The 113,301-nt window shown below is 71.2% G+C and carries 102 protein-coding genes (2 of these 102 only partly in view); 41 read left to right on the top strand and 61 right to left on the bottom strand.

What is annotated here, in order from left to right; translation table 11 throughout:
• The 4 genes from ASF76_RS16225 to ASF76_RS16210 all read left to right on the top strand — a co-directional run.
• Positions 1 to 2,230, top strand: the 3' portion of a protein-coding gene (locus ASF76_RS16225) for an immunoglobulin-like domain-containing protein (protein WP_156459288.1). 734 nt of this gene lie to the left of the window's left edge; the window shows 2,230 of its 2,964 coding nt (coding positions 735-2,964); its start codon lies beyond the left edge, outside the window; it ends in the stop codon at positions 2,228 to 2,230.
• A gap of 109 nt (positions 2,231 to 2,339) precedes the next feature.
• Positions 2,340 to 3,392, top strand: a complete 1,053-nt coding sequence (locus ASF76_RS16220; protein ID WP_055959924.1) for a permease — start codon at positions 2,340 to 2,342, stop codon at positions 3,390 to 3,392.
• On the top strand, positions 3,385 to 4,149 hold the full coding sequence (locus ASF76_RS16215; protein WP_055959921.1) for a TIGR03943 family putative permease subunit: 765 nt from the start codon (positions 3,385 to 3,387) through the stop codon (positions 4,147 to 4,149). The genes ASF76_RS16220 and ASF76_RS16215 overlap by 8 nt, the downstream gene beginning before the upstream one ends.
• Positions 4,130 to 5,509 (top strand): hypothetical protein, encoded by a 1,380-nt coding sequence (locus ASF76_RS16210; protein WP_055959918.1) that lies wholly within the window; start codon positions 4,130 to 4,132, stop codon positions 5,507 to 5,509. The genes ASF76_RS16215 and ASF76_RS16210 overlap by 20 nt, the downstream gene beginning before the upstream one ends.
• Before the next feature lie 350 nt (positions 5,510 to 5,859).
• On the opposite strand, the gene ASF76_RS16205 is transcribed toward ASF76_RS16210, so the two are convergent.
• Together ASF76_RS16205 and ASF76_RS16200 are read right to left on the bottom strand one after the other, a co-directional pair.
• Complete coding sequence (locus ASF76_RS16205) at positions 5,860 to 10,008, bottom strand: beta-L-arabinofuranosidase domain-containing protein (RefSeq protein ID WP_055959914.1); 4,149 nt, start codon at positions 10,006 to 10,008, stop codon at positions 5,860 to 5,862.
• 283 nt (positions 10,009 to 10,291) lie between these two features.
• Positions 10,292 to 11,704: a hypothetical protein gene (locus ASF76_RS16200; RefSeq protein ID WP_156459287.1), complete on the bottom strand. Its 1,413-nt coding sequence runs from the start codon at positions 11,702 to 11,704 to the stop codon at positions 10,292 to 10,294.
• A gap of 365 nt (positions 11,705 to 12,069) precedes the next feature.
• On the opposite strand from ASF76_RS16200, the gene ASF76_RS16195 reads away from it, so the two are divergent.
• From ASF76_RS16195 to ASF76_RS16180, 4 genes are all read left to right on the top strand, one after another.
• On the top strand, positions 12,070 to 13,377 hold the full coding sequence (locus tag ASF76_RS16195) for an ABC transporter substrate-binding protein (protein WP_162240831.1): 1,308 nt from the start codon (positions 12,070 to 12,072) through the stop codon (positions 13,375 to 13,377).
• Positions 13,378 to 13,468: 91 nt separating this feature from the next.
• Positions 13,469 to 14,341: a carbohydrate ABC transporter permease gene (locus tag ASF76_RS16190; RefSeq protein WP_055959906.1), complete on the top strand. Its 873-nt coding sequence runs from the start codon at positions 13,469 to 13,471 to the stop codon at positions 14,339 to 14,341.
• Entirely contained in the window at positions 14,338 to 15,237 is a 900-nt protein-coding gene (locus ASF76_RS16185; RefSeq protein WP_055959902.1) for a carbohydrate ABC transporter permease, read from the top strand. The genes ASF76_RS16190 and ASF76_RS16185 overlap by 4 nt, the downstream gene beginning before the upstream one ends.
• Positions 15,238 to 15,239: 2 nt before the next feature.
• Positions 15,240 to 15,977, top strand: coding sequence for an alpha/beta fold hydrolase (locus ASF76_RS16180; protein ID WP_156459286.1), 738 nt, complete (start codon positions 15,240 to 15,242; stop codon positions 15,975 to 15,977).
• A 132-nt stretch (positions 15,978 to 16,109) separates the two neighbouring features.
• On the opposite strand, the gene ASF76_RS16175 is transcribed toward ASF76_RS16180, so the two are convergent.
• The 3 genes from ASF76_RS16175 to hisD (ASF76_RS16165) are packed head-to-tail and all read right to left on the bottom strand — an operon-like array spanning position 16,110 to position 18,945.
• Positions 16,110 to 16,877 (bottom strand): HpcH/HpaI aldolase family protein, encoded by a 768-nt coding sequence (locus ASF76_RS16175; RefSeq protein ID WP_055959896.1) that lies wholly within the window; start codon positions 16,875 to 16,877, stop codon positions 16,110 to 16,112.
• A complete protein-coding gene (locus ASF76_RS16170; RefSeq protein ID WP_055959893.1) occupies positions 16,874 to 17,632 on the bottom strand; it encodes an SDR family NAD(P)-dependent oxidoreductase in 759 nt (252 codons plus the stop codon). Before ASF76_RS16170 ends, ASF76_RS16175 begins: the two co-directional genes overlap by 4 nt.
• Positions 17,629 to 18,945, bottom strand: coding sequence for a histidinol dehydrogenase (gene hisD / locus ASF76_RS16165; RefSeq protein WP_055960302.1), 1,317 nt, complete (start codon positions 18,943 to 18,945; stop codon positions 17,629 to 17,631). The genes ASF76_RS16170 and hisD (ASF76_RS16165) overlap by 4 nt, the downstream gene beginning before the upstream one ends.
• Before the next feature lie 109 nt (positions 18,946 to 19,054).
• Between hisD (ASF76_RS16165) and ASF76_RS16160 the strand changes: the two genes are divergently transcribed.
• The 4 genes from ASF76_RS16160 to ASF76_RS16145 all read left to right on the top strand — a co-directional run bounded on the left by ASF76_RS16160 (position 19,055) and on the right by ASF76_RS16145 (position 23,151).
• The gene (locus ASF76_RS16160) at positions 19,055 to 20,053 is read left to right on the top strand and encodes a LacI family DNA-binding transcriptional regulator (RefSeq protein WP_055959890.1); all 999 of its coding nucleotides are present in this window, start codon (positions 19,055 to 19,057) and stop codon (positions 20,051 to 20,053) included.
• A 118-nt stretch (positions 20,054 to 20,171) separates the two neighbouring features.
• The gene (locus ASF76_RS16155; protein ID WP_055959887.1) at positions 20,172 to 21,152 is read left to right on the top strand and encodes an ester cyclase; all 981 of its coding nucleotides are present in this window, start codon (positions 20,172 to 20,174) and stop codon (positions 21,150 to 21,152) included.
• A gap of 20 nt (positions 21,153 to 21,172) precedes the next feature.
• Positions 21,173 to 22,339 (top strand): cupin domain-containing protein, encoded by a 1,167-nt coding sequence (locus ASF76_RS16150; RefSeq protein WP_055959884.1) that lies wholly within the window; start codon positions 21,173 to 21,175, stop codon positions 22,337 to 22,339.
• Complete coding sequence (locus ASF76_RS16145; RefSeq protein WP_235561333.1) at positions 22,231 to 23,151, top strand: nitrilase-related carbon-nitrogen hydrolase; 921 nt, start codon at positions 22,231 to 22,233, stop codon at positions 23,149 to 23,151. The genes ASF76_RS16150 and ASF76_RS16145 overlap by 109 nt, the downstream gene beginning before the upstream one ends.
• Before the next feature lie 18 nt (positions 23,152 to 23,169).
• Here the strand turns inward: ASF76_RS16145 and ASF76_RS16140 are convergent, their stop codons facing one another.
• On the bottom strand, positions 23,170 to 24,096 hold the full coding sequence (locus tag ASF76_RS16140; protein WP_055959881.1) for a LysR family transcriptional regulator: 927 nt from the start codon (positions 24,094 to 24,096) through the stop codon (positions 23,170 to 23,172).
• A gap of 78 nt (positions 24,097 to 24,174) precedes the next feature.
• On the opposite strand from ASF76_RS16140, the gene hisD (ASF76_RS16135) reads away from it, so the two are divergent.
• On the top strand, positions 24,175 to 25,497 hold the full coding sequence (hisD, locus tag ASF76_RS16135; RefSeq protein ID WP_055959879.1) for a histidinol dehydrogenase: 1,323 nt from the start codon (positions 24,175 to 24,177) through the stop codon (positions 25,495 to 25,497).
• A gap of 79 nt (positions 25,498 to 25,576) precedes the next feature.
• Here the strand turns inward: hisD (ASF76_RS16135) and ASF76_RS16130 are convergent, their stop codons facing one another.
• Positions 25,577 to 26,791 carry an amidohydrolase gene (locus ASF76_RS16130; RefSeq protein ID WP_055959876.1) on the bottom strand — a complete coding sequence of 405 codons (1,215 nt, stop codon included), beginning with the start codon at positions 26,789 to 26,791 and terminating at the stop codon, positions 25,577 to 25,579.
• Positions 26,792 to 27,126: 335 nt separating this feature from the next.
• Between ASF76_RS16130 and ASF76_RS16125 the strand changes: the two genes are divergently transcribed.
• From ASF76_RS16125 to ASF76_RS16115, 3 genes are all read left to right on the top strand, one after another.
• Positions 27,127 to 28,320, top strand: a complete 1,194-nt coding sequence (locus tag ASF76_RS16125) for an NAD(P)/FAD-dependent oxidoreductase (RefSeq protein ID WP_055959873.1) — start codon at positions 27,127 to 27,129, stop codon at positions 28,318 to 28,320.
• A gap of 107 nt (positions 28,321 to 28,427) precedes the next feature.
• A complete protein-coding gene (locus tag ASF76_RS16120; protein WP_055959868.1) occupies positions 28,428 to 29,522 on the top strand; it encodes a DUF4190 domain-containing protein in 1,095 nt (364 codons plus the stop codon).
• Positions 29,523 to 29,697: 175 nt separating this feature from the next.
• Positions 29,698 to 30,990: a DUF4190 domain-containing protein gene (locus ASF76_RS16115; RefSeq protein WP_055959864.1), complete on the top strand. Its 1,293-nt coding sequence runs from the start codon at positions 29,698 to 29,700 to the stop codon at positions 30,988 to 30,990.
• Positions 30,991 to 31,074: 84 nt separating this feature from the next.
• Here ASF76_RS16115 and ASF76_RS16110 read toward each other — a convergent pair whose 3' ends face one another.
• Both ASF76_RS16110 and ASF76_RS16105 read right to left on the bottom strand, forming a co-directional pair.
• On the bottom strand, positions 31,075 to 32,076 hold the full coding sequence (locus ASF76_RS16110; protein ID WP_055959861.1) for a LacI family DNA-binding transcriptional regulator: 1,002 nt from the start codon (positions 32,074 to 32,076) through the stop codon (positions 31,075 to 31,077).
• Positions 32,077 to 32,114: 38 nt separating this feature from the next.
• Positions 32,115 to 33,794, bottom strand: coding sequence for a glycoside hydrolase family 13 protein (locus ASF76_RS16105; RefSeq protein ID WP_055959857.1), 1,680 nt, complete (start codon positions 33,792 to 33,794; stop codon positions 32,115 to 32,117).
• 459 nt (positions 33,795 to 34,253) lie between these two features.
• Here ASF76_RS16105 and ASF76_RS16100 point away from each other — a divergent pair, with 459 nt between their 5' ends.
• Positions 34,254 to 34,778 (top strand): adenine phosphoribosyltransferase, encoded by a 525-nt coding sequence (locus ASF76_RS16100; RefSeq protein ID WP_055959854.1) that lies wholly within the window; start codon positions 34,254 to 34,256, stop codon positions 34,776 to 34,778.
• A gap of 91 nt (positions 34,779 to 34,869) precedes the next feature.
• Here ASF76_RS16100 and ASF76_RS16095 read toward each other — a convergent pair whose 3' ends face one another.
• Positions 34,870 to 36,084, bottom strand: coding sequence for an FAD-dependent monooxygenase (locus ASF76_RS16095; RefSeq protein ID WP_055959850.1), 1,215 nt, complete (start codon positions 36,082 to 36,084; stop codon positions 34,870 to 34,872).
• 64 nt (positions 36,085 to 36,148) lie between these two features.
• Between ASF76_RS16095 and ASF76_RS16090 the strand changes: the two genes are divergently transcribed.
• Positions 36,149 to 36,673 carry a MarR family winged helix-turn-helix transcriptional regulator gene (locus tag ASF76_RS16090; RefSeq protein ID WP_055959847.1) on the top strand — a complete coding sequence of 175 codons (525 nt, stop codon included), beginning with the start codon at positions 36,149 to 36,151 and terminating at the stop codon, positions 36,671 to 36,673.
• Positions 36,674 to 36,725: 52 nt separating this feature from the next.
• On the opposite strand, the gene ASF76_RS16085 is transcribed toward ASF76_RS16090, so the two are convergent.
• From ASF76_RS16085 to ASF76_RS16065, 5 genes are all read right to left on the bottom strand, one after another.
• Positions 36,726 to 38,630 (bottom strand): FAD/NAD(P)-binding protein, encoded by a 1,905-nt coding sequence (locus ASF76_RS16085; RefSeq protein WP_055959844.1) that lies wholly within the window; start codon positions 38,628 to 38,630, stop codon positions 36,726 to 36,728.
• A complete protein-coding gene (locus ASF76_RS16080) occupies positions 38,627 to 40,021 on the bottom strand; it encodes an NtaA/DmoA family FMN-dependent monooxygenase (protein WP_055959841.1) in 1,395 nt (464 codons plus the stop codon). Before ASF76_RS16080 ends, ASF76_RS16085 begins: the two co-directional genes overlap by 4 nt.
• Positions 40,018 to 41,223 (bottom strand): LLM class flavin-dependent oxidoreductase, encoded by a 1,206-nt coding sequence (locus tag ASF76_RS16075; RefSeq protein ID WP_055959838.1) that lies wholly within the window; start codon positions 41,221 to 41,223, stop codon positions 40,018 to 40,020. The genes ASF76_RS16080 and ASF76_RS16075 overlap by 4 nt, the downstream gene beginning before the upstream one ends.
• 558 nt (positions 41,224 to 41,781) lie before the next feature.
• Complete coding sequence (locus tag ASF76_RS16070; protein ID WP_055959835.1) at positions 41,782 to 42,792, bottom strand: LLM class flavin-dependent oxidoreductase; 1,011 nt, start codon at positions 42,790 to 42,792, stop codon at positions 41,782 to 41,784.
• Positions 42,789 to 43,505: a GNAT family N-acetyltransferase gene (locus ASF76_RS16065; RefSeq protein WP_055959832.1), complete on the bottom strand. Its 717-nt coding sequence runs from the start codon at positions 43,503 to 43,505 to the stop codon at positions 42,789 to 42,791. The genes ASF76_RS16070 and ASF76_RS16065 overlap by 4 nt, the downstream gene beginning before the upstream one ends.
• A 243-nt stretch (positions 43,506 to 43,748) precedes the next feature.
• Between ASF76_RS16065 and ASF76_RS16060 the strand changes: the two genes are divergently transcribed.
• On the top strand, positions 43,749 to 44,261 hold the full coding sequence (locus ASF76_RS16060) for a GNAT family N-acetyltransferase (protein WP_055959829.1): 513 nt from the start codon (positions 43,749 to 43,751) through the stop codon (positions 44,259 to 44,261).
• Positions 44,258 to 45,355, top strand: coding sequence for an FAD-dependent oxidoreductase (locus ASF76_RS16055; RefSeq protein ID WP_235561332.1), 1,098 nt, complete (start codon positions 44,258 to 44,260; stop codon positions 45,353 to 45,355). The genes ASF76_RS16060 and ASF76_RS16055 overlap by 4 nt, the downstream gene beginning before the upstream one ends.
• 211 nt (positions 45,356 to 45,566) lie before the next feature.
• Here ASF76_RS16055 and ASF76_RS16050 read toward each other — a convergent pair whose 3' ends face one another.
• From ASF76_RS16050 to ASF76_RS16005, 10 genes are all read right to left on the bottom strand, one after another.
• Positions 45,567 to 46,085, bottom strand: a complete 519-nt coding sequence (locus tag ASF76_RS16050; RefSeq protein WP_055959823.1) for a GNAT family N-acetyltransferase — start codon at positions 46,083 to 46,085, stop codon at positions 45,567 to 45,569.
• A 62-nt stretch (positions 46,086 to 46,147) separates the two neighbouring features.
• On the bottom strand, positions 46,148 to 47,122 hold the full coding sequence (locus ASF76_RS16045; protein ID WP_055959820.1) for an ABC transporter substrate-binding protein: 975 nt from the start codon (positions 47,120 to 47,122) through the stop codon (positions 46,148 to 46,150).
• Between the two features lie 146 nt (positions 47,123 to 47,268).
• Positions 47,269 to 48,051: an amino acid ABC transporter ATP-binding protein gene (locus tag ASF76_RS16040; protein ID WP_055959817.1), complete on the bottom strand. Its 783-nt coding sequence runs from the start codon at positions 48,049 to 48,051 to the stop codon at positions 47,269 to 47,271.
• A complete protein-coding gene (locus ASF76_RS16035) occupies positions 48,048 to 49,082 on the bottom strand; it encodes an amino acid ABC transporter permease (protein ID WP_055959814.1) in 1,035 nt (344 codons plus the stop codon). Before ASF76_RS16035 ends, ASF76_RS16040 begins: the two co-directional genes overlap by 4 nt.
• A gap of 245 nt (positions 49,083 to 49,327) precedes the next feature.
• Entirely contained in the window at positions 49,328 to 50,749 is a 1,422-nt protein-coding gene (locus ASF76_RS16030) for a M20/M25/M40 family metallo-hydrolase (RefSeq protein ID WP_082485151.1), read from the bottom strand.
• Positions 50,750 to 50,753: 4 nt separating this feature from the next.
• Entirely contained in the window at positions 50,754 to 51,104 is a 351-nt protein-coding gene (locus tag ASF76_RS16025; protein WP_055959812.1) for a carboxymuconolactone decarboxylase family protein, read from the bottom strand.
• A gap of 359 nt (positions 51,105 to 51,463) precedes the next feature.
• Positions 51,464 to 52,648 (bottom strand): FAD-dependent urate hydroxylase HpxO, encoded by a 1,185-nt coding sequence (hpxO, locus tag ASF76_RS16020; RefSeq protein WP_055959809.1) that lies wholly within the window; start codon positions 52,646 to 52,648, stop codon positions 51,464 to 51,466.
• An 8-nt stretch (positions 52,649 to 52,656) separates the two neighbouring features.
• A complete protein-coding gene (gene uraH / locus ASF76_RS16015) occupies positions 52,657 to 52,977 on the bottom strand; it encodes a hydroxyisourate hydrolase (protein WP_055959806.1) in 321 nt (106 codons plus the stop codon).
• Between the two features lie 34 nt (positions 52,978 to 53,011).
• Positions 53,012 to 53,539 (bottom strand): 2-oxo-4-hydroxy-4-carboxy-5-ureidoimidazoline decarboxylase, encoded by a 528-nt coding sequence (gene uraD / locus ASF76_RS16010; protein WP_055959801.1) that lies wholly within the window; start codon positions 53,537 to 53,539, stop codon positions 53,012 to 53,014.
• Positions 53,540 to 53,944: 405 nt separating this feature from the next.
• Complete coding sequence (locus tag ASF76_RS16005; RefSeq protein WP_235561331.1) at positions 53,945 to 54,622, bottom strand: helix-turn-helix domain-containing protein; 678 nt, start codon at positions 54,620 to 54,622, stop codon at positions 53,945 to 53,947.
• 159 nt (positions 54,623 to 54,781) lie between these two features.
• On the opposite strand from ASF76_RS16005, the gene ASF76_RS16000 reads away from it, so the two are divergent.
• From ASF76_RS16000 to ASF76_RS15970, 8 genes are all read left to right on the top strand, one after another.
• The gene (locus ASF76_RS16000) at positions 54,782 to 56,515 is read left to right on the top strand and encodes an NCS1 family nucleobase:cation symporter-1 (RefSeq protein ID WP_055959797.1); all 1,734 of its coding nucleotides are present in this window, start codon (positions 54,782 to 54,784) and stop codon (positions 56,513 to 56,515) included.
• A 5-nt stretch (positions 56,516 to 56,520) separates the two neighbouring features.
• Positions 56,521 to 57,387, top strand: a complete 867-nt coding sequence (locus ASF76_RS15995; protein ID WP_235561345.1) for an aspartate/glutamate racemase family protein — start codon at positions 56,521 to 56,523, stop codon at positions 57,385 to 57,387.
• A 51-nt stretch (positions 57,388 to 57,438) separates the two neighbouring features.
• The gene (gene allB / locus ASF76_RS15990) at positions 57,439 to 58,773 is read left to right on the top strand and encodes an allantoinase AllB (protein ID WP_055960289.1); all 1,335 of its coding nucleotides are present in this window, start codon (positions 57,439 to 57,441) and stop codon (positions 58,771 to 58,773) included.
• 86 nt (positions 58,774 to 58,859) lie between these two features.
• On the top strand, positions 58,860 to 60,044 hold the full coding sequence (locus ASF76_RS15985) for an acetamidase/formamidase family protein (RefSeq protein WP_082485221.1): 1,185 nt from the start codon (positions 58,860 to 58,862) through the stop codon (positions 60,042 to 60,044).
• Complete coding sequence (locus ASF76_RS17165) at positions 60,041 to 60,217, top strand: hypothetical protein (protein WP_156459285.1); 177 nt, start codon at positions 60,041 to 60,043, stop codon at positions 60,215 to 60,217. The genes ASF76_RS15985 and ASF76_RS17165 overlap by 4 nt, the downstream gene beginning before the upstream one ends.
• Positions 60,214 to 61,842, top strand: coding sequence for an AtzH-like domain-containing protein (locus tag ASF76_RS15980; RefSeq protein WP_055959794.1), 1,629 nt, complete (start codon positions 60,214 to 60,216; stop codon positions 61,840 to 61,842). The genes ASF76_RS17165 and ASF76_RS15980 overlap by 4 nt, the downstream gene beginning before the upstream one ends.
• Positions 61,843 to 61,886: 44 nt before the next feature.
• Positions 61,887 to 63,074 carry a pyridoxal-phosphate-dependent aminotransferase family protein gene (locus tag ASF76_RS15975; RefSeq protein WP_200936155.1) on the top strand — a complete coding sequence of 396 codons (1,188 nt, stop codon included), beginning with the start codon at positions 61,887 to 61,889 and terminating at the stop codon, positions 63,072 to 63,074.
• A 199-nt stretch (positions 63,075 to 63,273) separates the two neighbouring features.
• Positions 63,274 to 64,557: an allantoate amidohydrolase gene (locus ASF76_RS15970; protein WP_055959786.1), complete on the top strand. Its 1,284-nt coding sequence runs from the start codon at positions 63,274 to 63,276 to the stop codon at positions 64,555 to 64,557.
• A gap of 39 nt (positions 64,558 to 64,596) precedes the next feature.
• Here ASF76_RS15970 and ASF76_RS15965 read toward each other — a convergent pair whose 3' ends face one another.
• Together ASF76_RS15965 and ASF76_RS15960 are read right to left on the bottom strand one after the other, a co-directional pair.
• Positions 64,597 to 65,505, bottom strand: a complete 909-nt coding sequence (locus ASF76_RS15965) for a hypothetical protein (RefSeq protein ID WP_055959783.1) — start codon at positions 65,503 to 65,505, stop codon at positions 64,597 to 64,599.
• A complete protein-coding gene (locus ASF76_RS15960) occupies positions 65,502 to 65,825 on the bottom strand; it encodes a hypothetical protein (RefSeq protein ID WP_055959778.1) in 324 nt (107 codons plus the stop codon). Before ASF76_RS15960 ends, ASF76_RS15965 begins: the two co-directional genes overlap by 4 nt.
• A 172-nt stretch (positions 65,826 to 65,997) precedes the next feature.
• On the opposite strand from ASF76_RS15960, the gene ASF76_RS15955 reads away from it, so the two are divergent.
• Positions 65,998 to 66,855, top strand: coding sequence for a PhzF family phenazine biosynthesis protein (locus ASF76_RS15955; protein WP_235561330.1), 858 nt, complete (start codon positions 65,998 to 66,000; stop codon positions 66,853 to 66,855).
• A gap of 157 nt (positions 66,856 to 67,012) precedes the next feature.
• Here ASF76_RS15955 and ASF76_RS15950 read toward each other — a convergent pair whose 3' ends face one another.
• The 3 genes from ASF76_RS15950 to ASF76_RS15940 form a co-directional block, all read right to left on the bottom strand.
• The gene (locus ASF76_RS15950) at positions 67,013 to 70,165 is read right to left on the bottom strand and encodes a molybdopterin-dependent oxidoreductase (RefSeq protein ID WP_055959775.1); all 3,153 of its coding nucleotides are present in this window, start codon (positions 70,163 to 70,165) and stop codon (positions 67,013 to 67,015) included.
• Between the two features lie 61 nt (positions 70,166 to 70,226).
• Positions 70,227 to 71,060 (bottom strand): FAD binding domain-containing protein, encoded by an 834-nt coding sequence (locus ASF76_RS15945; protein ID WP_055959772.1) that lies wholly within the window; start codon positions 71,058 to 71,060, stop codon positions 70,227 to 70,229.
• 3 nt (positions 71,061 to 71,063) lie between these two features.
• Entirely contained in the window at positions 71,064 to 71,678 is a 615-nt protein-coding gene (locus ASF76_RS15940) for a pyridoxine/pyridoxamine 5'-phosphate oxidase (protein ID WP_055959769.1), read from the bottom strand.
• A gap of 107 nt (positions 71,679 to 71,785) precedes the next feature.
• Between ASF76_RS15940 and ASF76_RS15935 the strand changes: the two genes are divergently transcribed.
• Positions 71,786 to 72,808 carry a methylenetetrahydrofolate reductase C-terminal domain-containing protein gene (locus ASF76_RS15935; RefSeq protein WP_055959766.1) on the top strand — a complete coding sequence of 341 codons (1,023 nt, stop codon included), beginning with the start codon at positions 71,786 to 71,788 and terminating at the stop codon, positions 72,806 to 72,808.
• Positions 72,809 to 72,829: 21 nt separating this feature from the next.
• On the opposite strand, the gene ASF76_RS17245 is transcribed toward ASF76_RS15935, so the two are convergent.
• The 5 genes from ASF76_RS17245 to ASF76_RS15905 form a co-directional block, all read right to left on the bottom strand.
• Positions 72,830 to 73,522, bottom strand: coding sequence for an Asp23/Gls24 family envelope stress response protein (locus ASF76_RS17245; RefSeq protein ID WP_055959762.1), 693 nt, complete (start codon positions 73,520 to 73,522; stop codon positions 72,830 to 72,832).
• A gap of 11 nt (positions 73,523 to 73,533) precedes the next feature.
• A complete protein-coding gene (locus tag ASF76_RS17240) occupies positions 73,534 to 74,121 on the bottom strand; it encodes a hypothetical protein (protein ID WP_055959759.1) in 588 nt (195 codons plus the stop codon).
• Positions 74,118 to 74,699 (bottom strand): DUF6286 domain-containing protein, encoded by a 582-nt coding sequence (locus ASF76_RS15920; RefSeq protein ID WP_055959755.1) that lies wholly within the window; start codon positions 74,697 to 74,699, stop codon positions 74,118 to 74,120. The genes ASF76_RS17240 and ASF76_RS15920 overlap by 4 nt, the downstream gene beginning before the upstream one ends.
• 745 nt (positions 74,700 to 75,444) lie before the next feature.
• On the bottom strand, positions 75,445 to 75,633 hold the full coding sequence (locus ASF76_RS15910; protein ID WP_055959752.1) for a DUF2273 domain-containing protein: 189 nt from the start codon (positions 75,631 to 75,633) through the stop codon (positions 75,445 to 75,447).
• On the bottom strand, positions 75,630 to 76,106 hold the full coding sequence (locus tag ASF76_RS15905) for an Asp23/Gls24 family envelope stress response protein (protein ID WP_055959748.1): 477 nt from the start codon (positions 76,104 to 76,106) through the stop codon (positions 75,630 to 75,632). Before ASF76_RS15905 ends, ASF76_RS15910 begins: the two co-directional genes overlap by 4 nt.
• Before the next feature lie 321 nt (positions 76,107 to 76,427).
• Here ASF76_RS15905 and aqpZ point away from each other — a divergent pair, with 321 nt between their 5' ends.
• Both aqpZ and ASF76_RS15895 read left to right on the top strand, forming a co-directional pair.
• Complete coding sequence (gene aqpZ, locus ASF76_RS15900) at positions 76,428 to 77,243, top strand: aquaporin Z (protein ID WP_200936140.1); 816 nt, start codon at positions 76,428 to 76,430, stop codon at positions 77,241 to 77,243.
• Positions 77,244 to 77,439: 196 nt separating this feature from the next.
• On the top strand, positions 77,440 to 78,150 hold the full coding sequence (locus tag ASF76_RS15895) for a TetR/AcrR family transcriptional regulator C-terminal domain-containing protein (RefSeq protein ID WP_055959745.1): 711 nt from the start codon (positions 77,440 to 77,442) through the stop codon (positions 78,148 to 78,150).
• An 80-nt stretch (positions 78,151 to 78,230) separates the two neighbouring features.
• Here the strand turns inward: ASF76_RS15895 and ASF76_RS15890 are convergent, their stop codons facing one another.
• Together ASF76_RS15890 and ASF76_RS15885 are read right to left on the bottom strand one after the other, a co-directional pair.
• Positions 78,231 to 78,938 (bottom strand): SDR family NAD(P)-dependent oxidoreductase, encoded by a 708-nt coding sequence (locus ASF76_RS15890; RefSeq protein ID WP_055959743.1) that lies wholly within the window; start codon positions 78,936 to 78,938, stop codon positions 78,231 to 78,233.
• 160 nt (positions 78,939 to 79,098) lie between these two features.
• A complete protein-coding gene (locus ASF76_RS15885; protein WP_162240830.1) occupies positions 79,099 to 79,584 on the bottom strand; it encodes a pyridoxamine 5'-phosphate oxidase family protein in 486 nt (161 codons plus the stop codon).
• Between the two features lie 166 nt (positions 79,585 to 79,750).
• Between ASF76_RS15885 and ASF76_RS15880 the strand changes: the two genes are divergently transcribed.
• Together ASF76_RS15880 and ASF76_RS15875 are read left to right on the top strand one after the other, a co-directional pair.
• The gene (locus ASF76_RS15880) at positions 79,751 to 80,701 is read left to right on the top strand and encodes an alpha/beta hydrolase (protein ID WP_055959738.1); all 951 of its coding nucleotides are present in this window, start codon (positions 79,751 to 79,753) and stop codon (positions 80,699 to 80,701) included.
• A 149-nt stretch (positions 80,702 to 80,850) separates the two neighbouring features.
• Positions 80,851 to 82,227 carry an amidohydrolase family protein gene (locus ASF76_RS15875; protein WP_055959736.1) on the top strand — a complete coding sequence of 459 codons (1,377 nt, stop codon included), beginning with the start codon at positions 80,851 to 80,853 and terminating at the stop codon, positions 82,225 to 82,227.
• A gap of 179 nt (positions 82,228 to 82,406) precedes the next feature.
• Here ASF76_RS15875 and ASF76_RS15870 read toward each other — a convergent pair whose 3' ends face one another.
• On the bottom strand, positions 82,407 to 82,706 hold the full coding sequence (locus ASF76_RS15870) for a putative quinol monooxygenase (RefSeq protein ID WP_055959734.1): 300 nt from the start codon (positions 82,704 to 82,706) through the stop codon (positions 82,407 to 82,409).
• 293 nt (positions 82,707 to 82,999) lie between these two features.
• Here ASF76_RS15870 and ASF76_RS15865 point away from each other — a divergent pair, with 293 nt between their 5' ends.
• Positions 83,000 to 83,794, top strand: a complete 795-nt coding sequence (locus ASF76_RS15865; RefSeq protein WP_082485143.1) for an alpha/beta fold hydrolase — start codon at positions 83,000 to 83,002, stop codon at positions 83,792 to 83,794.
• Between the two features lie 109 nt (positions 83,795 to 83,903).
• On the opposite strand, the gene ASF76_RS15860 is transcribed toward ASF76_RS15865, so the two are convergent.
• The 8 genes from ASF76_RS15860 to ASF76_RS15825 form a co-directional block, all read right to left on the bottom strand.
• Positions 83,904 to 85,127 (bottom strand): MFS transporter, encoded by a 1,224-nt coding sequence (locus tag ASF76_RS15860; protein WP_055959732.1) that lies wholly within the window; start codon positions 85,125 to 85,127, stop codon positions 83,904 to 83,906.
• Positions 85,128 to 85,251: 124 nt separating this feature from the next.
• Positions 85,252 to 86,031 carry a creatininase family protein gene (locus ASF76_RS15855; protein ID WP_055959730.1) on the bottom strand — a complete coding sequence of 260 codons (780 nt, stop codon included), beginning with the start codon at positions 86,029 to 86,031 and terminating at the stop codon, positions 85,252 to 85,254.
• On the bottom strand, positions 86,028 to 87,359 hold the full coding sequence (locus ASF76_RS15850) for an FAD-binding oxidoreductase (RefSeq protein ID WP_055959728.1): 1,332 nt from the start codon (positions 87,357 to 87,359) through the stop codon (positions 86,028 to 86,030). The genes ASF76_RS15855 and ASF76_RS15850 overlap by 4 nt, the downstream gene beginning before the upstream one ends.
• Before the next feature lie 221 nt (positions 87,360 to 87,580).
• Positions 87,581 to 88,756 (bottom strand): hypothetical protein, encoded by a 1,176-nt coding sequence (locus ASF76_RS15845; protein ID WP_055959726.1) that lies wholly within the window; start codon positions 88,754 to 88,756, stop codon positions 87,581 to 87,583.
• A gap of 107 nt (positions 88,757 to 88,863) precedes the next feature.
• A complete protein-coding gene (locus ASF76_RS15840; RefSeq protein WP_055959723.1) occupies positions 88,864 to 89,754 on the bottom strand; it encodes an ABC transporter permease in 891 nt (296 codons plus the stop codon).
• Positions 89,751 to 90,527: an ABC transporter ATP-binding protein gene (locus tag ASF76_RS15835; RefSeq protein WP_055959721.1), complete on the bottom strand. Its 777-nt coding sequence runs from the start codon at positions 90,525 to 90,527 to the stop codon at positions 89,751 to 89,753. The genes ASF76_RS15840 and ASF76_RS15835 overlap by 4 nt, the downstream gene beginning before the upstream one ends.
• 29 nt (positions 90,528 to 90,556) lie before the next feature.
• Positions 90,557 to 91,825, bottom strand: a complete 1,269-nt coding sequence (locus ASF76_RS15830; RefSeq protein WP_055959719.1) for an amidohydrolase family protein — start codon at positions 91,823 to 91,825, stop codon at positions 90,557 to 90,559.
• 245 nt (positions 91,826 to 92,070) lie between these two features.
• Complete coding sequence (locus tag ASF76_RS15825) at positions 92,071 to 93,258, bottom strand: glycosyltransferase (protein ID WP_156459284.1); 1,188 nt, start codon at positions 93,256 to 93,258, stop codon at positions 92,071 to 92,073.
• 251 nt (positions 93,259 to 93,509) lie between these two features.
• On the opposite strand from ASF76_RS15825, the gene ASF76_RS15820 reads away from it, so the two are divergent.
• Complete coding sequence (locus ASF76_RS15820; RefSeq protein WP_162240829.1) at positions 93,510 to 94,736, top strand: glycosyltransferase; 1,227 nt, start codon at positions 93,510 to 93,512, stop codon at positions 94,734 to 94,736.
• 3 nt (positions 94,737 to 94,739) lie between these two features.
• Entirely contained in the window at positions 94,740 to 95,759 is a 1,020-nt protein-coding gene (locus ASF76_RS15815) for a glycosyltransferase (protein WP_055959713.1), read from the top strand.
• 81 nt (positions 95,760 to 95,840) lie between these two features.
• On the opposite strand, the gene ASF76_RS15810 is transcribed toward ASF76_RS15815, so the two are convergent.
• The 4 genes from ASF76_RS15810 to ASF76_RS15795 are packed head-to-tail and all read right to left on the bottom strand — an operon-like array spanning position 95,841 to position 99,713.
• Positions 95,841 to 96,788 carry a PDR/VanB family oxidoreductase gene (locus tag ASF76_RS15810; protein ID WP_055959711.1) on the bottom strand — a complete coding sequence of 316 codons (948 nt, stop codon included), beginning with the start codon at positions 96,786 to 96,788 and terminating at the stop codon, positions 95,841 to 95,843.
• Positions 96,785 to 97,417 (bottom strand): helix-turn-helix domain-containing protein, encoded by a 633-nt coding sequence (locus ASF76_RS15805; RefSeq protein WP_055959709.1) that lies wholly within the window; start codon positions 97,415 to 97,417, stop codon positions 96,785 to 96,787. The genes ASF76_RS15810 and ASF76_RS15805 overlap by 4 nt, the downstream gene beginning before the upstream one ends.
• Positions 97,414 to 98,727 (bottom strand): amidohydrolase family protein, encoded by a 1,314-nt coding sequence (locus tag ASF76_RS15800; protein ID WP_055960269.1) that lies wholly within the window; start codon positions 98,725 to 98,727, stop codon positions 97,414 to 97,416. The genes ASF76_RS15805 and ASF76_RS15800 overlap by 4 nt, the downstream gene beginning before the upstream one ends.
• Positions 98,724 to 99,713, bottom strand: a complete 990-nt coding sequence (locus tag ASF76_RS15795) for an XdhC family protein (RefSeq protein WP_055959707.1) — start codon at positions 99,711 to 99,713, stop codon at positions 98,724 to 98,726. Before ASF76_RS15795 ends, ASF76_RS15800 begins: the two co-directional genes overlap by 4 nt.
• 51 nt (positions 99,714 to 99,764) lie before the next feature.
• Between ASF76_RS15795 and ASF76_RS15790 the strand changes: the two genes are divergently transcribed.
• Positions 99,765 to 100,334, top strand: a complete 570-nt coding sequence (locus ASF76_RS15790) for a nucleotidyltransferase family protein (protein WP_055960265.1) — start codon at positions 99,765 to 99,767, stop codon at positions 100,332 to 100,334.
• Positions 100,335 to 100,435: 101 nt separating this feature from the next.
• Here ASF76_RS15790 and ASF76_RS15785 read toward each other — a convergent pair whose 3' ends face one another.
• The 6 genes from ASF76_RS15785 to purS all read right to left on the bottom strand — a co-directional run bounded on the left by ASF76_RS15785 (position 100,436) and on the right by purS (position 105,365).
• Positions 100,436 to 101,365, bottom strand: a complete 930-nt coding sequence (locus ASF76_RS15785; RefSeq protein ID WP_055960262.1) for a 2-hydroxyacid dehydrogenase — start codon at positions 101,363 to 101,365, stop codon at positions 100,436 to 100,438.
• A gap of 152 nt (positions 101,366 to 101,517) precedes the next feature.
• Positions 101,518 to 102,966, bottom strand: a complete 1,449-nt coding sequence (locus tag ASF76_RS15780; protein ID WP_055959702.1) for an FAD-dependent oxidoreductase — start codon at positions 102,964 to 102,966, stop codon at positions 101,518 to 101,520.
• A 2-nt stretch (positions 102,967 to 102,968) separates the two neighbouring features.
• The gene (locus ASF76_RS15775) at positions 102,969 to 103,463 is read right to left on the bottom strand and encodes an ureidoglycolate lyase (protein ID WP_055959700.1); all 495 of its coding nucleotides are present in this window, start codon (positions 103,461 to 103,463) and stop codon (positions 102,969 to 102,971) included.
• Between the two features lie 225 nt (positions 103,464 to 103,688).
• Positions 103,689 to 104,402 carry a GntR family transcriptional regulator gene (locus ASF76_RS15770; protein WP_055959698.1) on the bottom strand — a complete coding sequence of 238 codons (714 nt, stop codon included), beginning with the start codon at positions 104,400 to 104,402 and terminating at the stop codon, positions 103,689 to 103,691.
• A 10-nt stretch (positions 104,403 to 104,412) separates the two neighbouring features.
• Positions 104,413 to 105,120, bottom strand: a complete 708-nt coding sequence (purQ, locus tag ASF76_RS15765; protein ID WP_055959695.1) for a phosphoribosylformylglycinamidine synthase subunit PurQ — start codon at positions 105,118 to 105,120, stop codon at positions 104,413 to 104,415.
• Positions 105,117 to 105,365 (bottom strand): phosphoribosylformylglycinamidine synthase subunit PurS, encoded by a 249-nt coding sequence (gene purS, locus ASF76_RS15760; RefSeq protein WP_055959693.1) that lies wholly within the window; start codon positions 105,363 to 105,365, stop codon positions 105,117 to 105,119. The genes purQ and purS overlap by 4 nt, the downstream gene beginning before the upstream one ends.
• Before the next feature lie 171 nt (positions 105,366 to 105,536).
• On the opposite strand from purS, the gene ASF76_RS15755 reads away from it, so the two are divergent.
• The 3 genes from ASF76_RS15755 (at position 105,537) to ASF76_RS15745 (ending at position 108,709) form a co-directional block, all read left to right on the top strand.
• Positions 105,537 to 106,991, top strand: coding sequence for a glycoside hydrolase family 1 protein (locus tag ASF76_RS15755; protein WP_055959691.1), 1,455 nt, complete (start codon positions 105,537 to 105,539; stop codon positions 106,989 to 106,991).
• Between the two features lie 32 nt (positions 106,992 to 107,023).
• Positions 107,024 to 108,037, top strand: coding sequence for a LacI family DNA-binding transcriptional regulator (locus ASF76_RS15750; protein ID WP_055959689.1), 1,014 nt, complete (start codon positions 107,024 to 107,026; stop codon positions 108,035 to 108,037).
• A gap of 81 nt (positions 108,038 to 108,118) precedes the next feature.
• On the top strand, positions 108,119 to 108,709 hold the full coding sequence (locus ASF76_RS15745) for a hypothetical protein (RefSeq protein WP_055959686.1): 591 nt from the start codon (positions 108,119 to 108,121) through the stop codon (positions 108,707 to 108,709).
• A gap of 6 nt (positions 108,710 to 108,715) precedes the next feature.
• On the opposite strand, the gene nhaA is transcribed toward ASF76_RS15745, so the two are convergent.
• The 5 genes from nhaA to ASF76_RS15720 all read right to left on the bottom strand — a co-directional run.
• Positions 108,716 to 110,047 (bottom strand): Na+/H+ antiporter NhaA, encoded by a 1,332-nt coding sequence (gene nhaA, locus ASF76_RS15740; RefSeq protein WP_055959684.1) that lies wholly within the window; start codon positions 110,045 to 110,047, stop codon positions 108,716 to 108,718.
• Between the two features lie 111 nt (positions 110,048 to 110,158).
• Entirely contained in the window at positions 110,159 to 110,395 is a 237-nt protein-coding gene (locus ASF76_RS15735; RefSeq protein ID WP_055959682.1) for a hypothetical protein, read from the bottom strand.
• Positions 110,396 to 110,643: 248 nt separating this feature from the next.
• Positions 110,644 to 111,612 carry a glycoside hydrolase family 68 protein gene (locus tag ASF76_RS15730; protein WP_055959680.1) on the bottom strand — a complete coding sequence of 323 codons (969 nt, stop codon included), beginning with the start codon at positions 111,610 to 111,612 and terminating at the stop codon, positions 110,644 to 110,646.
• A 1-nt stretch (position 111,613) separates the two neighbouring features.
• A complete protein-coding gene (locus ASF76_RS15725; protein WP_055959678.1) occupies positions 111,614 to 112,552 on the bottom strand; it encodes a carbohydrate kinase family protein in 939 nt (312 codons plus the stop codon).
• Positions 112,549 to 113,301: the 3' portion of a carbohydrate ABC transporter permease gene (locus tag ASF76_RS15720; RefSeq protein ID WP_055959676.1), read on the bottom strand. 210 nt of this gene lie beyond the right edge of the window; the window shows 753 of its 963 coding nt (coding positions 211-963); its start codon lies beyond the right edge, outside the window — the gene reads right to left on this strand; the stop codon is at positions 112,549 to 112,551. Before ASF76_RS15720 ends, ASF76_RS15725 begins: the two co-directional genes overlap by 4 nt.

The following is a 113,301-nucleotide window of genomic DNA, read 5'->3' as shown; positions in this document are numbered from 1 at the left end:
GCCCGATGCCCTGTTCAAGGGGACCGTCGGCGCGTTCCACGTCTACGACCGCGCGTTGTCCAGCGGTGAGGTCGTCTCGCTGTCCGAGAGCGACGCCACCACCCACCAGGCGGCGCTCCGTGCCGTCGCCGACACCAAGGCGGCCGCCGTCGATCTGGGCGACACCTCGGCGGTGACCGGCGACCTCGACCTCGGGTTGTTCGGCATCCGGGAGATCTCCTGGTCGTCGTCGAACCCCGCGGTCGTCTCCGCCGACGGCGTCGTGACGCGCCCGGCAGTGGGGGAGCCCGCGGCCACGGTGACGTTGAGTGCGTTTGCCGAGGCCCGTGGAGTCGGGGCGACGGCGCCGCGGACGTTCACGGTGGTGGTGCCGGCGTTGACCGCCGCCGACGTCACGGCAGACCGCGACGCGCTCGGGGTGCCCGCCGTCGTCCGCGGCAACGTGACGCTGCCCACCCGGGGCGAGCGGGGAGCGCCGGTGGCGTGGACGTCGTCGGCCCCCGCCGTGATCTCCGAGCGCGCGGTCGGCGCCGCCGACCCCGGCGTCGTGACGCGGCCGGCGTGGGGCGCGGAGCCCGCGCCCGTGACCCTGACCGCGACGGTCGGAACGGGGGCCGCCGCCGTCACGCGCAGCTTCGCCGTCACCGTCGAGCCGGCCCCGCGCGCCGCCGTCGACAGTCGCTACATGTTCGCCTACTTCACCGCCGACACCCTGGAGGGGGAGAAGATCTCGCTCGCCGCATCGCAGAGCAACAGCGCGATGACGTGGGACGTCCTGAACAACGGCACGCCGATCCTCTCGTCGACGCAGGGCACGCGCGGGCTCCGCGACCCGTTCGTCATCCGTTCCGCAGAGGGCGACCGGTTCTTCCTCATCGCCACCGATCTGTCGATCGGCGGGGGCACGTCATGGGAGTCGTCGCTGGACGACGGCAGCCAGCACCTGGAGATCTGGGAGTCGACCGACCTGAAGAACTGGTCGGCGCAGCGGCACGTGCCCGTGTCGGGGCCGTTCGCCTCGATGACGTGGGCGCCCGAGGCCTTCTACGACGAGGACGCCGGCGAGTACGTCGTGTACTGGTCGTCGCGGGTGTTCCTGGATGCCACGCGCCCCTACGACAAGGTCGGTACCCCCGACTACACCTATTCGAAGGTCATGTACGCCACCACACGGGACTTCGTCACGTTCTCGGATGCCAAGATCTGGCAGGACGCCGGCGACCGGATCGACTCCACGATGATCGAGGACGACGGCACCTTCTACCGGTTCACCAAGGAGATCACCGGCTGCAACGACGTCGTGCAGGAGTCCGCCTCGTCGCTCTACGCTCTCTCGGTCCCCGGCGACTACGCGTGGACGACCGATGCGACGTGCGTCTCCAAGACCGCCCGCGCAACCGGCCGCACCACCGAGGGGCCGACGATCTTCCGCGCGAACGCGGGCGACACCGCGCTTCCGGCGGGCGTGGACGAGGGCTTCTACCTCTTCGTGGACGATTTCACGGGGCAGGGGTATCTGCCGCTGTTCACCGAGTCGCTGGCGGCGCCGGCGTGGCGCACCGTGGCCGGCGCACTGCCGAAGTCGCGTCACGGCAGTGTCATGCCGGTCACGCTCAACCAGTGGGAGTCGGCGAAGGGCGTGGCCGCCACGCGGACGGCGACCACGACCTCCCTCGTCGGCGTCACGGGCGGTGCCGTGCTCGAGCCGGGTGCGAAGGTGGAGGCCGCCGTGGCCGCGACCGACGGCGGCGCCGTCGCCGGGACGGTGCGGTTCGCCTTCGGCGATCGGACGGTCGACGCGCGCGTGATCTCGCACGACGGAGCATTCGTCGCCGAGGCCGTCATCCCCGAGGTGTCGGGAGATGTGCGTCTGACCGCCGCGTATCAGGGCTTCGACGTCCTCTCGGCTTCCGCGTCCGCACCGGTGGAGGTGCGCGTCGCCGATGCGGCGGCACCGCGCGTGGAGAGCTCCGTCTCGTCGCGGTGCGTCGCCGGTAAAGTCACCGTGATGCTCAAGGTGACGAACACGGGATCCGCTCCGGTGTCGGTGGTGGCGTCCAGCGCGTACGGGACGAAGACCTTCCCGGCGCTCGCCGCGGGCGGCACCGCGACGGCGGCGTTCTCGACGCGCGCGGCGGCGATCCCGGCGGGGTCGATGTCGCTCCGCGCCGACGGCGCCGGACAGTCGCGCGAGACGACGGTGCCGATCGAGGCGCACCGGTGCTCCTGACGCACCACGGTCGCGGGCGGATGCGTCCCCGGAGATCCCGGGGACAGGCGGTCACGGCCGACCCCGGCGCGAACGCCGCACGCCTCCCCCGATAGGACGATCGAGCCCCATGCCCACCCCGCGCAGCTCTCCCGCCGCACCCGCGCGCGTCCGACCGGAGCCCGCGCCGCCGGCGCTCGGCCCCGGGGCGCGCCGGGTGCTCCTCGTCGCGGCGTCGCTGATCGCGGCCGCGATCGTCGTCCGGTGGCTGACGATCGACGGCGACGGCTCGCTCCCGAGCGCCCTCTCCGACGGTGTCACCCTCGCGGCGAGCGTGGTGATCGAGTCCCTCCCGTTCGTCTTCCTCGGCATCTCCATCTCGATCGCTGTGCAGCTATGGGTCCCCTCCCGGGTGCTGGATGCCGTCATCCCGCGCACCGGCGTCCTCCGACGCGCCGTCCTGTCGCTGCTGGGGGTCGTCCTTCCGGTGTGCGAGTGCGGCAACGTCCCCTTGGCCCGAGGGCTGATGATGCGCGGGTTCTCGGTCGCCGACTCAGTGACGTTCCTGCTGGCGGCACCCATCCTCAACCCGGTGACCCTCATCACGACCTACCAGGCCTTCGGCTGGAACGACGGCATCCTGGTATCTCGGCTGGTGGGCGGTTTCGTGCTCGCCAACCTCGTGGGCTGGCTCGTCAGCCTGCACCCCGACCCCCAGCGCCTCCTGACGCCGCAGTGGGCCGCGGTCTGCGCCTCTGCCGCGACGTCGACGCGGGAGCCGGCGACTCTGCGGCGCGCGGCGGTGATGTTCCGCGACGAGGTCTCGGCCATGCTGCCGGCGCTCTTCCTCGGCGCGGCCGTCGCCGGCGTCATCCAGGTGGCGGTGTCGCGCGACACGCTGACGGGCATCGGCGGGCATCCCGTGCTCGGCATCCTGGCCCTGATGGTGCTGGCCTTCGTGATCGCGATCTGCTCGAACGTCGACGCGTTCTTCGCGCTGTCGCTGGCGTCGTCGTTCTCGCCGGGCGCACTGGTGGCGTTCCTCGTCCTCGGCCCGATGATCGACGTGAAGATGCTCGTGATGCTCTCCACGACGTTCCGTCTGCGCACGCTCGCCGGGATCACGCTCGTCGTGGCGCTCGGTGCCCTCACCCTCGGTCTGGTGGTGAACCTGCTTGTCTGAACTCGTCTCGCGATGGGCCGGTCTCGCCCTGTGCGGCATCGGTCTCGTCGCCACCCTCGCGCTCGCCGCCGCGGGTGACCTCACGCTGTACATCCACCCCCGTTACGTCGTCTTCACCGTGCTGCTGAGCATCGTGGGGGCGGGGCTCTTCGCGGCGGCGGTCTGGGTCACCGCCACGAGACGCGAGACGGCGCACGACCATGACCATGACCATGACCATGACCATGACCACGATCACGACCAGCTCGTCCGGCGCCGCTCGTACCGCATGCTGTCGACGGTCGTGACGGGCACGCTCGTCGTCGTCTCCGCGGCGGCCCTGCTGGTCGCGCCGCCGACGACGCTGAGCGCCGAGCGCGCCCTGTCGAGCGCGAGTGCCGTCGACGGCGGCGGAGACGTGCCCCGTCCGTCGCTCGTCGGCAGCGACCCGACCCGCTTCTCAGTCCGCGACTGGGCGAGCATCCTCGGCAGCGGCGCCACCGCCGACGATCTCGTCGGGCAGCAGGCCGACGTGACGGGGTTCCTGCTGATCGACGGCGACGGTGCCGTCCGCGTCGGACGCTACGCCGTCACCTGCTGCACGGTCGACGCGCAGCTGTTCGCCGTGCCCGTCATCGCCGCCGATCTGCCGAGTGATCTGCGCTCGGGCGACTGGGTGCACCTGACCGGTACTTTCGCCGACGATGGCGGGGCGACCCACCTGAGCCCCGCGACCGTCGACGCCGTGGAGGAGCCCGATGACCCGTACCTCTCCTGAGACGGATGCCGCCCGCCCGCGCTCGTCGCGCCGCTGGGCCGTGGCCGGCATCGCCGTCGTCGCCTGCCTCGCCGCGGTCAGCACGACCCTCGCCGCGGCTGCCCTCGAGCGCGGGCCGCGGATCCGCGGTGTCGACGGCGACCCAGCGCTCGCCGTACAGCAGTCGGGCGTGACGCTGGTGTTCCGCGCCGACCAGCCCCTCGACCCCCGCTCGGGAGAGGGGGTGCGGGTCGAGCCCGCGACGCCCTTCCAGATCGAGGTGACCGGGTCCACGATGCGTCTGCGCTTCACCGGCACCGTCGACCACGCCCGGGACTACCGGGTGAGCATTCCGGCGCTGCGCGGGCGGGCGACGGGTGCGACCGCGGAGGCCGCGTTCGACTTCGCCACCCCACCGCTGACCGTCACCACCCTCGAACGCGGCGGGAGCTTCGACCGCACGGGCGGCGCCGACGATCGGATCGTGCGCCACGATCTGTCATCCGGGTCCGACGAGGTCATCTTCTCGGCGCCGCGCATCCAGGAGTACGCCGATGACGGAGACGGGGTGGTCGCCGCGGTGCTCGACGAAGACGGCCGTGCCACCCTCACCCGCGCCGGCCAGGGGGCGGACCCGGTGGCGTTGCCCCTTCCCGGTGACGGGACCGTCGGGTTGTTGCGGGCATCGGCCGACGCCGGGCGCACGGGCTTCGTGTTCACCGGCACGGGGGCGGACGCGCAGCCGTACACCAGCACGCTGTTCCTCGTCGACCCCGCCGATCCCGACGCGGGCGCTCGCGCCGTGCTCGACCTCGACGGACTCGCGCTGCAGGCCGACTCGTGGTTCTTCGTGCCGGGCAGCTCCTACCTCGTCGCGCAGGCGCCCACGGGGTCGCTCATCCTCGTGGATGCCACCGGCGCGGCGCCCCCGCGCCTGCTCGGGGAGGTCGGAGGGCTGCGCGCGGTGCTGCCCGCCTCGACGTCGCTCGTGGTCGACGGTGCAGGGGGTCCCGCTGTGCTCGATCTGACGAACGGCACCCTCAGCGACATCGCCGGCGCCGCCGCCGACGAGCTGTCGACGGGCACGGTGTTCCTCTCCGACTCCTCGTCGGTGCAGTGGACGGCAGAGGACGTCGTGCGCCGGACCGCCTCGGAACCGCCCGTCGGGGTCTTCCGGGCCGGCGCCGGCGGCCGGATCGAAGAAGTCTGCGTCTCGCCCAGCGGGCGGTTCGCGGCGGTCGGGGTGGTCCGCACCGAGGATGAGATCGACGACTACCCCACCCGCGCGGAGTGGCTGGGCCGCACCTCGACCGTGATCGACGTGTCCTCGGGCGCCCCGCTCGCCGAGGTGCCCGGGACGCGCCCGGATTGGTGCGCCTGAGCCGCGTCCCCAGCCGCGGTCGGTATGTCGGGTGCGCGCTCGCGCGAGGCGGCGGCCGCAGGTGCGCGCTCGCGCGGAGGCGATGGCGCGACGCGGCGGCCGCAGGTGCGCGGTCGCGCGGATCCTGGATGCGCAAGACGACGGCATCCGGTGACCCGGAGGAGGTCCCGCGCGCGCCGGGGCCGGTGCACGGCATCCGGATGCCGAGATTTCGCACCGCCGGGGTGCGTGTCCGATCTCGTCGGCCTCGACGCCGAAACGCCCCGGGTCACCCGTGAAGGATGCCCCGGGGCGTTCCCGGTGGTTGCCCCGGGCGGCTGAGCATCGCGCATCAGCCGCCCGGTGACGATTCAGCCGCAGCTGCGGGCGTCGTACCCCGCCTTCTGCGTGGCGGTCGCCGTCGTGCCGTCGACCTGGCCGGCCGCGGTGATCGACACCTCGCCCGCGGCGATCTGCGCCTGACGGGTCGTGAACGCCTGGCTGACGCTCTTGCCCGGTGCGAGGCTCGCGATGCTCTTCTTGCCGAACGCGGTGGTCAGCTCGATCGACACCGGCACGGCGCTGGTGTTCTTCATCGTGGCGGTGAGGGTCACCTTGCCCGCGATGCACCGCGTCGCGGCCGAGAGCTCGGTCGTGATCACGGGGGCGGCGGCGGCCCGCACGATCTGCACGCGGTACGTCTTCGCCGTCGTGTGATCCTGCGCCAGCGAGCGCAGCGTCACCGTCGTCGGCGCGCCGTCGGCGGCCAGGGTGACCGTGCGCTTCTGCGTGTCGTCGATGAGGATGTCACCGAGGTAGACCAGGCCACTGGGGGTGGCCGGGTCGGCGTCGAACGTCGCCGTCGTCGCGTCGCGCGGAACCGTGACGGTGTAGTCGTAGGTTCCGTCGGTCAGCTTCGGGCTGATGGTGCCGCCGTCGAAGGTGAGCGCGTTCAAGTCGGCGTCGGTCGCGAACGTCGTCGTCGTGGTCGTGTAGACCCCGAACACGCCACCGACGTTGCTGGTGGTGCCGGTGCCCTGGAAGCGCACGGTGATGATGGGGATCTTGTTCCCCTTCTCATCGAGCACGTAGGCGCCGGACTGGTCGCGCTTGTAGCGGTCCTTCGCGGCGATGTCGGCCAGTGCCGAGGCGGGGATCTCGTCGTACTGGATGTAGAACGAGTTCGCCCCGTTGGCGTTGGTGAGGCGCTCGGTCTTCAGTTTGACGTCGTTGATGTAGACGTCGAACGTCCGGCCGTTGTCGCCACCGAAGTACCGCACACCGAGGTAGTTCTTCGGAGCGGACGGGTCGACGGCCATGTCGTACTGGAAGAACGCCTCGGGCGACCGCTCGCCGTCGCGGTACTGCTGTCCGAGGTGGGTGCCGACCGACGATCGGTTGAACTTGTAGTTCTTCCCGGCCTCGCTGTTGTTGTTGTCGAACGAGGTGAGGGAGTCCGTCGTCATCTCGTCGATGCGGAGCTTCTCCTTGTCGCTCTTGATGAGCGCCTGCGCGGCGGCGGAATCCGGCTGGATGAGGTTCATGTACAGCGCGTATCGGGCGTTGTACATGCTGTAGTACGGCTCGAAGGTCAGTGCCGAGGAGGCGGCATCGACGTTCTGCAGCTTGAACTTCATGACGGTGCGACCGTTGTTGTCCGCTGCGTTGGCCTGACGGACGAGGTTCTTCTCGATGTCCTTCTTGAAGGCTTCGACGTCGCCGACGCGCACGCTGTTGGTGACCGACTTGTCGGCGACGCTCATGCGGACGAGGATGCCGGCGGGCGAGGTCGCCTCGACGTTGCTGCGGTTGAGTTCAGCCGAGAGCACGACGGGGCCGTAGCGGAATGCCACCCAGTTCGGGTCCTCGGTGCCCGCTTCGACGGTCACCTTGGCGGGGAGCTTGTACGAGATCGTGTCGCCGGCGGACACCGGAACGACCACGTACCCCTTGTCGGTGGCGGCGGCGACGTCGCGCGTCTGGCCGTTCACCGTGAGGCTGGGGTTCGGCGACCACGACGGGACCCGCAGGCGCAGGGTGGTCCCCGCGGCCAGCGCACCGCCGTCGGCCGCTGCGACCGCGAAGGTGACGGTGTCGGTGTTCGGCACGTCGGCGGTCTGGGTCAGCTTCAGGTTGTGCTGCACCGAGGTGAACTCGGTCGAGCGGAACATGTTGACGTAGATCGACGAACCCTTGCGGAAGTAGATCGAGTCACCGAGCTTGGTGAAGCTCTCGGTGGCCGTGCCGTGGTCGCACCAGAACTCGTCTTCCTTCTTGCCGAAGACCTTGGCGTACCCGGCCGTCTGCGGCTGGAAGTACGTCATCATGCCCGTCTCGGGGTTCTGCGAGGCGAGGATCGTGTTGATGTAGGTGTTCTCGTAGTAGTCGGCGTACTTCACGTCGGGGCTCACACGGAACAGCCCGTGCGTGAGCTTGAGCATGTTGTACTCGTTGCATCCTTCGACCGTGGACTGTTCGCCGTAGCCGCTGGTGATGCCGTTGGTGGCGAACTCGTGCAGCGTGCCGGGCTCCTGGAAGTGCTCCGAGTAGCTGTTACCGCCGCCGATGTAGGAGTGGTCGTTCACGACCATCTGCCAGAAGTTCTGGGCGGCCTGACGGTACATGTCGAGGTCCGACTTCTCCGTCGCGGTCAGACGCGCGTACAGGGTGGGGTTGTCGGTGAAGACCGTGTAGCGCTTGAGGGCGCCGATGAGCTTGGGCACGGTGGTGTTGGCATGCTTGCCGGCCAGGACGTCCTGGTTGGCGGCGAGCTGACGGAACAGCGAGACCTCGTCGAAGAGCTCGGCGGCCTTCTTGTGCTGGTCGTTCTCGGTGATGCTGTACAGCTCGTACAGGGCCTCGTTCATGCCGCCGTACTCGGTGCTCAGCAGCGCGCTCGGGTTGGCCTGACGGGAGCCCCAGACGCTGAGCCAGGAGCCGAAGCCGCTGGCGACGGACAGTGCCTTGTCGGCGACGTCCTTGGGTGCGTACTGGTTCGCGTCGAGCAGGCCGGCCAGTACCTTGTGCAGGTTGTAGAACGGCACGATCAGACCGTCGCTGCCGTGCGGCAGGTACGACGCGGGGAACGGTGCGACGTAACCGGCGTTGGAGGGGTCCTTCTGGGCGTACGCGGCCTGAGCGGCGGCGAGCCCGTCGACCGCGGTGGTGAGCTTGGCGAGCAGCTGTGCCTTGCGGCCGGCGTCGGTCTCGGTCGAGTAGGCCTGCGACAGCGCCGACATGAAGTGACCGAAGAAGTGACCCTGGAAGCGCGCACCGGTGGTGCGCTCCCATCCGCCGTAGGGCTGAACCGTGGTGGGGATGCCGGCCAGCTGGTCGAACGAGTAGAGGAACCGCTTCGGGTCGAGCGTGAGCAGCCAGTCCACCATCTTGGTGTTGCTGTTCTGCAGGTAGGGGTCGTTGATCAGCACCTCGTTGAGGTCTGTGTCGTCGACGTAGATCGACGTGGACGCGCCCTGGGGTGCCACCTCGACGGTGAAGGTCTTGGTGCGCGGGGCGCTGCCGGCGTAGGTCGCGGTCGCTGTCAGTGTGACGGTGGCCGCCGCGTCCTTGGGGCGCGTGACGGTGGCCTGACCGCCGTTGATCGAGATGACACCGGGAGCGGAGGACGCCCACGTGAACGCGGTGCCGTTCGAGGCGGTCGTGGTCAGACCGAAGTTCGCGGAGGCGCTACCGGGAACGCTCAGCTGCTCGAGCGCGCGTCCGGCGATGTCGGCCGGGTCGAAGGCCGGGTTGTTCGCCTTCGTCAGTGCGACGACATCCGACGCCGACGCGACGGTGTTGTAGAGGGCGTAGTCGTCGAGCGCACCACGGACGTAGGCGCCATTGTACTGGGGGCCGTTGAAGCCGATCGACTTGGTCGTGGTGGTGTCGGAGGTCAACGCGCCGGTGGCGGCGCCGCCCGTCGCGTACGCGACCGAAGAGACCTGCTGCTCGCCGTTGCGGTAGAAGGTGACAGCCTTGGTGGCCTGGTCGTAGGTGACCGCGACGTGCGTCCACTGCCCGGCGGGGAAGAACGTGTCGCGCGGTCCGTTCACCGTGACCTTGTAGGGCTGACCGCCACCGGGGCCGATCGACAGAGCGAGGGGGGTGTTGGCGTTCTCGGCGGTGAGGTACCAGCCGGCCGAGTTGTAGACGCTCTTGTTCCAGGTGAACACCTGCTCACCGGTGCCCATTGACCCGTCGGGCTTGAACCAGAAGGAGAGGGTCAGGTTCTCGGGCTGCAGGGCGGCGCTGGTGCCGAGGCTGACCGCGTCGGTGCCGCGCAGGCTCAGTGCACGGTCGTGGATGCCGTCGACGTAGGAGGCTTGCCCGCGCAGCATCGAGGTGGGGATCTTGTTGGGACCGGCGTCCGCGAGGGAGTCGTCGAAGCGGAGGTCGAGGACCTTGGAGGAGTCCAACGTGGTTGCTGCCGTGGCGGCTGTGGGAGCGATCACCGCCAATCCGCTGGCGATCATCATCGCGGTCGCGCTGAGCGCCACCGTCTTTCGGATTCGGGACATCGATGTTCCTCTCTGCGGCTCTGCAGAAGTTCGGTGGTGCGATCTCAGGGCTGCCGGACTCGCGCGAAGGGGCGTTCGTCGGGAGTTCTCCCGCGAGTACCGACGTTCATCATGTTAGTGCTAACAAACGCAAATGACCAGAGGATTCCGAGGCTCGTCATCGCCCCGTCCGAGACCCTGCCGTGTTCACGTCAACGCGATCGCGGGTCTCGCCGCCGCGGCGATGCGCGTAACGGCCAACCGCTCGTCACCGCACATGCGGCGAGGCCGCGTCGTTTTACGGCTATCGGGAGGCGTACGGAGCGGTGACGCTGCGTGTCGACGTCGTGTCGCCCGCGCGGGTCGACAGCGTCACCGTCGCCTCACCCGCCGGAGGGATCGACTGACGCGTGTTCATGGTGGCCGTCACCTTCTTGCCCGGGGCGACCGAGGTGAATGTCTTCTTTCCGTAGAGCGTCGCGATCTCCACGTCGACGGCGACGGTGGATCGGTTCGTGACGGCGACGATCACGTGCGTCGACCCGCCGATCTTCCGCATCGAGGCGACGGCGTCGGCCTCGAGGGCCGGCGTCGTGACCGGCGCGCACGTGCGCTCGACCGTCACGTCGGCGCGGTCGGTTCCGGATGCCACGGGGGACCACGAGACCCGCGTGCCGTCGGCGAGGGTGACGGCCTCGTCCGCCCGGACCAGCTGAGCCCAGTCGCTGGCGTCGCCGGGGCGCTCGAGCACGGTGGCCCCGAACGGGACCTCCGGGTCGGTGCGCAGGATCTGCAGTCCGGACGACCCCGGCGTGAACGCCCATCCGCTGACATGCAGAGGGGCGTACTTCGCGCTGGCGTCACCGTCGCGGTAATCGACCCAGTAGCGTACGCCGGGCTCGACCGAGCTCTCCCACGAGATGGCACCACGATCGCGTGCTCCGGCCGCGACCGAGGCGACGGTGGCGGTCGCGGTCGCGTCGCACCGCGGGACGAAGCGGGTGGGCAGCATGCCGAGGCGGTCGAGCGAAGGGCTCGAGAACGGCGTGAGGGTCCAGCTGCCGCCCATGTTGTCGAGTCGGTTGCCGTACTCCTGGCGGTCGCAGTCTGCGGGGGTGCGGCCGTCCACCGCACGGAAGTCCCAGGTGTCCGCGCACGCCGTCGAGAAGGCGTGGGCCTGCGACATGTTGTGGCCCCACTCGTGCGCCAGTGTCGACGCGTCGGGACCGGGCTGGAACGTGCGGCCGCCGGCATCCACCGACCAGCCCTGCTCACCGTTGGCCCAGCCCGGGCAGGGGTCGCCGTACGGCACCATCACGGTCAGGTGACGGCCGTTGCCGCGCTCCCAGCCGAGTTGCTGCGCGGCGAAGTCCTGCCAGACGCTCTCCCACGAGCACGGTGCGTCGTTCGGCGCCGCCATCCAGTCGGTGACCTGCTCGATCTCGACCGTCAGCGCGCCGTCGGTCTCGCGCGAGAGGAACTCGGCAGCGGCGTTCGCCGAGGCCACCGCGTCGTCGCGGGAGAAGTTCGGTTGCGTCCCCGGGGGAGCGACCAGCGCGATCGTCACGCGTGCCGTGTGCGGCTGGACGTCGCGCGTGACGACGTCGAACCCGGCGGGCGCGTCCGCGATCTCCGCCACCGCGGGCGGTGCGACGAGAAGACCGGCCAGAACGAGGAGCGAGCCCGCGATCGCGGATCCGTGCAGCAGTCTTCGCATCTTCGCCTCCATTGGCGGGCCGGGCCTGTGCGATGTTATCGCTCACAAATCCCGCGCTGCAAGCATCGTGTGCGATCGCCGTTCCGACGCGGTCCGCGGGACGCGCTGTCGATGTGCCTCCGGGCAGAAAACGCGCCGCCGGCGCCGCCTTCCGGGTCGTGCGGGGAGCCCGACGGGCCGCTCCACGCGGGTGGCCGCCGGCGGGAGGGGTGCAGGATGCCGTCGCTGTCCGCTCTCCCGCGCGGCATCTCGCCCGCGGCGGTCCGGGCGGAATTGATTATACGTATTCACGAAACAAGATCGTTACCAGAACACTTGCGCACTTAGGCTTCCCTAAACGCTGTGCATACGTATACGGTTTGGCCATGTCATCCACAAGGAAGCGCGCTATCACCTTTGTCGCCATGGCGGCCCTGGGTGCACTCGCCCTCTCGGGATGCGGCGCGGGTAGCCGCACGGGAAACGAGAATGCCACCGAGGTCGCCTGCGACTACACAGCACCCGAATCCGCGACCACGGTCAACGTGCTCGCCTACAACTCCTCCGCCATCGATCCGTTCACCGACACGATGGTCTCCAGTTGCACGAAGGACGACGTCACGGTCAAGCACGACCCGATCGACTTCGGCGGCCAGGTGACCAAGACGACCGCGACCCTCTCGGGCGAGACGGGCAGCTACGACATCGTCGAGACGTACGGCTTCGTCATCCCGAGCCTCGCCGTCGACGACAAGCTCGTCCCCCTCGACGACCTGTTCGCCGAGTACGCCGACAAGTACGACCTGAACGCCATCAGCGAGTCGATGCGCCAGGGTATGTCGTACGACGGCAAGCTCTACGCGCTGCCGATGCAGGCGCAGATGTTCGTCATGGCGTACCGCACCGACGTGTTCGATGAGCTGGGGCTCGAGGTGCCGCAGACGTTCGACGACATGATCGCCGCCGCCGAGGCGATCAAGGCGTCGGGCAAGATGCAGTACCCGATCGCCCTCCCGTGGCTGGCCACCGCCGACGTCGCGACGAGCTTCCAAGCGGTCATGAACTCGCTGGGCGCCGACTTCGTCACCGCCGACGGAGAAGTGACGCTCGACACCCCGGAGGCGAAGGAGGCGTTGCAGGCCATGCAGAGCCTGCAGCCGTACATGGACCCGCAGGTGACCACCTTCGACCAGCCCAAGGTGCAGCAGCAGATGTACAACGACACCGCGGCCATGTCGATCATGTTCTCCGGCCGCATGAGCGACCTGACGAACGCGGAGAACAGCAAGCTGTCCGAGAACTTCGGCTTCGCGGCACCGCCGAAGGTCTCGTCGTCGGCGCCGTACCTGTACGACCGGTTGTCCATCGACGGGTGGTCGATCCCGTTCAATACCAAGCTGGATCACAAGATGCTGTTCGAGATGATGGCCTCGGCTGTCAGCGAAGACGCGTCGACGGCGTCGGTCCCGGCGGCCTACCCCGCCCGCGAGGGAATGGTCACCGCCGAGAACTCGCCCTACGGTCAGGCGGCCAACGACTCCATCGCGGGTGCGATGCCGCCGGTGGTCTCGCCCGTCCTCGCGCCGATCAGCAATGAGATCACGCCGATCGTCGCGCAGTTCCTCGCCGGTGGGCTGTCGGTCGACGAGGCGGCCACGCAGATGCAGGCAGCGGGGGAGAAGATCGCGGGCTGACCCCCGCGATCACCTCCCACCAATGGTGACGTAGTGAGTCCCGACCCGGTCGACGACGACCGGGTCGGGATGCACCGAGAGGAGACGTTTCGTGAAAGCACGTGAATTCTGGGTGTTGTTCGCCCCCAGCCTGGCCATCATGAGCGCCCTTCTGGTGTTCCCCCTCCTGCGCACCGTGCAGTGGAGCCTCGAGAACGTGCGGTACGGCGTTCCGGGCACCTTCGTCGGGCTGGCGAACTTCACCGACGCCCTGAGCGACCCCCGCTTCCATCGGGCGGTGGTGTTCACCGTGGTCGTGACGCTCGTCACCACGGCCATCCTGCTCGTCTTCGGTTACCTGATCGCCATCGCGGTCAACACTCTGCGGCTGTCTCGGCCGCTGGTGCTCGGCATCATGCTGGTGTCGTACGTGCTCCCCAACCTCGTCGGAGCGGTCGCATTCTCGTGGCTGTTCGACGACAACTTCGGCGGCGTGGTCAACAGACTGATCGGGCTCCTCGGCGGGACCCAGGTGCTCTGGTTCACCGATCAGGTGCCGAACGCCCTGCTGGTCATCCTCAACACCGTCTGGCAGATGCTGCCCTTCGCGATGCTCATCATCCTCGCCGGCCTTCAGGGCGTCCCCGTCGAGCTGCGCGAAGCCGCCCGCATCGACGGCGCCAACGCCTTCCAGACGCATCTGAGCGTCATCATCCCCACCATCCGCGGGGTGCTGGGCTTCGTCTGCCTCATCACGATCATGGACGTGCTGCGCATCTTCGACGCCCTCATCCCCCTGTCGCCACAGGCGGAGACGATCGGCAACGAGTCGATCATGTTGTACGTCTATGCCGTCGCCTTCGCCAACGGCGCGCAGGAGCTCGGCCTCGGCAGTGCCATCAACGTCCTGACCATCCTGCTCATCCTGGTCATGCTCATCCCCTTCATCCGGGGCATCTTCAAGGAAGCGAAGGCCGCCCGATGACCCTCAGCAGCGAGGCGCTGTCCACCCGCGCCATCACCACCGGCGACATCGAGGGCAAGAGTCGCCGACCTCGACCGCGGCGGCGCATCGTGAGCGTGACGGGCTTGCTCCTCGGCATCCTGTGCTTCCTCATGCTGAGCCCGTTCGTCTGGATGATGCTGTCGGTGACGAAGCCGACGGACGTCGCCTTCGCCAACCCGCCGGTCCTTTCGGGCTACGAGCCGACGCTGAAGGCTTTCGTCGACCTGTGGGAGACGACGTACTTCTCCGACTACCTGATCAACACGCTGGCCGTCGCGGTCATCTCCACGTTGCTCGCTCTCATCATCGGCATCCCCGCCGCCTACGCGCTGTCGCGCTTCCCGAGCTACATCTCGGCGCTCCTTCTCGTGCTCGCCCTCATCTTCCGTGCCCTGCCGCGATTCGCCGTGGTGCTGCCGATGTACGACATCAGCCGCGCGCTCGGCATCTACGACACCCAGTTCGCCCTTGCCATCGCGCTCGTGGCGATCAATCAACCGTTCACGATCTGGCTGCTGCGCAACTTCTTCGCCGAGATCCCCCGCGAGCTCGACGAGGCGGCCATGATCGACGGCTGCACGCGCATCGGCATGCTGCGGCGCGTCATGATCCCGCTCATGGGACCCGGCATCCTCACCGCCGGCATCTTCGTCTTCCTGTTCGCGTTCCAGGAGTACCTCACCGCGCTGGTCCTCACCGACACGTCGTCGAAGACCGTGCCGGTGTTCATCGCGACCCAGCTGGGCCAGACGCTGCCGATGCTCCAGCAGGCGGGGGCGGCGTCGATGCTCCTCACGATCCCGGTCGTGGTCATCGCCTTCATCGCGCAGAAGTATCTCGTAGCCGGTCTGAGCGACGGCGCCGTCAAGGGGTGAGCGTGCCCGCCGTGCCGCTCGTCCTGTTGGCGGGGATGAACTGCACGCCCGATCTGTGGACGGGATGCGGGCTCGACGACGCGCTCACCCCGGCGGTGGATGCGGACGCTCTCGATGCCCAGGTCGATCGACTGCTGCGGGACCTGCCGCGCACCTTCGTGATCGGCGGTCTGTCGCTCGGCGCGATCGTGGCGATGGCGGTGACCGTGCGCGCGCCGGAGCGGGTGCTCGGCCTCTGCGTCACGGCGACGAATGCGAAGGCCCCCACGCCGGCGCAACGCGTGGGATGGGCGGGCTGGCTCGATCGTCTGTCGGCGGGCGAGACGCCGGCCGATCTTCAGTCCGGCATCCTGCCCGCGCTCCTTTCGGAACGTGTGCGCGCGACCCGGCCCGATCTGGTGGAGCGCACTCTGCGCATGGCGGAGCAGACCCCGGATGCCGTGCTGGCGGCGCAACTGCACCTGCAGGCGACGCGCGTCGACCTGTTGCCGGGGCTCTGCGCGGTACACGTACCGTCGCTCGTGATCGCCGGCCGGGAGGACGCGCTGTGTCCTCCGGGCTTCCACGACGAGATCGCGAGGGCGCTCGCGGGGTCGCGGCGCGAGCAGCTCGACGCGGGCCACCTCGTGCCGCTCGAGCGCCCCGTCGAGTTCGGCGCCCTCGTGCGCGACTGGCGCGCCGGTGTGGATGCCGAGACGCTCGGTCCCCGGTCGAGCGCGGGCCGCGCCGGTGCGTCGTGAGCGGACGAAGCTCGCCTCTGCGGCCGCACCCCGGCGGCGCCGCGTGCGGGCGCCGCCGCGGGCGCGCAGGCACCGTCTCGGACCGCGCACGGGTGCAGCGGCCGGCGGCGCGAAGTGGCGTCGCGGGCGGGCTCAGTCGCCGGCGGCCCGCAGGCCGCGCAGGTGCGTCATGAGGGACGACGCGAGGTTGTAGACCACGAGCCGTGCGCCGTCGTCGAAGGCGGCGGAGGCGGCGGCGGCGGTCCCCACGATGTCCATGCGCATCTTGCCCGTCGCAGCCACCGCCCGATTGACGATCGCGGTGGCCTCGGCGACGGGGAGGTCGGCGGCTCCGGACGAGGCGGCGAGGTCGGCCGGTCCGATCATGATCCCGTCGAGGCCCGGGGTGCTCGCGATCCCGTGGGCCGCTGAAACGCCCGTCGGTGACTCGATCATCGCGAGTACGAGGGTGTTCTCCCGGTACCAGTCGCGGTGCTGGTCGGGAGGCGTCTCGCCGAAGAACCCGGCGCGGCTGTAGGTGGCGAAGCCGCGGGTACCGAGGGGCGGGTAGTGCGCCGCGGCGACCACCGCGGCCGCTGCCTCGGCATCGTCGACGTGGGGGACCAGCACGCCCTGCGCACCCTGATCGAGCACGCGGAGCACCATGCCGGGGTCGTCCTCGCCCACCCGGACGATGACCGGGACTCCGTGCAGGCCCGCCACGGCGATGTGCTGGCGCAGGGCGATGACGTCGGCGGGGCCGTGCTCGGCGTCGATGAGCACGAAGTCGAAGCCCGAGACGGCGAGCATCTCGACGAGCTCCTCGCCCGGCATGCGCAGCAGTGCGCCGATGAGACGCTCTCCCGCCTCCGCCCGGGCGCGGAGGGACGCCGGGCGAGGCGCTCGAGGGGACGCGCTCACGCGATCATCCCCGCCGAGAGGTCGACGTCGGCTCCGCACATCCCGGGCATCGACAGCATTGCCACCACGGCGGCGCCGACCTCGTCCTCGGTGATCATGCGGCCCAGAGCCGCGCGCGAGACGAAGGCGGTCTCGGCATCCTCGATGCTCTTCCCCGAGCGTTCCGCCTCGAGCCGGAAGTTGCGCGACATGCGTTCCCCGGCGACGGGCCCCGGCGACAGTGTGTTGACGTTCACGCCGGCGGGCCCCACCTCGAACGCGAGGGTCGAGGTCAGGCCCAGGACCGCCATCTTCGACGCGGTGTAGGGGGTGCGGTGCGCCAGAGGCCGTTTGCCCGAGACGGAGGCGATGTTGATCACGTCACCGCCGCCGCGCTCCACCATCGCCGGCAGGAACGCCCGGCACAGCAGGAACGTCCCGCGCACGTTGACGGCGAACACCTCGTCCCATTCGGCGACGCCGATGTCGGTGAGAGCGGCGACGGGCCCGGCAATCCCGGCGTTGTTGACCAGGATCGAGATCTCGGTGTCGGCGAGATCGTCGCGCAGGCGCGCGACCGACGCCTCGTCGGAGACGTCGCAGACGAACGCGCGGGCGGAGTCGGGCAGCTCGGCCGCGACCGCATCGAGCTTGCGCGCATCACGACCGACGACGACGAGATCGGCGCCGGCACGCGACAGCGCGCGGGCGATGGCCGCCCCCAGACCGCTCCCACCGCCGGTGACCAGCGCCGTCCGCCCGCGGAGCTCCGTCATCGTGCGCCCGCCCGGCTCTCCTCGATCCAGGGGAACGTCGCGCCGCCGTGACGCCATGCGCGTGCGTCGCCCGAACGCGCGTGTCCCTCGAACAGCTCCACGCGCGCAGCGCGGCCGCAGACCTCGCCGAGCATCGCCGACGAGGCGGGGTCGGTGATCTCCTGGTACGTGATGGTGCGCAGGTACTTGCCCACCCACAGGCCCCCCGTGTAGCGCGCGGCGCCGAGGGTCGGCAGCACGTGGTTGGTGCCGATGACCTTGTCGCCGTACGACACGCACGTGTTCTCGCCGAGGAAGAGGGCGCCGTAGTCGTGCATCTTCTCGAGCGCGGCGCGGGGTTCGTTCGTGAAGATCTGCACGTGCTCGAAGGCGAACGAGTCGGCGAGGGCGTAGGCCTCGTCGAGGTCGTCGACCACGATCACCTGTCCCCAGTCGCGCCACGCGGGCTCGGCGTAGTCCCGGGTCGACATGCCGGGAAGGATCTCTTCGACCAGTTCCATCACCCGCTCGCCGAGCGCCCGCGAGGTCGTGATGAGCACGGCCGGCGACTCGGGTCCGTGCTCCGCCTGCGACAGCAGGTCGACCGCGGTGAGGAACGGGTCGGCGTCGTCGTCGGCGACGATCAGGATCTCTGTGGGGCCGGCGAACAGGTCGATGCCCACCTCGCCGAACAGCTGACGCTTGGCTTCGGCGACGTACGCGTTGCCGGGTCCGGCGATCATGTTGACGGGGGCGATGGTCTCGGTTCCGACGGCCATCGCGGTGACCGCCTGCACGCCGCCGAGGATGTAGATCTCGTCGGCCCCGGCGAGCTTCATCGCCGCGACGGTGGCCGCGGGGATCTCGCCGCGGATCGGCGGGGTGCACGCGACGACGCGGGGAACACCGGCGACCTTCGCCGTGATGATCGTCATGTGCGCGGAGGCCGTCAGCGGGTACTTCCCGCCGGGGATGTAAGCGCCGGCGGCGCGGACGGGGACGTGCTTCTGCCCGAGGTGAACCCCCGGCAGCGTCTCGACCTCGATGTCGGCGAGGGAGTCCCGTTGCGCCTGAGCGAAGCGGCGGACCTGATCCTGGACGAAGCGGATGTCATCGATGACCTGGGGTTCGAGTGTTGCCATGATCCGGTCGACATCGGCGTCGTCGAGCCGGAACGGCCCCTCCCACCGGTCGAACGTCGATGCGTATCGGCGGACGGCATCGTCGCCGTGTTCGCGGATGTCACCGATGATCGTGCCGACGGTCGCCGCGACGTCGCTCTGCGCGGTGTCGGTGAACGACTTGGTGGGAGCCTTCTTCAGGTACAGGGGCATCATCGCTTCCTTCGTTTGCATACGTATGCTCTCATCATGACTGCGTATGCACACGAGGTCAACCTTTCGCTAGACTTCGACCCTCAGCACCCGATCGCCAGGGGGGTCCATGGCCGTCACGAGCAGAGACGTCGCTCGACTGGCCGGCGTCTCCCAACCCACCGTGTCGCGCGCCCTCCGCGACGATCCTCGCGTGTCGGAGGAGACGAAGAAGCGCGTCCGCGACGCGGCGATGCTGCTCGGCTACGTCCCGAGCGAGGCGGGGCGGGCCTTGTCGTCCGGGCGCACACGACGTATCGGTCTGCTCGTGACCGACCTCGAGAACCAGTTCTACGCCCACATCATCGCGCCCCTGCATCGTGAGCTCGAGTCCTGCGGGTACCAATTGGTGCTCCATACCGAGACGGCCGACGAGTCTGTCGCCGAGCGCCTCATCGCCAATGGCCTGGACGGCGTCATCCTGGCCACCACGACCGTGGAGTCGGTCGTGCCCCTTCGGCTGCGCGACCGAGGGCTGCCGTTCGTGTATTTCAACCGCACGGCGGCGCTGGTCGACGCGGATGCCACGGTCGTCGCTCCCGGACGGGGGTTCGAGGTCGCCGTCGACCGCGCGCTGGCGCTCGGCCATCGACGCATCGGGGCCGTGCTCGGGCCGCAGAACACCAGCACGGGACGTTCGAGGGAGGTGGCGCTGCGTGCGGCGCTGGCCGCGAAGGGCATCCCGCTGGAGGCCGGAGTCGTGCGCCACGGCCCGTTCGACACGGCGGCCGGGGACTCCGCGACCGCGGAACTTCTGGCCCTGCCCGATCCGCCCACCCTCATCTTCTGCGGCAACGACGTCATGGCCTACGGCGCACTGAATGCGGCTCGTCGGGCCGGCGCGTCGGTGCCCGGCGACATCTCGATCATCGGATTCGACGATCTGCCCCCGGCATCCTGGCCCATCCTGGAGCTGTCCACGATCGCGTACGACTACGTGCAGATGGCCCGCGAGGCGGGTCGGCTCATGGTCCAGCGCATCGAGGAGCGTCCGGAGGAGTTCGCACACGTCGAGTTCGCGACGACGTTCGTCGAGCGGCGGACGTTGAGCGCACCGAGCGCCCACTGAGCCGACGACCGCGCTCCCTCTGCCGCGGGTGATGCTTGCGTCCGTGTTGTGCATACGCATACACTGCCGACATCGCCCCGCGCGTCTCTCACGACGCCGCAACCCGAAGGAGCCCAGAGTGCCTCTCGACCCGGTCGCCTACCAGCCGTATGCGGATCCCGACGACTTCATCCGCGAGGTGACGGATCTGATCTGGGTGGATCGGTCGATCAGCTTCATCAGGGACAACTACGAGCCCGACTCGATCGTCCACGGCGCGTACGGAACCTCGACCACCCGCGACGAGGTCATCGAGGGCACGCTGATGCGCATCTCCGCGACCCCCGACCGCACCGGGCAGGCCGAGGACGTCATCTGGGAGGCCCGCGGTGACGACGCCTTCCTCAGCTCGCACCTCGTGCTCTCGGGGCACCTGCAGTCATCCGAATACAGCCGCACCATCGCCAACTGCCTCTACCGTCGGGGTCGCATGGTCGAGGAGTGGGTGGTGCGCGACACCCTCGCCGGGGCACTCGTGCTGCAGAGCGACCTCGACGAACTGGCGCGGGCTCAGGCGTTCCGCGGCTACACCGGCACGTGGACCGAACCGGCACCGGCCGACCCCATCGCCGTGGGCGACTCGGGCCCCCGCCCCGACGAGTACCGCTCCGAGGTGGAGCGGGTCGTCGAGATGATCGAGACGGTGTGGAACGACCGCGACCTGCAGAAGGTCGAGCGCTACTTCCACCGCGACCTCGTCCTGCTCACGGTGGGCAACCGCCTCGTCATCCGCCCCGAGGGCTATCGCCGTGCCCTGCTCCGGTTCCTGGAGTCGTTCCCGTCGGGACGTTTCCAGATCCGCGACATCCAGACCAACTACGACGTGCGCTACGCGGGCCTGCGGGTGGCGGTGACGTGGAAGTTCGTCGGCGACTACAACGGCGTCGCGAACTACGGCTCGCTGACGGGCCAGCCGGTCGACGTGCTGGGCATCTCGCAGTTCACCTTCCACCAGGGCTCCCTCGTCAAAGAGGTGCGGCTGTGGGACGACATCGCGCTGCGCGCGCAGATCGCCGGAATGCGGGGCGACGAGCCCGTCGTCCTGGGAAACATCTACTGATCCAACGAAGGAAGAGAAAAATGAGCACGGACCACCTGAGCCACGACGCCGTCGTCGACGGGGCCGAGATCGAACGGCGCACCATCCGCAAGAGCGACTGGGCGCCGCACAACGCCGCTTTCATCGACTGCCGCACCCCCGGCTCCGACCGCAAGCAGAACTACGCCTTCATCGGCGGAGGGGTCTCGCAGAACGCCGGCCAGGTCATCAACCTGACCGAGGAGCACGGCTTCAACACCGGCGCCGCCGGCATGCCGAACGGGATCTCGAACAACCTGCACCTCCACTTCACCGCCGAGGTCTTCGTCAACCTGGGAGGCGAGTTCCGCCTGCGCTGGGGGATCGACGGCAAGCAGGGCGAGTACGTCAGCACCGACGGAGACATCATCTCGATCCCGACGTGGATCTTCCGCGGCTTCACCAACGAGGGTCCCGACGACGGCATCCTGTGGACCGTCCTCGGACGCGATGTGACCGGGGGCATCATCTGGGGGCCATCGGTGCTGAAGGAGGCGGAGTCGTACGGTCTTCACCTCACGGCCGACAACCAGCTGATCGACACGGTCGCCGGTGACGAGCTGCCGACGGACGTCGCGCTCATCAAGCCCATCCAGCAGCGCTACATCGACGGGCTCACACCCTTCACCGTCGACCAGATGCGCGAGCGCGTGATCCAGCCGGGTGACCGCGTCTACAGTGACAACGCCCTGCTGTGTGCGAGCCTGCCCGGCGGTGCCGCCGAGCTGAGCCTCGCGATCGGTTACGGCATGACCGAGGACCGTCGTCAGGTCCCCCGCATCCACGAGCCGCACTCGTTCAACATGGCGTGGGTGCGCGCCGCGGCCGACGAGGGACTGCTCCGTCACCGACACGACAAGAACCAGGCGGTGCTGGTCAAGAGCGGCCGGTGGGCGGTCACCCTGAACGGCGACCCTTCCACCACGGTCGAACTCGACCCGTCGGACTCGTTCTCGGTGCCGGCCGGCGCGTGGCGCGCGTTCCGCTGCATCGACGGCGGAGAGGCGGGCGCAGGCGAGCTGCTCGTCATCAACTCCGGCGACGACCGCGTCTATCTGGAGTGGGCGCCCGAGGTCGTCGACGCCGCCCGCGACGCCGACTGGATGCTCGACCCCAACGGCTACCTCGCGCCCGTGGGCGTGATGGTGACGGCGACGGAGGACGACTGATCGGCGAGCGGGAGCTCACGGTCGCCGCGACCTCCCCCCGCATCGCCGTCGGGGAGGTCGCGGCGAACATCGATGCGCTGCGGGCCGCGGTCGCCGAAGCCGTGGCCGCCGGGGCGCAGCTCGTCGTGACGCCCGAGCTCGCCACCAGCGGTTATGTCTTCGCCGACGAGGCGGAGGCACGCGGGGCGGCGCTCCGGCGCGACGATCCGCGGTGGGGGGCGATCAGCGCCGATCTTCCGGAGGGGGTCGTCGCCGTCATCGGTTATGCGGAGGACGCGGGGGATCGCGTCTACAACAGCGCCGCGGTGCTCTCGCGCTCCGCCCGCCTCGGTGACTACCGCAAGTCGCACCTGTGGGGCGAGGAGGCCCGCTTCTTCGCGCCCGGTGATGCGGCCGGGGCGATCTTCGACACCCCCGTGGGTCGCCTGGGAGTCGCGGTCTGCTACGACAACGAGTTCCCCGAGGTGCCCCGCCGTCTCGCGCTCGCCGGCGCTGAGGTGCTGGCCCTGCCCGTCAACTGGCCGCTCGTGGACCGACCGGCCGGGGAGCGGGCACCGGAGACGATCCAGGCGATGGCGGCGGCCCGGTCGTCCCGCCTCGCCACGGTGATCGCCGACCGTCACGGATCCGAGCGCGGCGTCGCGTGGACCGGGGGCACGGCGATCATCGACGACGACGGGTGGGTCGCCGCTGCGGCCCCCGAGGGGACAGGTCTGGTCGTGGCGGCACTGCGGCTGCGGCACCCTCGCGACAAGTCCCTTCCCCCGTACAACGATCTGTTCGGCGACCGTCGTCCCGACCTCTACACCTGACCCTCCGGGGTGCGTGGCTCATTGGGGGGCGACGCGTCCCGGATGCCGGGTCATCCGCGCTCGCAGCATCTGCTGCGCCATGTCGGCCAGGCGCCGCGCCGCGGGGGAGAGGTCGGCACCCTCCCGGCGGGCGAGGGCGATCGTGTCGTACAGCGGTTCCGCGAACGGGACGACCTTGATCTGCGCCGGGAAGGTCGGCGACTCGGCGATCGACCGCGACACGATCGTGTCCGCGGTTCCGGATGCCACCAGGCCCAGCGCCGTCTCGACGTTCTCGACCTCGATCGCCGGTTCGACGGAGTGCCCCTGCGCGCGCGCCCTCTCGCGCAGTTGGCGGCGCGTGGGGTCGTCCCAGCCCGCGTAAGCGTCGTAGAGCACGAGCTTCGCCGCCGCGACCTCGGCGAGATCGACGGGCGCCGTCGGGGCGTCGGCGCGCGCGGACGCGAAGACCACCTCGTCGCGGAAGAGGGGAGTGATCGACAGGCCGGTCTCGTCGACGGGCAGGACGAGCAGTCCGGCCTCGACCTCTCCCGCGGCGATCGAGCGGGCGACGAGGGCGGAGTTGATTCCGACGAGACGCACGCGCACACCGGGATGCCGTTCGTGGAAGCGCTGCAGCAGCTCCGAAAGGTCGTAGTAGGCGGCGTTGCGCAGCACCCCGAACGTGCAGGTGCCGGCCTCCAGCGCGGTGAGCGCGCGCATGGTCTCGATGCCGTTGTGGATCGCGGCCACCGCTCGCTCGGCGTGCGCGCGCAGCGCGACAGCCGACTCGGTCGCCACGAGACGGCGGCCCCCGCGCTGGAAGAGCGCGACGCCGAGCTCGCGCTCCAGGCGCGCCACGAGCTCCGAGACGGATGCCTGCGTCGAATCGAGATCGACCGCCGCGGCGGTGAACGACCCCTTCTCGAGCGCGGCCAGGAAGGCGCGAAGCTGGGTGATCGTCACGAGGCAATGGTAAACCCTGTGGTTTCCATCGTATCCATCGTTCTTGTGGGGTGTGTCGCGATCTTCTAGCGTTCCGGTATGCAGTTCACGCCCGCGCTCCTGGAGCGCCTCGACGGTTCCTTCCACCACCTCAAGACCCCGCTGGTCGACGCCCCCGCCGCCCAGCGCGATCCGGCCGTCATCGAGACGGTGTCGAAGATGCTCGGCGACATCCAGCGTCGCGGTCTCGACGCGGTGCTCGACTACGCGCGCTCCCTCGACCGGTACGCGGGCGGCGACATCGAGTTGACGAGCGCGCAGATCGCCTCGAGCGGCGACCGGCTCGCCCCCGACCTGCGCGCCGCGATCGAGCTGGGGTCGGAGCGGACGAAGGCTTTCGCCGCCGAGCAGCGGGGTCGCCTGCACGACTTCGAGACCGAGCTCGTTCCGGGTCTGACGACGGGTGTGCGCTACGTGCCCGTCTCCCGCGTCGGCGCCTACCTTCCCGCGGGACGCTTCCCCCTGACCGCCAGTGCGTTCATGACGGTCGGGGTCGCGAAGGCTGCGGGCGTGCCCACCGTCATCGCCTGCACGCCGCCGCAGCCGGACGGGGGCGCGAACGACGCCGTCGTCTACGCGGCGCATCTCTCGGGTGTCGACCGCGTGTTCGTCCTCGGCGGTGTACAGGCGCTCGCGGCGATGGCCTACGGACTGTTGGGCGACCTGCCGGTCGACATGCTCGTGGGTGCGGGCAACGCCTTCGTGGCCGAGGCCAAGCGCCAGCTCTTCGGAACGGTCGCCATCGACCTGCTCGCCGGCCCGTCGGAGGTCGCCGTCCTCTCGGACGACAGCGCCGACCCCGAGATCGTGGCGGCCGATCTGCTCGGTCAGGCCGAGCACGGCCCGAACTCGCCCGCAGCACTCGTGACCACGTCGGACGAACACGGTCGGGCTGTCATGTCGGCGGTCGAACGCCAGCTCGAAACGCTCGCCACGGAGCCGATCGCCGGGCCCGCGTGGCGCGACTACGGCACGGTGACGGTCGCTGCCGACCGCGATGTCGCCGTGGCCCTGATGGACGACCTGGCCCCCGAGCACCTCGAGGTCATCACCACCGATGACGGCTGGTACCACGACAACCTGCGCAACTACGGCTCCCTCTTCCTCGGCACCTGGAGCACGGTCGCGTACTCCGACAAGGGCATGGCGGGCACGAACCACGTGCTCCCCACCGCGGGAGGAGCCAAGCACAGCGCGGGCCTGTCGGTGTCGCGCTTCGTGAAGCCGCTCACCTACCAGCGCATCAGCCGCGCGGCGACGCCATCCCTCGCGGAGGCCGTGCAGACGATCTCCGACTCCGAGGGCATGGCGGCCCACAGCGCAACCGCGACGATGCGCCTGGCGACGTACGCGCAGGACTGAGCTCGCGCGCCGTCCGGGCGCCGCTGACGCGTCCGCGGCGCCCCGCGGGGCTCGATGCGTCAGCTGTGCGCGGCCGAGATCAGCCGAGGAACTCCCGCGCGGCCACGACGAGGTTCTCGACCCCGCGGTCGATGGTCGGCTGCATGACGGGTGCGAAGAACGGCGAGTGGTTCGTCGGGATGTCGCGCTCCATCGTGCCGCCGGCCATGGCATCCGCGAACGCCTGGGGGTCGACACCGCCCCAGAACCAGAACACCAGCGGAGCGCCCGACTCCCGCGCGAACCACGACACGTCCTCGCTGCCGGTGAACATGCCGGGGTCGACGACCGAGGCCTCGCCGAACGAGCGTCGGAACGCCGTGGTCAGGCGAGCCGTGGCATCCGCGTCGTTGATGGTCGGCGGCAGGGTGTGATCGGTGCTGATCGTGGGCTCCTGCTCGGCTCCGGATGCCGCAGCCTCGGCCCGGATGATGCGCTCGACCTTCGTCATCACGCGCTGGCGAGCGGCGTCGTCGGGGTAGCGCAGGCTGAGCTCGAGCTTCGCCTCGGCCGGGATGATGTTGTTCTTCAGCCCCGCGTGGATCGAGCCGACGGTGACCACGGCCACGTCGCGCGGGTCGACTTCACGTGACACGACCGTCTGCAGGCGCATGACGGTGGCCGCAGCCATCACCACCGGGTCGATCGTCGAGTGCGGGCGCGAGCCGTGGCCGCCCCGGCCGTGCAGGACGACGGTGAGCCCGTCGGATGCCGCCATCTGCGTGCCCGGCCGAACGCCGATGACGCCGGCGGGCAGCGGCGTGACATGCTGGCCGAGCACGATGTCGGGCGTCGGGTAGCGATCGAGCACGCCGTCGGCGATCATCGCCTGCGAGCCCGCTCCGTACTCTTCGGCGGGCTGGAACACCGCCACGATCGTGCCCGACCACTCTTCACGGGTCGAGACGAGGCGCTCGAGCGCGCCGATGAGGGCGGTCACGTGCATGTCGTGACCGCACGCGTGCATCACGGGCACCGCGTTTCCGGCGGGATCCGTGCCGCGGGCGGTACTGGCGTAGGCGAGGCCGGTCTGCTCTTCGACCGGGAGGCCGTCCATGTCTGCGCGCAGCCACACGACGGGACCCTCGCCGTTGTCGATGCGCGTGACCACGCCCGTGCGGCCCACGCCCTCTTCGACCTCGAGTCCCAACTCGCTCAGATGCCGCGCGATGACGCCGGCCGTGCGCGTCTCCTGGAACGACAATTCCGGGTGGGCGTGCAGGTCGGTGTACAGGCTCTCGAGGTCGACGCTCATGGGTCGAGCCTACCCAGCCCCGTCGACACGCGGCCGGCGCCCACCCCGCCCGTTGGGTGTCCAGAACACGCCGGGTGCGTGGTGCGGGGGCGGCGTGTCTTGGACACTCAACCCGGCCCTGCCGCCGCCCCGCCGCGGGCGGTCTCCCGCCCGCGCCGCGAGGTGCGTCCGCCGGGCGGGTCCCCTGGGGGGTGAGTGTCCAGGACACGCCGGGTGCGTGGTGCGGGGGCGGCGTGTCTTGGACACTCGGCTGGGTGTTGTGCGGGGGGCTACCGGATGCCGCGCACCCCCGCAAGCCGTCCGATCCGTTCGGGTGCGGCGGCGAGGCTGGCCGCATGACCACGACACACTTCGACTACCTCATCGTCGGCGGCGGAATGGTCGCCGACACTGCCGCCCGCGGCATCCGCGAGATCGACGCCGACGGGACGATCGGCATCCTGAGCGACGACGTCGACGAGCCCTACACGCGCCCCGCCCTCAGCAAGAAGCTGTGGACGGACGACGAGTTCACCTGGGAGAAGGTGCCGCTCGGCACGGCCGGCGACACCGGCGCCGACATCCGGTTGCGCACTCGCGCGACGGCGATCCGCCCCGACGCGCACGAAGTGGATGCCGCGGGCGAGACGTTCTCGTACGCGAAGCTCCTCATCGCCACCGGGGGCACGCCCGTCGCCCTCCCCATCGACGACCGGTCGAACGGCGAGCGCGCCCTGACCTTCCGCACCGCCGAGGACTACCGGCGCCTGCGCGGGCTCGCCGGAGAGGTCGAACGCATCGCCGTCGTCGGCGGCGGGTACATCGGCTCCGAGCTCGCCGCCGCCCTCGTGCAGAACGGCGTCGACACCGTCCTCATCCACACCGGTGCCGTCCTCGGCGACGCCGTCTTCCCCGCCGCCCTCGCCCAGCGCTTCGAGAAGCTCTTCCGCGACGCGGGCGTCGAGATCGTCGCCGGTTCCCGCGTCTCAGGCGGAGAGGCGGATGCCGACGGCGCCCGCCTCGAACTCGAGAACGGCGACGAGGTGCGCGTGGATGCCGTCGTGAGCGGTCTCGGCATCGACGTGGCCACCGAGCTGGCGGAGGACGCCGGACTCCGTGTCGACGACGGCGTGCACGTCGACGCTCAGTTGAGGACCTCCGTCGACGACGTGTACGCCGCGGGGGATGTCGCCAGCTACCCCGACCGCCTCCTCGGGCGCCGTCGCGTCGAGCACGTCGACAACGCCAACGAGCAGGGTGCGGCCGCCGGCCGCAACCTCGCGGGGGCCGCCGAACCGTACACGCATACGCCCTACTACTACTCGGCGGTCTTCGGCATCCGTTACGAAGCCGTCGGAACGCTCGACTCGTCGCTCGAGACCGTCGAAGACTGGATCGACGGCGAGCGCGGCGTCGTGTTCTACCTCGACGACGGTCGCGTGGTGGGCGTGCTGCTGTGGAACGTCGAAGACGCCCGGGATGCCGCGCGGGAGGTGCTCGCCGCGGCCGACACCCTGACGCGCGACGACCTGGTCGGCCGTATCCGCTGAGCCCGACGGCGTCGTCGCGACCCGCGGGCTAACCTGGACCGACGCTGCGAGCCCGCGGCGGATGAGCAAGCGCCGCGAGCCCGCGGCGAGTGACCTCAGGAGCACCCATGGCGGCCGCCGAACTGCGACTCTCCCTCCCCGCGGATCCGGCGCGCGATGCCGTGGCCGCGGCCCTCACCGACCAGGGCTTCGACGTCGCCGCCTCCTCCGACGCGCTGGTCGCGTCGCGGATCGCGACGGACGACGGCGACGTCGTCCCCGACCGATTCGACGTGCGCCTGTCGGAGGTGCCGGAGGGGACGCTCGCGGTCTTCGCGCCCTCGGACGACGGCGCCGACCTCGCCGTGCCCACCGGCGGCACGGCGGCTGGTGAGGCCGCGCGGCTCGTCGGGGCGCGCTTGGCGCAGCAGGGTGTGCTCGCCATCGCCGCACCCGCGGCCGGTACGCTCGCGCAGATCCCGGCCGCACCGCTGTCGGCGGGGGCTCCCGACGTGGTGGGGTACCCCGGCGGTCCGGCCGCCGACGCGTCGTCCGCTGCCGGCACGGCCGGGGCGAGCCGCACGAACGTCGTCGCCATCGTCGCCCTAGTGCTGGGCTTCGTGGTCCCGGTCGCCGGCATCGTGACCGGTGCCGTCGCGCTGGCGCAGATCAAACGCACCGGTGAGAAGGGCCGCGGCCTCGCCCTCGGCGGCATCGTGGCGGGAAGTGTACTGACCCTCTTCATCTCGACCGTCGTCATCGGAACCCTCGTGTTCTCGGCGTTGACGGTCGCGGGTGGCTCCGTCGACCCGTACGCGCCCCCCGAGGAGGGAGGAGTGACCGTCGCGCCCGACGAGCAGGCGCCGTTCGATCCGTCCGCGCTCGTCGTCGGTTCCTGCCTCGACGATCTCCCCGGCGGGTTCGTCGCGGCCGACAACGTCGTGGACTGCGCCCAGCCGCACTCGTACGAGGCCTTCGGCGGGTTCGACGTGGCCGACGGCGCCTACCCGGGCGACGCGGCGATCGAGACGGCGGCCCTGCAGGGCTGCGAGGCGGCGTACGGCGGGTACGTGGGGGTGTCCTACCAGGAGTCCCGGCTCGATTACTACTTCGTAGGGCCGACGGAGCAGACCTGGGCGGTGGGAGATCGCGAGATCTTCTGCCTGCTCTTCGACCCGAACGCCGAGCAGACGGTGGGATCCCTGGCCGGGTCGGGCCTCTGAGGCACCCGTCGACCCGAGGAGCTTCGCGCGGGCCCGGTCTTCGGGTGCTGAGCGGGTGAATCGCCTGGTGAGAACTGCCGCGGGCGTCTCGAAACGCGCACCGACCTCGTGCCACCGGGATCTACGGTGAACGGGGCTGCGCGCGGGCGCGGCATCGTTTGCGCGGAGGTACCCGATGGCCGCAGTATCGCCTCTGTTCCTGACCGTCCCGCCTGATCGCGCATCCTCGGCTGTTGCCGCCACGCTGTCGGAGCAGGGCTTCGTCGTGCGCGAGCGGGACGATGTGCTCGACGTCGAGCGCGACGCGCACGCGTTCGGCTCGAGTTCGGTCGCACCGCGAGTGAGCTTCGTCGTGCGGGTCGACGCCTGGGCGGGCGGGAGCGTCGCGCACTTCGCCGATGACGGGGGCAGCGCCGTTGTCTTCGCGGCGGCGCATGTGGCCCGGATGCGGCTGGCCGAGCGCGGACTGATCGCCGAGTCCGTCGAGGGCTCGGTGGACGACGATCTCACACCGCCGACAGAGGAGACGGACACGGGCGGTGCCGCCCGCGATTCGACGGTGTCGGCGACCGTCGGCGCGGTGGGCCCCACGCCCGTCGAGGTGAGGGTCGCGCACGACGAAGGGGTGCATGTCGGAGACGGCGCGCCGTCCCTGAGCGAAGACTCGAGCACCGTGAACGCACGGCCCGGCGCGTCGATGCGGCCGAGGGCCGCGGAGGACGACGAGTCGGTGGCCGTTGACGCCGCGTCGCCGGACGACGTGCGCGGGCGGGGCGCCCTCGCCGTGAGCGACGCTTCCGCCCTTGAGAAGGATCCGGCCGTGAACACCGTCGCGGTGCTTGCGCTCGTCCTGGGGTTCATCGCACCGATCGGCGGCATCGTGGCCGGAGCCTTCGCCCTCGGCACCCTGCGCCGCACGTCCGAACGAGGGCGCGGTGTCGCGGTCGCGGGGATCGTCGTCGGGTCGGCGCTGACGGTCGTCATGGGGGCGGCCATCGTCGCGGGCGTGTGGGGGATGGCCGTCGACACCCGGACGGTGTTGAGTCCGGTGAGCGTCTCCGCATCGAGCCCCTCTGCATCGACCACGCCGACGGGTTCGGAGACGCCTGTTCCGCCCTTCACGCTCGAGCCGGGTCAGTGCTTCTCCCAACGGGGACGCGGCGAGATCAGCGACGCCACCCTCGTCGACTGTGTGGCACCGCACACCTATGAGCTCTACGCAGCGTTCTCGGTCGCGAAGGCCGCGGACGACTATCCGGGCGACGCGGAGATCGCTCATCGGGCGGAGGCGGGCTGTGTGGAGGCGTTCTCCGGCTTCGTCGGCATGGCCTATGACCGCTCCGTGCTCGAATACTTCTACCTGAGCCCCACGCGCAAGACGTGGCTGGTCGATGATCGCCGTGTGTCGTGCTTCGTCACCGACCCGGCGGGCGCCGTCACCGGCACTTTGCGCGACGCAGCTCGGTGATCCGGACGGATCAGCGCCCCGGCGGCACGGTCGAGCCGCGGTCGACCAGCACTCTGCGCGACGCCGCTCGGTGAGCCGGACGGATCAGCGCCCCGGCGGCGCGGTCGAGCCGCGGTCGACCAGCTCGAACGGCAGGGTGCCCAGACCCCGGGCCGGTCGGGCACCGTCGAGCGCGCGCAGCACCACCTCGGCGGCGCGCTCGCCCTGTCCGCGCGCGAACTGGTCGATGCTCGTCAGGCCGAACCAGCGACCGAGTTCGTGCCCGTCGACGCCGATGATCGAGACGTCGTCGGGTACGCGCAGGCCGAGCTCGCGCGCGGCGAGGATCGCTCCGATCGCCATTTCGTCGGATGCGGCGAACAGGGCCGTGGGGGCCTCGTCGGACGAGAGCAGGCGGGCCGCCGCGCCCGATCCGCCCTCGATGGTGAAGTCGGCCGGTTCGACGCCGTGCGCCTCGATGCCGGCGTCGGCCAGCGTCTCCTCGAAGCCGCGGCGTCGCAGGGTCGGCACCGACGAGGCGGCGTCCGCCACGGCATCCGCTCCGATGTGGGCGAGGCGTCGATGGCCGAGGCCGAGCAGATGCGCGGTCGCGAGGCGCCCCACGGCCAGATCGTCGACGGTGAGCGTGGTGAGCAGGGGGTTGGGGCCGGCGATCGCGACGATCGGCACGCCGAGGCTGCGCAGCGACGACGACTCCTCGGCATCGAGCTCGAGGGCGATGGTGATGACCGCGTCGATGCGTCGCCGCCGCAGGTGGTCGTCGAAGACGCGGCGCCGGTCGGCCGGGTCGGCGCTCACGCTGTACAGCGTGATGTCGTAGCCGCGTCGCACGAGCGCGTCGGAGATGCCCGCGAGCACGGTGCTGAAGAACCACCGGTCGAGGAACGGCACGACCACCCCGACCGCCCGTGCGCGGCCGGTCGCGAGGGTCGACGCGGCCGCCGACACCACGTAACCGAGGCTCCCGGCGGCGGCGAGCACGCGCTCGCGCGTCGCGCTCGACACCGAGCCGCGCCCGCTCAGCGCCCGTGAGACCGTGGCCGTCGACACTCCCGCCGCGCGCGCGACGTCGTCGATCCCGGCCACGGTCTCGTGTCCTCCGGGGAGCGGATGGATGCCGCGGCTCAGGCCGCGGCGATCCAGACGGTCGTATCGGTCGGCAACCGGTCGCCGTCGAGGGGGCCACTCGCGATGAGCACCTCGCCCGCGGGCAACTCGACGGCCTGGTCGCCGAGGTTGGCCACCACCAGCAGCGAGCCGTTGCGGAAGGCCACCACGTCGTCGCCGTACTCGTCGAGCCAGTCGATGTGGCCGGCGCCGAGATCGCGGACGCGGCGCTCGGCGAGGAGAGACCGGTAGAGAGTGAGCGTCGAGGCGGGGTCGTCGACCTGCACGTCGTGCGCGAGCTCGGCCCACTCGGCGGGCTGCGGCAGCCACGACTCGCCGGTGGAGTTGAAGCCGTAGGCGGGGGCGTCCGCGATCCAGGGGATCGGCACGCGGCATCCGTCGCGCCCGTAGCGCTCGCCGTTCGTGCGGAACCACGTGGGGTCCTGACGGGCGTCGTCGGGCAGGTCGATGACCTCGGGCAGGCCCAGCTCCTCGCCCTGATAGAGGTACGACGATCCCGGGAGGGCGAGCATCAGGGAGGTGGCCGCTCGAGCGCGGTGCAGCCCCTTCACCGGGTCGGGCTGGCCGGGGGACTTCGGGCCGATACCGGCACCCTGAGGATTCTCCGCCGTCAGCGCGAGACGCGAGGCGTGGCGCACGACGTCGTGGTTCGACAGCACCCAGGTGCTCGGGGCGCCCACGGCGCCGTACTCCTCGAGCGACTCGGTGATCACGGCGCGCAGGGCCGCGGCATCCCATTCCGTCTCGAGGTAGTGGAAGTTGAACGCCTGGTGCATCTCGTCGGGGCGCACCCACAGTGCGGTCTGCTCGACGGTGGGGAGCCACGCCTCGGCGCAGAGCGCGCGGTCGCCGTCGTACGCGGCGAGCACCTCGTGCCACTCGCGCCACACGTCGTGCACGCCCGGCTGGCCCCAGTACGGAACCTCCTCGGCGTCGCCGCCCATGGAGCCGCCGTCGGGGTCGGGCGTGAAGTCGGGCAGGCCCTCGGCCTTGATGAGACCGTGCGCCACGTCGACGCGGAACCCGTCGACCCCGCGGTCGAGCCAGAAGCGCAGGATGTCGCGGAACTCCGCGCGCACCTCTTCGTTGGTCCAGTCGAAGTCGGGCTGGGTCTCGTCGAAGATGTGCAGGTACCACTGCCCGGGCGTGCCGTCGGCCTCGGTCACGCGCTTCCACATGCCGCCGCCGAAGACGCTCTCCCAGTTGTTGGGGGGCAGCTCGCCGTTCTCGCCCTTGCCCTCGCGGAAGATGTAGCGCGCGCGCTCGGGGCTGCCCGGAGCCGCCTTCAGGGCCTCTTGGAACCACACGTGCTGATCACTGGAGTGGTTCGGGACGAGGTCGACGATGACCCGGATGCCGCGCTCGTGCGCACCCGCGAGCATGTCGTCGAAGTCGGCCAGGGTGCCGAAGATCGGGTCGACGTCGCGGTAGTCGGCGACGTCGTAGCCCGCGTCTTTCTGCGGAGACGTCTGGAAGGGGCTCAGCCAGATGGCATCCACCCCCAGCGTCTGCAGGTCGTCGAGGTGCGCGGTGACGCCGGGCAGGTCGCCGAGGCCGTTGCCCGACGCATCGGCGAACGACCGGGGATAGATCTGGTAGATGACGGCGGTCCGCCACCACTCAGATCCGGGTGCGGAGGCGAGATCGGCGCGCGCATCTTCCTGCGTGAAAGTCATGCGGCCACGATAGTGCAAGCGCTTGCAGTCGCGTCAATCCTGGTCACCTCCGCGGGCCCTTCCTCGGTGAGTGTCCAGAACACGCCGCAGTCGTCGAGCGGTACGCGGCGTGTCTTGGACACTCAACGGGGGTGTCACGCGGACGGCGGGGGTGGGCGTCGTGCGGGCGGCGCTCGGCACGCCGCGTTCGCCCCGCCCGGTGCCCCGGCGCCCGGCGCCCCGCCCTGGTGCCCGGCGCGCGGCCCTTGGCGTTGAGTGTCCAGAACACGCCGCCTCCCGGGTCCGTGTGCGGCGTGTCTTGGACACTCAACGGGGGTGTGGCGCGGAGTGGCGGATGCGCGGCGCTGAGCGCCGGGTGTGTGAGTGTCCAGAACACGCCGCACGCGGCGGGGGGAACGCGGCGTGTCTTGGACACTCAACAAGGGGGAGGGGGACGGACCGCGCGATTAGGCTGGGGCGGTGCCCGACGCCTCTGCCCTCGCCCGCGCTGAATCGCTCATCACGAGCATCCCCGACTACCCGAAGCCGGGCATCATGTTCCGCGACATCACGCCGCTGCTGACGGATGCCGCTGCCCTGCGCACCGTCGTCGAGGCGCTCGTGGAACCCTTCGCCGGCCGCATCGACGCCGTCGCGGGCGTCGAGGCGCGCGGGTTCCTGCTGGCGGGGGCCGCAGCCGTCGTCGCGAACGTGGGCCTCATGCCGATCCGCAAGGCCGGAAAGCTGCCGCGCCCGGCGGCGTCGATGTCGTACGACCTCGAGTACGGCTCGGCGCAGATCGAGATGCACGACGACAACGCCGCGGGCGCCCGGGTGCTGCTGCTCGACGACGTGCTCGCCACCGGCGGAACCCTCCGCGCCGGACGCGACCTGCTGCGGGCCGTCGGGAGCGAGGTCGTCGGCATCGCGACGCTGCTCGAGATCGACGCCCTCGGCGGTCGCGCGGCGCTCGGCGGCGACGTGCACGCGGTCTTCCACGTCTGACGCCCGACCGGGCTCGACCCGTCGAGTGTTTCGGGAGATGGCCGGATGCCGACAGGTTTGGATCCCGCGTCACCAGCGTTCGTGGTCGGTGTCAGGCCGCCCTCTCGCGGAGCGTCGGCAGTTTCTGATCGGTGTCCGCGACCTGGCCGAATCGCGCTGCCAGGTGCGAGAGCGGCGGCGCGGTCATGGCCTTCATGAGCACACCGCGCGCGGCCAGGCCGAGCCGGGTGTGCGGGTACGCCAGTCGCAGCATCCCGCGGGGGATGCCCTGGATCTGATCGACCAGGGGACGCATCCACCCGTCGAACGATGTGAGCGCTTCGTCGAGGCGGTCGCGGTCGAGGGGTCCGTCGATCTGCGACAGAAAGGCCGCGAGCACATATCCGCCGGTCAGCGCGAGCGATGAGCCACCCCCGCCCATCGGGGTCACGCACCACGCCGCGTCGCCGATCACGCACACGCGGCCACGGTGCCATCCCGGCATCCGGATCTGCGTGAGCTCGTCGATGTACACGTCGTCGGACGACTCGAAGCCGTCGAGCACGCGCGGGGCCTGCCACCCCGCGTCGGCGTAGCGCTCGCGCAGGACGCGCAGGGCGTCGTCGCGGTCGCGCTCGGCGAGGCCGTCGTCACCCGCGTACGACAGGATCGCGCGGGTCGTGCCGTAGGGGTCCGGGCGCAGGTGCACCTGGCGCCCGCCGACCGCGTTGTACCAGCGCCAGCGGTCGTCGTCGTCGGCGGTGCGTGGGATGGTGCCGAAGGCCATGGTGATGCCGAGAGGGTCGGCATCGACCTCCGACGCGGCGAAGAGCAGGTCGCGCGTGCGCGAGCGCACGCCTTCGGCCACGACCAGCAGGGCGGCGTCGAGGCGCTCGCCGCCCTCGGTGACGATCGAGACGCGGTCTTCGCGCGACTCGTCGACCTCCGCCACGGCCTCGCCGTAGACGAAGCGGACGCCCGCGGGGAGGGATTCGAGGATCGCGCGCGCGAAATCGCCGCGGAGCACCTCGAGCTCGGCCGTCGCCCCATCGGGTCCGTCGGAGGGGAGCTCGGCGATGACCTTGTCGTGCGCGTCGACGATGACCGTGCCGGTCTCGGTGGTGTTCTTGGCGCGGATCGCATCGGTCAGGGCCATGCGATCGAGCACCTCGCGGGCGATGCCGCGCACGTCGACGTTCTGCCCGCCGTCGCGGAAGGCGGGCGATCTCTCGACGACGGTGACGTCCCACCCGATCCGTCGCAGCCACCAGGCGGCGGAGAGTCCGGCGATGCTGGCGCCGGTGATGAGGGCGTGCGGTGCGGTCATGACGACTCCTCGTGATAGATACGGATAGCTTTACAGTAAAGTCACTTGACTGTAAAGTCTTTGCATGGCCGCGTTGAATTCGCTCTCGATGACCTGGTCCGACCTCGAGGTCGCGGTCATGCACCGCCTGCGCGACTGGACGATGGCATCCGATGAGCTCAACCGGCACCTCTCGACGTGGATGGGCCTGCCGGCGTCGGATGCCGAGGCGCTCGGGCAGATCGTCTGGGCTGTGCAGTCGGGGGAGCCGGTGGCGCCCGCACAGCTCGCGCGTCAGATCGGGATGACGTCAGGGGCGGTGTCGGTGCTGATCGACCGCCTCGAGCGCGCCGGGCACGTCACCCGTCGTCGCGATGACGCTGACCGTCGACGGGTCACCCTGCACCCGACCGCGACGGCGCTGGAGGGGATGGAACGGTTCCTCGGATTCGCGGGTGCCGAGGTGGCCGCGGCCACACGGGAGACCACGGCCGAGGAGCTGCGCATCATCCGGGTTTTCCTCGATCGCATGACCGACGCTGCGGCCGCCGCGAACGCGCGACTGCGCGAGACGCCCGCGCCGCACCCTCCTCGCGCCCCCCAGCGTTGAGCGTCCACGACACGCCGCGCCGCCTACCCAGGACGCGGTGTGTCGTGGACACTCAACGAGAGGGGGCGCCGGCGGGAGCGCGCACCGCCGCCACCGCGTCCGCCACCGCCCCGGCCACGCGGTCGGTCTGACGCAGCGACAGGGCGTTCGACCGGGGCCGCGTGAACGCCCCGGCCTCCATGCCCGACGTGAAGGGACCGAGGGCGAACAGCGTCGCGTGGACCGAGCCGTCGCGCGCGATGACCCGGCCGTCGGCGTCGACGTCGATGCGCCCGAGTGAGCCGGTGAACGTCGCGTCGCTGACGTGCACCTCGCGGCCGTGGCGGGTGGCGAGCTCGCGCAACGCCGGATTCTCGCTCGCGGCGGCCCCGCTGCCGGGGAGCCAGGCGTCGACGAGGCTGGTGGTCACCACTTCTCCGGGACCGCGGGGAGAGGATGCCGTGAAACGGCCGCCCGCGATGCGCACGGCCACATCGGGTCCGAGGAAGCGCACAACGCTGGCGTCGGCCAGGGCGGCGATCTCTTCGAGACGGTGGGCGGGCGGCCCGGAAGCGACGTAGCTGAAGAACGTGTGCCAGGTCACGGGCAGGTCGACAGCCCGAGATCTGGCGCTCCATCGCTCGGTGGGGATGTCGGCGAGGGCCAGGAACGACAGCAGGATCGTCAGGAACACCGCCTGCGTGGTGCTGTGTTCCTGCGTCGTGCGCAGATGCAGGTCGTCGGCGATGTGGCGGCGGACGCGCCGGTGCACGTCGGCGGCGTCGACGAACGCCTCGTCGCCGAGTGGCACGTCGAGCGCGGGCACGTCGAAGCGATCGAGCGGGTCGGGCACGACGGCGGCGACCGCGCGGCGGAGGGCGGCGGTGTTCCCGTCGACCTCGCGCAAGGTCCTGCGGAAATCACCCCACGTCGTCGTCACCCGCTCGGGGTGGCCGGTGAACAGCTCGCGGTAGTGCCCCCACACGAGCTCCCGCGCGACGAGCGGCCACACGTCGTCGAGGAAATCGATCGTGCCCGGCCGAGCGAGCAGGGCGGCGACGGCGGCCGGGGTCAGCACCTCGCGCGTCGGAGGCTCGCCCTGCACCTGGGACGACACCTTCGAGCGGTAGGGCACCCCGCGGCGCGAACCGAGGTGCAGACGCGGTTCCCGTCCCGACGGCTCATAGCGCAGGGCGCCCTCCCCGGTGCGGACGAAGCGGCCGCCACGCCCCTCGGTGAGCAGCACGACGGCATCCACCGCGGCGAGTCCCATTCCGCGCACGATGACGTCGTCGCCGGGGCCGAGCTCGGAGAGGTCGGCATCGGCGGTGAACGACGGCGGCACGTACGTCAGCCCGGCCCCGGAGGCCGCGACGAGCAGGTCGCGGGTCTCGCCGTCGGGCTCGCGTCCGTTGTGGCCGAGGGCGTACACGACGATGTCGGCCGGCAGACGGATGCCGTCGGCCAAGGCCACCTCGTAGCCGTCGACCGTGTCGTCGACCCACTGCACGGCCCCGCGGTGCCACCGCACCTCGACGCCGGGCGGCGCGATGGCGACCGTGCGGCGCCAGAACCAGTCGAGGTATTCGCTCTGCAGCCGGCGCGTGGGGAAGCTGTCGCCGCGGAGCGCCTGCAGCTCGGATGCGAGGTCGGGATCGGCGATGTCGACGTCGGGCAGCGAGCCCGCGCGCACGCGCTCGGCCCACTCGATGAGCGACGGTCCCGAACGCACCGGACCCGCGATCGTGCACGACTCATCGGTGAACACCGTGACGTCGCGCGCCATCGAGTTGAGCTTGAGCAGGGGCGACTGCTCTCGTCGCCAGATACGGCCCGCGCCGGGCGGATGGGGGTCGACGAGGGTGACGTGCAGGGCCGGAGTCGCGGCTTTCGTGCGCCGGGCGAGCAACCGCTCGACGAGCATCACCGCGCGAGGCCCCGCTCCGACGATGACGAGCCGCGCCGCCCGATCGCTCATCGCGCGGCGGCCGACGCGGTGTCGAGCGCGCCGACCGATCCGGGGGCGGACGCGGCCGCGGCCACCGGTGGCAGCCCCAGCAGATCGTGCAGCGTCGCCCCCTCGTCGTAGGAGCGGCGGTACGACCCGCGCTCCTGCAGCAGCGGCACGACCCTCTCGGCGAACTCGTCGAGGCCGTGCGGGGTGACGTGTCCGACGACGGTGAAGCCGTCGGTCGCGCGCTCCTGCACGTAGCGGTCGATCTCGGATGCCACGTGCTCGGGCGTCCCGACGAAGGTGTGGTTCGCCGTCAGGCGGATCACCAGCTCGCGGATACTGAGGTTCTCGGCCGTCGCCTGTGCACGCAACTGACCCACCCGGGCGCGGATCGCCGCGTGCCGGCCGGCGAAGCCCTGCGCGGTCTCGACGCCCGTGTCGGGTTCGACGTCGGGCAGGGGGCCGTCGGCGTCGTACCCGCTGAGGTCGCGGTTCCAGATCTGCTCGAGATAGGTGATCGCGGTCTGCGGCCGCACCTGGGCGAGGGCGATCTCGCGCGAGTGCTCGCGGGCCTCGGCTGCGGTGTCGCCGAGCACGAAGGTCGCCGCGGGCAGGATCTTCAGCGAGTCCTCGTGGCGGCCGTGGGCGGCGAGGCGTCCCTTCACGTCGCGGTAGAACTGCTGCGCGTCGTCGAACGCGGTGTGCAGCGAGAAGATCACGTCGGCGTGGGCGGTGGCGAAGTCGCGGCCGTCGGCGGAGTCGCCGGCCTGCACGATCACCGGACGTCCCTGCGGGGAGCGGGGGACGTCGAACACCGCGTCGACGTCGAACAGACGGGACTCGTGCCGTACCCGCGCGATGGCGTCGTCGCGAAGAAATGCCCCGGTCTCGGCATCCGCCACGATCGCGTCGTCGCGCCACGACGACCACAGCGCTTTCGAGAGCTCGGCGAACTCGGAGGCCCGCACGTACCGATCGGCGTGGTCGAGGTATCCGCCGCGGCGGAAGTTCGCGCCGTGGAACGCGTCGGAGCTGGTCACGGCGTTCCACCCGGCGCGGCCGTTCGAGAGCAGGTCGAGGGTGCCGAGCTGGCGGGCGAGCTCGTACGGCTCGTTGAAGGTGGTGTTGAGGGTGCCGACCAGCCCGATGTGCTCGGTCACGGCGGCCAGCGCGGTGAGGATCGCGAGGGTGTTCGGACGCCCGGCGACGTCGAGGTCGTGCAGCTGACCGCGGTGTTCGCGCAGCCGCAGGCCCTCGGCAAGGAACAGGTAGTCGAAGAAGCCGCGCTCGGCGGTGCGGGCGAAGTGCTCGAAGGAGGCGAAGTCGATCTGGCTGCCCGCGGCCGGGTCGGTCCAGACGGTCGTGTTGTTGACCCCGGGGAAGTGGGCGGCGAGATGGATCTGACGGCGGGTCATGCGCCGACCTCCTGACGGGCGTATCGGCTGGCGAGACGGGGGAGTCCGACGCGCTCGCGCAGGGTGGGCGCGCCGTCGTCGGGGATCAGGATGCCGGCACTCGCCGCCCGCGGGATCACCCGGTCGGCGATGGCGTCGAGGTCGGCCGGCAGTCGCGCGGGACGCAGGCGGACGCCGTCGACCCCGGCATCGGCGAGAGCGCGGATCTCTTCCACGACGTCGTCGGCGGTGCCCACGACGACGCGGGCGTCGGTGGCGAGCGGCGCGCGCTCCTGCAGACGGTTCCAGACCGACGCGGCCGCGGCGGGGGTCTCCTCGACGAGCACGAACAGGTCGGCGAAGACCCGCAGCGGGTCGTCGAGCCCGCGCACCGCGTCGGCGGCATCCGCGAGCTCGTTCAGGATGCCACCGACCGCGGCCGCATCACGGGGCGTGACGAACACGAGGTCGGCGTGCTCCGCGGCGAAGCGGTACGGCACCGTCTGATGCGCGAGGGCGGTGACGAGGGGCTGGCCCTGTGGGGACCGCGGCACGATCGAGGCGCCGGTGATCGAGAAGAATTCGCCCTCGAAGGCGACGTTGTGCACGCGCTCGCGGTCGAGGAACTTCCCCGACGCGAGATCGCGCACGATCGAGTCGTCCTCCCACGAGTCGGCGAGTCGACGGATGACGTCGGCGACCTCTCCGGCCTCGCGGAACGCCGCCAGCAGAGCGGGGTCGTCTTCGACCCGGCCGGATGCCGGGAGACCCGAGGGGCCGTCGGCGCGACGGCCGAAGTTCGCCCGCTCCTGCTCGGTGGATCCCGCGACGAGGCGCACGCCCGCGCGGCCGCGGCTCGTGTGGTCGAGGGTCTGCAGCCCCGTGGCCAGGTGGAAGGGCTCGGAGTGCGCGGTGGTCGCGGTCGGGACGAGGCCGATTCGGCGCGTCAGCGGCGCCAGGAACGACGCCACCAGCACCGCGTCGAGTCGCCCGCGCACGCGGTCGCGCCGGGTCTCGGCATCCGGTTCGAGGGAACGGCCGCCGAGGCTCAGCGCGTCTTCGATCGTGGCGAGCAGCAGGCCCGCGCCGTCGGCAGTGCGGGCGAGAGTGCGCCAGTAGGCGGCGGAGGTCAGCTCGGTCGGGCGGGCGGCGGGCTCGCGCCAGGCGGCCGGATGCCAGCCGGCACCGTCGAGGGCGACGGCGAGGTGGATGCGATCGGGCATCGGGGGATCCCTTCGCGGCGGGCCGGTCCCGCCGAGAGGCCCACTGTGCCGCCGCGGCCGTGAGGGCACAATCGCGGCCGTCATACAGCGCCGCGAGGCGTCATTGTTACGGCTGTGGCGGCGTACTCCCCCGCTCGAGTGTCCACGACACGCGGACGTCGCGAACTCTGGTCCGGGGGTTGTGGACGCTCACGCGTGGCTGGGGCGCGGGCGCGGGGGCGCGCGGGCGCGGGAGGCGCGCGGGGGTACGGGGGCGCGGGCGCGGGGCCCGGGCGGCCGCATCCACCGCCGAGTGTCCACGACACCCGGGCGTCGCGTGATCCCGTCCCGTGTGTTCTGGACGCTCAGCTGGAGGAGGGGGATGGTGAAGCCCGGCATCCGGCCCCCTGCGTGAGAAGGTACGCGCGGGCCGCCGTCCTGCCGCCGCGATGTCAGCGATTCGCACAACCTCAGCCCGAGTGGGGGGATGCCGGCTGAGGTTGTGTGGATCGCTGAGGTTGTGTGCGCGCCGCCCGCCCGCCGCCGGTCGCACCCGCGGGGCACCCGCGGGGCGGCGAATCAGCCGCCTGGCGTCCAGCCCAGCAGCGGCCCGAGCCGCCCCGCGATGTCCTCGAGGATCTGCACGTAGTCGTCGGGCTCGAGGGCGAACGGCAGGGCGAATGCGACCTCGTCGACCTGGCCGAACGCGCGGGTCGCGTGCAGCTGCTCGGCGATCTGCTCCGACGTGCCGACGAGGTCTTCGGCGAACAGCAGCCCGCGCGGACCCTGGGGGATGCCGACGCGCCCGCGCCGCGAGTCGGCGTAGGCCTCGTACCGCCGACGTTGGTCCGGCGTCGCGGTGTCGGTGGGGACGACGACGAGGCCCTGCGAGACCCGGGCGTTCTCGCCGTCGGGGTGCGTCTCGCGGTACAGCCGGATCTGCGCGTCCTGCTCGGTGTCGAAGTCGGTCGTCGTCGTCGACTGGATGACGCTGCTGGTGAGCAGGTGGAAGCCGTTCTCGGCCGCCCAGGTCGTGGATGCCGGGCTCCCCGCCCCGTACCAGAGCCGGTCGGAGAGACCCGCCGCGTGCGGTTCGATGCGCTCGGAGTATTCCTCGATCCCCTCGGTCCCCGCGAACGGGCTGACCTGCTCGCCGGCGAGGAAACGGCGCAGGCGCCCGAGACGCTCGTACCCGAACTCCTCGTGCTCGGCCGTGTCGGGGTACAGCGCCGGCGCGATCTCGTCGAGGCGCCGGGGCGGACCGACCGAGAAGCCCGGCTCCAGCCGACCGCCGCTGAGGACGTCGACGGTCGCGAGGTCTTCGGCGAGGCGCAGCGGGTTCTCCCACCCGAGCGGGATGACGGCGGTCCCGAGGCGGATGCGGCTCGTGCGCTGGGACGCGGCGGCCAACACCGCGACGGGGGAGGAGATGCCGTACTGCAGGTGCCGGTCGCGCAGCCATGCGCTGTCGAAGCCCAGGCTCTCGCCGCGCTCGATGATCGACAGGGTCGTCTCGTGTCCGGCACGCGGGTTCTCGCGGTCGAAGAGGCCGATGGTGAGGAAGCCGAGGGAGCGGAGAGGTCGGGTCATGCGGGCGTCCGCACCGCGGCGAACTGGTTTCGCCGCCGCAGCGCGAAGCCCAGCTTCTCGTAGGCCGCGATCGCGTTGACGTTCGTCGCCGCCGCGTGAAGCAGGGCGCGGTCGCCGCGCTGCTGGATGTGGAAGGCCACGTCGAGCACGAGGCGCGAGGCGAGGCCCTGGCGTCGGTGGTCGGCATCCACCGCGACGGCGCTGATCTCCGTCCAGCCGGTGGGGTGCAGGCGCTCGCCGGCCATGGCTACCAGACGCCCCTCGCGACGGATGCCGATGTACCGGCCGAGCTCGTAGGTGCGGGGCCGGAAGGGCCCGGGCTGGTTGCGGTCGACGATCGCGATCATGTCGGCCGCGTCGTCGGCATCCAGCTCGATCGCCTCCCCGTCGGGACGTGTCTGCAACGCGTCGGTCTCGACGAGCTGCACGCCCTCGCCGCCGCCGAGGTACTCCCAGCCCTCGGGGAAGCCGCCCTCGTAGCCCGACAGGCCGACCTCGGCACCCGGTCCGACGAGCTCGCGCAGGGCGTCCCACACGCCGGGTTCGTCCCAGGTGCGCACCGCGACGAAGGGGGCGACGTCGGCGGGATAGCGGCGCACGAGGTCGCCGCCGATCGCGAATGAGGCGTGGGGGCCCGCCAGTGAATGCCAGGCCGCGTTGTCGAGGACGGTGGCGTCGGCGTGGGGGAAGTCGAGGGTCGAGACGGAGGTCACCGGGACACTCTGCGCCGGTCGTCTCGGTCGTGCAAGCCGGGGGTCACCCGACGCAACGCCGGGCACGTCATGGGACGGCGCGCGAAGGCAGACGTCGATCGATGACGGCCCACGACACCACGTTTCACGCGGCTCGTCTCCGCGCCGCCCGGGTCAACGGACGCGACCGTGGCGACGCCCCGCGTGTTACCCGCCGTTTCCGGCGCCGGCTACGAGCGCCCGCAGCGGCGGAATACTGGCGGGATGACGGCGGCGGACAACGCGTGGACGATCGAACGGGTCGCCTGGCACGACGAGCGGGCCGTGGCCCTGCGCGCCGCGATGGACGAGGAGATCAGCCCGCGCTACGCCGACGCGTTCTCCGCGTTCGACGACGAGACGCGGGCCGTCCTCGCCGAGGACTTCGCGGTCGATCCCGGCACGATCCTCGACGTGATCCTGGTGCACGACGCGGCGGGTGATCCCGTCGGCCACGCGGCCCTGCGGGCGCTCGGCGACGAGCTCGAGGTGAAGCGGGTCTTCGTCGAGCGACGAGCCCGCGGGCAGGGCGCGAGCCGGGCTCTCATGGCCGAGCTCGAGCGCGTCGGCGCGGACCGCGGCGCGACGCGGCTGATCCTGCAGACGGGCGACCGTCAGCCCGAGGCCATCGCGCTGTACGAGCGCATCGGGTATCACCCCATCGACACCTTCGCGCCGTACGTCCGGTTCCCCGCGTCGCGATGCTTCGCGAAGCCGCTCGCCACGGCCTGCGCGTGAGCGACGAGATCCTCGACGTCGCCGTCGTCGGCGCCGGCGCGATGGGGCCAGCCACGGCGTGGCATCTCGCCCGCGCGGGCCGCTCCGTGACCGTCCTCGAGCAGTTCGAGCCCGGTCACGTGCGAGGGGCATCGCACGGCGCCTCGCGCAACTTCAACGTCGCCTACACCGAACCCGAGTATCTGGCCTGGCTGCGCGACGCGCGCGCGCTCTGGCGCGACCTCGAGTCCGAGGCTGGCGTCCCGCTTCTCGAAACCACCGGCATCGTCACGCATGGCGCTGGGCGCGACCTCGCCGCCGCGACCGAGGCGATCGCCGCGGGCGGGTTCGACGCCGAGCTTCTCGACGCCTCTGCCGCGTCGACGCGGTGGCCCGGCCTGCGCTTCGCGGGTCCTGTGCTGCACACCCCTGGTGCTGGGCGCCTGGATGCCGACTCCTCGGTCGCCGCGTTCCTGGCCGGCGCTGCGGCATCCGGTGCTCGCGTGCAGTGGCGCACCGCGGTGTCGGGGGTCGAGGTGCACGGCGATGACGACGTCCGGTTCACCGTGACGGATGCCGAGGGCCGGCGTCGCGTTCGCGCGCGGCGGCTCGTGTGCACGGCGGGCGCGTGGACGGCGAAGACGCTCGCGACCGTTCGCGGGGTGCGCCTGCCGGCGCTGCGGGTGACACAGGAGCAGCCGGCGCATTTCCGCCCGCGCGACCCCGCGAGCGTCTGGCCGGGCTTCAACCACCATCCCGATCCCGCGGATCCGGCGACGTCGTGGTTCCGCGCACCGGTCTACGGGATGCTCACCCCGGGCCAGGGGGTGAAGGCCGGCTGGCATGCGGCCGGACCCGAGGTCGACCCCGACCTCCGCAGCTTCCTCCCCGACCCCGCGTTGACCTCGGCCCTCGTCCGCTACGCCCACGAGTGGCTTCCCGGGGTGGATGCCACGGCGTTCCGCGAGGTCACCTGCACCTACACCTCGACCGTCGACGCCCGCTTCGTGCTCGATCGAGTCGGGCCGGTCGTCGTGGGCGCGGGCTTCTCCGGCCATGGTTTCAAGTTCACGCCGGTGGTGGGGCGGATACTCGCGGCCCTCGCGTCGCGCTGAGAAGTCCTGGACGCGGGGTTCGGAGCGCCGGAGTCGCGGGGGTTCGGGGCGCCGGAGTCGCCGGGGGTTCGGGGCGCGAAATGTGCAGTGGGGCGGGTGACGACCGCCCCGCTGCACATTTCTCACCCCCACACCGCGCCCGGTGGCTCACGGCGTGGACCCTTCGACGCGGCTCCCGCCCGGGCCGGCTCCGCCGAGGGGTGGAACCGCCTCAGAGGTCGAACCCGAACGCCCGCAGGTCGAGGAATCGACCCGGCTCCACCTCGACGGGGTGCTCCCGCTCGGTCAGCCGCCGGAAGCCGAGCTTGAGGTACAGCGCGTGCGCGCCGAGCATCTCGGGACCGCTGTTCATCACCACGCGGCGCGCGCCGCGGCTGCGCGCCGCGGCGACGACGTGACGGGTCAGGGCCTCACCGACGCCGCGACCCCGGGCGGCGGGGGAGACGGCGAGCTGACGGAAGTCCACCTCCCCGTCGCGCGCGAGTTCCGACAGCCTTTCGCCGGGTCGGGGCATCCACACGGATCCCACGATGTCTCCGCCGGCGTCGACAGCGACCCACACCTCACCCTGGGCCACGCGGCTCTCCACATCGGCCAGGGACGCGAGGTAGGCATCGCTCAGTCCTTCGTAGCTGTGCCGGTAGGCGTCGGCCGTCGCCCGGCCCACCGCGGCGTACTCCTCGGGAACGATGAGGCGGATGGTCAACGAGGGGGCGACAGCGGTGGTCATGGCATCCATTCTGCGTAACGGGGGAGTGGCCCGGCCCCGCAAGACCGGGCCACTCGAGGGCGTCAGGACTTCGGGAGTCCCTGCGGGTTGACCTCGGAGGCGTCGACGCCCTCGGAGGTGAGGTTCCACACGTTCAGCACGTCGGCGTAGGTACCGTCCTCGATGAGCGCGTTCAGCACGATGCTGACCGGCTCGATGAGGCCGTTGCCCTTCTTCGTGGCCGCCGCGATGTCGGCCTGCAGCGGCCACCCACCGGGGATGATTCCCACGAGCTTGGTCTCTCCGGTCTCCTTCGCCGCCCACGCCGCGGTGGCGTTGGGGCCGAAGGTGGCGTCGACGCGGCCCGACTGCAGGGCGAGGGTCGCCGCGGCGTTGTCGTCGTAATAGTTCAGCTCTGCGGGGGCCTTGCCCGCGGCGGTCAGCTCGGCGTTCCAGTTGAGCAGAACCTTCTCTTGATTCGTGCCCGAGCCCACGACGACCTTGAGGCCCGAGATGTCGTCGGCCTTCTCGATCGTCTCGATGGCGCTGTCGGAGCGCACGGAGAAGCCCAGGAGATCCTGCCGGTAGCTGGCGAAGTCGTACAGCTCCTTGCGCTCCTCGGTCACCGTGACGTTCGAGGTGATGAGGTCGTACTTGCCCGACTGGATGCCGAGAGGCCAGTCCGCCCACGCCACCACGACGGGGTTGTACTCCAGGCCCAGACCCTCGGCGATGAGCGAGCCGAAATTGGGCTCGGTGCCCGCCGGCAGCGTCTCGCCGTCGGGCACGTAGCTCAGCGGCGGCACGAAGGCCCCGACCGCGACGGTGAGCTTGCCGGGTTCGATGGGCGTGAAGCCGCTGGCTTCGAGCGCGGCGACGGCGTCGGGGACGGCGGCGGTGTGCACCCAGTCGATGGCGGGGGCGGATGCCGAGGGCTCCGGCGCCGCGACCGCCTCGGTCGGCCGGTTCAGGCCGATCGCGACGCCGCCGCCGACGACGGCGACGACCGCCGCGGCGATCACTCCGATCGCGATGCTCTGCTTCTTACTGAGGGCCATGCTGTGTCTCCTTGTGAGGGGTGGATGCCGTGGCGCCGGTGTCGCGTCACGGACGGCGGTGTGATGCCTCCGGCGGGCGCCGGACGGCGTTTCGGGTACGGGTCGGAGCGAGCGCGCGGGCGGCGCGACTCTGGGGTGGGGTCGGCTCAGCCGAGGACTTTGGCCAGGAACTCCCGCGTGCGCGGGTGCTGCGGGTGCTCCAGCACCTCGTCGGGGGTGCCCTGCTCGACGATGCGTCCCTGGTCGAGGAAGACGACGCGATCGGCCACCTCGCGGGCGAAGCCGATCTCGTGGGTGACGATGACGAGCGTGGTGCCGAGCGTGGCCAGGTCGCGGATCACGTCGAGCACCTCGCCGACGAGCTCCGGATCGAGCGCGCTCGTGGGTTCGTCGAAGAGCAGCACCTGGGGCTTGAGGGCCAGTGCCCGCGCGATGGCGACGCGCTGCTGCTGGCCGCCCGAGAGCTGCCGTGGGTAGGCGTCGGCCTTGTGGGCGAGGCCGACCCGGTCGAGCAGGCCACGGGCGAGCGCGCGAGCGTCGTCCTTTCCCAATCGCTTCAGGGCGAGGGGGGCCTCGGTGATGTTCTCGAGCGCGGTGAGGTGGGGGAAGAGGTGGAAGTTCTGGAACACGATCCCCACGCGCGTCCGCCGCTGCAGGATCTCCCGCTCGCGCAGCTCGTGCAGCTTGCCGTGGCGCAGCTCGTAGCCGATGAACTCGCCGTCGACGGTGATCGAGCCGGCATCCACCCCTTCGAGGTGGTTGATGGTGCGCAGCAGCGTCGACTTGCCGGAACCGCTCGGTCCGAGCAGCGCGACGACCTCGCCGGGCTGCACGGTGAGGTCGATGCCCTTCAAGACCTCGACGCCGTGGAACGCCTTGTGCACCTGGTGGACCTCGATGAGACCACGCGTGGCGGTGACCGCGCTCATGCCCGGCCGCCTTTCGCGGCGGCGGGGTGTTCGGCATCCGCCCCGCCCGGCGGCGCCGGGGAATCGCCGAGTCGCGCCCACTGCACGCTCACCCACCGTCGCGCCCGCTGCACCGGCGTCGGGGGCAGGGCCCGCGCGGCACCCCGGGCGTAATACCGCTCGATGTAGTACTGCGCGACGCTGAGGATCGTCGTGATGAGCGTGTACCAGACGACCGCCACCAGCAGCAGCGGAATGACGCGGCTGTTGCGGTTGTAGATGACCTGCACGGCGTAGAACAGCTCGGGGATCGCGATGACGAACACGACCGAGGCGCCCTTGACCAGGCCGATCACCTCGTTCGTGGCGTTGGGCACGATCGAGCGCATCGCCTGCGGAAGGATGATGCGGAACAAGCGTCGGGAGGCCGGGATGCCGAGCGCCGCGGCCGCCTCGTGCTGGCCCGGGTCGACCGAGACGAGCCCACCGCGGATGATCTCCGCCGAGTAGGCGGCCTGGTGCAGACCGAGGCCGAGGATCGCGGCGGCGAAAGCGCTCACCAGCTGCACCGTAGGGAACTCCACGATCCAGAAGTCGGTCGTGAACGGCGTCCCGAGACCCAGCGTGGGGTAGAGGTAGCCGAGGTTGTACCAGACGATGATCTGCACGACGAGGGGCACCGACCGGAAGAACCAGATGTAGCCCCACGCGACCGAGCTCACCAGCGGCGAGGGGGACAGGCGGCCGAGGGCGAGCAGCGTCCCCAGGGTGAAGCCCACCACCGCCGAGACGGCGGTGAGGCCCAGGGTGTACCCGATGCCGATCAGCACAGGCTCGGAGAAGAAGTACTCCCCGAACGTGCCCCACATGTACCGGTCGTTGGTGACGAGGCTCCAGGCGAACTGGGCGACGACGAACAGCAGCAGGGCGCTGAGGATCCACCGCCACCAGTGCCGCGTGGGCACCACGGCGATGGTGCCGAGGTCGACCCTGGCGGTCGCTGCGGCAGGCGGTGTCGTGCGGTGGGCGGGTGCCGGCGCGGTGGTGGTCATATCGTGCTCCTCGGGACTCCGCACCGACGCGGAGCGCCAGTGGGTGAGGGTCACGGTACGACCGGCCGGAGGCTCCTCGCGAGGCGCCGTTTCACACGCCGCAACGCCTCGCCATGTGCCGCAACGTGGTGCCACGCCGGGTAACACGGTGGACGGCGGGGTGTGGGCTGGAGTACGCCGGCGAGGCGCTGGCCCGCATGTTCCTCGGCCCGCGCCCGACGAGGGCGGCGAGGCGGAGCAGCGGCTCAGGCCTCGCGCAGGATCCGCGCCGTCACCCGCGTGCCGAACGCGAGCGCGTCGATGGGAACCCGTTCGTCGGCGGCGTGGAACTGCCCGAACACGTCGAAGTCCGCCGGAACGCGCAGCGGCACGAACCCGTAGCCCCGGATGCCGAGGCGGGCCAGGTGCTTGTTGTCGGTGCTGGCCGGCAGCAGGTACGGCACGACCGTGCCGTCGGGGTCTTCGGCGGTCACGGCATCCTGGAGCACTCCCACGAGTCGTCCGTCGGCGGGAGCCTCGATGGCCGGGATGTCACGCGCCCAGGTGACCTCGATGTCGTCGCCGACGACAGCCGCCAGCTGCTCCCGCACCGCCTCGGCCTGCCCCGGCACGACGCGCACATCGAGCGTCGCGCTCGCCGAGGCCGGGATGACGTTCGCCTTGCCCCCGGCGACCAGCACCGTCGGCGAGGCCGTGTTGCGGCTGCCCGCGTCGATCAGGGATGCCGCGAATCCCAGGTCGTCGACATCGCCACCCGCGCGCGTGTAGACGTCGAGGAATCGCTCGAGCGTGGCGGTGCTCTCGACGGGGAAGCGGTGTTCGCCCACGGCCGCGACGGCGCGGGCGAGACGGACGACGGCGTTGTCGGCGGTGGGGCGAGAGCCGTGCGCTGCGCGACCCCGCGCCGTGAGGATGGCAGTGGTCACGCCCTTCTCTGCGGTGGCGACGAGGTAGGCGCGTCGGTCCCCGGGCAGGGGGATCGAGAAGCCGCCGACCTCGCTGATCGCCTCCGTCGCCCCGGCGAAGAGTTCCGGCCGGTTCTCGACGAGCCACCTCGCCCCCCAGACGCCCCCGGCCTCCTCGTCGGCGAAGAAGGCGAAGATCAGGTCTCGGCGGGGCACGACGCCGTCCCGCCGGAAGGCGCGGGCGATCGCGAGAAGCATGCCGGCGAAGTCCTTCATGTCGACCGCGCCGCGGCCGTACAGGATGCCGTCGTGGATCTCCGCGCCGAAGGGCGGGTACGTCCAATCCGAGGCGTCGACCGGCACGACGTCGAGGTGGGCGTGGGCGACGAGGGCCCCGGCATCCGGATCCGACCCGGCCAAACGCGCGATCACGCTCGCGCGTCCCGGCCGAGGCTCGACCAGGACGGTGTCGTAGCCGACCTCGTCGAGCTGCTCCTGCACATACCGTGCGGCGCGCGTCTCGCCGTCGCCGATGGTCGACGCTTCGCCCGTATTGACACTGTCGATGCGGATGAGGGCACGGATGTGCGCGAGGGCCTCGGCCTCGAGCGCGTCGGAATCGGGCGCGCCGGGCTCGGATGGGCGCGTTCCACGTGTGCGGGGGTGGGCGCTCTCGGATCGCACCGCACCGGACGGGGATTCGGCGGTCCGAGATGCGCCCGGTTCGACGGCGTCGGTCGACGGCGGGGGAGCGTCGGTCATGAGGTCAGTGCTGGTGCGGGCGGGCGTCGTCGGCGAGCTTGAACGCGAGGCGTCCGTGCGCGTAGCCGCCGCCGGCGCGGATGGCGGTCGCGACCCACGCGGCCTCGGCGAGCTCGGCTTCGGTGGCCCCCGCCTTGACGGCGTTCTGCGAGTGTCCGTCGATGCAGTACACGCACTGTGTGGTGATGCCGACGGCCAGCGCGATCAGTTCGCGGTACTTCAGCGGAATGGCGCGTCCTTCGGGGGCGAACACGGCCTGGTCGAACGCGGCGAACGCGGCGAGGATGTCGGGCGTCTCGGCCTTGTAGACCTTGGTGTAGGTCTTGTCGGCGGTGCGGTCGAAGTACTCGGACATGCTGCCTCCCGGAGGCGTCGCGGGTTCTGTGGGTAGCCTCCCACGGTGCCACGGGTCGTGTGGGCCGACGCCGTGCGCGCGTCACGCGGGGTCACACGTTCCGCGCGCCTCCGCGCGGCATCGAGTGCGGCGTCCAGTACGGCCTCCGACGCTACCCATGTCCCACTGTGTGCGGACCATGTCCCAGTTCCGGCTGCCTGCGCACCCCTCAGCCAGCCCTTTGTGGGACGCGGTTCGACGTCCCGGCGATCACTCCGCCGCGCGCGACGCGTGTCCCACTCTGCGCGGACCGTGTCCCCGCCCTGGCTGCCCATCCACCCCTCAGCCAGCCCGACGTGGGACGCAGCCCACACCGGGCGTCAGCGCATGACGCTCGCCCCGAGCTCGACGGGGCTTCCCTCGATGTTGCCGACGATGCCCCGGATCACCCCGGTGCCGTCCTCGCGCCGGAGACCGTCGTACCAGGCCTGCGTCGCGGCGAGGTCGAAGGCGTGGGTCTCATGAGCGCGCTTGCGGGCGCGCATCACCAGGTCGCCGGCCCGCTCGGTGCGGATGCGCGCGTAGCGCTTCAGCGAGTCCTCGATGCCGAGGGTCGAGGTCGCGAAGACGATGCCGAGGGCGAAGCTGTCTTCCAGCGCGGAGCACGCGCCCTGCCCGATGTCGGGAGCGGTGTTGTGGGCGGCATCGCCGAGGATCGCCACGCGCCCGCGCACCCACGTGTCGAAGGGGTCGATGTCCCAGATCTCCACGCGGTTCAGCGACTCGTCGGGGTCGATGCCGTCGAGCAGCGCCCGCACGCCGGGGGCGCCCCACGACCCGAACGCGGCCTCGAGGGCGGCCATGCGGTCCTCCACCACGCCCGAGGGGCCCGGTACGTCGACGAAGAAGTAGAACCGGTCGCCCGCGACGGGCATGACCGCGCACCGTTTGCCGTCGCCGACGTAGGTGGTCCACTGATCCAGCGGCCCGATCCGCTCGTCGGCCTTCACGAGGCCGTTGTAGTTGACGTAACCGGAATAGGACCGTTGCGGACGGATGCCGGTGGGCTCGGTCACGTAGTCGCGCACGAGCGAGCGGGCACCGTCGGCCCCGATCAGCAGGTCGGCGGTGTCCGTGGAGCCGTCGGCGAAGGTGGCCGTCACCGTCCGTCCGTCGTCGGCGACGGCGACCAGCTGCTTACCGAGGCGGATGTTCGCCGAGCCCACGGCATCCATCATCATTTGCTGCAGGTCGGCGCGGGCGACGGGGTAGGGCCGCTGGCCGGTCTGCTCCGTGACGGGCGCGAGGCTGAAGCGGCAGAGCTCGTCGCCGGTGTGCCCGTCGTAGTACGCCATGTCGTCCATCCGCCCGCCGAGCGCGGCGACCTGCGGGCCGAGGCCGAGCCAGTTGAGCACCTTCACGCCGTTGGACCACAGCGACAGCGCCGCCCCGACCGGGCGGTTCTCGCGCATGCGGTCGTAGACCACGACCTCGTGGCCGAGTTTCTGCAGGGCGAGGGCGGCGGAGGTGCCGCCGACGCCGGCTCCGATGACGATGACCTTCATGACGCTCCTCAGCTGCCGCGGTAGGTCGAGTAGGCGAACGGGCTCAGCAGCAGCGGCACGTGCAGGTGCGCGTCGCCGTCGACGGTGAAGGCGACGGTCACGACGGGGTGGAACGAGAGCACGTCGTTCGCGCGGAAGTAGGCACCGGTCCCGAAGGTCAGCGCGTAATCACCGTCGTCGAGGCGGTCGGGGCCGAGGCTGAGGCGACCGTCGGCGTCGGTGGTCGCCTCCTCGATCGTCGCGCCGTCGAGGAGGGCCAGCGTCACGGTGACACCGGATGCGGGCGTGCCCGTCGTGGCATCCAGGACGTGGGTGGTGAGGTGGGTCATTCGGTGCCCTCCGGGGCGTCGGTGGGGCGGGGGCTCATTCCGCGGCCTCGGGTTCGGCGGGGGCGTCGTCGGCGAAGGTCGTGCGCAGCCGCAGCAGGGCGATCTCGGCGAGCTGGCGGGTGGCCTCGATGGTCTCGGTGGCGGGGTCGTTTCCGAGACGTCGCTCCAGTTCCGCGCGCATCTCGCTCGGCGCGCGTCCGGCGGCGCGGATGAGGAACACGCGACCGAAACGTTCCTCATACGCGGCGTTTCCGGCGGCGATCGCGGCGACGTCGTCATCGGCGGCGGATGCCATCGAGCCCTGTTCGACACGGGATGCCGAGGCCTCGGCGCCGTCGCCCGAGACCTTCCCTCCGATGCGGGGGTGGGCGTGCAACGCCGCCTCGAGATCTTCCGGCGACCACGTCGAAGCGAGGTCGCCGGCGTACGAGGCGAGGGCGTCGACGTTCGCGTAGGGACGACCCGCGACGACGGCGTCGACCCACCCCGGCACGTCGGCCCAGACGCGGACAACCGCTGCGGCATCCGCGTCGTCGAGGGCATGGAACTCCTGCAGGTGCATGCCGACCAGGCTAGGCGGCGCGCGTTACAGAGCTGTGGCGGGATGTGTCAGCGATGTTGCTGTGGGGAACATTTCGGGGTGCGCGTGCATCCTGACCGGTAGCTCCTGCGCCGCCGCGGGGTTCGGGGCGTGCTTTGTGCAGTGGGGCGTGCTGCGGCCGCCCCGGTGCACATTTCGCGCCCCGCGCGGGCGGCCCGCCGTGTCGGCGCCTTCGACGCCTGGCACGGCAGCGCGCCGCTGGTGGGGTTCGGGGCGTGCTTTGTGCAGTGGGGCGTGCGGTGGCCGCCCCGGTGCACATTTCGCGCCCCGGAAGGGCGGCACGCCGCGCGCGCCACCCACCGCGCGCGCGCCCACCGGACGGGCAGCCCACCGCGCCCGGGCCGGATGCTGCGAAAGCGCGATCAGTTACGCGTGCACGATCAGCCAGTGCGCCACGGCATCCGTGTCGCCGGTGTTGTGCAGGCGGTGGGGGACCGAGCAGGGGTAGCTGATGGCATCCCCGGCGCGGAGGATCACGCGCTCGGCCTCGAAGTCGATCGTGAGCTCGCCCGCGACGACGGTGCCGACCTCGTAGCCCTCGTGGTGGAACAGGCCGTCAGCGCCGTGGGCGGCGGCGCCGGGCGGGTAGATCGACTCGAAGTAGTCGACGCCGGGCGAGCTGCCCGGGGTGAGGCGGCGGAACGACACCCCGCTGTCGAGCACGATGTCGGGCGTCTGGCCCGCGCGCTGCAGCGTGAAACCCGAGGGGCCGACGGGGTCGACGGGGCGGTCGGATGCCGGGTCGAAGGCGGCCACGAGGGGGACGCCGAGGGCGTCGGTGATGGCGATGAGGCGCGAGACGCTCGGCTGCATGACGCCTCGCTCGATCTGCGAGACGGCGCTGGGGGAGATGCCGAGGGTCTTCGCGAGCGCCCGGGCGGAGATGCCGCGGGCCTGGCGCAGGTCCCGGATGCGCGCGCCGACCGAAGCCTCGGCGGGCGCGCCCGAGTCGAGGGTTGCGGGCGCGATCGCGGAGCCGGAGCCGGAGCCGGCCGCGTCGTCGGGTGTGACGCGGGCATCGTCTACGGCGGCGGGCTGCGTCATGCCCCGAGTCTAAGGAGACCTCTCGCGTGAAGGTGTGACTTCACACGCCTGTTACATGAGCGAAACCAAGGGAGTGGTGTGAACCCATAACTTCACATCAGAGCTCCACTCCGGCCGCGGACTCCACGTCGTGGCATCCATCGTCCTGAGAGGAATGACATGACGACGACACCGCTCACCGGCCCCCACGATCTCGTGGAGGCCGCCGGCCACCCCCACGGAGGCGGCAACATGCTGCCGCACTACGACGACCGCCTCGCCAACGAGGATCTCGCCCCGCTGCGGAAGCAGAAGTGGTCGAGCTACAACATCTTCGCGTTCTGGATGAGCGACGTGCACTCGGTCGGCGGCTACGTCACCGCGGGTTCGCTCTTCGCCCTCGGACTGCAGTCGTGGCAGGTGCTGGTGGCGCTGATCGCCGGCATCTGCATCGTGCAGCTCTTCGCCAACATGGTCGCCAAGCCCAGCCAGAAGACGGGCGTGCCCTACCCCGTGATCAACCGCGTGGTGTTCGGCATCCGGGGCGCGAACATCCCCGCGATCATCCGCGGCCTCATCGCCATCGCCTGGTACGGCGTGCAGACGTTCCTCGCGGCCGAGTCGCTGAACATCGTCTTCCTGAAGTTCATCCCCGGTTCCGCGGCCCTGCTCGACGTGTCGTTCGCGGGTCTGTCGGCCCTGGGCTGGATCTCGTACGCCATCCTGTGGACGGCGCAGTTCCTGCTGTTCTGGAACGGCATGGAGGTCATCCGCCGCTTCATCGACTGGGCGGGACCGGCGGTCTACCTCGTCATGATCGTGCTCGCCATCTACCTCGTGTCGCAGGCCGGCATCCAGAACATCTCGTTCACCCTCTCGACGACCCAGCTCGACTTCTGGGCCTCGATCCCCGTGATGTTCGCCGCGGTCGCGCTCGTCGTGTCGTACTTCTCCGGCCCGATGCTGAACTTCGGCGACTTCGCCCGCTACGGCAAGAGCTTCGCCGCGGTGAAGAAGGGCAACTTCTGGGGTCTGCCGATCAACTTCCTCTTCTTCTCGCTCCTGACCGTCATCACGGCGTCGGCGACCGTGCCGGTCTTCGGTTCGCTCATCACCGACCCCATCGCGACGGTCGAGCGCATCGACACGCCCTTCGCGATCCTCCTCGGCGGCCTGACCTTCGTCACCGCCACGGTGGGCATCAACATCGTCGCCAACTTCATCTCACCCGCGTTCGACTTCTCCAACGTCGCGCCCAAGAAGATCTCGTGGCGTGCCGGAGGCATGATCGCCGCCGTCGGTTCGACCTTCCTCATGCCGTGGAACTGGTACTCCAACGCCGACGCCATCCACTACTCGCTCGGCGTGCTGGGCGCGCTGATCGGCCCGCTCTTCGGCATCCTGATCGCCGGGTACTACATCGCCGCCCGCCAGCGCGTGAAGGTCGACGCGATGTTCACGATGGATGCCGAGGGCCCGTACTGGTACCGCAACGGCTTCAACCCGAACGCGGTCAAGGCCGTCATCGCCGCGGGTGTTCCGACGGTCGCGATCGCGATCTTCCCCAAGCTGTTCGCCGACCTGGGACTGTTCAACGTCGCCGCGATCAGCGACTACAGCTGGTTCATCGGCTGCGGCCTCGGCTACGTGCTGTTCCTGCTCTTCGAGCGCCTCGACCCCCGCATCCCGACGTTCGAGGGCGAGACGGAGGGCATCTCCGACGGCACCGTGGAGACGGTCGGCGCGCCCGAGGAGCGCGAGGTCCCGGTGCTCGCGCAGTCGGCTCCGGATGCCACGGCCGCGGCGCCCGTGTCGGGCTCGGCGCTCGCCCAGACGGCTCCGGATGCCACGTCATCGGTCCCGGGCGCACGGTCCGCGTCGAGCACCGGAACCGCCCGCGAGGCGCTCGCGTGAGAATCATGCTGATCAACCCCAACACCTCCCGGGCGATGACGGAGAAGATCGCCGAAGCCGCCCGGGAGGTGGCGGGGCCCGACGTGCTCATCGAAGCCGTGTGTCCCGAGATCGGTGCCGCCGCGATCGAGAGCCACATCGACGAGATCGCCGCGGCGGCGGCCGTCATCGAGGCGATCGCGGCTGATCGCGACGGCCACGACCCGGCCGATGCGTACGTCATCGCGTGCTTCGGTGACCCGGGTCTCGACGCGGCGCGGGAGATCGTGGAGGCCCCGGTGGTCGGCATCGCCGAGGCGGCGATGCACCTGGCCGCGGTGTCGGGTCGTCATTTCGGGGTCGTCACGACCCTCAGTCGCACGCTCGGCCGGGCCGAGGATCTCGTCACCCGGTACGGCATGGAGCGGGCGTGCGTGTCGCTGGAGGCGACCGGCATCCCGGTGCTCGACCTCGAGGACACGGGATCCGAGGCGGTCACGACCATCGAGCGCTACGGCGCTCGCGCGGCAGCCGGCGGCGCCGACGTCATCGTGCTCGGCTGCGCCGGCATGGCCGACCTGTGCGCGGAACTCACCGAGCGCATCGGCGTGCCGGTCGTCGACGGGGTCGCGGCGGCGGTGGGCATGGCGTCCGGGATGGTGCGGATGGGACTGGGAACCAGCAAACGCGACGAGTACGCGCGGCCGCCGCGGGCGTTCGCCGGGACCGCGGCGCGTGGTGCGGTGTCGGCGGACCGGGGTGCGTTTCGTGCAGTGGGGCGGCCGGGGGACGACCCGGTGCACATTCCCGACCCCGGTGAGGCGGCGGTCAACCCGGGGTCGCCGACACGCGCTCTTCCTCCCCAGGCGGGCGAGCGGCCGGTTTTCGCATGAATGTTGATGACGGTTACATTCAGGAAACGCGGGGCGCCTAGCGTGAACGACATGAGCACACGGATCGCGGCCCGACGGGTCTACCTCGACGGCGCCTTCAGCCCCGCCACCGTCGTCATCGACGACGGGGTCATCGCCGCCGTCGAGCCCTTCGACGCGGCCGCCACCACCGTGCTGCCCGGCGACGCGGTGCTGCTTCCCGGGCTCGTCGACTCGCACGTGCATCTCGACGAACCCGGCCGCACCGAGTGGGAGGGGTTCGCGACGGGTACCGCCGCCGCGGCGGCCGGTGGGGTCACGACGGTGGTCGACATGCCGCTGAACAGCTCGCCCGTCACCACCACCCCCGACGCTCTGGATGCCAAGCGCCAGGCCGCGGCGGGAAAGCTCGCGGTCGACGTGGCGTACTGGGGTGGCGCGGTTCCCGAGAATCTCGGCTCGCTGCGCGCGCTCTCCGACGCCGGGGTCGCGGGCTTCAAGTGCTTCCTGTCGCCCAGCGGCATCGACGAGTTCGGACACCTCGACACCGACCAGCTCGAACGATGCCTCGCCGAGCTCGCCGAGTTCGACGGACTGCTCATCGTGCACGCCGAAGACCCCGCGCACCTGCACCCCGATGGCGCACTCGGACCCCGCTACCGCGACTTCGAGGCCAGTCGGCCGCCGCTGAGCGAACGCGCCGCGATCCGCCGGGTCATCGACGCCGCGCGTCGCACGGGCGCCCGCGCGCACATCGTGCACGTCTCCGACGGCGGCGCGCTCGACGATGTGCGGGCGGCGAAGGCCGAGGGCGTACGCCTCACGGTCGAGACCTGTCCGCACTATCTGACTCTCGAGGCCGAAGACGTTCCCGACGGCGCGGGGGCGTTCAAGTGCTGCCCGCCGATCCGGGGCGGCGACAATCGCGACCTGCTGTGGGCGGGGATCGTCGACGGCACCATCGACGCGATCGTCAGCGACCACTCGCCCGCCACCGTCGAGCTCAAGGGCAACCCCGACTTCGGCCTCGCCTGGGGCGGTATCGCGGGGCTGCAGACCGGCCTGTCGGCCGTGCACACCACCGCCCGCGAGCGCGGGCTGGCCTTCGAGAGCCTCCTGCCGTTGCTGACGACCGGTCCTGCCCGCATCGCCGGCCTCGAAGGGCTCGGCGTGATCGAGCCGGGCGCGCCGGGCCACCTGGTCGCCTTCGCGCCCGACGAGACGTTCGTGGTGGATGCCGCGACGCTGGAGTACCGCAACCCGGTGACGCCGTGGCACGGCAAGACCCTCACGGGCGTCGTGCGCGAGACCTGGCTACGTGGGGAGTCGGTGTACCGTCGCGGCGCCGCCGTGACCGAGCGCGAGGGCCGCGAGATCCTGCACACCCCCGCGGCGGTGGAGGCGTGAGCGTCCCCGCGGCCGGACTACGCGGCTCGGGGGCGGCCGTCGCCGTGACCCACGCAGCGACCGTGGTCTTTGAGCCCGTCGAGGGAATCGGGTCCGGCACCGCGACGCCGGTGCCGATCCTCCAGCCCGGCGTCGGTGCCGTCCCCGGCGACCACTACCTCCGCGCCACCCCCGACACCGTCCTGTGGGGGCGTCTGCCGTGCGCGAGCGACACCGCCGTGCTCGAGATCGCGTCGGGTGCGAGTGTCACGTTCGACACCGTCAGTCACGAGGGCATCCTCGACGACCAGGGCAGAGACCCGGCCGCCTTCTTCTCCGCACACGGAGTACCGCGGGAGCAGGTGCTCGAAGATGCCGTCGAGATCGCGGCATCCGTCTCGCGCGATGTGATGGCCGACGGACCCCACGTCGTCGTCGGTCCCGTGCACGTGCGCGATGCGCACCCCGGTGACCTGCTCAAGATCACCGTCGAGACGCTCGTTCCGCGGGTGCCCTACGGCGTCATCTCGAACCGGCACGGCAAGGGCGCGCTCGTGGGCGAGCTGCCGCGTGGTGAGCACAACGTCAGCGTGTTCGCCGCCGTCGCCGAGCGGGGCGGCATCCTGCACGGCACGCTCCCCGTCGTCGAAGGAGGCGACCCGGTCGTGGCGTTCCCCCTCGCCCCGTTCCTCGGCACGATGGGGGTCGCCGTCGCAGGTGAGCAACGCCCGCACTCGGTGCCGCCGGGCACGCACGGCGGCAACATCGACATCAACCTCCTCGTCGAGGGGACGATCCTCTACCTCCCGGTGCAGGTCGAGGGGGCGCTCGCGTACGTCGGCGACCCCCACTTCGCGCAGGGCGACGGCGAGGTCGCGCTCACCGCCCTCGAGGCGTCGCTGCGAGCCACGCTGCGCTTCGAGGTGATCCCCGCGGACGCCGCCCGCGCGGCGTTCGGCGAGGTCACGGGGCCGCTCGTGCGCACGCCCGACTATCTCGTGCCGACGGGGATGGACCCCGACCTCGATGCGGCGATGCGCGCCTGCGTGCGCTCGTCGCTCGCGCTGCTCCACGGCCGCTGGGGCATGAACGAACACCTGGGCTACGCCTACCTGAGCGCCGCGACCGACTTCGACATCTCGCAGGTCGTCGATATCGTCTCGGGCGTACACGCGCGCATCCGCGAGGCCGACTTCGCGGGAGTCCCGTCGGTGGAGCCGGTGGTGCTGGCATCCGCCGACACTCCGCGTGTCCCGTCCGCCGCCCCCTCGTCCGAAGGAGACGCCGAGTGAGCCCCGCCCTCTCCGCCGCACTGGCCCGCGCCGAGCCCTTTCTGGGCGCCGAGCCCACCCTCGCCACCCCGACCCCCGCTCGAGCGTCCACGACACGCCCCATCGCGCGGGTTGCCAACGGCGTGTCGCGGACACTCGACCGCCTGCGCCGAGCGGAAGGAGACGCGCGATGACGGATGCCGGCATCCCCGCCGACCTGCGCGAGGCATTCGACGCGTACGAGCGAGCCATCGTCGCGAACGACCTCGACGCCCTCGACGCGTTCTTCGCGCCCGGACCCGACACCCTCCGCGGCGACACGGCGGGACTGCTCGTCGGCCATGACGCGATCAGCGGGTTCCGATCGCTGCGCGGCGGCGTGCCCCCGCGCGAGATCGCCGAGGTCCACTACCGGCCGCTCGCCACGGCCACCAGCGACGCGAGCACCGACGGTGACGTCGCCCTGCTGATGTCGGTGTCGCAGTTCCGCGGCGGTGGGCGAGGCCTGCAGACGCAGGTGTGGCAACGCATCGACGGTCGGTGGCTCATCACCGCGGCGCACGTGACACCGCGCACGCCCCCGCTCGACCGCACCATCTGGCGCAGCGTCGGCGACCCCTTCCTGCAAGGGGCGTGGGAGGGTCCGCTCGAAGGACTCACCGTCGCGGTGAAAGACCTCTTCGCCATCGCCGGCTTCCGCATCGGCGCGGGAAACCCCACGTTCCTCGAAGAAGCGCGGCCCGAGAAGGCCACCGCCCCGGCCGTCGCCGACCTGCTGCGCGCCGGCGCGTCGCTGCGCGGCATCGCCCGCACCGACGAGTTCGCCTATTCGATCGCCGGAGACAACGCCCACTACGGCACGCCTCCCAACGGCGCGGTCGTCGGTGCCCTGCCCGGCGGTTCGTCCAGCGGACCGGCGTCGGCTGTCGCCCTCGGCCATGCCGACATCGCCCTCGCCACCGACACCGCCGGTTCCATCCGCGTGCCGGCGTCGTACCAAGGGCTCTGGGGGCTGCGCACGACCCATGACCTCGTTCCCCGACAGGGCATGCTGCCGCTCGCGCAGTCGTTCGACACGATCGGCTGGCTCGCCCGCGACGGCGGCACCCTGCAGCGGGTGGCCGACTGGTGCCTGAGCTACGACGGCTCCGCCTCCACCGAGAACGTGTACGGCGCCGCGGGCAGCGACCTTCCCTGGCGGTTCGTGATCCCCGAAGAGATCCTCGACTGCGCCGACGCCTCCACCCGTGAAGGGTTCTCGCGTTTCCTAGCCGGGCTCGCGGCATCCGACGATCCGCCCTCCTTCCGCGCGGTGCACACGGGAGACCTGGATGCCGGCTTCGCGGCGTTCCGCACCGTGCAGGGCGCAGAGGCGTGGCGCAACGACGGCGAGTGGCTGCGCGCGCATCCCGGTGCCGTGGGCCCGGCGGTCGCCGAGCGTTTCCGCGTCGCCGCGCAGATCACCGCCGACGAAGAACGTGCGGCGCGCAGCGGCCTCGAACCGATCGCCGCGCACCTGGCCGAGCTCGTCGACGGTGCCGTCATGGTCTTCCCCACCGTCCCGGGGCCCGCACCTCAGCGCACCGCCGACGTCGACGCCGTGCGCGCGGCCACCCTGCGGATGACGGCCCCCGCGGCCATCGCCGGTCTCCCGGCGATCTCAGTGCCGCTTCTCACGATCGACGGCGCCCCGGTCGGCGTCTGCCTCGTCTCGCGTGCGGGCACCGACATCGCGCTCGTGCGCCTCGCCCGCCGCCTCGCCGCCCTGTCGGCATCGTCTCGTGCTTCCGCCCCCTCCCGCACCATGGAGACCCCGTGAACAGCCAGCTCCCCGGCCCCATCGACCCGCCCGCCCGACTGCTGATGGGCCCCGGGCCCATCTCGGCGTACCCCAGCGTGCTGCGCGCGATGGGGGCACCGCTCGTCGGACAGTACGACCCGTTCATGACTGCCACGATGAACGAGACGCAAGACCTGTACCGCCAGGTCTGGGGCACCGACAACGACGCGACGGTGCTCATCGACGGCACGAGTCGCGCCGGCATCGAGGCGGCCATGATCACGCTCATCCGCCCGGGAGACAGGGTGCTCGTGCCCGTCTTCGGACGCTTCGGGCACCTGCTCGCCGAGATCGCCGAACGCGCGCTCGCCGAAGTGCACACGATCGAGGTGCCGTGGGGTCAGGTCTTCCCCGTGTCGGCGATCCGCGAGGCGGTCGAGCGGGTCAAGCCGCACCTCGTCGCCTGCGTGCAGGGCGACACCTCGACCACGATGCTCCAGCCGTTGGACGAGATCGGCGAGATCTGCCGCGCGCACGGCGCGCTCTTCTACACCGACGCCACGGCCTCCCTCGGCGGCAACGCGTTCGAGATGGATGACTGGGGACTGGATGCCGCCACCGCGGGCCTGCAGAAGTGCCTCGGCGGGCCGTCCGGGTCGGCGCCGATCAGCCTCTCGGAGCGGGCCGTCGAGGTGGTGCGCTCGCGCGCCCGCGTCGAGGCCGGTATCCGCGAGGAGGGCGATGCCGTGGCATCCGACTTCATCCGCTCGAACTACTTCGACCTCGCGATGATCCTGGACTACTGGGGACCGCGCCGTCTGAACCACCACACCGAGGCGACGACGATGCTCTACGGCGCGCGTGAGTGCGCGCGCGTTCTGCTGCTCGAGGGGCGCGATGCCGTGATCGCGCGGCACCGGTTGCACGGCGACGCGATGCTCGCCGGCGTCGAGGGCCTGGGCCTCACGGTGTTCGGCGACGTCGCTCACAAGATGACGAACGTCGTCGCCGTCGAGATCCCCGAGGGAGTGGTCGGAGACGCGGTGCGGTCGGAGCTGCTGGGCGACTTCGGCATCGAGATCGGCACGTCGTTCGGTCCACTGCACGGCCGGGTGTGGCGCATCGGCACGATGGGGTACAACGCCCGCACCGACGCGGTGCTCACCACCCTCGCCGCGCTCGAGGCGGTGCTGCGTCGCCACGGCGCGACGGTCGCGCCCGGTGGTGGCGTCGAGGCCGCGCAGGCCGTGTACGCGGCGGCGCGCGCATGACGCGCCGCACCCCCGCCTCGGTCTCCGTCGCCGACGTCGGGCGAACGCACGCCGCGTCGCACGCCGGGCGTGCATTCTCGGCGAGTCACGGCCCACACGCTGTCGCCGGGGTCGCTGACTCCGGGCGAACGCACGCCGGGTCGCGCGCCGCGCGGGCATTCGCGGTGAGTCATCGAGTCGCGGCCCGCGGAGCCCGACCATGACCACCGCCACCCGCCTGCAGGTCGCGCCCGAGCGCATCGCCTCGGCGGCGCGCCGCGTCATGGGGCGATGCGAAGAACTCGCCCGGGTCACGGCGACGCCGGGCAGCATCACGCGCGTGTACCTGTCACCCGAGCACGCCCGCGTCAACCGCTTGGCCGCGGAGTGGATGCGCGAACTCGGCATGACGACGAGACAGGATGCCGCGGGCAACCAGGTCGGACGCCTCGCCCCGGCCGGAGCCCCCGACGCCCCCGCGCTACTGATGGGCTCGCATCTCGACACCGTCCCCGACGCCGGACGCTTCGACGGCATCGTCGGGGTGCTGATGGCCCTCGAGGTCGTGCGGCTCATCCGCCTGGTCGACGACGAGGGCACGGCATCCAGTCCCTTCCCGTTCGCGCTCGAGGTCATCGCCTTCAGCGACGAGGAGGGCACGCGCTTCGGCAAAGCCCTCCTCGGATCTTCGGCGGTCGCCGGGCAGTGGGACGCGTCGTGGTGGGACCTGACGGATGCCGACGGCTACACGCTGCGGCAGGCCTTCCGCGAGTTCGGGCTCGACCCGGGCCGCGTCGGCGAGGCCGCCCGACGCCCCGACGAGCTCGTCGCCTACCTGGAAGCGCACATCGAGCAGGGGCCGGAGCTGCATCGCAGCGGCCGGGCGCTCGCCGCGGTGTCGTCGATCGCCTCGGCCAGGCGCTTCCAGCTCGTCGTCGAGGGTGAGGCGCGGCACGCCGGCGGCACTCCGTACGACATGCGGCGCGATGCCCTGCTCGGCGCGAGCGAAGCCGCCCTGGCGGTGGAGCGCATCTGCCGCGGCGAGCATCACATCATCGGCACCGTCGGTCAGCTCGAGGCGTTCCCCGGCGCGGTGAACGTCGTCCCCGGCGAGGCGCACTTCTCGCTCGACCTCCGCGGCGAGTTCGACGCCACCCGCGACCACACGTGGGACGAGATCTCCCGCGAACTGGATGCCATCATGGGCCGCCGCGGGCTCCGCTGGCAGGCCCGCGAGGTGCACAGCGCGCCGGCCGTGTTCTGCGCCCCGCTGCTGCAGGACGTGGTGCGCGCCGGCATCGGCGGCGAGGCGCCGACCCTGTTCAGCCGCGCCGGACACGACGCGATGGCGATCGGGGCCATCACCGAGGTGGGCATGCTGTTCCTGCGCAACCCCGACGGCATCAGCCACCACCCCGACGAGGCGGTGACCGGTGCCGACGTCGCCGCGGGGCTGCGGGCGCTCGCCGAGGCGGTGCTGCACTTGGGGGCGGAGCCGCGCTGAGCCCGGCCAAGGGACGGCTTGTCAGGCGGTAACGATTCTTCAACGCGCTGGGGGAGTCGTCTGCTCATCCACAGAATTGCGTGGTGTCAGCTTCCACGAGGGAGCGTCGGAGGTCGGCCTTCGCGATGGCGCAGCCAGCGTCACACCGCGCGGGGTGAGGAGGGCGGCAACCGAGACGAGCTCGCTCAATGCGGCGAAAAGTTTGGACTCGCTCGCCGTCTCGAGCGTCGTCTGATTCACCCGATCTTCTTCGGTGGACTCGAAGACGATGACTCCGACGGCACGGTGGTGTATCTCGATGCGCAACGCAGCTATGCCGACACTATGCATCGACAGTGACGCGGCCTGCTCGCTCGTGTATCCGTGCTTAGACACGAGAGTGCGCTCCCATTGCTTGCGAGAAGTGGGAAGCTCCATGGCGATCGACCCGCGCGACCACGCGTCGCCAATCGCGCCTTGCTCGGCGGGATACTCCGAGCGACCTGCTCCCCGGAAAGCCGGATGCAGAGCGTGGCGAGCGAGCATGACAAAGCGGTCTTCGTGAAAGTAATAGACGGACACTCGATCGCTATTCGCACCCGTCCTGCAGTGGCTGGCAATGTATCTCAGGAGGACGCCCATCGATTGCTCGAGTGCGGCAGACTTCTCCGAGGACTCTTCCGACAGTCGCTTTTCGTCCGCTTCCCTTTGTTGTTCGGTGTCGCGGAGTCTTTGGGCCAGCGCCATGTAGGTCGGGCGTTGTAGCGAAACCTGCGCGACGAAAGCTCCCGCGGCGAGAATAACCGCCACAACGAAAGCCCACAGTCCGGACGTCCAGACGTCCGCTCCATACGCCCCCCAGACGATGGAGAAGATCGTTGCGCTTGCGCCGAGCGCCTGTGGCAACCAGCCCTTCGCGAGCCGCCATATCCAGATGAGGCGCGCGATGGCCTTGTCTTCAGACGTCATGCCGGAACTAGAGAAGATTCCTCGCGAACGGGGCGAAGAGACTGCTCGCCCGCGGCATGTGCGACGGCATCGTCGATTACGTCGTCGGCCGTGCCCTCGATGTACCGAGGATCCATGCCCTCGAATCGAAGCCCGACCTGTAACCCGCCAGCCACCTCGTCAATCGCGACAAAGTACGCAGTGATGGTGGGATGCGCCCGCGAGGCTTCGTACACACCTGCATCGAGCCGTTCCGCCAGCCCGGCGAGCGCAACCGGACCGATCATCGGGAAGGTCAACGATGTGGTCAACTCGAAGCGTCGATCCATAGTCTCGGTCACCAGAACCCCCTCCAAGCCCGTATCGCCCGAGTCTATCCGTCCCCGCCGACACCCGGTCGGCGCCTCGACGACGTGTGGATGGGGGAGTTCCGGGGTTCGGCTCTCGGCAACCGGTCCACTCATCCCCGATCGGCCCTCGTACCCGCCGCGGGCCCTGCGCGAGAATCGTGGCGTGACCGACACCCCCGGCATCCTGCAGATGCTCGCCTTCGCCGCCGAACCCGGGGGCGGCAATCCCGCGGGTGTCGTCCTGGACGCCACCTCGCTCGACGACGCGCAGATGCAGCGCATCGCGGCCGACCTCGGCCACCCCGAGACGGCGTTCGTGACCGCGCGCGAAGGTGACCGCGTCGCCGTGCGGTACTTCTCGCCCGACGACGAGGTGCCCTTCTGCGGACACGCCACCATCGCGACGGCGGTGGCGCTTGCGGAGATCGAGGGCGCCGGCAGCTACGTCTTCGACACCGCCGCGGGCGCCGTCGACGTCGTCACCGAGCGTGACGCCGAGGGTGCCATGGTCGCCGGTTTCACCAGCGTCGAGCCGCGCGTCATCGACCTGGAGCCCGAGGTGGCCGACCGCCTGCTCGGCCTGATGGGCCTGACCCGCGCCGACCTGGACGAGCGGATGCCGCTGGCACAGTCCTTCGCCGGCAACCTGCATCCGGTCGTCGCCGTGACCGCGCGCGAGGTGTTCGACACGTTCGCCTTCGATCCCGGTGCGATGCGAGAACTCCTCGACGAACGCGGATGGAAGGGCACCGCCATCGTGGTGCACGTCGCGGGCGGTATCGCCGACGGCCTCGTCGCTGAGGCCCGCAACCTCTTCCCCGTCGGCGACATCACCGAAGACCCCGCCACCGGCTCCGCCGCGGCCTCGCTGGGGGCCTACCTGCGCGACCGCGTCGGCGTCCCCGCTCCGTTCGGCTTCACGGTGCGGCAGGGGCGGCACATCGGCCGGCCGAGCGTGCTGGAGGTCGAGGTCCCGGCATCCGGCGGCATCGTCGTGCGGGGCGGCGCGACGCCGCTCTGACCGCAGGGAGGGGCTGCGTCAGCCCCGCAACCCGCGGAGAGGCGTGCCCGTGTTCGGGGCGGGTGGCGCCCCTCGGGGTCGGAATCTGCCCTTCGGGCCGGGGTGTCGCACGCCCTGAACCGCAAGGCGCGGCCCCGGCCGTGCGGCGGGGCCGCGCTCACTCCCCGCCGGCCAACCTCCACACCCGGTCGCGCGAGAACGGCAGCTCGTACCCCCGGCGCCCGAGAGCCCGCGACACGGCGTTGCCGATCGCCGCGCCCACGGGGTTGTACGGCGACTCGCTCATCGACTTCGCCCCGAACGGACCCAGCGTGTCGTCGGTCTCGGCGAAGTACACCTCTGTGTCGGGCACGTCCGCGAACTGGGGCACACGATACGTGCGGAACACCGGGTTCTGCACCACCCCGTCCTCGACGTACACCTCTTCGTACAGCGCCCCGCCGAGGCCCTGGGCCGCGCCGCCCTCGATCTGCCCGCGGCACTGCGCGGGGTTGATGACGACGCCGGCGTCAGCGGACTGGATCGACTGGAGAACCTTCACCGTGCCCGTCTCGGGGTCGACGGCCACGCGCGCCGCGTGCACGTTGAAGGCGAGCGAGCGGAAGTCGCCGAACTCCGCGCCGTCGGCGGTCAGCCCGTCGGAGGTCAGATACCCGGCGGGGGCCGCGGCGATGATCCGCTCCCACGTCACGATCTCGTCCCCCACGCGGACTCCGGATGCCACGAGTTCCGCGCCGAGATTCCCGGTCCCGGATGCCGCAGCCCCCGCGTCGCCGCGCACCGCCGGTGTCTCGCCCGTCCCGGATGCCGCAGCCCCCGCGTCGCCGTGTACCACCGCCGGAGCCTCGCCCGCGTCACCGCCCGTCTCGGATGCGGCACCTCCCGAGCCGCCGCCGGTGTCGGATGCCGCGAGCCCCGTGGCATCCCCTCCCACCAGTTCGGTCGCGATCTCGACCATCCGCCGCCGCAGAGCCGTGCACGCGCCGAAGAGCGCCTTGCCGGCCACGACCGTGCCGGCGGAGGCGAAGGCGCCGGTGTCGTGCCGCACCGCGTCGGTGTCGGCGGCCCACAGCTCGAGACGGTCGAGGGGGGCGTCCAGCACGGTCGCGGCGATCTGGCGGTGCACGGTAGAGGTGCCGTTGCCGAATTCGGCCGTGCCCACACGCAGCAGGTACGTGCCGTCGGGACGCAGGGTCGCGGTGGTGTGCGCGATGTGGCCGCGCGGGGCCATGGTCGCGATCATGGACGCCGCCATCCCCTCGCCGACGAGCCAGCCGTCGGGGGCCGCGAGGCCGTCGCCGCGACGCAGGGCGCTCTCGGCGAGGTCGAGGCACTGATCGAGGCCGTAACTGCCCCAGATCAGGTCTTCCTCGTACTTGTCGTCGTCGGGGTGCAGCGGGTCGCCCTCGCGCACGGCGTTGATGCGGCGCAGGTCGAACGGGTCGATGTCCAGCTTCACGGCGAGCGCGTCGAGCGCCGACTCGACGGCGAACACGACCTGCCCGAGGCCGTACCCGCGGAACGCCCCCGACGGAGGGTTGTTCGTGTAGACGGCTTCGGCGTCGATCCACTTCACCGGCACCCGGTACAGCGTCGTCGACTCGGCGCAGGAGTGGAACAGCACTCCGATCGCGTGATTGCCGTACGCGCCGGTATCGCTGAGCACGTCGAGCTTCATCGCGGTGAGGGTGCCCCCGGCATCCGATCCGAGGGTCACGCGCACGCGCATCGGATGCCGCAGGGACGCCCGCACGAACTGGTCGGTGCGCGAGAACTCGTACGCCACCGGGCGTCCCAGCGTCAGCACGGCCAGCGCCGTCAGGTCTTCGGTGAACAGCTCCTGCTTCCCACCGAAGCCCCCGCCGACCCGCGTGGCGAACACGCGGACGCGATCGCGCTCGAGGCCGAAGATGTGGGCGAGCTCGTTGCGCGCGAGGAAGGGCACCTGCGTGGACGATCGGATGACGAGGCGTCCGTCGTCGTCGAGCCACCCGACGGCGCCGTGCGTCTCGAGCGCCGCGTGGGTGACGCGGGACGACCGCCACTCGCCGGTGACGGTGGTGTGGCTCGCCGCGAGCGCGGCGTCGATGTCGCCGCCGTGACCGGTGTGGAACCCCGCGACGACGTTGCGCCCGGCCGCCATGACCCGTTCCGCGGGCGTGCGGTCGGGGTGCAGCAGCGGGGCCCCCGGGCGGCGTGCCTCCTCGGGGTCGAACACCGCGGGCAGCACGTCGTACTCGACGACGACCGCGCGGCATCCGGCATCCGCAGCCTCCGCCGTCTCGCCGACCACTGCGACCACGCGTTGACCGACGTGGCGCACGACGTCGTCGAGCATGCGCGTGTCGTCGGGATCGTCGGTGCGATGCTCGTGGCGACCCGTCGAGTACCGCACGTCGGGCACGTCGCGGTGGGTGAAGACCGCGACGACGCCCGGCACCGCGAGGGCGGCCGCGGTGTCGATCGACGCGATCCGCGCGTGCGCGTGAGGGGAGACCACCACCCGCAGCACGAGCGGCGGGCCGCCGGGCACGGGCTCATCGAACGTGAAAGGTTCGCGGCCCTGGACGATGCGCCGTGCCGCCTCGGGAATCGTCGAGGTGCCGACGCGGCCGGCGGCGGCTGCGTCGAGCGGGCCCGGCTCCTGCAGAACCGGGCCTCCCGGGACGGGAGGGGAGGACTCCTGCAGATCTGCAGGAGGTGTGCGAGGAATCACCGAGAGCTCAGACGCGTCATGCCCGCCGCAGCCGCCGCCGCAGGCCCCGGCACCGCTCACATCGGCCGGTCCGGAGGTGCGGGTGCCGGTCGAGTCCGCGGTGCGGGTATCGGCCGGGTCGGCGGCATCCGTCGCGCACCCCGCCCCGGTCTCGCGAACCGGACCCAGCACCGACGCCCGGATCGCCTCGCGGATCGGGCGGTAGCCCGTGCAGCGGCAGAGGTTGCCCTTCATGCGGCGGTCGAGATCGTCGAGGTCGGCGGGGTCCAGGGTGGATGCGGTCACGCTCATCCCCGGCGAGCAGAAACCGCACTGGAAACCGAAACCGCTCGCCAGAGCCTCCTGCACGGGATGAAGCTCGTCGCCCGGTGCGAGTCCCGCCGCGGTGGTGATCGCGCGGCCGTCCAGGCGCATCGCCGGGATGATGCACGAGTGGGTCGGCGCGCCGTCGAGCAGCACAGCGCACGCGCCGCAGTCGCCCGCGTCGCACCCCTTCTTCACCTCGACATGGCCCGTCTCGCGCAGGAGCGTGCGCGCGCTCTGGCCCGGCCTCGGCTCCGCGTCGATGGGGATGCCGTTGACCTCGAATCTCACGCCGCGTCCTCCCGGCCGTCGTTCCCGGATGCCGTGTCGCGCCGATGCGACGAAGCTCGTCTCACGCGGCGCCCTCCTGCAGTTCACGCGCCAGACCCTGGCGCACCCGCTCCGCGAGCACCATGCTCACGCCGCGACGCCAGTCGGCGCTGCCCAGCGGGTCGGTGTAGAAGTCGGTGGCGCTGGCCACGGCATCCCGCAGCTCGCCCGCCCCGGGGATGCGCCCGAAGCGGAGGACCCGGGGCCGGCGCACCGCCGCGGTCACCACGAACACGGCGGCGCCGTCGGGATCGACCCGGGCGGTGACGACCGCGCCCGATCGGCCGAGTTCGGCCAGGGCGATCTTGTGCAGGCCGACGCGGGCGCGGAGGGCGTGGGCCGGGATGTCGAGGGCGCGCACCACTTCGCCGGGGGCGAGGGATGTCGCGGCGTTGTCGATGACGAGGTCGGCGACCGCGATCCGCCGTTCGCCGCCGTCGGGCGTCCAGATCAGCGCCGTGGCATCCAGGGTCGAGAGCATCGCGATCATCGCCCCCGCGGCGAATGCCTGGCAGACGTTCCCGCCGACGGTGGCGGTGTTCCAGATCTTGAAGGATGCCAGCAGCGCATCAGCGGAGGGACGGGCGAGCGAGAGCGAGGTCCACGCGGCGGGCGCGTCGCGCTCGACCCACGCGAGCAGGCGCGCGATGGTGCAGGTCGCGCCGATGCGCAGGCCCTCGTCGGTGATCTCGATGTCGGGCCAGCCGAGGGTCGTCAGGTCGACGAACCCGGTCGTTCCGGGCTGCGGCTCGCTCATGAGCCAGGTCCCCCCGGCGATGACGACTTCACCGGGGCCGAGGGTGAGGTCGTCGCGCGTGCGGGCGGAGCGGAACGAGGTGACGGTGGTGATATCCATGCGTCAGCCCGCCAGGATCCGTCCCGACCAGCGGCCGTCGGTGAGCGTGTACTGCTGTCGAACGCTCTGACCGAGCAGGTCGCCGCGCCAGAACGACAGCGTCAGGGGGCGGACCCGGAACCCGGTCCAGCGCTCGGGAGGATCGAGCGTCGGGTGCGCCTCGTCGAACTCGGCCCACAGGTGCCGGCGGTCGTACGCCGGCAGGCGGGCGTTGTCGTTCGTGTTGAGCCACGCCAGCAGCTGCAGATACCGCGACCGCTGACGGTAGACCTCGGCGGCGGAGGCGTTGCTCACGCGCTCGACGATACCCCGCACCACCAGCTGCCGACCCACCTCGGGCCACGCCACCGACAGGGCGGCGACGGGGTTCGCGGCGATCTCGGCGACCTTCTGGCTGGCGGAGTCGGTGTGGAAGTACAGACCGGTGGCATCCTGATCGCTCACGAGGACGTGCCGGATCGAGGGGATGCCGTCGCGCCCGATAGTCGACAGTGCCGCGAGCGGACGCAGTTCGCTGTCGGGGGTGGGGAGCCAGCGCAGCAGGAGCGCGAGAGGGTCGTCGACGAGCGCGTCGATGTCGTCGACGTCGGAACCGAACGACGTTCCGGCAGTGATCATGGTGACCTCCGAGAGGCTGCGGGTACCGCCGAGCGTAAGGAGTGCTCGTTTCCGCAATGTTGCCGCTATGAACATCGGTCGAAACACGTGCTCCCTACACTCCGGGAATGACCCTGCTGCCCCTCATCGACGCGTGCCCCAAGCGCATGGAGTACGGCCCGTGCGGCGGTGTCGGCTTCGACGGCTCGTGCGAGATCGACGCCGCGCATCGCTGCACGTTCCTTCCGCGGCGGACCGTGCCGTGGACGGGGATCGATCGGACGACCCCCGTCGATCCGGGGCGCCGGACCGCCGCCGCCGCGGAGACCCTCGCCTCCCTCGGCACGCGCCCGTGGATCGTCGCCGACCTTCCCGCGCGGGCGCTGAGCGTGACATCCATCGATGCGTGCGCCGCGGTGCTCACCGGAGAAGTGGATGCCGTCCTCGCCGGTGACGCGGGAAGCGCCCGGGTGCAGTTCCCACCCGCGTACCGCGCGCACCTGCTCCAGCGCCGAGGGCTGCGGGTGTGGACAGGGCTCAACATGCGCGACCGCAATCGCGTCGCGATCGAGGGCGAGCTCGCAGCTCTCGCCGTCGAGGGAGTGGCCGGGGTGCACTGCGTGACCGGCGATCACACCCGCACGGGGCACCGGCCCGACGCCGCTCCCGTGTTCGACCTCGACTCCACCGAAGCCACGGCGCTGGCGCGCGCGGCGGGTCACGTCGTCTCGGTCGCGGCATCGCCCGCGGCTCCTCCCGTCGAGCGGCGCGCGGCGCGCCTGCGCGAGAAGCTGCGCGCCGGAGCCGATGTCTGCTTCGTCAATCACGCCGGCGGTGCGGAGCCCGTGCGCCGGTTCATCGACGAGGTGGGCGACGGCATCCTGTTCATCCCGTGCATCCCGGTCGTCGTCGACGGGGCCTCGGCCGACCTGCTGGAGTCGTTCACCACGCTCGTGCTGCCCGACGGGTTCCTCGGTCGCATCCGCGACGCGCGCGACCCGCGGGCCGAGGGGATCGCCCTCGCCGTCGCGCTCGCCGAGGAGATGCTCGCGCTTCCCGGTGTCGTCGGCGTGAATCTGTCGGGCGGCCGCGAGGGCGCCGAGGAGTCGTTCGCCGAGGCCCTCGCGGAGGTCGCGCGGCGCGTGTGCTGAGCGCCCCGCCGCCCCGGCTGCTCAGGGGCGGGGAGAGTCGGGACGAGCCCGAAGTTCTTCCGCGGCGTGCGCCACCGTGTCGGCGACGTCGGCCAGCGCGTCGGCGACGGCGTCCTGCGCGTCGTGATCCGCGGACGCGGGTGCGGACGCGGCCGCGCTCTCGGACGCCCTGACGGGCTCGGAGCGTCGGCGGCGTTCGGCGCGAGTATCCGTATCCGCGCTGTTCCGCTCGTCGACGTCGGTGCCTTCCGCGTCGGCCGCGTCCGTGGACCCGGCCGCGGCGTCGGTCGCCGCACCGGCGGTGTCGTCGAGAGCCTCCTCGGCCTCGGCGACCGGATCAGTGTCGAAGGGACCCCACACGCCGGTCACCGTGACGTCGACGTCGACGTCGACGCGACCCGAGCCGAGTCCGTCGAGGGCGTGTCGTGCCGCGGCGCGCACCGCGTCGGTGACCTCATGCAGCTTGTGCGGGTAGTCGACGATGATCGACACCGCGCTGGTGACTCGTCCATCCCGGCCCCGGTCGACCGTGACACCGGCGACGCCGGCCGCGAGCCCGACGCGCTGACGCACCGCGTCGGAGGCGCGCTCGACCAGGCTGCCGAGCGCGTGAACGCCCTCGACGTGCTCGACGGCGTCTGCGACCGCGCGGGCGAGGTCCACCGGAACGGGCTGCGATGCCGTCGAGAGAGTCGAGATCGAATCGTTCGTCATGTCGTGTCCTGTCATTGCACGCGGGTGTTGTCGCGTGCGAGTTTGGCGCGCAGACCCGTGTGGATGGAGATGTAGGCGCGGAGGTTCTGTCCGGTGAGGGCGGCGAGGTTGGTGACGAGGGTATCGACGTGCTCGGCGACCTGGCGGGGTGAGGTGTTCTGGCGCGGGGTGACCGCGACGTGCAGCACCGACTCCCGGTTGATCTCCCCCGCGGTGACGCGGGAGGAGAGGATCTCGTCGCGCTCGGCGAGGGCGTTCTTCAGCGCCTCCGAGGCAAAGCCGTCGGTGACCGTGATGCGGCCTTCGGCGCTGGCGCTGCCGGTGGACTGCAGGGGCGCGTGACGGCGTCCGCGGACGGCGGAGGAGGCGATGACGATGAGGATGATCGCCAGCACCACGAAGGCGGCGACGGCACCCCATCCGGCGGAGTCGCGTCCGAGGGATTCGAGCCAGCCTTGGAATCCGCCCATGACGGTGGTCCAGGTGTCGGTCCCGCCGGGCACCAGGCCCACGGCGAGGGCGAGGGCGCCCGCGGCCAGCAGCACCACGGCGACGAGGAAGAGGACGAAGCGGTTCAGACCGCGACGCGTCGCATTCATCGGGACTCCTTGGTGTCGGGACGCTCCACGCGCACGTGGGAACGCACGGCGGGCGTCAGCTTGTAGGCGGCGACCTCCTCATCGACGATGCGGCGCAGCTGCGCTTCGTCGACCGGGATGCCGACCGGCGGGCGCACGGTCACATCGACCGAGCGGTGGGCGACGCCGACGACGATGTCGTCGCGGGCGATGCCGGACTCGTTGCTGAGGTGCTGGGCGATGGCGGATGCCACGACGCCGTTGTCGACGACGACGGCACGCTCTCCCCACGCCATCTCGTGCTTGGAGAGGCGGCCGGGCTTGAGGGCCAGGACGAGCACGAGCAGACCCAGGACGGCCAGCACGATGCCGCCGACGATGAACGCGACCGGCATCAGCGCGGTGGGAGCTGTGACGACGGCGTTCAGAGCCGCGCCGGGGGCGACCAGCAGCGGCTGCGCTCCGACGAGGTTGAGGATGATCTCGACCGCGGCGTACGCCAGGACGAGCAGCAGCAGCACGACCACCACGAGCATGGCCACGGTGCGGGGCGAGTGGGTCTCGCGGCGCACGACGGTGCGCAGCACGGTGTCAGTCATCACAGCACTCGCTTTCGCTGGGGGGCGGTAGCGCCCGAGATGGTCAGGTCCACACGCGAGATCTCACGGCCGAACAGCCGGGTCAGGCGCGACCGCAGCTCGCTCTGGGCCGTACGAGCGGCTTCGAGGACGGGAGTCGCGCGGCGCACGGCCTCGGTGTCGTCGAGGCGCGGAACCGGGAACGGCGAAGTCACGCGCACCGCAGCGGTGTCGCGGGCCGAGACGATCTCGACGTGGACGTTCTTGGCATCCACCCCGATCACCTCCGCCGCCACCCGCTGCGCGGTCTTCTCGAGGACGCGGTCGGCGACCTCGACCCGGCCCGGGGGCAGCCCGGGCCCGGCAACCGCGGTGCGGTCGCCGGGCCGGACGGGGGTGACGGTGGTCACGAGGTGCTCCGACCCGTGAAGGCGNCGCGAGATCTCACGGCCGAACAGCCGGGTCAGGCGCGACCGCAGCTCGCTCTGGGCCGTACGAGCGGCTTCGAGGACGGGAGTCGCGCGGCGCACGGCCTCGGTGTCGTCGAGGCGCGGAACCGGGAACGGCGAAGTCACGCGCACCGCAGCGGTGTCGCGGGCCGAGACGATCTCGACGTGGACGTTCTTGGCATCCACCCCGATCACCTCCGCCGCCACCCGCTGCGCGGTCTTCTCGAGGACGCGGTCGGCGACCTCGACCCGGCCCGGGGGCAGCCCGGGCCCGGCAACCGCGGTGCGGTCGCCGGGCCGGACGGGGGTGACGGTGGTCACGAGGTGCTCCGACCCGTGAAGGCGTTGATGATGTTGCGGAAGTCGAGCTCACCCGAGGCGACGCGGGCGACGACCGCACCGATCGCCATGAACAGGGCGACGAGGACGAATCCCCCGAAGCCGAAGATCAGGGCGCTCAGCGCGAGGATGAGTCCGAAGAGTGCGCCGGTGGTGATGGGGGTCAACGGACGCGCTTCTCGTCGTCGTCGTCGTTGTCGTCGTCGCCCGGGATGTGCACGTCGTTGACGTCGACGTTGACCTCGACGACCTCGAGGCCGACGAGGTGGCTGATCGCACCGGCGACGCGCGAGCGGACCTGCTCGGCGACATCCTGGATCTGCGCGCCGTACTCGACGACGATGGTGATGTCGACCGCGGCCTGGGTCTCGCCGACCTCGACCTTGACGCCCTGCGTCAGGTCGGTGGCGTTGATCGCGTCGCGGATCGCGCCCAGCGCACGGGCGCCGCCGCCGCCCAGGGCGTAGACGCCGGTGACCTCACGGGCCGCGATACCGGCGACCTTACCCACGACGCCGTCGGCGATGTGGGTCGAGCCGGCGGCGTGAGCCTCCTGGCCGCGTCCGGACAGCGGACGGTTGACGCGGGATGCCGCCTGGGGGACGTTCTGCGCAGCGGGGGTGGTGGCGTTGTCAGCCATGAGCGGTTCCTTTTCGACGGGGTTACCCGGGTGTGCCGGGGCGGCGCGATCGCCTACAGGATCAAGACGTACCGGGCCTGCCTTTCGTCACGCGGGGGTTGCGCAGCGCGCCCAGATATGTATCGAGACGAATAGGCTTACGGCGTATATCCCTCTGGTGGCGCGGGTGTCAATCCGCCGACGCCGCCGTTCGACACCGCCACGCTGGACGGGTGACGGCAGTGTCCGGCCTCTCACGTCGCGCGTGACGATCGATCGTCCGCCGACGTCTACAGGGCGACGCCGGCGCTCGGCCGGCCATCGAAAGGAGTCACCACCGCCATGGGTAAGAAGAAGCAGGAGACGAAAAGCGAACCCGTCCGGGTCGCCGATTCGACCGTCGAGCAGCGTCAGCAGGATGCACGCCAGTGGTCTTCGATGGCGAGGTACGGCGCCGAGGCCTTCGGCACGTTCCTGCTGGTTCTGGGTGGGGTGGGAACCGCGCTCTTCGCCGCCAACTTCCCCAGTGCCGACGACAATCAGGCCGGCGTCGGCTTCCTCGGCGTCGCGCTGGCGTTCGGGCTGACGCTCGTGGCCGGCATCGCGGCGGTGGGCCACATCAGCGGTGGTCACTTCAATCCCGCGGTCACGCTCGGACTCCTCGTGGCCGGTCGTACCGACGCGCGTCACGTCCCCGGCTACATCCTGTCGCAGCTCGTCGGCGGCATCCTGGCGACGAGCGTCATCGCTCTCGTGCTGAGCGGGCGCCCCGACGGATTCTCGACCGCGCAGCAGGCCGGCTTCGCCTCGAACGGCTTCGGTGAGGGGAGCCCGGGCGGCTACGGACTGGCCGCGGTCTTCGTCGCCGAGGCGATCCTCACGGGAATTTTCATCGCGGTGATCCTGTCGGTCACGGCGAAGAAGGAGTACGCGACCTTCGCGCCGATCGGCATCGGTCTGACGCTGACCCTGATCCACCTCATCAGCATCCCGATCAGCAACACCAGCGTGAACCCGGCGCGCTCCATCGCCACGGCCGTCTACGGCGGCGCGCTCCCGGTGTCGCAGCTGTGGGTGTTCATCGTCGCCCCGCTCGCGGGCGCCGCGGTCGCGGGGCTCGTGGTGCGCGTGCTCGGGCGGCGGGTCGTCGGTTCGTGAGCGACCGCCTCGACGCGGGGCGGTGACAGGCAGGGTCCGGGGGCTCATCGGGGTGTCTCCGGACCCGCTCTTCGCCGTTGACCGGCCTCCCGGTCGGTGCCGTCCGCGAGTACCGCATCGCGGCAGCGCGGCGCAACCAGCCGTCTTCCCTCAGCGCTGGGGCCCACGATGGAACCTCCACGAGAGGGAGAGGGACATGGACGAGCCGATCGACGCGACCCGGGCCTTCACCCCCCGGCTCACGCGCGAGTCCATCGTGGCCTCGGCGCTGGAGCTCATCGACCGCAACGGGCTGAACGGCTTGTCGATGCGCAACCTCGGCAAAGAGCTGCGCGTCGAGGCGATGTCGCTCTACCGCTACGTGAACGGCCGCGAAGACCTCCTCGAGGGTGTCGTCGACCAGCTGATGAGCGGCCTCACGGACGCGCTGTCGGAAGCCACCGGGGACCAGTGGCAGCGATTCCTGCAGGTCACCGCGCACGAGGTGCGCCGCATCGCGGTGGAGCATCCCAAAGCATTCCCCCTGATCGCGACCCGGCATCCGGCCGCCCCGTGGTTGCGTCCCCCGCTGCGCAGCATCGAGGTCGTCGAGATCTTCCTCGCGACGCTCATCGGCTTCGGCTTCACCGACGATCAGGCCGTCGGCGCCTACCGGTCGTTCAGCAGTTTCCTCCTCGGCAATCTGCTGCTCGAGTCCGCGGTACGCGGCGGCGAGACCTCGCCCGCCGATGAGCCCCTCGACGAAGGGGCGGCGGATATCCCGCAGGGCGACGGAACGACGAGCCTGGCCGGTTCGCCGAACGTTCAGCGGCTGCGGGCGATGCTCAGCGAGAACCACGCCGAGGACGAGTTCGAGGAGTCTCTCGAAGCGCTGCTCGATCGCCTCGATCGCCAGCTCTCGCAGTGACGCGGTGTTGCTCGCCCCGCCGATAGGCCGTCGCGCGGCACCCTCCGCCCCGCGCAGCTCATGCTCATCGGGGACGAGGCTCAGTGCATGATCATGCCGCCGGTGACGTTGATCGCCTGTCCGGTCAGATAGCCGCCGGCGGGTGAGGCGAGGAAGTACGTGACTCCGGCGACGTCTTCCGGCACCCCGAGTCGCCCGAGCGGAGATCTGGCGCTCCACGCGACGACATCGGCCTCCGACCGGGTGTCGGCGCCCATGTCGGTGAGCACGTAGCCGGGGCAGACGGCGTTGACGGTGACGCCGTGGCATCCCCACTCCTGTGCTCCGGCGCGGGTGAGCGCGACGACCGCTGCCTTCGATGCGGCGTAGTGGCCCTCTCCTCCGCCGCCCTGTTTCGCGGCCATGCTGGCGATGTTGACGATCGCGCCGCCGTGCGCCTGCAGCATGACCGGTGCCACCGCCTGCATGGTCACCAGGGTCGCGCGGGCGTTGATGTCGAGCACGAGGTCCCAGTCGTCGATGCTGATGTCGAGCAGCGGCACGTGCTGGAACACGCCCGCGCAATTGACCAGCACGTCCACTCCCTCGAGGGCATCCACCGCTTCCCCGACGGCACGACGGGTGTCGAGCGGGTCGCGCAGGTCGACGGAGATGAACGTGGATGCCGAGCCCTCGGCGGGCGGGCGACGATCGAGCACCGCGACCCGGGCGCCGTCGGCGACGAACCGGGCGACGATGGCGGCGCCGATGCCGCCCGAGCCTCCCGTGACGATGACACGCTGCGGCATGGCATCCCTTCTGCGGGCGTCGGGTGCGCCCTCGGCGTCACCGTACGCGGCACGGCGCACGGGCTCGAGACGCCCGTGTTTCCGCGGCGTGAAGTGTGCGCGCCTGTCGCCGGTGCCGTCTCACTGCGGCTTGCTCGGACACTCGACGGGGACACCCGCGTCAGCGCGCGAGCAGCGCCCACACCTCGTCGACGTCGACCTCGAGGCGCGCATCTGTGCCGCGCGTGCGCCACGCATCGCGGTCGAAGACGAACGCCCTCACGACCTCGAAGGCGTACAGGCGCTTCGTCGGCACCGCAAGAATCGCGGCCGGATCGTCGTCGCCGGCATCGCGCGGCAGCCGTTCGGCCAGCACGTCGCGGATCGCCGACGCCTCGGCATCCACCTCCCGCGCGCGGAACGCCAGCTGCACCCCGTCGGCATCGACCACGGCGGCCGAGGAGTCGTACACGACACCGGATGCCACGCCCGACGCCGCGATCGCGCGCGCGTGCCGCGACGACACGTCGGACTCCACGTACAGCCCGCGGGGGAGGAGACGGTACTGCGCGGCCGCTGTCCACGGCCCGTCGGCGTCGGCCGTGCCGATCACGACGAAGTGCTGGGCGGCGAGGATCGCGGCGGCGCGGCGCTTGGGGATGGTCACGGAGCTCATGCTCGCCGGTGGAGACGGCGCGCGTGTTTCCGCCCCGTAACGCTTCCGCGGTCCACTCCGCCCCGCGGTTACGCTCACCTCGACCCATACCCCGGCGAGGCCTCGCCTCCGTCCGGCGCGCGCGGGTCGCGCTCGCCCGACCGACCCCAGGAGCACCGTGACCGACAGCGTCCACCCCGCGATCACCGACCCCGCCGTGCGCGCGCACCTCGCGCGTCTCGCCGCGCAGACGGGCACGATCCCCTCCGGAGCGACGGATGCCGAGGGCGACGACGCCGCTCGCGTCGCCGTGCTGCGCGCGAACCCGTCGTGGATCCGCAGTCCCGACGACGAGACGATCGAGTCGATCGACCTGGATGCCGACGGCCTCGCCCTGCGCCTGTACCGTCCGCGCGCCGGACACCGCGGGACGCTCGTCTTCGCCCACGGCGGCGGGTGGGTCGCCGGCGACCTCGACAACAACGACGCCCTGTGCCGCGCGCTCGCTGCGACCACCGGCACCCAGGTGCTGAGCGTCGACTACCGTCTCGCGCCCGAGCACCCTTTCCCCGCCGGTCTCGACGACCTCGAGCGCGCGCTGCGGTTCGCCGCCGACGGTGCGGACGGGCTCGTCGACCCGGCGCTCCTCGGCGTCGCCGGGCACAGCGCGGGCGGCAACCTCGCGGCGTCCCTCGCGCTGCGCTCACGCGACGGTCGGGCGCCCGGCATCCGGTGCCAGGTGCTGCTGTGCCCCGTGCTCGACGCCCCCGACCCCGAGCGCCCCAGCTACCGCGCCCACACCGAGAACCTGCCGCTGACCGCCCGGGGGATGCAGTGGTACTGGGGGTTGTACGTGCCGGATGCCGGGGGCTCCGCGCCGGTGGAAGCCGCGCCGCTCCGTGCGACCGACCTCGCCGGATCCGCTCCGGCCGTGATCGTCGCGGCATCCGTCGACCCGCTCTCGGACGAAGCCGAGGAGTACGCCGGCCGCCTCACGGCATCCGGGATTGCGACGACGTTCGTGCGGCGTGCGGGCGTGCCGCACCTGTTCCTGGTGTTCCCGTCGACGCCCGCGCGCGACGAGGTGCTCGCGCAGATCGCGCCTGCCGTGCGCGCGGCGTTCTCCTGAGTCAGAGCCTGTCGAGTGTCCAAGACACGCCGCACCCCTCGTGCGCTCTACGGCGTTTCTCGGACATTCGACAGGGAGGAACAGCCCCGCAAACAGCCCGCCACCCACCCGGAACACTGCGGAAACACGCCATTGTTACCGTCATCAACATGTCGCTCCTGGTCACGAACGCACGTCTCATCACGGTCCCCGCGGGCACCGACGACCCCGGTTACATCGAGCGCGGGTACCTACTCGTCGAGGACGGACGCATCACCGCGATCGGCGCCGGAGACCCCGATCCAGGCGTCACCGCCGACGAGATCCTCGACGTCGACGGCAAGTTCGTCGCCCCCGGCTTCGTGTCGTCGCACAGCCACCTGTTCACGAGCGGCTCCCGCGGACTCGGCGTCGACCAGACGCTCTACGGCTGGTGCACCTCGATGTTCAGCGTGCTCAACAACGCCTCGCCCGAGCAGATCTACTGGGCGACCCTGCACGGCTCGCTCGACTTCCTCGCCAACGGCGTGACGACGGCCTACAACTTCACCGACCCGCTCCTGCCGTGGGAGCCGATGGTCGAGGGCAAGCGCGCCGACGGGGGCGGGCAGCTCCGCGACCACGCATGGCACACCCGCCAGGCGGACGGATGCCATGACGCGGGACTCCGCTTCGTCGACTCCATCGCCCTGGATGCCACCGTCGGCACCGACGAGGAGATCTTCGCCCGGTTCGAGGCGTCCCTCGACCACGTGCTCTCGATGGACCCCGACATCGCCCTCGGCGCATCGATCATGGGCCAGGTGCAGTGGTCGACGCGGCCCGACGCCGCCGAGATCGAGGTCGCCGTCATGGACCGCTTCGGCGTCACCAACCAGGCGCACTTCCTCGAGACGTACGAGGCGATCGAGCACCAGCAGACGAAGTTCCAGCTGTACAAGAACGCCGGAGCCCTGCGCCCCGGCATGATGTTCGGACACTTCATCCAGACCACGCCCGAGATCATCGCGGATGCCGCCGCCGGCGGCGCCAGCATGTCGTGGCAGCCGGCGTCGAACGGGCGTCTCGCGTCGGGAATCGCCCACGTTCCCGAGATGCTCGATCAGGGCATGAAGGTCGGCATGGGACTCGACGACCAGGCCTGCACCGATGTCGCCGACCCCTGGCAGAACATGCGCATGGGCATGTTCATGCAGCGCGCCCGCACCCACGACCCCCTGTCGATGATGCCCGAGCGGGTGCTGCGCCTGCACACCCTCGGGGGCGCGGAGATCATGGGTGTCGACGACCGCGTCGGCAGCCTCGAGGTGGGCAAGTTCGCCGACTTCGTCGTGGTCGACCCGCGCACCCCCGACATCGGCCCGCTGTGGAACCCCGTGCGCAGCTACGTGCTCGCCTGCGGTCTGCGCAACCTGCAGCAGGTGTACGTCGGCGGGAAGCTCGTCAACGACCGCGGCGTCTCGACCAACCCCCTCGCGACGGAGGCCTCGCGCGTGCTGCACGAGGAACTGCCCGCGCTGGCGGAGGAGTTCGGCGTCATCCTTTAGGCCGCCGCCCCCTCGTCCCCACGCGCCCGTGCGCCGCGCGTGCCAGCGCGGTCCGCTCGGCTAGGCGACACTGACGGGCTGCCCGTACCGGCGGCCCCCGTTGGGCTTATCGACCGAACTCGCCGCCCCTTGATGGCTGGGGGAGGGCGGCGCGGGGGGATCGCGAGCAGCGAGGGCGGCTAGCCGGGGACCTTCTCGGCGAGAATATCGATCTTCTCGATCTGCGGTTCGGAGAACAGCACCCCGGTGTTCGGCCCGAGAGCTTGGCCGACACCCCCGGCGAGGTGGGCATCGCGTGCTTCGTCATCGGGGAAGACGTCGTACACGCCGAAGGTCGACGGGCCGAACTGGATGGCGAACCAGGCGACGGTACCCGGCTCATCCATCACGATCGCACGTGCGTTCTTGAGGAAGTCGGACAGTTCCAACTCTCTGCCCGGCAGGGCCTCGAGACGCACCAAGAGGGCTTTGGTCAACATGGACGGACTCCTTCACTGCGATCAATGCGGCCGCGGAAGGACCAGCCACCCACCTGAACGTACTCCCGTCGGTGAGCCGTGAACAGGCAGGTGCTGAGCGCCTCCGCACGACACCACGGCCTCCCGGCGTCAGCCGACGGCGGGCGGGGCCCGTCGAGTGTCCACAACACGCGGAGGGGATGCCTCTGTCATCCGGGCTTCCTGGACACTCGATACCCGGCCGCGCCCGCCCGCCCGGCCAGGCTCGGGTCGCACCCTCGCGCTCGCGAGGCGGCCGTGCCAGCGTAGGGCGCATGCACAGGACCATCGCGGGGCTCCGCGTCCACACGTCCCACGACGACATCGCCGGACGCGACGTGCTGCTGTGGCATCACGGTTCACCGCAGACCGGGGCGATCCTCCCACCGGTGCAGCATGCGGCGGACGCCCGCGGTCTGGCTGTCGTCTCGGTCGCCCGCCCCGCCTACGCCGACTCCCCGCGGATGCCGGGCCGCACGGTCGCCGACGTCGCCGGGGGGATCGAGCCGGTGCTCGACGAGCTGGGCGTGGCATCCGTCGTCTCGGTCGGAGCGTCCGGTGGCGGACCGCACGCCCTCGCCTGCGCCGCGGCGATGCCCGACCTCGTCCGTGCGGTGATCACGTTCGCCTCGCCCGCGCCGTTCACCGGCGACGACGACTGGTTCGTCGGGATGGAGGCACCAGGCGGCTTGCGCGCCGCGGTGGAGGGCGAAGCCGCCCGTCGCCGCTTCGCCGAGACCGATCGGTTCGACCCGGCGCAATTCGTGGATGCCGACTACGCAGCGCTCGAGGACGACTGGGCTTCACTCGGAGCAGACGCCGGCGCGGCGGAGGAGCTCGGACCCGACGGGCTCATCGACGACGACCTCGCCTTCACCCGGCCCTGGGGGTTCGAGCTCGCGGAGGTCACGTCATCCGTCCTCCTCGTCCAGGGTGAGCGCGACCGCGTGATCCCTCCCGCTCACGCGCGGATGCTGGCCGTCGCCCTCCCGCACGCGACGCTCGACCTGCGTCCCGACGACGGCCACGTCTCGGTCCTCCGGCACCTCGGCGCGGCACTCGCTCGATAACCCTCCAAGGCGTTCCGGTCGCGCGATGCTGCCGCGGCCGGTCGTGGACGCTCGACGGCGGGAAGGGAGCACGCCGTCGGGGGTATCGTCCCGCGGTCGGGGCATCGGGTCAGGCGGTCGCGCCCCGCCGCCGCAGGCGCAGCAGCGCTTCGCCCGCCGCGGCGATGATCGCGGCCAGCCCCAGCGACACCGCGATGGTGGTCAGCGCGGCCGCGGGGCCGGTGGCGTCCAGGGCCGCTCCCGCGATCACGCCGCCGATCGGGACGCCGAGCGACATCGCCGCCGTGGGATAGGCCAGCGTCTCGGTCACCCGTCCTTCGGGCGCGCGGGCGGATGCCACGAGGATCCCCGACACCATCACCGGCGACACCGTGAGTCCGAGCAGCAGGATCACCCCGAACAGCGGGAGGACGGCCTGCTCGGCGACGGGCAGGGCGAGCGAGACGACCGCCGCGATCGCCGCGAACAGGATGAACCGGGCCGCCGGAGACAGTCGCCACGAGCGGGCGCCGGTGACCACCGAGCCGATGGCGATCGCCACGGCCAGGGCGCTGAAGGCGGGACCCGCGAGCCAGGGGCGTCCGTCGACCTCGGCCCAGCCGACCAGGCTCACGTCGAACGATCCGAAGACGCCGCCCAGGGCCACGCAGGCCAGGGCGATCGGCACGACGCCGAGCGGGGGGAGCACGATGCCGCGCGAACGCTGCGGGATGCTGCGGGCGGGTTCGGTGCCCCGCTGGGCGGCGAGCCAGACGCCGCCGACAACCCCGAGCCCGAGCGAGCCGAGCATGGCCACGGCCGGATCCAGGGCCGCCGCCACCGCGGTGATCGCGGGCGGCCCGCTGATGAACACCATCTGATCGCCGATGGTCTCCAGCGCGAGCGCCGGGGTGCGCTGGGCGGGCGGGGCGAGCACCGTCCACCGCGCGCGCACGGCGGAGGTGAGGTCGGGGGTCGCCGCCCCCGTGAAGAATGCGGCGACGAGCCACGTCCAGAAGGGCGCCCCCGACAGCACGAGCGCGAGCAGGACGGATGCCGTGAGCACCAGGCATCCGAGAGACACCAGGATGACGCGAGCCTGGCCGTACCGGTCCATGCGCGACGACCACAGCGGAGCGGCGATGGCCATGCCGCCGACGAGCGGAGCCACGACGATGCCCGCCGAGGCGAAACTCCCCGTGGCCGACGACACGAGCAGGATGATGCCGAGCGAGAGGGTGGCCCGCGGGAAGCGCGCGAGGATGCCGGCGGCGACGAAGCTGCGGGCCCCGGGCAGCCGCAGCACCTGCCCGTACGCACGGACGCCCTGTCCGGTCTCGGCGGCGACGCTCATGCGCTCACCGCCGGGACCTCGGCATCCGGTGCAGGGGTCGCACGCCTCAGGCGGAACGGGTGCCCCTCGACCGATACGCCGTCGTGGTGCCGACCTCGCCGGTGGTGTGCGCGCCCCGAGAAACTCACGCGGTGTAGTCGAATCGGCTGATCTCCTCGAGCGCCTCGACGACGAACGACACGCTCTGCTCGAACAGCTCCGCGCCGTGCGCGGCGTTGGCGCCGGTCGGGTCGCCCAGTACACCGGTCGGGCCGAAATCGTTCGACAGCCATCCGAAGGTCACGGGCTTGGAGTTGAAGCCGATGTGGCGGAAGTCGCCGATGTGCGCGGGGACGGTGGCCTCGAACGTCGAGGGGTCCACGAGCTCGGGCCGCAGGTGCATGATCATGCTCGTCTCGCCGTGTCCCGCGTGGATGCCGGTGCCGTGCTCGTTCGGACCACCATCGGTGCCGTCGAACGAGGGGACGCGGGCGGCGGGCATGAAGAACGTGCGCAGACCGAACCGGCGGCGCAGCTCCCGGTTCGCGACGTTCAGCAGCGCGACGTTGCCGCCGTGGCCGTTGAGGAACACGAGCGTCCGCGCGCGGGTGGTGAGGATCGAGCGGCCGATGTCGACGACGGTCTGCAACATGGTCTCGGGCGTCAGCCACAGCGTGCCCGGCGCCCACGAGTGCTCGTCGGACTTCGTGATCGACAGCGTCGGCAGCTGCCAGACGTCCAACCCCTGCGCGGCGGCGCGCGCGACGGCGGCCGTGGCGGAGGCCTCGGCGACGATCGCATCCGTCGCCAGGGGGAGGTGCGCACCGTGGTGCTCGATCGCACCCGTGGGGAGCACGAGGATCGAATTCTCGGTCAGTGCTTCGGCTGCGGCGGGGCCGCTGAGCTCGGCGAGGAGACGGGTCATGAGATGATCGCTCCCTTGCGTGCGCCGGTGTAGTCGGGGTTGAGCTTGCCGGGGTTCAGCAGCCCGTTCGGGTCGGTGAGCGCGGCGGTCTCGGCGGTCTGTTCGACGTTGAAGTCGACGTTCCACTGATGCGGGTTGTGCACGCCGACACCGATCGCGTTGAGCTCGGCGATGCCGCGGTACACGTCTTCTTCGCTGACGTAGGGTGCGGCGAGCATGCCGATCGGGAAGGCCCTCGTCGACTCGATGTGCAGCTTGCTCCCGGGGAACACCGCCTCGACGGCCTCGATGTCGTCCGCCAGTGGGGCGCCGGCGACCTCGAGGTGGAACACCTCGTGCGGCTGGCTCTTCTGGTACCACTCGATGGGGTGGTTGTAGCTCAGCATCGACAGGCGGATGCTCGCCTGCGGCCCCTCGCGCACGGCCTCGACGCGGCCTCCTGCGCCCTCGATGAGCGCGGTGACGGTGTCGATCTGGCCGGCGTCCAGGATGACGCGCAGGCTCGACCGACCCTCCGGGATGGCCTCGTCGGCGGGGAGGGATGCCGAGATCTCGGGGCCGTCGCCCGACACCAGGCGCGGAGCGGGGTCGAGGTTGCCGATGGTCTGCACCACCGAGAGGGTTCCGGCGAAGTCGGGGAAGCTCGCCCACAGGCCCCGCCACTCGCGGAGCGGCTCGAGCCGTACCGTCGCGCGCACGATGACGCCCGCGGTGCCGTAGTTGTGCACGTACTTCTGGGCCTCGTCGCCCTCGAAGTGGTGGATCTCGGCGCTGCCGTCGGCGTGCACGACGTCGAGGGCGGCGACGAAGCCGCGGTCGTTGGAGCCGTGCTCGATGGAGCCGGTGCCGCCGGAACCGCCGGAGAGGAAGCCGCCGATGGTCGACTGCGCGGTCGAGGGGTACATCCACAGCGCCTGGCCCGCGGCCCACGCCGCCTGTTCGAGCAGCACCATCGGGGTGCCGGCTTCGGCGGTGATGTAGCCGTCGCCCACCTCGACGATGGCTTTGGCGCGGGTGGTGTCGATGACGAGACCGCCCTGCATCGGGATTCCCTGGCCGTAATTGCCGGTGCCCTTGCCGCGCACGGTGATCGGAACACCGTGACGGGATGCCGCGGCCACGGCCGTGGCGATCTGCTCGGCGTTCGCGGCGAAGACGACGAGGTCGGCGAGGCCGAGGGGAAGCTGCGCGGCGATGATCGGCGACATGGGGGAGCCGTCGACGCTGGCGCGCTCGCGCACGCGCGGTTCGGCGCTGACGGCGGCGGGGCCGAGCAGGTCGAGGAGTTCGTCTTCGAGGGAGAGGACGCGGGTGGCGGTGTCGCTCATGGGGTGTGTCTCCGGGTGGAACGGGTGGGGATGGATGCCGGGGGTCGGGGGGCGGGTGCGGCCGAGGTGGCTGAGCCTGTCGATGCCACCGGGGTTTAACGGGGTGCCGGTCCCTTCGACAAGCTCAGGGACCTGGGTTCAGGCCGAGGTGGCGGAGCCTGTCGATGCCACCGGGTACCGGAGACGGCCCGGCCCGCACGAAGCGGGCCGGGCCGCAGCCGTCAGAACGAGATCGAGGTGTCGACGAACTCGTTCGTGTACAGGTCGGCCGGGGTGTAGCCGGCCGCGGGCGGGGTGCCGAGGTCGGTGTACACCTTGCTCGCCTTGTCGAAGAAGTCCGCGAAGCGGTCGTCGTCGAAGTCGCCGTAGGTGGAGTTCGTGCCGTTGCCGACGAGACCGAGGTCGACCTGCGTCTTGACCGAGTAGTCGGCGACGCCCTGCGTGTAGGTCCAACCGGTGGCGTACTGGTCGACGAGGTCGAGGATGAGGGCATTGGCCGCCGACGGGTCGGCGTAGTAAGCGACGCCGGCCTTCTGCAGCACAGGCACGAGCTTCGTCAGGCACGGCGACAGCTCCTCGAAGTCGGCGGCCTTCACCGACACCGACGACTGGTAGGTCTGCCATCCGGCGTCGTGGATGAGGGCGAAGTCGACGGGCTTGCCCCACGCCGAGACTTCGTTCTGGTACACGTAGGGCTCGGCCGAGGCGAAGCCCTGCTGCATGTCCTTGCCACCGGCGGCGACGAAGTTCGACGGGGTGCCGTCGTACGAGCCGTCGAGGATCGAGGCATCGGCCAGCCCGGCGCTCTTGAGGTACTCGATGTACGCCGAGCCGTCGAAGTAGCGCCACACCCCGCCGTTGGCCGAGAGGGCGGCCTTGACGTCATCCACGCTCTTGACGTCGGGGTAGGTGGTCGGGTCCCACATGACCATCGTCGGGCTGATGTCGAGAGGGGCGAAGACGGCCTTGGTCGGGGTGGTGTCCGAGAGCTGGATCGCCTCGTCGGTGCTGATGTAGCCGAGGGTGATGGCGTCGTCCTGGTACATCTGCGCCGAGACGGTCTGGAAGCCGATGGCGGGACCACCGGCGCGGAGCTCGAGGTTGACGCCGGTGAACTCGCCGTCCGACATCAGGGGACCGGTGACCGCCTTGGTGTTGGCGTCGATGGTGTAGTCGTCCTTGATCATCTCGTAGAGGTGACCGTGCTCGGCTTCGGGGTTCCAGTCGGTCTGGATGACGATGGTGGCGGGGCAGTCGGCCGACAGGTCGACCGAGCCGATCTCCATGTCGGCGGTGGGGGCGGTCTCCGCGGCGCTGCCGGCGCAGGAGGTCAGGGTGAGGGCGATCGCGACGGCGCCGGTGACGGCGGTGCCGCGGACGAGGGTGGAGCGCTGCATGCTGGTTCGCTTTCTGTGACGGGGGTGGTGCTCTCGGGTGCGGGTGTTTTCGGGTGCGACGGATGCCGCCGCGGTGCGTGCGCGGCATCCGAGAGGAGTGGTGCGGGTCAGAGGGTGCTGTCGTACCAGCGGCCGACGGCCACCTTCGACATCCAGCCGAAGAGGGCGAAGATCGCCACTCCGAGGAGGCACGCCGCGAGGATGGCGGCGAACAGCTCGGCGCTCTGCAGGCGCGACTGGTAGTTGGCGATGAGCGAGCCGATGCCGGGCTCACCGCGACGGAAGAAGTAGTCGCCGACGATCGCGCCGATGACCGACAGGCCCGCCGAGGTCCGCATGCCGACGAAGATCGAGGGCAGGGCTGCGGGGAGGGTGAGCTTGGTGAGCACGGTCCACTTGTTGGCTTTCTGCAGGCGGAACAGCTCGCGCTGCGACTTGTCGACCGACTGCAGGCCGAACAGCGTGTTCGACACCATGGGGAAGAGGGCGATGAGCACGCAGACGATGACGCGGGCGAGGAACTCGTAGCCGAACCAGAATCCGACCAGCGGCACGAGCGCGAGGATCGGGATGCACTGCAGCATGACGGCGTAGGCGTAGGTGGAGCGTTCGACCCAGCGCGCGAGCGACATCGCGATCGCCCAGCCGATGCCGAGCACCATGGCCACGAACAGGCCCGTGAGGGCGACGCCGGTCGTGCGGAACAGCGCGATCCAGATGTCGGCACCTACCTGCGGGTCGAAGAACCCGAGGGTGAACATCTCGTGCGGCATGGGCATGAGGAAGCCCTTGCCCGATGCCGCGAGGCCGATCGAGATGGCGTACCAGCCGCCCAGCAGCACCACGAGCACGGCGAGGGGCGGACCGAGCGCGAAGGCGCGGGCTCCGAACCGGCCGCGGGCGGTCGCGGTACGTGCGCGCGGCGTGGTGGGCGGGGGAGTGGATCCCGTGGGCGCGGACGACGTGGCGACGACCGGCTCTGCAGACGTGGTGCTCATGAGTGTCCTTCCCGAAGGGCGTGGGAGACCTCGCCGACGAGCTTCGCGTACTCGGCCGTGTAGCGGATCTCGGGGTCGCGGGGCATGTCGAAGGGGATCTCGAAGGTGTCGACGAGGTGACCGGGACGCCCCGACATCACGACGACCTTGGTGGAGAGGTAGATGGCCTCGGAGACCGAGTGGGTGATGAAGAGCCCGCCGAACTTCTGAGCGACGAAGATCTTGATGAGCTCGTCGTTCAGGCGTTCGCGGGTGATCTCGTCGAGCGCGCCGAACGGCTCGTCGAACAGGAAGAGTTCGGGGTCGAGCGTGAGCGAACGCGCGAGCGACGCGCGCATCTTCATGCCGCCCGACATCTGCTTGGGCAGGTGCTTCTCGAAGCCGTTGAGCCCGACGAGGTCGATGGCCCACTGCGCCTTCGGGGTGCGGACGCGCTTGGGCTGCCAGTTGAGTTCGGCGAGCAGTTCGACGTTCGACTGCACGTCGCGCCAGGGCAGGAGCGTGGCGTCCTGGAAGACGTAGCCGATGCGGTCGGTGTTGACGGTGGCGACGCCCTCGGTCGCGGTCTCGAGCCCCGATGCGATGCGCAACAGGGTCGATTTTCCGCAACCGGAGGGGCCGACGACGCTGACGAATTCGCCGCGGTTCACGGTGAGGTCGACGCCGGAGAGGGCGGTGGTGCCGTTGGGGAACGTCAGGGCGACGTTGCGGAAGTCCAGGATCGGCGCGGTGGGATCCGCGACGGATACCGGGGCGGGAGAGGCCAAGGTCACGGGGGCGCTCACTTTCCGTTGGGGGCGGGTTACGACGCCGTCGCGGGTGCGGCGGAGCGGGTGGGGACGGGGAGGGCGACGGATGCCGCGGTCTCGGTCGAGACGGTCGTGCGGCTGACGAGTCGGCCACGGTGGATCACGACGCGGTCGGCACTGGCGAAGGCGACGGCCTCGCCGAGCGAGTCCGCCTTGATGGCGACGAGGTCGGCTCGGGCTCCGGCCGTGGGACCGGCGACCGCGAGGCCCATCACATCGCGGGCGCCGATGGTCACGGCATCCATCGCGTCGGCGGGGGCGAGGTGTCCGGCGCTGACGAGGAGCGAGGCGGTCTCGAGGTGGTCGCAGCGCCCGACGGGGTTGAACGGGTCGCGCACGTTGTCGGCACCGGCGGCGACGCGGACACCGGCGGCCTTGAGGCGGCCGATCGGTGCGATGCCGCGGGGGATCGCGCGATCGACGCCCCACCCCTGCAGGTAGAGGTTCGTGATCGGCAGCGCGATGATGCCGATGTCGGCGGTGCGGATGCCGTCGGCGAGCACGTCGAGTTCGGCCTCGGCCATCATGCTCAGCCGCACGCAGTGGCCCGCGGTGCGGGGGCGGTGCCAGCCCGTGACGGCGGTGGCGTAGGCGGCGAGGGTGTCGAAGCCCGCGAGGCTCTCGTCGGTGTGCAGGTCGAGCCCGACGTCGCGACGGCGAGCCAGTGCGATGAGGCGCTCGAGGTCGGCGATCGGGTCGTCGGCGAGGTGCGGGGCGCCGCCGACGAGGTCGACGCCCGCGTCGAGGGCCGCCTCGAACACCTCGTCGGGCACGGTCGGGCCGCCGAGGGCGACCAGCTCGATGTCCATGAGCCCGGCGAGCTCGGCGCGCAGGCGCACGAGGGCGCGGACGCCCGTGAGCGCGTCGTCCCCGCGCAGCAGGTCGACGTGCGTGCGCACCGCGGTGATCCCGGATGCCAGCATCCGCCGAGCCGTGGAGCGGGCGCGAGCGAGCGTGTCGTCCTCGTCGAGGGTCATGGCGTAGGCGTGCCAACTGTCGATGGCGCGTTCGAGGTCGCCGAACGGCGGCTGGATGGCATCCCACGATTGCGACTTGTCGAGGTGCGCGTGGGGTTCGGCGCCCGCGGCGGTGACGAGATACCCGGTCAGGTCGAGGGTCGCCCCGTCGGTCTCGGGGAGGGGGCTGCCCGCGGGAACGACCGCCAGCACCTCGTCGCCGTCGAGCGCGATGTCGACGAGGTCGCCGGAGGCGAGGCGCACACCCCGCAGGGCGGCGATCGAGACGGGTGGAACGGCGGACACGAGGGCCTCCGGTGAATCGGGATGACGAGAGTCGAGATGAGCGCCACGGCGACGGGGCGAGCCGCCTGGGCGGCTGCGTCAGTGTTGGTGTGACCAACATCCGGCGATGGTCCGATGCTAGGAACCGCGCGTTTCCGCCGTATTTCTCGCGCGTGACCCTCGTGACAAAGTTGTCGGACAGGTGCCCTTCCGCGCGCGCGGAGCGCCCCGCACTCGCGCCCGTGGGTGTCGCGTTCGGCGCGCGCTCAGCGACGTCGCGCGAAGATCTCCCGGGCGTCGGCGTACACCGTGGTGACGCGGTCGACGTGGGATCCGAAGTCGAGTGCGGTCGCGCTGGCGGCGGCCCCGCGCGCCAGTCGCGCGCGAAGGGACGCGTCGCGGGCGATGCGCCGGAGCGCACCGGCGAGGGCCTCCGCGGTCGCATCCGCCGACACGAGACCGTTCTCGCCGTCGCGCACGAACGATCCAGCCGCCTGCGGGGTCGCAACCACCGGACGGCCCATGAGGAGGCTTTCGGCGATGACGAGGCCGAAGGTCTCGGGCCAGAGCGACGGGAAGACGAGCGCGGTGGCTGACGCGATCAGCGCGGCCTTGGCATCCCCGTCGACCCACCCGGCGTACGTGACCAGGCCGGCAGCGGCCGCGTGTTCCACCGCCGGCCGCTCCGGACCGTCGCCGGCGATGACGAGTTCGGCGTCGACACCGAGCAACGCCCACGCCCGCAGGAGGAGCGAGACGCCCTTCGCCGCCTGGAGCTTGCCGAGGAAGACGAAGCGCGGGCGCACCGACGGATCGACGGGAGGCGACGCGGCGGCCGGGGCCGGCCACCCGTGCGGGACGACCCTTTGCTCGACACCGTCGCGTGGCATCCCCAGGACTCGGTGGCGCGCCAGTGTGCGCTCGCTCGGGAACACCAGGATGCTGGCGTGACGCGCGGCCCTCCAGATCGCTCGGGCCCGGAGCCGCTGAACGTCGCCGAGGTCGTCGGGCTCGAGACCGTCGCGGATGGTCGTCGACGTCGTGTCGACGAGACAGTAGTCGTGCGCCGTGTGGACCACGGGTGAGAGTCGCGCACGCAGCACCTGGCCGCCGAGACCCTGGAACCGGTGAACGTGGACCAGTCGACCGGGTTTCTGCACGTCGAGCACGAGCGGCGTGGGGGCGAGGGCGCCGATCAGGTCGAGGGAGTGGAAGAGGATCTTGGCGGCGGGTCCGCCGCCGTGCTGATCGGGGCGATAGGGCCGGCGCACACGGACGGTGCGCACTCGGACGCCGGCCCGATTCGCCCGTTCCACCGTGAGCGGGTCGGTCCACGCCGTGACGATCTCGACGTCGTCACCCCGGCGTGCCTGCTCCGTCGCGAGGGCCAGCACGTACGATTCAGCGCCCCCCAACGGGGCGATGAAGCTGCTCTGCACGTGGGTGATGTCCACCGCGGGTCCCTTCTCGGGTGGGCGTCCGGCCGGGCCGAACACTACGGGCTCGCCCGTGTGCGTCCGGGCGATCGCCTGACGGAGCCCCGCCCCGCCGCCCCGGTCGGACGGTGGGCTCACCCCTCGGTGGGCCCCGTGCGCGATGGCGTTCACCCGGTCCGCGTCGTGCGAGCTCAGCCCGCCACATGCCGACGTCACCCGCAGAGTGTGAGTTCGTCGCCGCTCATCGCACGTCGACGGGAAGGATGCACGTGCAGATCGTCAGCGTCGCCCCGGTCGTCCCGTTCGAGGCGATTCCGCACGCCGGCGGACAGTACTTCCTCCGGCACCTGCGCGCTCTTCGAGCACTGGGGCACGAGATCACGGTCGTCGCTCCCGCCACGGCCGACAACCGCGCGGCGGCGGCGCTGACCGTGGCGGAGTTCGCGAGCGTCCTCGTCGACATCCCCGCGCCGCCCCGGGGGTTCCGCCGGGTCGTCGCCGTCCTCGATCGGCAGCAGCAGCGTTTCTTCCCCGTCCGTCCGGTGCGGCGGCTGCGAAAGGCGTTCGCCTCGTCCGCCGAGCTGCACGCCCTCTTCTTCACCGCCGACGTGGTCGAGTTCCAGTGGACCGAGATGGGGTGGCTCGGCCGCGGGGTCACGACGCGGGCGCGTCGGGTCGTGTTCGCACACGATGTGCTGCTCCAGAGTGCCGAGCGCTTCCTCGGGGCGAGCGCGGGTCGCTGGCATCCCCGAGCGCTGGTGGCGCGCTGTCGTCTGACGACCGTGCGCCGCGACGAGCGCCGGGTGTACGCCGAGGCGGACACGGTGCTGGTGTTCAGCGGGAAGGATGCCGCCATCGTGCAGCGGGCGTCCCGGTCGGCGGAGGTGCGCGTCGTGCGACCGCCGCTGGCGGAGGCGCTCCCCGCGCCCGCGGTATCCCCTCCCCTCCGCGGGTCGATCCTCTTCGTCGGAGCCTTCGACCGCTCGGTCAACGCCGACGCGGCGCTGTGGATCATGCGCGAGATCGCGCCGCGCGTCCAGCGCCGGCATCCGGACGCCCGATTCGTCTTCGCGGGCGCCCACCCCACCGTCGAGATGCGCGACGAGGCCGAAGGCCGCCCCGGAACCCTCCTCGTGACCGGCCGGGTGGAGTCGCTCGAGCCGTATTACGCCGGTGCCGCCGTGGCGTTGATCCCCCTCCGCGCGGGCGCCGGTGTGAAGTTCAAGACCGTGGATGCCATGGTGCGGGGGATTCCGATCGTGTCGACGACCATCGGGGTCGAGGGGATCGTCGACGACACCCTCTCGGTGTTCGCGATCGCGGACGACGCGGCCGCCCTGGCCGAGGCCGTGAGCGCTGCCCTCGACGACCTGCCGGCCGCCCGCCTCCAGGCGGAAGCCGTTCGGCGCATCGCCGTCGAGGAGTTCTCCGCCGACCGTTTCCTGCTCACCCTGGCCGGCATCTACGGCCCCTTCAACGCCCCTGTCGAAAGGTGAACCGTGGCTGCTTCCTCCCCTCCTCGCGTCATCGGCGCCACCGTCACCTACGGCTCACGCGCGGCCTCGTGCCTCGCGACCGTGGAGGCGATGCGTGCCGCCGGCGTGACGGCGGTCGTCGTGGTGGACAACGGCTCGGTCGCCGCCGCGCAGCGGGATCTGCGGGAGTACGCCCGGGCACACGAGCCGCTCGTGCGCTACCACCGGTTGGGGCGCAACGAGGGGTCCGCGCCGGCGTTCGGTTTCGCGATCGCCCGCGCCCTGGAGTCGGATGCCGACTACGTCTGGCTGCTCGATGACGACAACCTGCCGCAGGGCGACGCTCTGTCGATCCTGCTGGAGGAGGACGGGGCCCTGCGCGCCGCGGGCGACGATCTGTGCGCCGTGGCACCGACGCGCGCCCCCAGCGCCGAACCGGACGATGTCGCTGAGGCCCGGCGCGTCGAGCAGGCCCGTGAGCATCCGCGCGAGGATCGGTCGTTCGCCGGCGTCGAACTCGCGCTGTTCGCCCGCCGCGCGCTCGAGCGCATCGGGCTGAGGCGTCCTCGGATGGGGGAGACGGGGGCGGATCTCTCCTACGCGCCGTACGGCGGGCTGCTCGTGCGCCTCGACGTGCTGCGGCGGATCGGACTGCCCGACGCAGACCTGGTCCTCTATGGAGACGATCTCGAGTACACGTCTCGGATCGTGCGCGCCGGCGGCCGCATACGTCTCTCCCGCGACGCGATCGTGGTCGATCCCCGCGGACAACGGTGGATGCCGCCCGGCTTCGAGGTCCTGGCGATGTTCCGGTCGACGAATGACGCCCTGCTCTACTACTCGATCCGCAACCGGATCCACAGGGAGCTACGGACGGGACGGCGTCGCAGCGTGGCGCGAGGGGTGAACGCGGGTCTTTTCTGGGCGCTGTGTCTGCTGTGCACGGTGATCACGCGGCGTCCGTCGAAGCTGCGCGTGCTCCGCGCTGCGGCCGCCGACGCGTGGGCGGGACGGCTCGGACGACGCGTCGAGCTCTCCGGGTGAGAGCCAGGGGCGCGAGGGTGAACTGGCGGGCGATTTCGTCACGATCCTCCGCTCGAGAAGTCGATCGTGCGGCCCGGTCGTTCACAGCTCCAGCGTGATCCGATCGCACGCGGCCCGCGAGACGCACACCATCATCGTGCGGTTCGCCGCCTGCTCCTCGGGCGACAGCACCGAGTCGCGGTGCTCCACCTCGCCGTCGACGATGGCCACCTCGCACGTGCCGCACGTGCCGACCCGGCAGCTGGAGGGCACGATCGCCCCCGCCTCCTCGATCACGTCGAGCACCGAGCGCTCGGGCGGGACGGTGACGGTCACCCCCGACAGCATCAGGTCGACCTCGAACGGCTCCGTCCACACCGGCGGTCCGAGCACCTTCGCCTCGAACCGCTCCACGTGCAGGCTCCCGCCCGGCCAGGCGGCCATGGCATCCTCCAGCGCCTCGAGCAGACGCGCCGGTCCGCACGAGTAGACGACGGTGCGCGCGACCGGCGCGGCGAAGCGGGCGGCCAGATCCAGGCGGCGTCCCTCGTCGGCGGCGTACACCTCGACCCGCTCGCCGTACCGCTCGGCGAGGTCGTCGGCGAAGGCCATCGTCCGGCGCGAACGTCCGGCGTACAGCAGCGTCCACGCCGCCCCCGCTGCCTCGGCGGCCTCGATCATCGGCAGGATCGGAGTGATGCCGATGCCCCCCGCGACGAAGACGTACGACCGGCCGGCCGTGGGCGCGAACAGGAAGTGGTTGGCGGGCCCGCGCACGCGCAGCGACGCCCCCTCGACGGCGTTCTCGTGCAGCCACACCGACCCCTCGCGCTCGCGCAGCACGCCGATCCGCCACGTGCCCCGCTCGGCGACGGATCCGCACAGCGAGTACTGCCGCTCGAGACCGCCGGGCAGCACGACGTCGATGTGCGCGCCCGGCGACCAGTGCGGCAGCGTGCCGGCGGTGCGCTCGAGGTCGAGCAGGACGATGCCGTCGGCGGCATCCCGTCGCGCGCGCACGACGACGTCGAACGTCACGCCGCCGCTCACGCCCCGACCCCCGCCTGATCGTCGGCGCCGCCGCCGTTCACCAGGTCTTTCACGATGAGCAGGCGATAGGTCGCGCCGTCGGGCGAGTGCCATCGGTGCGGCGTGCCCGAACGGCAGTAGACCGAGTCGCCGACGTGCAGGGTGCGCTCGCCGTAGACCCCGAACGAGATGACGATCGACCCCTCGAGCACGGTGAGGAACTCATCTTCCTCGTGCACGTAGTGGTCGCCCGGCGCGGAGTTCGAGCCGGTGAACTCGAGCGGCTCGAAGCGCCGCGCACCGGTGGCGAGCAGGCGCGCCGTGCCCTCGGCGTAGGGGCCGATGACGCCCTCGTCGGCGGCGACGAACGATGGCTGCGCGTCCTGATCGGTGCGCGGGGGTTCGGATGCCGCGATGAGCTCGACGCGACTCGTGCCGAGCGCCCGGGCCAGACGTTCCAGGCTCGCCATGCTGGGGCGCGCGAGGCCCCGCTCGAGCTGGCTCAGGAACGGGTGCGACAGCGTCGCCGCCTCGGCGAGCTGGGTGAGGGTCAGACCGCGCGCCTTGCGGAGGCCCCGCAGGTGCGCGCCGAGCAGTTCGTCGCCGGTGGGAGCGTCGTCGACGTCGATCGCGGGGGCCATGGTGGTCATCGTCGCACTCTCTCGAACAGCTGGGCGACGATGTCATGCTCGTCGGCGGTGGTGAGTCGGCCCTCGTCGACGACGACACGTCCGCCGACGACGACCGTGCGCGGGCGGCGCCCGGGGGAGGCCCACAGGAGCCCCGCGACCGGGTCGGCTACCCCCGCGTCGGCGACCCCCGAGACGTCCCAGACGCACAGGTCGGCGGCCGAACCGGGGGTCAGTCGTCCGAGTTCGGGTCGGCCGAGGCCCTCGGCGGAGCCGGCGGTCGCCGTGCCGAGCACCTCGGATGCCGGCAGCTGCGGCCCGACGAGGGCGGAGACCTGCATCGCGAGGCGCGCATCGGCCAGCAGATGTCCCGCGTCGTTGCTGCCGCCTCCGCTCGTCCCCAGGCCGACGGCGAGTCCCGCGTCGAGGAGGCGCCGGACGGGCGCGACACCCCACCCCATCGGTACGTCGCAGCCGGGGGCGTGGGTCGCGGTGACACCGGATGCCGCGAGGCGGGCGATCTCGTCGTCGCTGACGGCGCACAGGTGGGCGAGGGTGACGTCGGGGGCGAGCCACCCCCACTCGTCGAGCAGGTCGATGGGGCGGGAGCCGTAGCGCTCGAGGGCGATGCCGACATCGACGACCTCGTTCGCCTGTGTGCGTCGGCGCAGGCCGTGCATCGCGGCCACCTCGCCCAACAGCGCGAACGTCTCGCGGGGATCACTGTGCACCCCCGCGGGCCCGACCGCGACCTGCAGCATCCCGTCGGCGGAGACGCCGCCGTGGACTCCGGGCAGGAGCGCGCGCACGATGGCGTCGGCCGAGGCGGCCGCCTCCTGGGGATCGTCGCGTGCGGCGCCGCGCACGAACACCAGGCGCGCACCGAGCCCTGCTGCCGCCTCCGCCGCGGCCCGGGCCATGCCGACGGTGTCCGCACCGCTGGGCCAGGTGAGGTGGTGATCGGCGACCGTGGTCACCCCGCTCAACAACGCCTCGGCGAGGCCGGCGCGGGCGGCGAGGCCGGTGAGCTCCGGGTCGACACCGGCTGAGGTGTACGCCGAGGCCATCGCGGGCAGCCACTCCCGCATCGGGATGCCGCGGGTGCCCGGAAGGGTGCGGAACGCCGTCTGAAGCAGGTGGTGGTGCGCGTTGACGAGCCCGGCGGTGACGACGCACCCCGTGGCATCCACTTCCGTCGCCCCCGCGCGGTCCACCCCCGCGAGGTCGATGCTCTCGACGATCGTCCCGTCGACGCAGACGACGTCGCCGGTGCGCACGCGGCCGGTGTCTTCGACGACGGCCAGGGCGCCGCGCACGACGAGAACGCTCACGCCGTCCTCACCGCGCACGAGAGCGTCGCGTCGCCCGGGGTGGCGGCGTGCCCCGCGGAGCCGTGCAGTCGGGGCCCGCGCACCTCGCGGAGCGGGCGGGCGTCGGCGTCGTTGCGGGATGCCACGATCTCGGCGATCACCGACAGGGCCGTCTCCTCGGCGGTCGCACCGCCCAGGTCGAGGCCGAGCGGCGAGTGCAGTCGCGACAGTTCGGCGTCGCTCACCCCTGCCGCTCGCAGCAGTGTCGCGCGGCGCGCGACGGTGGCGCGCGCGCCCATCGCGCCGACGAAACCGACCGGCAGGCGCAGCGCCGTGCGCAGCGCGGGCACGTCGAGGCGCTCGTCGTGGGTCAGCACGCACACGGCTGTGCGGGCGTCGGGCGAGGGGAACCGCTCGAGGAACTCGTGCGGGGCGGCGACGACGACCTCGACGGCGTCGGGAAAACGGTCCCGTGTCACCAGGAGGGCCCAGTCGTCGCAGACCGTCACCGCGAACCCGGCCGCGGAGCCCAGGCGGCACAGGGCCGCCGCGTGCTCTCCGGCGCCGAGGATGACCAGACGCGGAGCCGCCGGGCGGTGCAGGTCGAGTACATCGCCCTCGAGGTCGAGGTGCAGCGTCGCCTCCGCGCCCGCACGCGCGGCCATCAGCGCCGGAAGCGCCGCGGCGGCGTCGATGCGGTAGGCGACCACGTCGACCGCGCCGCCGCACGCGAGCCCCGCGGAGATCGGCGTCACGGTGCCGTCGTCGGTGAATCCGAAGCGCGCGCGGCGCACCCGGCCGGTACGCAGAGCGTCGAGTCCGAGCATGACGGCGTCGCTTTCGACGCACCCGCCCGAAATCGACCCGATCACCCGCGCGTCCCGTGTGACGGCGAGTGTGGCCCCGACGCCGCGCGGAGCGCTGCGCACCACACCGGTCACCGTCACCGCCGCGACGGGTACGCCCGCCTCGAGCAGCGGCACCAGGTCGGCGGCCAGATCGAGCATGTCTACGACCGTAGTCGGGGTGTGTTTCGCGCGCGCTACGCTGTCGTCACCATGCCGGCCGCCCCCTCCGCTCCCCCCGGCGGGCTCGTGCTGGCCGCGGGTGCGGGTCGCCGCTTCGGCGGTCCCAAGGCGCTCGCCCGCACGCCCGCCGGCACCCCGTGGATCGCGCTCGCGGTCCAGACCCTGCGCGCGGGCGGATGCGGGCAGATCCTCGTGACGCTCGGCGCCTCCGCCGATGAAGCGCTGCCCCTCCTCCCCGCAGGAGTGACCGTCGTCCGCGTGGCGGACTGGCAGACGGGCGTCTCGGCCTCCGTGCGCGCGGGCCTCACGGTCGCGGCATCCGGTTCTGCTCCGTCGATCGTGATCCTGCCGGTCGACACCCCGGATGCCACGGGCTCGTCGGTCGCTCGTCTGGTCCGACGGTCCGCTCCGGACGCTCTCGCCTACGCCGCGTACGGGGGGTCTCCCGGGCATCCGGTGCTCGTCGGGCGGGAGCACTGGAGCGCCGTCGCGGCATCGGTGCGCGGCGATGTCGGTGCGCGGCCCTACCTCATCGCCCAGGGGGCGGATGCCGTCGAGTGCGGCGATCTGTGGTCGGGAGCCGATCGCGACGAGAGCTAGTCACGGTCGCGGTGATCCGCGAATGACCCAGCGCGGCGCGTGTCACCCCCGCTCGGAGCGAAGGATGTGGTTCGCCATCACCGCATCCTCGTTCCGGTCGGTCAGCCCCCGATGACGACGTTCAGCGGCTCCTCACCGGAGCGCAGACGGTCGATCTGGCGACGCAGCAGGCGCGCCATACGCGGGTGCATGGCATCCGTCGCCCCTCCGACGTGCGGGGCGATGAGCACGCCGTCGAGGCTCCAGAGCGGATGCCCCGCGGGCAGGGGCTCGGGGTCGGTCACATCCAGCGCCGCCCGGATGCGGCCTCGCCGCACGTGGTCGACGAGGGCGTCGGTGTCGATGAGGGGGCCGCGGCCCACGTTGACGACCAGGGCGCCGTCGGGGAGGGCGGCCAGGGCGGCGTCATCGATCAGGTGGCGCGTCGCATCGCCCCCGGGGAGCGAGGCGATGACGATGTCGGTCTCGGCGAGCACGTCGCCGAGCTGACCGAGCGGGAAGACCTCGACGTCATCCTGCAGACGACCATGCGAGGCGACGGCGCGCAGCTCCACCTCGAACGGCTTGAGGCGCGCGGCGATCGCGCGGCCGACGCCGCCGAAGCCCAGGAGCGTCACGCGCTGATCGGCGAGCCCGGTGGCGGAGCCTCCGGTCCACTCGCCGTGGTCCTGCGCGCGCACGAAGTCGGGCAACCGCCGCTGCGCCGCGAGGGCGAGAGCCACGGCCAGCTCGGCGGTCGCCGTCTCGTGCACGCTCGAGGCGTTCGCGAAGACGAGACCCGCGGGCAGGCGCCCCTCGACGTTGTCGTACCCGATCGACTGGCTCTGGACGAGTCCGACCTCGACGCTCGAGAGGGCCTCGATGACGCCGTCCATCGACATGTACGGCGGCACCACCATGTCGAAGCGCTCGCGCGGCGCGGCATCCGTCATGTCCCACACCACCACCTCTACCCCGTCGGGCAGGGGCTGCAGGTCGTCGCGCAGCTGAGAGGTGGGCACGGAAACGACGAGGGGGATCTCTGTGGTCACCCGCTTCACGCTACCCGCGTGCCCGCCACGCCGCCCTCGATGGACACGAGGCAGGAGATCTGATGCGGTGTCCACGCCCAGGTCACTCGGACCGGGGCCGAGGAGGGAAGACTCTTGCGTCCTGTCCTCAGCCGAGGGCGATCGGCGCGGCCTCAGCCGACGGGTATCGGCGAGGATGCGCGCGGGCCGATGTGGACCCCGACCGGGACGTCGTATGCGAGGTACTCCGTCAGCAATGCCGCCGAGTCGCGCTCGAACAGGCGTCGTGACAGCGCCGCGGCGAGCTTCGTCGCACCGCCGACGAGTCCGGGGATCTGGTGGCTCAGCATCCCCTGCGACAGGCGGGCTCCGTGGTTGAACATGTGGATGCGCGACAGCGCCGAGCGTTCGCCTTCGCGGCGGCTGACGAGCCCGAAGTCGTCGTCGAGGTAGGGGAATGCCGCCAGTCCCGGGTTCTGGGCGGCATCCTCGGGCGACAGTCGGTCGCTCCAGAGGACAGCCTCCGACGCCACCGACGCCAGTTCCGGGCGACGCGCCAGGTCGGCGGCGATCCCGGTCGCGGCGAAGACGACGTCGTAGTGATGGATGCCGTGCGGCGTGGTGACGGCGATGTCGCTGCCGGTCCACTCCACGCGTTCCCACGGCGACCCGGTCAGGAAGCGGAAGCTGTCGAAGGAGTGCGCGCGCCACAGGGCGTTCTGCGTCGCCGGCTGGTCGACGGCGGAGAGGTGAACGTTGAAGGCCCACTTCTGCGCGTCGGTGAACGAGCCGTAGTTCTCGATGAGGCCGGCGAACTCCATCCACCGGTACGGGCTCACCTGCGGCATCGCCGCCCGCCGCATGTGCACGTCGACGGACGCCGCCCCGTGCTCGAGAGCGGTTGCGGCATTGTCGAACGCGCCCGTCCCCGCACCCAGGATGCCGATGCGCAGGCCCGCCAGCGAGGCGAAATCGATGTCGTCGTGCGTGTGGTGCACGCGCCCGGCGGGAAGGCCGTCGAGCAGCGCGGGCAGGTGCCGGCCGCCCGCACCCTCGATGCCGGTCGCGAGGACGACGTGGTGCGCGGGGAGCAACCACTGCCCGTCGGGACCGTCGAGGTGCAGCTCGAGGGGGCCGTCGACGGTGGTCGGCGAGAGGCTCGCTACGCGCGTGGAGGGGACGACGGTGATGTCGGAGACCTCCCGGTACCACTGCAGGAACCCCTGCCACGCCGTCGTCGGGAAGTACTCGATCTCCTCCCAGGCGTCCGCGCCGTAGACCGCTTCGAACCAGGCGCGCGGGCTGACCGCCGGGGTGCCCCAGGTGGGCCACGCGATGTCCTTCGGCGTTCGGAGCGTGTGCATGCGGGCGTAGGTGGTCCAGGGGCCGGCGGAGCCCGCGGGGGCCGAGTCGATCACCACGACGTCGTCGATCCCGCGGCGGCGCAGGCCCCGGGCCAGTACGAGACCGGCCTGCCCCGCACCGACGATGACGACCGGTCGCACGCCGTCGCGCGCGCCGACCCACGACCGTCCGTCGCCCGCGCTCAGGGCGGCCTGGTGCACCGCGTCGCGCTCGAGGGCGGCGAGGCGGGAGCCTGCGTCGGGGAGGGCGGTGAGCATGCTCACTCCGCGTCGATCACGACGCGCACACCGTAGGCGTCGTCGAGTCGGTGGTTGTGGTGATCGGCGACGTTGGTGTCGTCGAGCTCGAGGTTGACGAAGTCCATGCTCGGGTCGGCGAAGAAGGGACCGGCGTGCCAGGTGCCCTTGCGGATCGTGATGGCGGTGCGCGGCGGGATGCGGAAGGCCCGAAGGTCGTCGAGGCCGGGCTCCTCGATGCCGGGCGCGGCGACGGCGATGGTCCACTCGACGTCGCCGACGGCCATCAGGGTCTGCGTGGTCTCGAGGTGGCGGGTGACGCGCACGAATTCGGCGGGCTTGTCGTCGAGGCGCATGAGGTAGAAGCGCGGGATGCCGTTCGACACATCGAGTACGGCCTCCTCGGCGGTGAAGGGGGTGCCGTCCTCCATCGGCGTCAGCACGACGCCGAACGGGTCGAAGCCGGAGGGGGTGACCGTCTCGGCGGTCAGGGTGTGGGTGGTGAGGCTGTCGGACACGGCTGCTCGCTTTCGTCGGGTGAGGCGAGCGTACTCTTGTCCAACAAGTCGAGACGACACTTGTCCGACAAGTTCACTCGGTGGTTACCTCACCGAAATGCGCGGCCGGTCGAGGCGGCCGGTCGCGCCAGCCGGGCGAGGGAGGAGTTTCAGCGGCGGGAGGATGCCGGGAGGTCCCGAGGTCCTCCGCTCGCCGAATCTCCTCCGCCGCCAACGGCGCAGGCGTCAGGACCGAACGCGCCGGATGAGCGCATTGCGCAGCCCGGGCGGCGCCGGCAGCTGCACCTCGCGTGACCAGTACCCGATGGCGTCGTCAGCGCCGTAGCCGCAGTAGGTCATCTCGATCACGGGCGAGCCGGGCTCGGCATCGAGGATCCCGGCGCGCACCTCGTCGAGCGAGGTCGCGTCGATCCACATCGTCTCCCACGCCACCCGGATGCCGTTGGCCGCCTCGGCGAGGTCGAACACCGGTCGGCGGGGATCGAGTTCGGCCGGGCGCGTGAGGGGCACGAGGTCTTCGGCGAGGGCGTAGGGCACGCCGTCGACACGCCACATCTTGCGGGTGCGCAGCACCTCGGTGCCGTCTTGCAGATCGTCGTAACGGTCGTCGCCGGAAACGAGCGTCATGCGCTCGGCCGCCACGACCTCGAGAGTCGGCTCGTATCCCGCGGCGCGGATCGACAGCGAGTGGTCGAACTGCTCGTCGATGCGGCGTCCCACCCCGGGCAGGCGTCGGTTGAGAGAGGTGCGCGCACCCTGCGTGCGGTGCACGTAGCCCCGCTCCTCGAGGCGGATCAGCGCCTCACGCACCGAATTGCGGCTCGCGCTCGTCAGCTCGGCCAGGCGCGGCTCGGAGGGGAGGGTGTCGGCATCCGCCCGCCAGAGATGCAGGATGCGATCGATGAGCGCGTCTTGATCGGGGGCGCGCTTGTCGGTCACGGGCGGGGCGTCAGGCTGCGGCGCCCACCACGGCGGCGATCGCCGAGGTGAAGAAACCGAGGCCGTCGACGCCGGAGCGCATGGCGACACGGGTGCCGGGGCCGAAGCCGGGCTCGACAGCGTGCTCGGGGTGCGGCATCAGGCCCACGACGTTGCGCCGCTCATTGGTGAGGCCGGCGATGTCGTCGAGCGAGCCGTTGGGGTTCACGCCGACATAGCGGAAGGCCACGAGGCCCTCGCCGTTCACGCGCGCGAGGGTTTCGGCATCTGCGATGTATCCGCCGTCGGCGTTCTTCAGGGGGATGACGATCTCGTCGCCCGCGGTGAAATCGCTCGTCCATGCGGTCGAGGCGTTCTCGACGCGCACGCGCTGATCGCGGCGGATGAACTGCTGGTGGGCGTTGCGGATGAGTCCGCCGGGCAGCAGGTGCGCCTCGACGAGCATCTGGAAACCGTTGCAGATGCCGAGCACCGGCAGGCCCTTGGCGGCGGCGTCCTTGACCTCGGCCATGATCGGCGCGAAAGCGGCGATGGCTCCGGCGCGCAGATAGTCGCCGTAGCTGAAGCCACCGGGGAGCACGAGGGCGTCGACGCCCTTCAGGTCGTGCTCGCCGTGCCAGAGGGCCACGGGTTCGCCACCCGCGAGACGGATGGCGCGCTGGGCGTCGCGGTCGTCGAGCGAACCCGGAAAGGTGATGACGCCGATGCGGGCGGTCACTCCACGACCTCGATGCTCACCACGTCTTCGATGACGGCGTTCGAGAGCATCTCGTCGGCGAGCTCGCGCACGCGCGCCAGCGTGGCCTCGTCGACCTCGCCGTCGACGGTGAGCTCGAAGCGCTTGCCGATGCGCACGTCGGAGAAGCGGTTCTCGCCGAGCCGCGACAGGGCGCCGGCGACGGCCTTTCCCTGCGGGTCGAGAAGCTCGGCCTTGGGCATGACGTCGACGACGATGGTGGGCACTGCAGCTCCAGGAGTCGGGTGGCGTTGTGAATGCCAGTCTACAAGAGCCGTCGCGCCATCCCGGATGGCGTGGTGCCGACATCACGGACATGGGAGCGCTCCCATCCGCCGTGGCATCATGGGGAGGTCGGTGAGAGGATGACCCTCGCGCCCACGGAAGGAACCCGAACCATGTCCCACACCCGACCGTTTCCCGACGGCTTCCTCTTCGGTGCCGCCACCGCGGCCTACCAGATCGAAGGAGCAGCCTTCGAAGACGGCCGCACGGCATCCATCTGGGACGCGTTCTGCCGCGTTCCCGACGCCGTCATCAACGCCGACAACGGCGATGTCGCGTGCGATCATTACCACCGCTACGCCGACGATGTGCGGCTCATGAAGGAGCTCGGCCTCCAGACCTATCGCTTCTCGACCTCGTGGTCGCGGGTGCGCCCCGACGGCGGTGCGCTGAATCCGAAGGGCGTCGACTTCTACAAGCGTCTCGTCGACGAGCTCTTGAGCGCCGGCATCCTGCCCTGGCTGACGCTGTACCACTGGGACCTCCCGCAGGCGCTGCAGGACAAGGGTGGGTGGACCGTCCGCGAGACGAGCGAGCGCTTCACCGAGTACGCCCTCGACATGCACGACGCCCTCGGCGATCGCGTCGACGTCTGGACGACCCTCAACGAGCCGTGGTGCTCGTCGTTCCTCAGCTACACCGCCGGTGCCCACGCTCCGGGGCACTACTCGCAGGCCGAGGGCATGCTCGCCGCGCACCACCTGCTGCTCGGACACGGCCAGACCGTTCGCGAGCTGCGTGCGCGCGACGCCTCGCTCAACCTCGGTCTGACGCTGAACCTGACGGTGGCGGATGCCGCGAACCCGGCGAACCCCGCCGACCTCGACGCCGCGCGCCGGATCGACGGACAGTTCAACCGCTGGTTCCTCGACCCGGTGTTCCGCGGCGCCTACCCGGCCGACATCATCAAGGACTTCCGCGACACCGACGCCGAGGCCGTAGTCCGGTGGCAGGCCGCCGTGCAGCCCGGCGACCTCGACGTCATCTCGACCCCCATCGACTCGCTCGGCGTGAACTACTACCACGGTGAGTTCGTCGGCGGTACGCCGCCCGAGGTCGAGCCGCCCGCCGGCGACGCCCCCACGACGCGGCCGATCGGCAAGCCCTTCCCCGCGCACGAGAACCTGTTCTGGCACGACCGGGGCCTGTCGCGCACCAACATGGGCTGGGAGGTGCAGCCCGAGGGGCTGACCCGCCTCCTCGAGCGGGTGAGCGAGGAGTACTCCGCCCCCGCCGGCACCGCGCTCTACATCACCGAGAACGGTGCGTCGTACGACGACGAGGTCGTGGTCGAAGACGGCGAGACCCGCGTGCACGACACCGAGCGCGTGGAGTTCGTCGAGGTGCACCTGGCGGCGGTTCTGGATGCCGTCGAGAAGGGCGTCGACGTGCGGGGCTACTTCTACTGGTCGCTCCTGGACAACTTCGAATGGGCCTGGGGCTACGCCAAACGCTTCGGCATCGTGTCGGTCGATTACCGGACCCAGGAGCGCACCATCAAGGACTCCGGCCGGCAGTACGCTCACATCATCGCCGAGCGCGCACTGGCCACCCGACCCGCGGTGTGACCCCCGCGCGAGGGCCCCGAGGAGGCACCGCGATGGAACTCGCACCCGTTCGAGGCGCCGCCACCATCGAAGAGGTCGCGGCGCGCGCCGGCGTCTCCCGATCGACGGTGTCCCGCGTGGTCAACGGTTCCCCCGCGGTCTCTCCCACGGCCCTCGAGGCCGTGCGCCGCGCGATCGACGAGCTGCAGTACGTCCCCAACCGCGCGGCGCGCTCGCTGGCCAGCCGTCAGACCCGCGCCATCGCGCTCATCATCCCCGAGCAGACCGATCGCTTCTTCGGCGACCCGTTCTTCGCCTCGATCGTCGCCGGCATCGGCGAGGTGATCGGTGAGAGCGACTACATCATGAACATGCTGATCGCCAGCGACGACGCGGGCGCCAAGGCGGTCGCGTACCTGCGCGGAGGCAGCGTCGACGGGGCGATCGTCGCCTCTCACCACACGAGCGACACCTTCCTCGAGCGCATCGCCGATGTCGTGCCGGTCGTCTACGGCGGACGACCGGTGCGCGTGCGCGCTGACGACTACTACGTCGACGTCGACAACGTGAAGGGCGGTCGGGCGGCCGCCGCCTACCTGCTCGCGCGCGGGCACCGGCGGATCGCGACCATCTCGGGTCCGCAGGACATGGCCGCCGGCATCGACCGCCTGCGGGGGTTCCGCGACGAGATGGCCGCGGCGGGACTCGAGCCCGCGGCCGTCGACGACGGCGATTTCACCGAGATGGGCGGGGCGCTGGCGATGAACCGCATCCTCGCCGCGGGGGAGGCGCCCGACGCCGTGTTCGTCGCGAGCGACCTCATGGCGCGCGGGGCCTACGCCGCCCTGCGTGAGAAGGGCATCGAGCCCGGGCGCGACGTCGCGGTCATGGGCTTCGACGATTCGTCGGTGTCGACCTCGATCACGCCCTCGCTCACCACCGTGCGCCAGCCGTCGCTCACGCAGGGGCGTCACATGGCATCCGTGCTCCTCGATGTCCTCGCCGGTCGCCCCGCGGCGCACGCGACGATCCTGCCCACCGAGGTCGTGGAGCGCGCGTCGGCCTGAGGCTGCGTTCGCCGGCCACCGGGCGCTATCGTGAGCGGATCGGGGCGCGCGACGAGCTGCGCCCGTGAGCGGAGGCTTCGCATGCGAGGGAAGATCGTCCTGACGGTGGCGGTGGTGCTCAGCGCGGTGACCGCGCTCGCCGGGTGCAGCGGAGGCGGGTCGACGCCGGATCCGTCGACAACCGTGTCGAGCGCGGCGCCCGCGCCCACCCCGTCACCGAGCATGACGCCGAGCGCGACGCCGACGCCGAGCACGGCGGCATCCGTCTCGATCCCCGCGTCGTGCGATGACCTGGGCACCGCGGCCACTCGGCAACAGACGGTCGGCGACCTGACCGCCCAGCACGCCGACGGGTTCGTGCGCCCGGCGCCGACGAACGCCACGACAGATCTGTCGTGCAACTGGATCCAGGAGGAAGCCGCTGCGGTGCTGCTCATCATCAGCAGCGCGAGCGCGGCCGACGTCGAATCGGGGCTCGCTTCGCTGCCGGCGCAGGGCTACCAGTGCCAGGCCTCGGACGACTTCGGCGCACAGTATTGCGTGGCACCCGGTGCGTCGACCGATACCGAAGACGTCGTCGTCGCCCGCGACGGCACCTGGATCTACCTCGAGACCGTCAACGTGAACGCCCGCGCGTGGCTGTCGGAGATCGCTTCGCAGGTCTTCGGCTGACGCCCTTCAGCGGTCGCGGTCGACCGGCTGCTGATAGACGTCGGGCACGTCGTCGCCGTCGGCGTCCACGTCCTCCGCGAGCGCGAGCTGCTTGTAGCGCCGGTTGCGCACGAGCAGCACGGCTGAGGCGAGGACGGATGCCAGGAGCGAGGCGACCATGATCGCGATCTTGGCGTCGTCGGTGTGCGGCGAGCCGTCGGGGAAGCTGAGCTCGGCGATCAGCAACGAGACGGTGAAGCCGATCCCGGCGAGCAGACCGATCCCGGCGAGGTCGATCCACTTCAACGCGGGGTCGAGCCTCACCTTCGTCACGAGAGTGAGCAGACGCACTCCGAGCAGGATGCCGAGGGGCTTGCCGAGCACGAGCCCCGCGACGACGCCGAGCGTGACGGGGTCCGAGACGGCGCGGAGCAGTCCCTCGCCCCCTCCGACGGAGACGCCCGCGGCGAAGAAGGCGAACAGGGGCACGGCGATCCCCGCCGAGAGGGGACGGAAGCGATGCTCGAACTGCTCGGCGAGATCCATGCCGCGGATCTCGGGCCGGCGACGCGAGGCGGCGACCGGGACGGTGAAGGCGAGGGCGACGCCGGCAATCGTGGCGTGTACGCCCGAGGCGTGCAGGAATGCCCACGCGGCGAAGCCGACCGGCAGGAGCACCGCCCACGCGCCCCACGGGGTGCGCGCGAACCAGGCGCGTCCCCGGTGCGCGATGACGGCGTAGACCGCCACGAGCAGGGCGAAGATCGCCAGCGGTAGCAACGAGATGTCGCTGGTGTAGAAGATCGCGATGATCGCGATGGCGATCAGGTCGTCGACGACGGCGAGAGTCAGCAGGAAGATCCGCAGAGGTCCGGGTAGGTGCGAGCCGACGAGGGCGAGCACCGCCACGGCGAACGCGATGTCGGTCGCGGTGGGGATGGCCCATCCGGCCAGCAGGCTCGGCTGGGAGTGAACGATGGCGACGTAGATGAGGGCGGGCGCGGCGACGCCGGCGACGGCAGCCGTCACCGGCACGATGGCGGTGTTGACCCGGCGGAGACTGCCGACGACGATCTCTCGCTTGAGCTCGAGCCCGACCATGAAGAAGAAGACGGCGAGCAGGCCGTCGGCGGCCCACGCGCCCACGCTCAACTCGAGATGCCACGGCGCGTAGCCGAACCGGAAGTCGCGCAGCGCGAAGTAGGACTCGGATGCCGGGGAGTTCGCCCAGATGATGGCCGCGAGCGCCGCGACGACCAGCAGCATGCCGCCGACGGATTCGCGGCGGAGGAGGGTGGTGACGCGGCGCACCTCGGCGTAGCCGGGCCAGCTCGGCGCGCGGACGGTGTCGTGGCTCATGAAGCTCCTTCAGGGGTCGATCGACAGAATGTCGACCAGACTTCCCGACGCACCGCGATCCATTCTACGGTGCGCTGCGCCGCGCGACCGTGCCGGTCGCGCGGCGCCCGCTCAAGCCGACTCTTCGTCTTCCTCGGCGTTGAAGTGCGAGGCGGTGTCGGAGTGACCCGCGGCGACACCGTCGGGGTTGCCGGGAATGGTGCCGTCGGTGCCGAGGCCGCCGGGCTTGGGCTCGCCCACGGAGTCGTCGGAGGTTTCCCCCTCCGTCGGGGACACTTCGACGTCGGCGCCCTCGTAGGCGTTCTCGTCTGCGGCGGCCTGAGAAGGATCGGAGATGTCGGATGCCATGAGCGTGCCTCTCGTCGGGGGCGGGGCGTCAGCCTCGCCGGGTGCTCGACGCTACCGAGAGGCGGGGCGGTGGCATCCACCCTTGCGGGGTCATTCCTCGTGTGCTGAGAGCGCGTGGCGCCGCTATCTCCCCTCGCGCGGACGGTGTTGCTCCGCCGACCGCCCCGGTCGGGCGCGATCCTGCGGCGCCTCCGAAGCGCCGAGCGCGCACGCCCCCCAAATGGACGTGCGCGCTCGAGCAGCGGGTGTCAGACCGAGAGGGCCGGCTGCTTCACGACGAGGCGGTCGCCGTCCCAGCCCACGGGCATGGGATCGGTGATGCCGCCGACGAAACCACCGTCGGGTCCGACGTTGCGGAACGCCAGCAGCTGCCACGCGCCCGCCCGGTCTCGGATGAGGCGTCCGACGTACAGGTCGTCTTCGGTGATCGGCGTCGCGGAACCGATGTCGAACGGGCCGAGCACGCTGTCAGCGGGCACGGCCCACACCGCACCGCGCGGGTGACGCTCGCGCACGGCATCCATCGCCTGTCCGGTCATGCACGAGAACATCAGGACGGCCCGGCCGTCGATCTCCTCGACCTGGGTCACCTCGAGCTGGCCGAAACCGTCGGTGCTCGGTTCACTGACCGGCGCCTGAAGCTGCCACGTCTCCAGGTCGGTCGAGGTGGCATGCGCGACGACACCGCGGCCGTTGAGCTCGCCGTGCGTGGCGCGGGCGGTGACGTACATGTGCCAGCCGCGGCCTGCGGGATCGGCGAAGACCCACGGATCGCGGAAGGCCTCGTCGTGCCAGTCGCTGTTCGCCAGGCGCTCGTAGATCGTGCCGTCCGCTTCGAGCACCGGGTTGGCGGGGTTCTTGTGCCAGGTGAACAGATCGGTGCTGGTGGCGTAGCCGATGCGCTGCACGTTGCGTCCGTCGTCGTCCAGGCGCGAGCCCGTGTAGAAGAGGAACCACGTGCCGTCGGCGCGGCGGACGGTCGAGCCGGTCCACGTGGCGAGGGCGTCGAAATCATCGGGGCCGCCGCGCACGAGGGCGTCGGCGACGCGCTCCCATGACACGAGATCGGTCGAGACGGCGTGGCCCACCGAGGCGCGGTAGTGACGGTCCTCCGGATCGTGCAGCGCCCGCGAGGCGTAGAGGAAGAACAGGTGGTAGGCGTCGCCGTCATCGGCGAACCAGAAATCCCACACGTAGGAATCGGCGAGGTCGAACACGTCAGGCACTTTCTTTCGGCGCAGCGGCACGCTGCAGGTCTTCTCTGGTCGGGGGGTCCATGCCCTCGCGTCCGACGGTGATCGCGGCGGCGGCGGCCGCGCGACGGAGCAGGGGAGGAAGGGTGGTCTCGTCGAGTGCGTGCACCGCGGCGCGCAGGGTGGCGACGTCGCCGGAGATGTTCAGGATGCCGTCGAGCAGCGTCCCCATGAACGTGTCTCCCGCGCCGACGGTGTCGATCACGCGGGTCGGGACCGCGGGGATCTCGACGGTGGCGTGCGCGGTGACGCCGAGGGATCCGGCATCCCCGTCGGTGATGACGGCGAGACCGGCGCCGAGGGCCACCCACTCGCGGGCGACGTCGACGGCGGCGACGCCGGGATACAGCCACGCGGCGTCTTCGGCGCTGGCTTTCACGACGTCGCTCAGGGCCACCAGGGCTTCGACACGTGCGCGGGCGTCGGCCACGCCGCCGGTCAGGGCGGGGCGGATGTTCGGGTCGTAGCTGATGAGTGCCGACGTGCGGGCGCGCTCGGCGGCAGCGCGCACCTCGTCGGCACCGGGCGCGAGGGTCGTGGCGACCGACCCGGTGTGGAAGATCCGCGCGGCGGGGACCTCGACGGGTGAGGGGAGCGTCCAGTCGATGTCGAAGTCGTAGGTGGCATTGCCGCGCTCGTCGATCATCGCGCGGGCGGTGGCGGTGCGCTCCGGCTTCCCCGCGGTCCGCAGCTCGACCCCGGATGCCGAGAGCCACGCGTTCAGCGCATGACCGCGCTCGTCGTCGGCGACGCGGGCCACGAGGGCGGCGTCGCGACCCAGGCGCCCGAGGGCGACGGTGACGTTGGCCGGGCTTCCGCCGGGGCGCTCGGCCGCCCCGGCGGAAGTGGTGACGATGTCGATGAGTGCTTCGCCGAGCACCACGACATCGAATTCGCGGGTCATCCCTTGACCCCGGAAGCCGCGATGCTGCTGACGAACGCGCGCTGGAACACCAGGAACACGATCAGCACGGGCAGCGTGATCAGCGACGTGTACGCCATGACCTCACCCCACGCGGTGTTGAGCTGGAAGAAGTACTGCATACCGACCATGACGGGTCTCAACTCCTCTTTCTGCACGACCATGAGGGGCCAAAGGTACTGGTTCCACGCGGGCAGGAACGTGAGGATCGCCACCGTCGCGAACGCCGGGCCCGACAGGGGCACGATGATGCGGCGGTAGATGGTGAACCAGCTCGCCCCGTCGATGCGGGCCGCCTCGTCGAGCGAGGTGGGGATGGTCGAGAAGTACTGCGCGAAGAGGAAGATCGAGAAGGCGTTCGCGATGAACGGCACGATCTGCACCTCGTAGGTGTTCAGCCAGCCGAAGTCGTATTTCACGACGCCGCCCTCCATCACGAGGGTGGGCAGCTGATTAACCCAGTAGACCATCGGCACCGCGATCGTCTCGAACGGCACGATGAGGGTCGCGATGATGAGCGCGAGCACGACGACCCGGCCCTTCCAGCGCAGGCGCGATAGGGCGAAGCCGGCGAGGGAGTTGACGATCAGGCCGAGTCCCACCGTGAGCACGGTGACGAGGATCGAGTTGAACAGGAACTGCGCCACCGGCACACGGTCGAAGACGCCGAAGTAGTTGTCGAGGCTGATCTCACCGGTGGGCAGGAACGCCGCGGGGGAGTTGATGTCGCG

The organism is Microbacterium sp. Leaf151, assembly GCF_001424225.1.
Classification (GTDB): Bacteria; Actinomycetota; Actinomycetes; order Actinomycetales; family Microbacteriaceae; genus Microbacterium.
Note: the sequence above shows the minus strand (reverse complement) of the source record. Positions and strands in the feature narration are given on the sequence as shown.

What these genes read in the sequence shown, in the direction of transcription:
- ASF76_RS16205 (WP_055959914.1), bottom strand. Translation starts at nt 10,008, where the DNA reads ATGTCCCGAATCCGAAAGACGGTGGCGCTCAGCGCGACCGCGATGATG.
- ASF76_RS16130 (WP_055959876.1), bottom strand. Translation starts at nt 26,791, where the DNA reads ATGAGCGTCGACCTCGAGAGCCTGTACACCGACCTGCACGCCCACCCG.
- ASF76_RS16090 (WP_055959847.1), top strand. Translation starts at nt 36,149, where the DNA reads ATGGCCGCGTTGAATTCGCTCTCGATGACCTGGTCCGACCTCGAGGTC.
- ASF76_RS15920 (WP_055959755.1), bottom strand. Translation starts at nt 74,699, where the DNA reads ATGACTGACACCGTGCTGCGCACCGTCGTGCGCCGCGAGACCCACTCG.
- ASF76_RS16200 (WP_156459287.1), bottom strand. Translation starts at nt 11,704, where the DNA reads ATGCGAAGACTGCTGCACGGATCCGCGATCGCGGGCTCGCTCCTCGTT.
- ASF76_RS15845 (WP_055959726.1), bottom strand. Translation starts at nt 88,756, where the DNA reads ATGCAGCGCTCCACCCTCGTCCGCGGCACCGCCGTCACCGGCGCCGTC.
- ASF76_RS15855 (WP_055959730.1), bottom strand. Translation starts at nt 86,031, where the DNA reads ATGACCCGTCTCCTCGCCGAGCTCAGCGGCCCCGCCGCAGCCGAAGCA.
- ASF76_RS16075 (WP_055959838.1), bottom strand. Translation starts at nt 41,223, where the DNA reads ATGCCCGATCGCATCCACCTCGCCGTCGCCCTCGACGGTGCCGGCTGG.
- aqpZ (WP_200936140.1), top strand. Translation starts at nt 76,428, where the DNA reads ATGGGTAAGAAGAAGCAGGAGACGAAAAGCGAACCCGTCCGGGTCGCC.
- uraH (WP_055959806.1), bottom strand. Translation starts at nt 52,977, where the DNA reads ATGACCCACCTCACCACCCACGTCCTGGATGCCACGACGGGCACGCCC.
- ASF76_RS17245 (WP_055959762.1), bottom strand. Translation starts at nt 73,522, where the DNA reads ATGACGAACGATTCGATCTCGACTCTCTCGACGGCATCGCAGCCCGTT.
- nhaA (WP_055959684.1), bottom strand. Translation starts at nt 110,047, where the DNA reads ATGAGCCACGACACCGTCCGCGCGCCGAGCTGGCCCGGCTACGCCGAG.
- ASF76_RS15780 (WP_055959702.1), bottom strand. Translation starts at nt 102,966, where the DNA reads ATGCTCACCGCCCTCCCCGACGCAGGCTCCCGCCTCGCCGCCCTCGAG.
- ASF76_RS15965 (WP_055959783.1), bottom strand. Translation starts at nt 65,505, where the DNA reads ATGACGTCTGAAGACAAGGCCATCGCGCGCCTCATCTGGATATGGCGG.
- hpxO (WP_055959809.1), bottom strand. Translation starts at nt 52,648, where the DNA reads ATGAAGGTCATCGTCATCGGAGCCGGCGTCGGCGGCACCTCCGCCGCC.
- ASF76_RS16060 (WP_055959829.1), top strand. Translation starts at nt 43,749, where the DNA reads ATGACGGCGGCGGACAACGCGTGGACGATCGAACGGGTCGCCTGGCAC.
- ASF76_RS16220 (WP_055959924.1), top strand. Translation starts at nt 2,340, where the DNA reads ATGCCCACCCCGCGCAGCTCTCCCGCCGCACCCGCGCGCGTCCGACCG.
- ASF76_RS15895 (WP_055959745.1), top strand. Translation starts at nt 77,440, where the DNA reads ATGGACGAGCCGATCGACGCGACCCGGGCCTTCACCCCCCGGCTCACG.
- ASF76_RS15805 (WP_055959709.1), bottom strand. Translation starts at nt 97,417, where the DNA reads ATGACCACCATGGCCCCCGCGATCGACGTCGACGACGCTCCCACCGGC.
- ASF76_RS15860 (WP_055959732.1), bottom strand. Translation starts at nt 85,127, where the DNA reads ATGAGCGTCGCCGCCGAGACCGGACAGGGCGTCCGTGCGTACGGGCAG.
- ASF76_RS15975 (WP_200936155.1), top strand. Translation starts at nt 61,887, where the DNA reads ATGGGCCCCGGGCCCATCTCGGCGTACCCCAGCGTGCTGCGCGCGATG.
- ASF76_RS15840 (WP_055959723.1), bottom strand. Translation starts at nt 89,754, where the DNA reads ATGAGCACCACGTCTGCAGAGCCGGTCGTCGCCACGTCGTCCGCGCCC.
- ASF76_RS16000 (WP_055959797.1), top strand. Translation starts at nt 54,782, where the DNA reads ATGACGACGACACCGCTCACCGGCCCCCACGATCTCGTGGAGGCCGCC.
- ASF76_RS16045 (WP_055959820.1), bottom strand. Translation starts at nt 47,122, where the DNA reads ATGGCCCTCAGTAAGAAGCAGAGCATCGCGATCGGAGTGATCGCCGCG.
- ASF76_RS15790 (WP_055960265.1), top strand. Translation starts at nt 99,765, where the DNA reads ATGCCGGCCGCCCCCTCCGCTCCCCCCGGCGGGCTCGTGCTGGCCGCG.
- ASF76_RS15935 (WP_055959766.1), top strand. Translation starts at nt 71,786, where the DNA reads ATGACCCTGCTGCCCCTCATCGACGCGTGCCCCAAGCGCATGGAGTAC.
- allB (WP_055960289.1), top strand. Translation starts at nt 57,439, where the DNA reads ATGAGCACACGGATCGCGGCCCGACGGGTCTACCTCGACGGCGCCTTC.
- ASF76_RS15725 (WP_055959678.1), bottom strand. Translation starts at nt 112,552, where the DNA reads ATGACCCGCGAATTCGATGTCGTGGTGCTCGGCGAAGCACTCATCGAC.
- ASF76_RS15980 (WP_055959794.1), top strand. Translation starts at nt 60,214, where the DNA reads ATGACGGATGCCGGCATCCCCGCCGACCTGCGCGAGGCATTCGACGCG.
- ASF76_RS15945 (WP_055959772.1), bottom strand. Translation starts at nt 71,060, where the DNA reads ATGGATATCACCACCGTCACCTCGTTCCGCTCCGCCCGCACGCGCGAC.
- hisD (WP_055959879.1), top strand. Translation starts at nt 24,175, where the DNA reads ATGCAGTTCACGCCCGCGCTCCTGGAGCGCCTCGACGGTTCCTTCCAC.
- ASF76_RS15875 (WP_055959736.1), top strand. Translation starts at nt 80,851, where the DNA reads ATGTCGCTCCTGGTCACGAACGCACGTCTCATCACGGTCCCCGCGGGC.
- ASF76_RS15890 (WP_055959743.1), bottom strand. Translation starts at nt 78,938, where the DNA reads ATGCCGCAGCGTGTCATCGTCACGGGAGGCTCGGGCGGCATCGGCGCC.
- ASF76_RS16170 (WP_055959893.1), bottom strand. Translation starts at nt 17,632, where the DNA reads ATGACGGAGCTCCGCGGGCGGACGGCGCTGGTCACCGGCGGTGGGAGC.
- ASF76_RS15795 (WP_055959707.1), bottom strand. Translation starts at nt 99,713, where the DNA reads ATGCTCGATCTGGCCGCCGACCTGGTGCCGCTGCTCGAGGCGGGCGTA.
- uraD (WP_055959801.1), bottom strand. Translation starts at nt 53,539, where the DNA reads ATGCACCTGCAGGAGTTCCATGCCCTCGACGACGCGGATGCCGCAGCG.
- ASF76_RS15850 (WP_055959728.1), bottom strand. Translation starts at nt 87,359, where the DNA reads ATGAGCGACACCGCCACCCGCGTCCTCTCCCTCGAAGACGAACTCCTC.
- ASF76_RS16095 (WP_055959850.1), bottom strand. Translation starts at nt 36,084, where the DNA reads ATGACCGCACCGCACGCCCTCATCACCGGCGCCAGCATCGCCGGACTC.
- ASF76_RS16030 (WP_082485151.1), bottom strand. Translation starts at nt 50,749, where the DNA reads ATGACCGACGCTCCCCCGCCGTCGACCGACGCCGTCGAACCGGGCGCA.
- ASF76_RS16105 (WP_055959857.1), bottom strand. Translation starts at nt 33,794, where the DNA reads ATGACTTTCACGCAGGAAGATGCGCGCGCCGATCTCGCCTCCGCACCC.
- ASF76_RS16160 (WP_055959890.1), top strand. Translation starts at nt 19,055, where the DNA reads ATGGCCGTCACGAGCAGAGACGTCGCTCGACTGGCCGGCGTCTCCCAA.
- ASF76_RS16210 (WP_055959918.1), top strand. Translation starts at nt 4,130, where the DNA reads ATGACCCGTACCTCTCCTGAGACGGATGCCGCCCGCCCGCGCTCGTCG.
- ASF76_RS16025 (WP_055959812.1), bottom strand. Translation starts at nt 51,104, where the DNA reads ATGTCCGAGTACTTCGACCGCACCGCCGACAAGACCTACACCAAGGTC.
- ASF76_RS15905 (WP_055959748.1), bottom strand. Translation starts at nt 76,106, where the DNA reads ATGGCTGACAACGCCACCACCCCCGCTGCGCAGAACGTCCCCCAGGCG.
- ASF76_RS16185 (WP_055959902.1), top strand. Translation starts at nt 14,338, where the DNA reads ATGACCCTCAGCAGCGAGGCGCTGTCCACCCGCGCCATCACCACCGGC.
- ASF76_RS15970 (WP_055959786.1), top strand. Translation starts at nt 63,274, where the DNA reads ATGACCACCGCCACCCGCCTGCAGGTCGCGCCCGAGCGCATCGCCTCG.
- ASF76_RS16070 (WP_055959835.1), bottom strand. Translation starts at nt 42,792, where the DNA reads ATGACCCGACCTCTCCGCTCCCTCGGCTTCCTCACCATCGGCCTCTTC.
- ASF76_RS16035 (WP_055959814.1), bottom strand. Translation starts at nt 49,082, where the DNA reads ATGACCACCACCGCGCCGGCACCCGCCCACCGCACGACACCGCCTGCC.
- ASF76_RS16150 (WP_055959884.1), top strand. Translation starts at nt 21,173, where the DNA reads ATGAGCACGGACCACCTGAGCCACGACGCCGTCGTCGACGGGGCCGAG.
- ASF76_RS15940 (WP_055959769.1), bottom strand. Translation starts at nt 71,678, where the DNA reads ATGATCACTGCCGGAACGTCGTTCGGTTCCGACGTCGACGACATCGAC.
- hisD (WP_055960302.1), bottom strand. Translation starts at nt 18,945, where the DNA reads ATGCCCCTGTACCTGAAGAAGGCTCCCACCAAGTCGTTCACCGACACC.
- ASF76_RS16085 (WP_055959844.1), bottom strand. Translation starts at nt 38,630, where the DNA reads ATGAGCGATCGGGCGGCGCGGCTCGTCATCGTCGGAGCGGGGCCTCGC.
- ASF76_RS16115 (WP_055959864.1), top strand. Translation starts at nt 29,698, where the DNA reads ATGGCCGCAGTATCGCCTCTGTTCCTGACCGTCCCGCCTGATCGCGCA.
- ASF76_RS16040 (WP_055959817.1), bottom strand. Translation starts at nt 48,051, where the DNA reads ATGAGCGCGGTCACCGCCACGCGTGGTCTCATCGAGGTCCACCAGGTG.
- ASF76_RS16195 (WP_162240831.1), top strand. Translation starts at nt 12,070, where the DNA reads ATGTCATCCACAAGGAAGCGCGCTATCACCTTTGTCGCCATGGCGGCC.
- ASF76_RS15735 (WP_055959682.1), bottom strand. Translation starts at nt 110,395, where the DNA reads ATGGCATCCGACATCTCCGATCCTTCTCAGGCCGCCGCAGACGAGAAC.
- ASF76_RS17240 (WP_055959759.1), bottom strand. Translation starts at nt 74,121, where the DNA reads ATGAATGCGACGCGTCGCGGTCTGAACCGCTTCGTCCTCTTCCTCGTC.
- ASF76_RS15755 (WP_055959691.1), top strand. Translation starts at nt 105,537, where the DNA reads ATGTCCCACACCCGACCGTTTCCCGACGGCTTCCTCTTCGGTGCCGCC.
- ASF76_RS15870 (WP_055959734.1), bottom strand. Translation starts at nt 82,706, where the DNA reads ATGTTGACCAAAGCCCTCTTGGTGCGTCTCGAGGCCCTGCCGGGCAGA.
- ASF76_RS15745 (WP_055959686.1), top strand. Translation starts at nt 108,119, where the DNA reads ATGCGAGGGAAGATCGTCCTGACGGTGGCGGTGGTGCTCAGCGCGGTG.
- ASF76_RS16050 (WP_055959823.1), bottom strand. Translation starts at nt 46,085, where the DNA reads ATGACCACCGCTGTCGCCCCCTCGTTGACCATCCGCCTCATCGTTCCC.
- ASF76_RS16125 (WP_055959873.1), top strand. Translation starts at nt 27,127, where the DNA reads ATGACCACGACACACTTCGACTACCTCATCGTCGGCGGCGGAATGGTC.
- ASF76_RS16080 (WP_055959841.1), bottom strand. Translation starts at nt 40,021, where the DNA reads ATGACCCGCCGTCAGATCCATCTCGCCGCCCACTTCCCCGGGGTCAAC.
- ASF76_RS15865 (WP_082485143.1), top strand. Translation starts at nt 83,000, where the DNA reads ATGCACAGGACCATCGCGGGGCTCCGCGTCCACACGTCCCACGACGAC.
- ASF76_RS15995 (WP_235561345.1), top strand. Translation starts at nt 56,521, where the DNA reads ATGCTGATCAACCCCAACACCTCCCGGGCGATGACGGAGAAGATCGCC.
- ASF76_RS16120 (WP_055959868.1), top strand. Translation starts at nt 28,428, where the DNA reads ATGGCGGCCGCCGAACTGCGACTCTCCCTCCCCGCGGATCCGGCGCGC.
- ASF76_RS16005 (WP_235561331.1), bottom strand. Translation starts at nt 54,622, where the DNA reads ATGACGCAGCCCGCCGCCGTAGACGATGCCCGCGTCACACCCGACGAC.
- ASF76_RS15750 (WP_055959689.1), top strand. Translation starts at nt 107,024, where the DNA reads ATGGAACTCGCACCCGTTCGAGGCGCCGCCACCATCGAAGAGGTCGCG.